This is a genomic window from Mycobacterium appelbergii, assembly GCF_032883035.1.
Taxonomy (GTDB): Bacteria; Actinomycetota; Actinomycetes; order Mycobacteriales; family Mycobacteriaceae; genus Mycobacterium; species Mycobacterium appelbergii.
Genome location: NZ_JAMQTH010000005.1, coordinates 1 through 113,805, shown reverse-complemented (window position 1 = coordinate 113,805; position 113,805 = coordinate 1). Strand labels below are relative to the sequence as shown.

Genomic DNA, 113,805 nt, shown 5'->3' with positions numbered 1-113,805 from the left:
TCGAGCTGTTCGCCCCCACCGGCGCTCCTGTCGAGGCGATCGGCGGCGAGCCGGGAGATGCCGCCTCCCGCAAGCTGATTCGCAGCGTCTTCATGAAAGGCCTGGCGGCGGTGGTGCTCGAAAGTGTCGGTGCCGCAGAAGCTGCCGGCTGCGAGCGGTGGCTGCGTGACCAGATCGCCGACGAGCTCTCGGGCGACGCCTGTGCCCTCATCGACCGGCTGATCGACGGTTCCCGCGCCCACGCCGCGCGCCGCATCCACGAAGTAACCGATGCCCGCGACTACCTCGAGAGCATTGACCAACCCGCCTGGACCATGCAGGCTGCCCGGTCCTGGCTGTCCAGCCTGGACGGCACGAACGCGTAATCGAAAGGGATAGCACGACTATGGGAGACCCTGTGGAAGCCAAACGACTTCTCGTGGTTGGCGCACACAGCGCTGATTTCGTCTGGCGCGCCGCCGGAGCGATCGCCAAACACACTGCGGCCGGAGGTGAAGCCCGCGTCGTCGCGTTGTCCTACGGTGAGCGCGGCGAGTCCGGTGAGTTGTGGAAGGAGCCTGGTCAGACCGTCGACAATGTCAAACGTCACCGGCATGCCGAGGCGACCGAGGCGGCCGACGCCGTCGGCGCGAGCTTCGAATGCTTCGACCTCGGCGACTATCCGCTGGAGGTCGGTCCGGAGGCGATCGAGCGGCTCGCCGAATTGATGCGCGACTTCAAACCGCACGTCGTCCTCACCCATCCTGACAAGGACCCGTTCAACCCCGACCATCCGGTCGCCAACGTAGCGGTGTCGAAGGCCAGGCTCCTGACCGCGGGTGCGGTCGTCGAAGCGGGCTTCCGTACCGCTCCGCCCAGTGAGTTCCTGGTTTTTGAACCGCACCAGCCGGAGCTGTGCGGATTCACGCCGAGTGTCTTCGTCGACATCAGCGATGTCTTCGAGCTCAAAGTCAAGGCGATGTCAGCGATGCGAGCCCAGTCCTACCTGCAGCAGTACTACGCCGAACGGGCCGATCATCGCGGGAACCACGCCCGAAAGGTGACCGGTCGCAAGCAGATCAGGCAGGCTGAGGCATTTCAGCGGCTCGTGCCGAACGTGGTGGAGGCGCTGTGACCGAGCTGGCCATCGCCGCCGACTTGCTGGCCGAGTTGCGCCGGTCCGGGGTCGCGACCGTCTACGAGGCCCGCGGCAGGCAGGGTCTGGTCGATGCCGACTTCATCCAGCTGCTGCCCGGCAGCCGTGCCGCCGGGCCGGCCCGCACGGTGCGGTGCGCGCAGGACGACAACCGGGGAGTGCACGAGTTGGTGGCCCGGATCCAGCCGGGTGAGATCGCGGTGCTCACCATGCCCGACCCGAAACCGGTGGCGCTCATCGGGGATCTGCTGGTCACACAGCTCCGCGAACGCGGTGTGGCCGCGATCCTCGTCGACGCGGGCGTGCGCGACGTGGAGGAGCTCCGGTCGATGGGTGTTCCCATCTGGACGCGCTGGATCCGTATCCGCGGTGCCACCAAGGACACCCGCGGCGAGGTCGACGCGGCCGTCGAGGTCGGCGGCGCGGGCATCCGTACCGGTGACGTCGTGATCCTCGACGCCGACGGGGTCGTGGTGGTGCCCGCCGACGAAGCTGAGCGTGCGGTGGAACTCGCGCACGCCCGTGAAGCCAAGGAGGCGGCCTCACGCGCCAAGTATCTCGACGGGCATATCTCATACGACCTGTACGGCTTCCGCGCCGAGGACGAAGGGAACTGACATGGACATCCGCGTCGAGGGGCTCGTGCTGCGTTACGGCGATGCGGTGGCGGTGCGCGACCTTGATCTCAGCGTCGGCGACGGTGAATCGCTTGTGCTGCTGGGGGAGTCAGGTTGCGGAAAGACCAGCACGATGCGGTGTGTCGCGGGGCTGGAGCGGCCGAGCGCAGGCCGTATCAGTGTCGGAGGCGAGGTGTTGTTCGACGCCGAGCGTGGCGTCGAACGACCGCCGCACAAGCGAAACATCGGCATGGTCTTCCAGTCCTACGCCATCTGGCCGCACATGACCGTGTTCGAGAACGTCGCATTCCCGCTCACCATGCAGCGCGTCGGCAAGGCCGACCTGACCCGTCGGGTCGGGGAGACGCTGGAGCTCGTCGGGCTGGACGGATTCGGCGACCGCGGTGCCAGCCTGCTCTCCGGCGGCCAGATGCAACGCGTGGCCCTGGCCCGCAGCCTCGTGATGCAACCATCGGTGATGCTGCTCGACGAGCCGCTGTCCAATCTTGATGCGCGCCTGCGCCACCGACTGCGTGGTGACCTGCGGGAGTTGCAGACCCGACTCGGCCTCACCTCCGTCTATGTCACTCATGATCAGGAAGAAGCACTGGCCCTGGCAGACCGCATTGCGATGATGCAGCACGGCCGCATCGTGCAGATCGGCAGGCCGAACGAGATCTATGCCAAACCGCTCAGCGCTGCCATCGCCGACTTCCTCGGCGTGGGCAACATTCTGCCGGTAGAGCCCATCGATTCGACCGGCGTGCGCATCAGCGATACCGGTGTAACACTCTCGGTCGCACCGTATGACGATGCCGCAGACCTCAAAGCCTGCATTCGCGGCGAGGACATCGCTGTCGGCGACGACATTGCCGCAGGCATGAACGTGCTCGAGGGCCGACTGCTCATGAAGGAGTTCCTCGGCGCCAGCGCGACCTATCGGGTGGCGCTCGCGGACAACGCGGAAATCGAGATCATCGGCAGCAAGCACCGACAGCTCGCGGCCGCAACCGGCGACACCGTGCGGGTCGGCATACCGGCGGACGCCGTGCAGGTGCTGCCCCAGGATGTCGGCCAGGCGACGGCACCGGCAGCAGTGAAGGCCTCCGCGTCATGACCACGCAGCTGATGGAAGCGCCGGCGCCGGAAGCTCCGGACATACCCGACACCAAGAAGTTTCGGCGACCGTCGCTGCTGACCATCGGGCTGTACGCGGTCCTGGCGATCCTCATCGTGTTGCCGGTCGCGCTCGTGGTGCTCTCCGCATTCACCACGACCACACCGCGTCCCGGCAACATCGACCTGTCCGGACTGACATTCGACAACTTCGCGGCCGTGTTCGGCCCCGGCGCCCGGCAGGCCGCGCTGAACTCGCTGCTGATCGGCATCGGCGCGTCGGTGCTGGCACTGGCCATCGGTGGTTTCCTGGCGTTCGTCACCGCCCGCACCAACGTGCGGGGCGCACGGTTCCTGTACTTCGTCGGCCTGGTGCCGATGTTCCTGCCGTCCTACGTCGGCGCGCTCGCCTGGTCACTTCTCGGCGGGCCGAACGCCGGGCTCCTCAATGTATTTGCCCGCGACCTGAATCTTCCTGCCGTTTTTGACATTTACAATCTCGGCGGGCTCGTCTTCGTGCTGGCGCTCTACTACGCACCCTATGCCTTCCTCCTCACCCACTCGGCGTTCAGCTTGATGAACCCCGATCTGGAAGAGGCCGCGCGTACCCACGGCGCCAAGCCGGCCACCGTACTGCGCAAGGTGACGCTGCCGCTGGCCACCCCGGCCATCCTCGGCGCGGCAATTCTCACGTTCGTGCTCACCGTCGAGAACTTCCCCGTCGCACAGATCACCAGCGGCGGTCAGCTTGACACCTTGCCCACCTACATCTTCCGGTTGATGAACTCCGCGCCTGCGCGGGGCAACGAAGCCGCCGCGGTGGCGATCACCCTCGTCGTCATCGTCCTGCTCGTCACGGCCGTGCAGCGTCGGGTGGTCGCGCGCCGTTCGTTCACGACGGTGGCGGGTAAAGGGATGAAGCTCGGCAAGTTCGACCTCGGCCGGTTCCGTACCCCGGCGTTACTGCTTGGCATCGGCTACTTCATCCTGTCGACCGTGCTGCCGCTGCTGGCCCTGATCTTCGTCACGCTGCACGAATCACCCTATGTAAACAGCATTCTCAGTGCCTTCACCAACGGGCGCATGGGCCTGGATGCCCTCCGGGAAGCAGTGACAAGCGATCTGGTGATGCGGGCGACCGGCAACTCGGTGGTCGTGGCGATCGCGGCCGCCCTGATCGGCACGGTGCTGGCCTTCGTCGTGTCCTATGTGGTCAACCGCACTACCCTGCCGGGGCGCGCGGGCCTGGGCTACCTCAGCATGCTGCCGCTGGCGGTGCCGGCAATCGTGCTCGGCCTGGGGCTGCTGTGGACCTGGCTGATGCTGCCTGTGCCGATCTACGGGACCCTGCTGGTCATGGTGATCGCCTTCGTCGCGGCCCAGATGCCACAGGGCTACCAGGGCGCATCGTCGTCGATCCTGCAGATCCACCAGGACCTGGAAGACAGCGCAGTCATGCACGGCGCCAACCGGACCCGGGCTGTTTTCAAAATCACCGCGCCACTGCTGCGGGTGCCACTGACCTCAACTTTCCTGCTGCTGCTCATGCTTTCGATGCGGGAACTGACGGTGCCGCTGTTCCTGTTCACGACCGACACCAGGTTGCTGTCAATCGTCATCTTCGACGATTTCGAGAACGGCGTCCTGCAGCGGAGCGCCGCCACCAGCCTGGTGTACTGCGTCGTCATCTTCGCGCTGGCCTATCTGGCGCGGCGATTCGGTGCCAACACCAAGAACGCCCACTGACCACAAAGGAGAAGCATTGTGCACAAGAGATTCAGGCGACTGGCGGTAGCAGGAGTCGCGGTGCTCGGACTCGCCCTGGCCGGATGTTCCGGCGGTGGCGGCGATTCGGCGCAGACGAACGAAAACGGTGACCTCGTCATCGATGGTGAACTGATCGCGACCGCCGACGAGCTCGGAAAGGCCCAGCAGGAGGGCAACCTGGTGTTCTACACCGGCGGCAGCGAGCAGTCGGAGAGGGAGGCTGCCGACGCGTTCACCGAGGCCACCGGCATCGGTGTCGAGATCGTGCGGCTGGCGCCCAACCGGCTCAGCGAGCGCATCCTCAGCGAGCAGGCGGCCGGAAAGCTCGGCGCCGACGTCATCCGCATCTCGGGTGAGGATCTGATCGTGGGCATCGCCGACGCGGGCGCGTTCCAGCCGACGACGATCAACAAGGACATCGCCGGCGCGCTCGACCCGGACGCGACATACGACAACGGGTTGTACTTCAACAGCTACGATCGTGTCTACAGCTTCGGCTACAACAACATGGCGGTCGACGAGCAGGACGCGCCGAAGAACTGGCAGGACCTGCTCGACAGCAAATGGTCCGGGAAACTGGGGATCGTGCAGGTGGGTGCCGGAGGTTCGACGACGGCACTGACGCGCTTCCAGATGGGTTCGCTCGGAGATGGTTACCTCAAGGGGTACGCGGCGAACAAGCCACGGATCTTCGACTCGTCGGCGTCGCTGACCGATTCGCTGGCCCGCGGTGAGATCTCAGCCGGACCGGTGCCCATTGCGACCGCCTATGCGTCCACGCTTGAGGGCGCGCCGATCACCATCGCCACCCCGGAAGAGGGCGCCGCCGCCTACCCGTTCTATCTGGGCCAAGCCGCGGGTACCGAACGGTCCGCTGCTGCAACTGTATTCATCAACTGGCTGCTGTCGGCCTCCGGTCAGAAGCTGGCCGCCTCCATCGGCGACTACCCGGTGCACCAGAATATGCCGAACCCGACGATCGGCGACATCGAGTTGCCCGCCGCGAGCTCGGGCTTCCTGCACCGCGCGACCATCGACGAATCGCTGAAGAACCTGGAGCCCGATGCTGATGCGTGGAGGAAGATCTTCGGTTACACCGGCTGAGCGCGAAGTGGATTCGAGGGAAGGAGCGGCGGTGGAGGTCGCGGAGCAGATACGGGCACTCATTCTCAAGGGTGACCTGGTGCCCAACCAGCGATTGGTCGAGGCAGAACTCTGCGAGCAGTTCGGCGCATCCCGCGCGGCAGTTCGCACCGCCCTGGGCGAGCTGACGGTGGAAGGACTCGTCGAGCGGGAACAGAACCGCGGTGCGCGGGTGCGGGTGATCTCGTTCGAGGAGGCAATAGAGATCGCCGAAGTGCGGCGGGCGTTGGAGAGCCTGTGTGCGGGCAAGGCTGCGGCGGCCGTCAACGACGACGAGATCGCCGAGCTCAACGAGATCGGCGTGGCTATGGAGCGTGCCGTAGCCAGTGGCGATCTCGGCGGCTACTCGGCGAAAAACCGTGAGCTGCATGCCCGTATCCACCAGATCAGCGGTCAGCGGACCGCGCTGTCGCTCATCGAGCGGTTGCGCGGACAGAGCGTACGCCAGCAGTTTGCCCTGGCGATGAAGCCGGGGCGGCCCAGCGTCTCGCTCGGCGAGCATCTCGCGATCATCCAGGCGATTGCGCGACGAGATCCGGCTGCCGCCGAGCAGGCCATGGCCGAGCATCTCGACAGCGTCATCCATGCGATGCGCGAGGTACACGCCCAGCAAAGCGTTCCCGTCGCATGACCGGCCAGGGTATCCCGTGCATGGTCATGCGCGGCGGAACCTCGAAAGGCGCATACTTCCTGGCCGAGGATCTACCGCAGGACGACCGCGAGCGTGATGAGTTGTTGTTGCGCATCATGGGCTCACCGGATCCGCGGCAGATCGACGGGATCGGCGGCGCACACCCGTTGACGAGCAAGGTCGCGGTGGTACGAAGGACCGACGAGGGCGTCGACTACCACTTTCTTCAGGTGAGCGTCGACCAGGCGGCTGTCTCGGACCGGCAGAACTGCGGCAACCTGCTCGCCGGGGTGGGTCCGTTCGCGATCGAACGCGGACTGATCGCCGCCGAAGACGGCGGAACGGCGGTGCCGATCCGGATGACGAACACCGGCGGCGGCGCCACGGCCCACGTGCAAACCCCCGGCAGGACAGTCGAGTACGACGGCGACACCGCGATCGACGGGGTGCCCGGCACCGCCGCCGCGATCGTGCTGGACTTCGAGGACACCGCCGGTTCGAGTTGTGGTGCGCTCCTGCCGACGGGTTCAGCGCAGGACGTGATCGCCGACGTGCCCGTCACCTGCGTCGACAACGGGATGCCGACCGTCGTGCTGCGGGCGGGCGATCTCGGCGTACGGGGTGATGAGACGCCTGCCGAACTCGAAGGCGATCAACGCCTGCGGGAGGTGCTCGAGCGGGTGCGGCGGGACGCGGGGAAGCTGATGAACCTCGGTGACGTCACCGCTCTCACGGTGCCGAAGCTGACGATCGTCTCGCCGCCGAAGGCCGGTGGGGTGATCGCGACGCGCACGTTCATCCCCCATCGCGTCCACACGTCGATCGGCGTGCTCGGCGCCGCGAGCGTCGCCGTGGCCGCTGTCCTGCCGGGAAGCGTCGCCTCCGGCATGGCCGTCGCGCCCGACGGCCCGCGGATGCGGATCGAGCACCCTACGGGAGCATTGGAGGTCGAGGTCGAACTGGACGGCACCGGCCCCGACATCGTGGTGCGCCGCACCGCAATCGTGCGGACCGCCCGAAAGTTGTTCGACGGACGCGTCTTTCCGCGGTCGTGACGGGCCGGCCGGGGCGTCCGGCGCTGGCCCTGCTGCTCGTTCACGCGATCTTCGTTCAGATCATCTCGTACGCGTTGCGTCCGGCGATTTCCTACGCAATTCTCGATCTCGGGCACGGGCCGGCCTGGCTGGGTGTCGCGACCGCGGCGTTCGCGGTGCCGCCGCTGCTGCTCGCGGTGCCCGCGGGGCGCTTCGTCGACCGCGTCGGTGAACGCGCCAGCATGGTGCTCGGAGCGCTCGCATTCGTCGGTGCGGGTCTGGTTGCGGTGTTCGTCGGCGCCACGCTCGCGGGCTTGTTGGCCGCGACGATCCTGCTCGGCCTCGGGGTGCTGTGCTCGGTGGTCGCCGAGCAGGCATGGGTCATGCGGGACGCTCCGCCGGGGCGGCTGGACTTCGCGTTCGGCCTCTACACCTTCGCCACCTCCACGGGCCAGATGGCCGGACCGGGGCTCCTGCTGCTACCGTCGGCGAACGCGGCGTCCCCGGCGTTCGGCACCATCGCGTGGACCACCCTCGGGATCGCCGTCGCGGGACTCGCACTCTCACTGGCGATTCCGTCGACTGTGCAGACGCAGGTCACCGATACCAAGCCGGCCGCAATGTGGCCGGTGGCGTCGCGTCTGCTGCGTACCAACGGGGTGAAGTCAGCCCTGGTCACGAGCAGTGTGGTGCTGTCCTCGCTCGACATCGTCCTCGCGTACCTCCCGCTGTTGGCCAGGGAGCGTGAGCTGGCACCGGTGTGGCTGACGGCGCTGTTGGTGACCCGGGGAGTCGCGACGATGGCATCTCGGCTGACCCTGGGTTCGATGACCGGCCGGTTCGGGCGACGGCGGGTGCTCATCGTCGCCGGGGCGGTCGCGGCGGCTTCGCTGATCGCGCTTGTGCTTCCGCTGCCCGCCTTCGCGCTCGTGGGGTGTATGGCGCTGTACGGGCTGGCCGCCGGCACGGTGCAACCGTTGACGATGTCGTGGATGACGCTGGTGACCCCACGCCAGGACCGCGGTGTGGCGGCCTCGCTACGGCTGGTCGGAAACCGGGCCGGGCAGACGGGGATACCGCTCGCGGTCGCCGGCATGTCGGTGGTCGGTGGTGCGGGGCTGGTCTTCGCGGCCACCGGTGCGAGCCTGGTGGCCGCGGCCTGGTTGTCGCGGTGGGCACCGGATGACCAACGTTGACGTTGCCGAGATCAACGCAATGGCTGCTCGGAGCGTCGGCGGGCCACCATTTCGTTGTTCTGGGAGCGGCTGAGATCAGTTCACCGACCGGCAGGTCTCGATGAACGCGGCCGCCGGTCGGGTGAGCTTCGCTCCGGCGAGGGTCACCGCGTTGATGGCGAGCCCCGGGTGGTTGCCGTGCAACGGCCGGGTGATGAATCCCCGGCCTTCGTAGCTGACCGAGATGCGGGTGTGCTGGCTCAGAATCGAATAGCCGAGACGCCGGGCCACGAGTGAGCGCACCAGCTCGAAATTCGTTGCGCGATAACGCACTCGTGGCTCCAGCCCCTCAGCTTTGAACAGGGACAGGAAGTAGTCGCCACCGGGCGGCAGGCTGAACAGGATCATCGGGTGATCGACCAATTGCCGCAGGGACACGCGGTCGTGCTCGCCCAGCGGATGGTCTTCGGCCAGTAGGACATACGGTGGCGCCGCGACGATCACCTCGGTGTTCAGGTCGTCGCGGTGCGCGGACAGGTCCGAGCCGTAGTCGTAGAGCAGGGCGAGGTCCAGGGTGCCGTTGCGCAGGTTGTCGATAAGTCTGTCGTGCGGACCCTCGGTGAAGGTCAGATCAACCCCGGGGAAGCGCACCACGTACTCACTGAGAACCGGTGGCAACACCATCGGCGACAACGTGCTGTAACACCCCACCATGAGGCGGCCGGTGAGCCCGTGCTGGCTCTCCCGCGCCGAGGTCTGCAGGTCGGCGAGGTCGACCAGCAGCCGGCGCGCGTCGACCAGTACCTGCTCGCCGATCCTCGTCGGTCGCACGCCCCGGCGATGCCGCACCAGTACCTGCACGCCGAGCGCCCGTTCCAACTCGCCCAGTGCCATTGACAGCGCCGACTGCGACAGATGCAGGCGCTGCGCCGCCGAGGTCACCGAGCCCTCCTCGACCGCGGCGATGAAGTATTCGAGTTGACGGAGCGTGGCATCAGACATCAAGAAAACCGATCGTTGACTTCAAATAGTTCGACTGTTCAGGGTAGGTGATCGCCGTCATAGTCGACAGGACAACTGATCCTGACGGCAGGAGTTCTCATGAACCAGCACGGTGGAGCGGCGCCACAGTCAACGGCGCCGGACACGGTGCCCGAAGGCGGCGTCACCCCCGAGAGCGGGCTGCGGCGCAGCCTGGACAACCGTCACATCGTGATGATCGCGCTGGGCGGCATCATCGGTGCCGGCCTGTTCGTCGGCAGTGGCGCGGTGATCAACCGGACCGGACCGGCCGCGGTACTCAGCTATGCGCTGTCCGGGGTACTGATGATCCTCGTCATCCGCGCGATCGGCGAAATGGCAGTGGCCCGCCCGTCTTCCGGCTCCGTGGCGAACTTCTCCCGCGAAGGCCTTGGCAATTGGGCGGGGTTCAGCGTCGGCTGGCTCTACTGGTATTTCTGGGTGGTCGTCGCGGCGATCGAGGCGGTGGCCGGGGCGGGCATCCTGGTCAACTACCTGCCCGGAGTGCCCGCGTGGTTGCTCTGCCTCGGCCTGGTGTTGGTGCTCACCGCGATCAACCTCCTCTCGGTCAAGGCCTACGGCGAGGCCGAGTTCTGGTTCGCCTCGATCAAGGTCATCGCGATCATCTTCTTCATCTGTGTCACCGGCCTATTCCTCCTCGGCATGGTGGGCAAGCCGGAAAGCCCCGGTCTGACCAACCTGTTCTCCCACGGCGGCATGTTCCCGTACGGCGTCGTGGCGGCGCTCGTGGGCAGCGTGACGGTGCTGTTCTCGATGGGTGGCGCCGAGATCGCCACGATCGCCGCCGCCGAGTCCAAGAAGCCGGTCGAGTTCGCCGCAAGGGCGACCAAGCAGGTGATGGCCCGGGTGTTCGCCTTCTACGTGCTCTCGATCCTGCTGATCGTCGCCGCCATTCCGTGGGACACCCCGTTCACCGGCGAGAGCATCCGCAGCCCGTTCGCCGTGGTCCTCGAACACATCGGGATCCCCGGAATGTCGGTGGTGATGGAAGCCATCGTGCTTACCGCGGTGCTCAGCTCACTGAACTCGTGCCTCTACATCACCTCACGGATGCTGTTCGCGCTCGCCGAGAAAGGTGACGCACCAAAGGCTCTGGTCAAAGTCAACAGCCGCGGAGTGCCGGTGCGGGCGATCCTGGCCGGCACGTCGATGGGTTATGCCGCGGTGGTGGCGAACTACTTCTTCCCCGAACAGGTCTTCATCTTCCTGATCAACTCGTCGGGTGCGATCCAGCTGATCTACTACATCATCCTCGTCGGCGCCGAGATCCGGCTGCGCCGTCGGCTGGAAGCCACCGATCCCGGCGCACTGCGCATGAAGATGTGGTGCTTCCCGTACCTGTCGTGGTTCTCCATCGCCTGGATGGTCGTCGTTCTCACGCTCATGGCCGTGATCGAGGAGACCCGTTCCCAATTCCTGCTGAGCCTCGTTGCTTTCGGGGTGATCCTGCTCGCCTACCGCATCCGCGCCGCCCGCGGCGCCCAACCGGCCACCGGCCCCACCACCGGCGCCTGAGCGGCGCTCTCGAAAAAGAAGGAACAGTAATGATCAGAACCGGAGAGGACTACCGGGAGTCGATCCGCGACGGACGCAACGTCTGGATCGACGGAGAGCGCGTCGACGACGTGGCCACCCATCCGGCGTTCCAGCCGATCGTCGACATCCGCGCCCGCATCTACGACCTCGGTCATGACGAGTTGACCAGGGACACCATGACCTACGTCGACGAGCAGAGTGGCGAGGTGTGCGCGATCGGTTCCAAGCCGCCGATGACCAAGCAGGACTGGCACGACAAGCGCCGCGGCGTCGACACCATCCTCGACCACGCCGGCGGTGTGGTCACGCGGGTAGGCGACGAGACCGTCGGGGAGATGTGGTCGCTGGCTGACGGTCAGGACGTCCTGGACAAGATCAACCCGGCGTTCTCCGAGAACATCGTCAGGCACGTCCGCAATGCCACGCTGGCCGATCCGTTCCATGTGTCGGCCAACACCGACCCCAAAGGTGACCGGTCCAGGTGGCCGCAGGACCAGGATCCCGACGTACTGCTGCGCGTCATCAGCGAGAATGACCGCGGAATCATGGTGCGCGGAGCCAAGTTCGAGACCGCCGCTGCGTACTCCAACCAAGCGTTCGTCAAGCCGACGATCGGCGAATGGAACAGCCAGACCCACTCCGAGTACGCCGTGGGCTTCCTGGCGGACATGGGGCACCCCGACATCAAGCACATCTGCCGGTCCGGATTCCGGGGCGGGCGATCGGCCGAGGACTACCCGTTGACCAACCGGGTCGACGAGATCGACACCATGATCGTCTTCGACGACGTGGAAATCCCCTGGGAGAACGTGTTCTTCTACCGGCACACCGAGGCAGCCAGCTTCATCCGCGCCACGTTGCACCGGTACAGCATCTTCCCGTTCGTGCAGCGACACCTCCGCTGGGCTGATCTGTTGCTGGGCTTCGCCCACGCCAGCGCACGGCAGACCGGGGTCAAGATGCACCAGGGTGTCCGAGAGAAGATCGCCGAGGTGGCGGCCTACCGGGAGGGAATCAACGCGTTCCTCACCGCGGCAATCGAACTCGCCGAGCCAAGCCCGAGCGGACTGCTCATGCCGCACCAGGCGACCATGTACTCGGGTCGGGTGTTCGCATGCACCAACCTGCCGCGGATCGTCCATCTGGTGCGGGACCTCGCCGGGTGCCAGATCAGCCTGACCCCGAGCGCGGCCACCTTCGGCAATGAGGAGGCCGCAGGCTGGTTGTCCAAGTACTTTGCGATCGGTGATGTGGAAGCCGAGGAACGGCGCAAGCTGCTCGCCTACGGGCGTGACCTGCTCAACTCCGACTACGCCAACCACCGGCTCACTTTCCAGCTGTTCGCGCAGTCGCCGCCGTTCTCGCATCTGCTTGCGGTCTACAACAACTACGACTTCGAACCGGCGACCGAACTCATGTGTCAGTCCGCCGGAATCAAGACGATCGACGGGAGAAATCGATGACAGAAACCATTGTGGTGGGCGGACATCGCCGCATCCGACCGTTCAACACGGCCGACACCTATCCGGAGCAGAACCTGTCCAACGACCTGTGTCAGGCCGTGGTGGCCGGCAACACGGTGTATCTGCGCGGGCAGGTGGCCCAGGATCTTGAGACCCGCGAATGCGTGGCGGTGGGCGACCCGGCCGGACAGGCGCACAAGACGGTCGACAACATCGAACTACTGCTCGGCGAGGCGGGTGCGTCGCTGGAGAACATCGTCTCTTGTGATGTCTATCTGACCGACGTGCGCTACCGCGAGGACGTCTACCGGGTGCTCGGCGAGCGGCTCAAGGGCGTGTTCTACGCATCGACCGGGCTGGTCGTGGACTCACTGGCGCGGCCCGAATGGGTGGTCGAAGTGACTGCTACGGCGGTGATTCCGTGACGTTCTCGCTGGCAGGCCGATGCGCACACACCGGGATGTTCGGTGCGGTGGTCACGTCCTCGAGCCCGGCCGTCGCGGCCCGTTGCGTGTGGGCGCGATCCGGTGTGGGGGTGGCCTGCACCCAGAACGTCACCGACCCCACACTCGGCCCCAAGCTGTTGGATCGACTCGCCCACGGGGCGGCGGCGCAGGGTGCGATGGACCATGTGGTGGGCCACGCGTCGTATCCCGAATACCGGCAGCTCACCGTCGTCGACGCCACAGGCGCTGTCGCATCCCATTCCGGGGCACAGACATTGGGCACGCACATCGTCGCCACCGGTGTCGATGCAGTGGCGGCAGGCAACCTGTTGAGCTCCGCGAAGGTGCCGCGGTCGATGATCGAGGCGTTCGAGGCCGACCCGGGACAACACCTCGCGGACCGGCTGCTGGCCGGGCTCAGGGCGGGGGAGGAGGCCGGCGGTGAGGAGGGGCCGGTCCACTCCTGTGGCCTGATCGTCGTCGCCGATGCCGATTGGCCGCTCACCGACCTGCGGGTGGATTGGCACGACGACCCGATCACCCGGCTGGAGGAGATCTGGCAGGTGTGGCAGCCGCAGGCGCAGGATTACACCCTGCGGGCACAGCGGCCCGACCTCGCTCCGTCCTACGGAGTGCCGGGTGACGAATGAGCTCAAAGAACGCGTGAAAGCCATAGTGGGGGATTCCTTTCCGTCTCTCGTCGCGCTGTCTGAGAAATTGCACGCCAATCCTGAGACGGCCTGGTCAGAACACCAGGCCGTGGAGTGGGTGAGCGCACGTCTGGCCGAAGGCGGCTTCGAGGTCACCACGCCGTACCTGGGCTTGGACACCGCATTTCACGCCCGGTTCGGTGACGGGGAGGTGCGCGTCGGGCTGTGTGCGGAATACGACGCCCTGCCGGGCCTCGGACATGCCTGCGGGCACAACCTGATTGCCGCGACATCGGTCGGCGCCGCGCTGGCATTGGCGGAGGTGGCCGACGAAGCAGGCCTGACGGTCGAGGTGTTCGGCACGCCGGCCGAAGAAGGGGGCGGCGGCAAGATCGAGATGCTGGATCGGGGCGCGTTCCATGGCCTCGACCTGGCGATGATGGTCCATCCCGCGCCTGTCGATGTCGCCGAGGCGCGACCGTTCGCGGTGTCCCACTCCGAGGTCACCTTCACCGGAAAGGCCGCCCACGCCGCGGCGTACCCCGAGCACGGCCGTAATGCCGCCGACGCCTTCACCATCGCCCAGGTGGCACTCGGCCTTCTTCGTCAGCAGCTGCCCGCCTCCGTGCGGGTGCACGGCGTGGTGACCGATGGTGGGGAGGCACCGAACGCGATACCCGAACGAACCCGGGGCAGATGGTACGTCCGGGCCGGATCGCTCGATGAACTCGCCCAGTTGGAACCGCGGGTGTGGCGATGTTTCGAAGCGGGAGCGCTGGCCAGCGACTGTGAGCTGTCGGTACGTCCGGAAAGTAAGCCCTACGCCGAATTCCGGACCGACGAAAGGGCTTTGGCGGCATACCGCCGCAATGCCGAGGCGCTGGGACGCAGCTTCGCCGCCGCCGAGCAGGCAAGCCGGATGAACCGCGCGTCGACCGATATGGGAAATGTCTCGCAGGTGGTGCCGGCGATTCACCCCTATATCGGGATCGATTCTCTTCCCGCCCTCAACCACCAGCGTGAATTCGCCGACCACTGCGTCGGGAAACAGGCCGAACAGGCGATCCGCGACGGTGCCATCGCACTGGCCTGGACCGCCATCGACGTCTTCGCCCGAGGAGGCACCGATGGAACCTGACGCGCGGCAGGAGCGGGATCTGTTGGGTGCGCGCGACGTCCCCGCCGGCGCGTACTGGGGCGTGCACACCTCCCGCGCACTGGAGAACTTTCAGGTCAGTGGCATCACGGTCGGAAGCCATCGGTCGCTGATCGCGGCTCTGGGCGCAGTGAAACAGGCAGCCGCACGGGCGAACCGCGACCTCGGTGTGCTCGACGCCGAACGGGCGGCGGTGATCGACCGGGCCTGCCAGGACGTCATCGACGGCCACCTGGACGCCGAGTTCGTGGTCGACGTGATGCAGGGCGGTGCCGGCACCTCGACAAATATGAACGCCAACGAGGTCATCGCCAACCGTGCGTTGGAACTGCTCGGGCACCCCCTGGGGAGCTACCACCACCTGCACCCCAACGACCACGTCAACCGTGGGCAATCCACCAACGATGTCTATCCGACGGCGGTCAGACTGGCATTGGTGACGGCGCTCGGCAGCCTGTCGACAGCGGTGGGGGCACTCGCCGATGCGTTCGGCGTCAAGGCCGACGAGTTCGCCGATGTCGCGAAAATCGGGCGCACGCAGTTGCAGGACGCCGTTCCGATGACAGTCGGCCAGGAATTCGGCGCCTGGCGATCGACACTGGGCGAAGAGCAAGCGCGGATGGCCGACGCCCGCTCACTGCTCTGCGAGATCAACTTGGGCGCAACGGCGATCGGAACCGGCATCACCAGCGCCCCCGGCTATCCGCAAGCCGTGGCCGGTCATCTACGGGAGATCACCGGACTACCGGTGGTCACCGCGACGGACCTGGTGGAGGCAACCTCGGATACCGGAGCCTTCCTGCAGCTTTCCGGTGTGCTCAAGCGCACCGCGGTGAAGGTGTCCAAGATCTGCAATGACCTGCGCCTGCTGAGCTCCGGTCCGCAGGCGGGGCTGGGTGAATTACAGCTTCCGGCAAGACAGGCCGGATCGAGCATCATGCCGGGCAAGGTCAATCCGGTCATCCCGGAAATGGTCAATCAGGTGGCCTTCGCGGTGATCGGAACCGACGTCACGGTCACCTTCGCCGCCGAGGCGGGCCAGTTGCAGCTCAACGCGTTCGAGCCGGTCATCTGCCACAGCCTGCTGCAGGCGATCAGTTGGATGCGGCAGGCGTTCGATGCCCTGCGCATCCAATGCGTGGCAGGCATCGACGTCGACCGCGACCACCTGCGCCGGACCACGGCAGGCAGTGCCGGCGTCGTCACCGCGCTGATCCCGTTTCTGGGTTACACGCGCGCCAGCGAGGTGGCCGCGGCCGTGCTGGCGGGACGCGGAGAGGTCCGGGACCTGGCGTTGGCGACCGGATCGATCGCGGCCGGTGACCTCGACCGGCTGTTAGGCCGGGACGGACGTCGTACTCCGCACGACACCGCGGTCCCTGCCCACATCGGCGAGTAATTCCCGAAGCCGCCTGCGGCCACGGGCCAGCCGGGACATCACGGTGCCGATGGGTGTGTCCATGAGGACGGCGATCTCGCGGTACTGGTAGCCCTCGACGTCGGCGAAGTACACCGTCATCCGGTAACTCATGGGTATGGCGTTGAGGGCATCGGCGATCTCGTCGTCGCGCATGGCGTCCAACGCCTCGACCTCGGCGGACCGCAGGCCGGTCGAGGCGTGGTTCTGTGCCGCGGCCAGCTGCCAGTCGCTGAACCCTTCGCACAGTTGCTCGTTCGGGCGTCGCTGCCGGGTGCGATAGCCCGCCGCCCAGGTGTTGTACATGATGCGGAACAACCAGGCTCGACTGTTCGAGCCTGGTTTGAAGGTGTGAAAGCCGGTGTAGGCCTTGAGAAGTGTCTCTTGCACCAGGTCTTCGGCGTCGTAGCTGCTGGTGGTCAGTCGGCGGGCGCCGCGGTGGATCTGGTCGAGGCACGGCCGTACCTCCGCGATGAAGCGGTCGGCGTCGGCCTGGTGGTCGTGCTCGAATCGCATGGCAACCTCCCCGAAGGTGCATAGAATCTCTATGTATTAGTCTAGATCATCTAGGTTGCCGATGGGTAATCGGCCCGACTCCTTCGTGAAACAGGCTGCGCGGCCATATTTTCAGGAAAACCACAGCTATTTCACAGGAATAAGGGACGTGCCCGATGCAGTTACGGACGTGTGTAACGTTTCTCAGCGCTGTGCATAGGTATTCGAAGTAATTGGTCATATGCGTGCCCGGTCATGGGCGCGCGGGTAATCCTCGGAGATGTCCGAGGATCGGGGGAGGTAGTCGCGTGAGGGCCAATCCAATTGGCGGACTGGTCAAGCAGGCGTGGATTCCGTTGGTTTTGATAGTGGTGTTGGCCATTTCGAGCTTGGCGGTTTCCCGTTTGCACAAGATGTTCGGTTCCGAGGACCTCAACGCCAATGCCGGCGCCGGTGTCGAGATCGTGCAGTTCAATCCCAAGGTCCTGATCTACGAGGTATACGGCCCACCCGGATCGAGGGCCCAGATCAGCTACTTCGATCCTGACGCCAAGGTTCATCAGGTCAGTACCCCGCTGCCGTGGTCGGTCACGTTGTCGACGACATTGCCGACGGTCAGCGCCAATCTGATGGCGCGAGTCGATGACACCGGTGAGATCGGGTGCCGCGTAACCGTGAATGGGATTGTCCGTGAGGAGAAATCAGCCGATGGTGTCAATGCCCAGACGTACTGCCTGGTGAAGTCCGCATGACCCACACCAAACGCCCAGTCTTTGCCCACGGCCTGCGCATACTGGCCATACCGGTCATCCTCGTCTGGATCGCATTCGCGGTAGTCGTGAACGTCATCGCACCGCAGTTGGAGGTCGTGGGCGAGCTGCATTCGGCTCCGATGGCTCCCGAGGATGCGCCTTCGATGATCGCGATGAAGCGGATGGGCGCCAACTTCAAGGAATTCAATTCCAACAGCACGGTGATGGTCGTCGTCGAGGGCCAGGAAGCCCTCGGGCCGGATGCGCACAAGTACTACGACGAGATCATCCACAAGCTGGAACAGGATCCCGAGCACGTCCAGCACATCCAGAACTTCTGGGGCGATACGCTCACCGCGGCAGGCGCGCAGAGCGCCGACGGCAAATCCTCCTATGTGATGATCAACCTGGCCGGCCAGCAGGGTGAAACGCTCGCCAGCGAAGGCGTGCAAGTCGTCCGCGACGCCATCAAGGACACCCAGGCCCCGCCGGGCGTGAAGGCTTACGTCGCAGGCCCGGCCGCGCTCACCGCTGATATCTACGCCATCGGTGACGCCAGTCTCGCTCAGATCACCGTGTACACATTGATCGCCATCGCGGTCATGCTGTTGATCGTCTACCGGTCGATCCGCACCACGCTCGTCCAGCTTGTGCTGACCGGTATCGGGCTGCTGTCGTCACGTGGTCTCGTATCGGTGCTGGCAATGCACGACGTGTTCGGCCTGACCACGTTCGCCGGGAACATCCTCACGATGCTGGCGATCGCGGCCGCCACCGATTACGGGATCTTTCTGTTCGGGCGCTACCGCGAGGCCCGGGGTGCGGGGGAGGATCCGGAAACCGCCTACTACACCACCTTCAAGTCTGTCTCCCCGGTCATCATCGGTTCGGGTTTGACGATCGCCGGAGCGACCTATTGCCTGAGCTTCGCCCGGCTGCCGTACTTCAGTACCATGGGTGCGCCCGTTGCGATCGGCATGTTGGTGGTCGTGGCGTCATCGGTCACCATGGGACCGGCCGTGCTGTTCCTCGGCAGTAAGGTTGGCTTGTACGAGGCGAAAAAGCCTCCAACCGGGCGGTTCTGGCGAAAGGTCGGTACCTCCGTTGTCCGGTGGCCCGCTCCCGTTTTCGTGGTCAGTCTGTTCGTGGTGCTGATCGGCCTCATTGCAGTTCCGGGATACAAGCCGGCGTACAATGATCGCTGGTATATGCCCAGCGACGCCCCGGCCAACATCGGGTTCGCTTCCGCCGACCGGCATTTCACCCAGGCCCGGATGAATCCGGACATCCTGATGGTCGAGGCCGAACACGACATGCGCAACCCCGCCGACATGCTGGTGCTCGACCGGGTCGCGAAGAATGTGCTGCGCACCGAGGGTATTGCCATGGTGCAGAGCATCACCCGTCCACTGGGTATTCCCATCCAGCACAGTTCGATTCCGTTCCAGACGGCCATCCAGGGACAGACCAGTAACCTGAACCTGCCGTTCCAGCGGCAGCAATTGGCCGACCAGCTCAAGATGGTTGATGCGACGAATGTCTCGATTTCCATTCTCGAGGAGCAGTACCAGCTGTCCCTCCGGCAAACCAAGCTCACCCAGGACTCGGCGGCCAAGTCGCGGGAACTGCTCGAAGTCACCAAGAAGTTGCGGGACAACATCGCGAACTTCGATGACCAGTTCCGGCCGTTGCGCAACTATTTCTACTGGGAACCGCACTGTTTCGATATACCGATGTGCGCCGCGGCGAGGTCGGTCTTCGATTCCCTCGACACCATCGACGAACTGACCGACAAGACGTCAGCGGTGCAGGTCAATACCGACGATCTGGCGGACCTCGCGCCGAAATTGACCGCGCTGCTGCCGCAGACGATCGCGTCGATGAAGACCAGCAGGGACCTGTCGCTGGCGTCGTACAACTCACAGAAGGCCCTCATCGATCAGATGCAGGCGATGAACGACACCGCGCTGGCAATGGGGCAGAGCTTCGACGATGCCAAGAACGACGACATGTTCTATCTTCCGCCGGAGGCATTCCAGAACCCCGACTTCGAACGGGGCCTGAAGATGTTCCTGTCACCGGACGGCAAGTCCGCGCGCATGTTCATCACCCACCAGACCGATCCCGCGACGCCGGAAGGCATCGCCCGGGTGGACGCGGAACGCAAAGCGGCACAGGAGGGCCTGAAGATGTCCTCGCTGTCGGATGCCAAGATCTATCTCGGCGGTGTCGCGGCCACCTACAAAGACATGAGTGACGGCGCGCGCTACGACCTGATGATCGCAGTGGTGTCGGCCTTGACCCTGATCTTCATGATCATGCTCATTCTCACCCGCAGTGCGGTGGCGGCCCTGGTCATCGTCGGTACCGCGGCCAGCTCGATCGCCGCGTCCTTCGGTATCTCGGTGTTGCTCTGGCAGGATCTGTTCGGCATTCATGTGCATTGGCTGGTCATGCTGATGTCGGTGATCATCCTGCTGGCCGTCGGATCGGACTACAACCTGCTGCTGGTATCCCGGTTCAAGGACGAGATCCACGCCGGCCTCAAGACCGGCATCATCCGGTCCATGGCAGGCACCGGCGGAGTGGTGACCTCGGCGGGTCTGGTGTTCGCGGCAACCATGGCTGCGATGATGGGCAGCCAGCTGGTGGTGCTGGCCCAGATGGGCTCCACGATCGCGATCGGTCTGCTGCTGGACACGTTGATCGTGCGGTCCCTGCTGATGCCGTCGATCGCGACGCTGCTGGGCCGCTGGTTCTGGTGGCCGCAAGTCGTCTACCCACGCGGGGACAACCATCGCCGCAGGCCACAACCAGCGAGGCCGCAACTCGACGACGACGAGGACACCGCGTCGCTGCCGGTGAGCTAACCGCCCAGAGCAACGTATTGGCGCATTCCCAACGGGTTTCGCCGCCAGTACGTTGCTCTCGGCGCGGGCGCCGCGCGGGCGCCGGACGGGTGCCCGTCGGGTGGCTAGTGGGCGATCATCTTGATCGCCACCACCGCGGCCCCCATCCCCGTCAACACCAGGACGGCCAGCGCCTGCTGCCACCACGGCAGGGCTGTGCGACGCACCGCCAGGAAGACGATCAGCGCCATCTCGATGACCAGGAACCACATGGCGAGCCAGACGGCAGTGGGGGTGTCCAGCCAACCGACGGCGCCGATGATCAGGATGACGATCGGCACCATGGCCGCCTGGAGTATCTGCCCCGATGAGCGCACCATGCTCAACGCCGCCGCGCCGCGCGGCGCCCGGCCCTCGACACTGAGACGGGCCACGAACGCGGCGAGCAGGCTGGCGGCCCACAGCCCGCCCGCCGCCACGAGAACATCGAGCACCCGCACCCAGGCACTCGTGTTCTCGGTGGTGTAGCGGGCCAGCACCGCCAGCGTGGCAAGGCAGGAGATCGCACCGTAGAGGCGTTCCCGTAAGAGCTCGACGACGTGCTCGACAGGCGGGTCGTCCGGTGCCATGGTCGGGGCCTTCGACATGGTATCGACGGTAACGGTCGCCGAGGTGTCGCGTACCCGGACCGGCACACCCGCAAGTTTCAGGAGATGACCGCGGGAGCGCCCAGGCCTTCCGCGCCGAGCAGCCTGCGCAATTGCGGTGAGCCACCACCAAGGGCCAAATCTGAGCAGCTGATGTCGTCGACCAGAACACCGTGATCCAGGACGAGGAGGCGGTCGACGCGGGGCAGTAATGCCCGTAGGTCGTGGCTGCACACCAACACTGCGGCCCGTCGGCTCCGGCGGTAGTCGTCGAGATGACCGAGAACAGCTTCCGCGCTTGTCGGATCCAACCCCGTGGTCGGCTCGTCGCAGATCAGCACCGCAGGACGGGCCATCAGCGCTCGCGCCACGGCTGCCCTGCGCAGCTGGCCGCCGGACAGGTCGTCGGGGAGCCGGCCTGCCTGCCCGGCGGTGAGGGCCAACGTCTGCAGCAACTGCAGTGCTTCGTCCCTGGCGTCATGACGGGCTAGGCCCCGCAACCGCACCGCGGTCAACGCGACCTGATCGATCACCGGGCGGGTGCGGTCGAATGACGCGCGGGCCTCCTGCCAGATGTACTGCACTGCAGCCAATTTACTGCGGCTGCGCGAACGCAGTGGCCTACACGGTTCACCGTCGATGCTGACAGTGCCCGCGGCGAGCCGGTCAAGGCCTGCGACCGCCCGGCCCAGCGTGGTCTTACCGGCACCGGACTCGCCGATCACGCCGACGAGCTCACCGGCGCCGACGCTGAATGTCGCGCCGCCGACCAGATCGGCTTGTCCACGGCGTACCCGCAGGCCGGTCGCCTGCAGGACGGTCGGCCCGCGGTCATCCGGAACACGCAGCGGCGCAACAGCTTCAGCGGGTACATGGGGCATGACACGGCCGTCCCGAATTCCGAGCACCTGATCAGACAGTTCAGCTGCGACAGTCGGGTCGTGCGTGACCAGCAGGATGGTTCGGCCGGCACGGCGTAATTCGTCGAGCAACCCGATCAATGTGTCCCGACTCAGCAGGTCGAGACCGGCGGTGGGTTCGTCGAGCACCAGAATCCCCGGTCGGGTCGCCAACACGGCCGCCAGCGCCAGCCGCACCCGCTGCCCGCCGGAGAACTCGAACGGATAGCGCCGGTGGTAGGCCGGCTCCGGCGGAAAGGCCGCCTGGCGCAGGAGATCAGCGACCTGCCGGCGCTTCCAGCGGCGTCGCCCACGGCGGGGCGCTGCCACGTGCAGGGCGGCGAGTTCGCCGAGCGCCGTGCCGATGCGCCGGGCCGGATTGAGGGTTTCGGCGGCATCCTGGGGGAGATATCCGATCGAATCCTGCGCCGCCACGATGCCGTCTACCCGGTGCGTGGGTGGCAACGCACCGGCGACCGCTCCGGCAATGGTGCTCTTGCCCGCCCCGGACGGGCCGACGAGAGTGGTGATCGTGCCACCCGGCAGCTCGATGTTCACGCCGTCGACCAGGCAGTGCGGTCCGACGGTGACCCGCAGGTCACGAATGATGAGTTTCGGTTCAGCCATGCGGCATCCTGCGCAGGGCTTTTCGCGTCGGATCGGACAAGATGGCGTCGCACCACAGGTTCAGCCCGAGAATCAGGGACACCACGAGCGCGGCGGGCAGATAGACCGACCACGGCGCGGTGGACAGTCCGTCCTTGTTCGCGGCCACCGACACGGCCCAATCGGCTGATGTGGTGTCAAACCCGATGCCGAGGAAGTTCGCCGACGCCAACACATAAACGGCTGCGACGAAGCGGACTCCGAGATCACCGGCGACCGGTCGGGCCAGATGACGCAGCGCGTAGCCCGCGTAGCGTTCGTGCGGGCCCGCCCCCTGCATCTGTAGCGCTTCCATGACCGGGCTGTGCACGACGCCGCGCGCTGCCATCCGGACGAACCGCGCGATCGGAGCCACCAGGATGAAGCCGACCGCCGCGGCAATCGCCACTCCGGAACCGTCCGATCTCAGTGCCGCCACCATCACGATCAAAAGTCCGGGCAGGCAAAGCAATACATCGACCGGTCGCATGATCAGATCTTCAATCCAGGACCGTCGGGTGGCGGCCGCGGCCATGCCTATCGAGAATCCGACGGCGTAGGCGGCGGCCACGGTGAGGACAGCGGTGACCACCAGCGGTCGGCCACCGCTCAGTGCGGCGGCGAGTACATCACGCCCCAACCGATCGGTGCCGAACGGCGACCAGGTCGACGGCCCGAAAGGCGCCTGCGGCGTCGCCGGTGCGTAGCCGGCGATGATCGGCCCGACGACCGCGGCCGTCAGCGGTACGGCCACCATCGTGGCGGCCATCACCGAGGTCAGCCGCCTCACGCGCGGGCCCCCGTGGGCACCATGCGGGTACCGGCGAGGTCGATGAGGCTGTTGATCACGATCGCAGCCACGCCGGTGACGAGCAGGACAGCCAGGATGACCGGCTGGTCACGATTGCCGATCGCATCGAGCAGGGTCGTTGCCACGCCGGGCATTACGAAGATCGCCTCCACCACGAGTACGCCAGACAGGAGGCCGTCACCGGTGCGGCCGAGGTCCTGCATGGCGGGTGCCAGAGCGTTGGGGGCCACGTGGCGCAGTAGCAGCGACCCGCGCGGCACACCATGGCGTTGTGCCTGGATGATGTACGGCGCGGCCATCGTATCGATCACGCCGGCGCGCACCAACCGGACCAGTGGTGCGCCGACCCGGGCCACCATCACAGTCAGCGGTAGCACCAGATGTGCCGGGTGCGTCATGGCCTGCTGGAGATCGACGCCGACGAAAGTCGCAGGGAACCAGCGTAATCCGATCGCCACGTAGGTGATCAACACGACGGCCAGAATGAAGTCGGGAATGGAATCCAAGCCGATGCTGACCGTGGTGATCGCCCGGTCCCGCAGGGAACCGGGCCGTAGACCGGCAAGAAAGCCTGCACCGAATCCGACAGGGATCAGCAGCATCGTGGTGAGCAACGCCAGGGCAGCCGAGATCAGGAACGGTTCGGTGATCACCGAGTGCACCGGCACCCCACGGGCATAGGACGTTCCGAGATCGCCGGTCAGCGCATGCCCACTCCAGGTCAAGAAGCGTTCCAGTGGCGCGACGTCCAGACCCAGCACCGCCCTGGTCTGGTCCCGTTGTGCAGCGCTGGTCAGGTCGCTGCTCTGGACGTCGGCGGCGTCTCCGGGCATGAGTAGGGACAGCATGAAGATCAGCCCCAGCAGAATCGCAATCTGCACGAGACCGATGAACAACCGTCGCGCCGCGAATCGACACCACCCAGGCCACCAGCTCATGGTCTAGGCGAGGCCGGCGATGACCCGGTCATCTCCCATCTGCCACAGGATGCCTGACTCCCGGAAGCCGCCGGATCGCAGGAAGTTCAGATAGTCGTGGACTGTGGGCCGGTCATCGATGACGTGGGCGAATCCGCCCGCCCGCTCGCGGACCAGGTCGGCCAGTTCCGGGGCGGCCTCCACCGCCGACCACCACTGGCTCCAGTCCTCCTCGCCGCGGCTTGCCCGCCGGGCCGCGCGCCGCGTGGTCAGTGCCCGTGCGACCTCGTCGAGAGTCGCCCCGTCGGGGCCCTCGTACAGGTGGTCGGCATCGACGAACACCCCACCCGGTGCGATGGTGGCGCCACAGCGGTGCAACAGATCACGCAAGGGGGACCGGTTGATCCAGTGCAACGCCGTGGAACTGACATAGGCGTCCGGTGCCCGGTCCAGACCGAGTGAGTCGAACCAGCCGGGTTCGCGCAGGTCGCCCAGCACCGTGCGAATCCGCGCATCGGGACGGCCCGCGGTCCCGAGCTTCATCAGCAGGGGGTCGGCGTCGATCCCCACCACCCGGGCGGCTGGGATGCGTTCAACCAACCGGTGCGCCAGCGACCCCGGACCGATCCCGAGGTCGACCACGAGCGGATCGGGACGCCGAACGACTTCCTCGACGATGTCGATGACCACATCGAAGCGTTCCTCCCGATCCGGCATGTAGTACTCCTGCTGCCGGTCCCAGCGTTCCAGCCAGTGCTGCGCCGCCTCCAGCGATAACGTCATGCTCACTCCTCGTTCGTCGAGATATTGTCGAAACGTGCCCATTCCAGGGAATTCGGCACACCGGTCGGTGTGTTCCGCCAGTTGGACCGATGCGCTGTGTGCCAGGGTGTGGTCGCCCAGAATATGAAACCGCCACGGTCATGCAGGATCTCGTGCATCGTGTGATAGATACGGACGCGCTGCTCCTCGGTGGGAGCGGTCTGTGCCCGGCGATACAGATCGTCGAATTCAGCGTCGGCCCAACGGGTGAAGCTCTTCGGCGCATCGCTCAGTAGCCGGGATCCGAAGTGGTAGGGGATCGGCAGTGGTCCGGACTGGCCCATCGTCATATCGCCACGGTGAAGTGCCTCGGTGTAGTAGGTGTCCTTGGAACCGATGCTGACCCGCACCGTGACGCCGGCGGCGGCGGCTTGTTTCCGGAACAGTTCGGCGGCCTCGACGAAGCCGTGTGACACCGGTGCGACGAACAGCTCGAAGTTCAGATCGGAGTGGCCGGCTCGGCGCAGCAGGTCGCGTACCCGGCCCGGATCGTGCCGGTGTGGTTCGAGATCGTCTGCGTAGTAGCGGTATCCGCGCCCGAAGACGTCGTCGGAGACCTCGCCCGCACCCTCCAGTGCCACCGTCACCAGTTGCTCCCGGTCGACCAGATGCATCATCGCGCGGCGCACGTCGGGGTTGTCGAACGGTGCCTGATCGGTCTTCATGGCGAAGTACAGGATCCCGGAGTTGGGGGCGCTGTGCACGGTGATGTCGTTGCTGCCCTCGAGCGTTCGCAGGGCACCAGGTGAGAGATTGTCGACGAAATCGGCCTGTGCGCCACGCAGAGCCGACAGCCTGGCCTCGGCGCCGGCGCTGAGGATGCGTAGCTCTTCGATGGTAGGGGGCTCGCCCCAGTAGCGGTCATGGCGGGTGGCGACGAACTCGCGTCCCGGGGTGAAGGCTTGGAAGCGATACGCCGCGGTCCCCACCGGACGGGAGAAATCCTGTGTGCCGTCCTTCACGATTCGCGTGCCGTACGAGGCAAGTAACGTCGGAAGATCAAACGACGCAGTGGAGAGCGCGATTTCGACAGTGCGCGGGTCGACCGCGCGCGAGGCGCGCAAGTCGATCTGTCCCAGGGTGGATGCCGCGACAAATGGCGATGCGCCGTCCTGCGGGCCGAGGATGCGTGCGAGGGTGTACAGCACGTCGTCAGCGGTCAGTGGGCTGCCGTCATGCCAGTCGGCTTCCCGCAGGGTGATCCGCCACCGGGTGCCGTCCTTGTCGGGTTCGGCGGCCTCGGCCAGCCGCGGGACGGGTGTCATGGTCGAATCGACTTCGAACAGTCCGTCGTAGAGGTGTTTGACGCGGGCCTCGTCGATGAACATGGTTCCGACGCCCGGGTCGATGACCTCCGACGAGCCGGCTCCCTCGTACAGCGCGGTGAACACCGAGGATTGTCGCTCGGTCGGTGCGCACGCACTCAGCGCGAACGCCCCGCCGATCCCCGCGACGGCTCCGAAGAACCGACGACGAGTCCAGGGCTGCATCAAGGCAGCATCGTGCGTCATGCTTACTCCAAACCCTCGTGGACATAGCGTGCCGTGGCCGGTCTCCTGGCTTCCGCGTCATCACACGGGCACCCAGGCCTTCCCGGTTTCCCAGTGGCCCGCAACAGTTTTCGCTGTTACGCGAGGGGTGTCGTGCTCAACGGCTACAGTGGCGAGGGCCGCGCCGGCGTCAGACCGGCTTCCCGTTCACCACGGCGACCCGGAGTTTACCCATATTGCCGGTGGCTGGCCACCGCCCGGGCAGGGGAACCGCCCACTGCCGGCGTATCAGCCATTCGTGCAGGTGTGCGGCTGCTTCAGCGTGGTCGATCGGCCCGAACAACACTGCGGAGCCCGCGGGCGTGCGATCGGCGGCGCACGGCTGCACCAGCACCATCACGCCATCGGTGCGCCCGGCGCAGCTGACCTGGTCCAGTAGACACCCGGAGGAAATCAGCATGCCGTGGGCGCAACGCCGGACCGCAGCGCGCAGCGCGTCGAGCACCGACAGGCCGGGCTCTGTGGTCGTGCAGGCGTTGCAGACCACAGCTGTGAAACCGGCGGCGCGCTCCGCCATCTCAGCCCCCGCCCACCACGTGTGCCGCCACGGTCGCGTCAGCCCAACCGGCGAGCAGTCGACCCGCGGCGTCCCAGCCCACGGCGGTCGCAGGGGATTCCCGGCTCAACGAATCCACGGGCCGCAACGGGAAGCCGGGCACCGCTGAGCGTATCGACCACACCGCGGCCCGGCCGTCGTCGGATGCCGCGGTGACCATCGTGCCGTCGGTCGACCACACGAGTGCCGTAACCGTGGCGTCGTGACCACGCAGTATCCGCGGTGTACTGCCGCGCGGACCTCGGCCCGTGAAATCCCAGACCGTGACGTCGTCGCCACCTCCGGACGCCAGGAGCGCCGAATCGGGCGAGTAGCCCAGCGCGGTGATCTTCGTCGGGTATCCGGACATGGCGAGCTCGTCACCGCGTCGTCCGGTCCGCCAGATATGGAGGGTCGCATCCTGGTTGCCGCTGGCAACCCAACGCCGATCGGGGCTGATCGCAAGCGTCAGCAGCGAACCCGTGAAGGGCAGCACGTCGGGCGCGGAGCCGCGGGCAACCGGGTGGATGTGTACGCCGCCGTAGGCCGCGCCTGCGACCCGACGGCCGATCCACGCGACACCGGTCACGGTGCTCGACCGCTCGGCGCTGAACAGTTCTGTGCCATCTTCGTCGAGGACAACGGTGCTGCGGCCCACCCCGGCGGCCAGGCGCGAACCGTCCGGGCTCCAGGCCACCGACGAGCACCAGCCGCCGTGACGTCCTCCGATGACGGCACCGGAGGTATCGAGAATGTCCACGCCGTGCACCGATCCGACCGCGAGGCGGTCACCGGACCGCGACCACGCCACCGTCAGGCAGCCGAGCGAGATGTCGCGCCGGGACTCGACAATCCCGTCTGGCGCCAGAATCGTCACCGAACCTTCCGCGCCGGCAACCGCGATCGGTCCTTGTGGCGACGCGGCGAGCGCCGATACCGCGTCATCGACGCTGATGCGCCAGGTGTCACCCGCGAGCACCGCCGGACTCACGACGCCACCAGACAGGCCTGAAAACCCGATTCGAGCTCGTCACGATCCAGGTTGCGGCCGATGAAGACCAGCCGGTTGGTGCGGGATTCCCCGTCGCGCCACGGCCTTCCCTCCGTGCCGTCGAACAGCATGTGCACGCCCTGGAAGACGTACTGCCGTCCCTGGTCGGCCAGAGCGAGAATGCCTTTGCTCCGGAAGATGTCAACTCCCTTGGTGGACAACAGCTCTCCGAGCCACGCGTTGAGCTTTTCGACATCGACCTCGCCGTCGATCCGGATACCCACCGACGTCACGGTCTGGTCGTGTTGGTGATCGCCTTCCTCCAGGAACGCCGGATCGTCAGTGAGCACGCGCTGCAGATCAAACGCCCCGACGTCGAGGATCCGGTCCAGGTCCACCTTGGCGTTCTGCGCGTGCACGATGTCGGCGCCACCGTTGATTCCGCGTAGCCGAGACTCCACGGCCGCAAGGTGATCGGCGCTCACCAGATCGACCTTGTTCAGGATCATCCGGTCGGCGAAGGCCACCTGCTCGACGGCCTCGTTCTCGACCTCGGCGGGTTTGACCTCATCGAGGTGGTCGAGCACGTGGGCGGCGTCGACCAATGTCACGATCGCGTCGAGTCGCAGCCGGCCCCGGATCTCATCGTCGACAAAGAAGGTTTGTGCGACGGGTGCGGGATCGGCGAGCCCGGTGGTCTCGATGAGGATGTGGTCGAAGCGGTCCCGGCGCCGCATCAACGCACCGAGAATGCGGATGAGATCGCCGCGCACGGTGCAGCAGATGCAGCCGTTGTTCATCTCGAAGATCTCTTCCTCGGCATCGAGCACGAGGGCGTCATCGATTCCGACTTCGCCGAACTCGTTCTCGATCACGGCGATCCGCCTGCCGTGCTGCTCGGTGAGGATTCGGTTGACCAGTGTGGTCTTGCCCGATCCGAGGAACCCGGTGATGACGGTGACGGGTACCCGCTCGTCAGTGGTGGTCGGCATGGTCATGTCCTTCCGGGTGCTCGGTGATGACGCGTCGCAGGTCCGCGACAGCGATGTCGGCAGTGGGTCTGGCGAGTTTCCAGGTGGTTCTGCGGCTGGAGAGGACCGCGATGACGGTTTCCACCGGTGGACAGTCCGGCTCGGCGCAGGCCAGCTGCTGTACCAGCACCGTCGTGTCGATCGTCAGTCCGAGCGTTGTCCGCACCACGGCCTTGAGCGCGTCGACCTGCTCGACCGAAGCCTTCGGCAGGGCGGGTGAGCGCGCGATCCCACCGGGATTGACCAGGTCGGGCATGGGCACCTCCTTATTGAAAATGATTGTCATTAACATAACATGCGTCCCAGGCCCCGGTCCCGCCGGCGCCATGCTTTACATATCAAGTCGAAAATGTCACGGTGTTGACATGGATTTCTCCCGCGTCGAGTTGTCGGCAGACGACGAGGCGTTTCGTGCCGGGCTGCGTGCCTTTCTCGCCGGTGTGGTGACTGACGAGGTGCTACGGCGTGACCGGGAGACCGGTGAAAACTTCGACGAGACCGTGCATCTCGCACTCGGCGAGGCGGGGTATCTGGCCGACGACTACCGCACGGAGGCGGACGGCGGATTCAGCCCGCTGCGCAGGCGCATCTGGGAACTGGAGATCGGCCGGGCCCACACCCCGTGGTTTCACTGGGGCACCACGGCGATGGTGGCACACACAGTTGAGCAGTTCGGCTCCACCGAGCTGATCGAGGAGATACTGCCTGGTGTGCTGGCCGGTCGGTTGCGGCTGTGCCTGGGTTACACCGAACCCGAGGGTGGGTCGGATGTCGCGACGTGCAAGACCCGCGCCGTGCGGGAGGCGGATGGATCGAGCTGGGTTATCAACGGGTCCAAGATGTTCACGTCAAACGCCCACAACGCCCAGTATGTCTTCCTGGTCACCAACACCGACCCCGCCGCCCCCAAACACAAGAGTCTGACGATGTTCCTGGTGCCGCTGGGCTCAGCCGGAGTGGAGATCCAGGGCATCCGCACCGTCGACGGCGACCGCACCAATATCACCTATTACAGCGATGTCCGGGTCAGCGACCGGTACCGCGTGGGTGAGATCAACGGGGGATGGGCGGTGCTGCGCGGCGCGCTCGACGTCGAACACGGCACCGTCGAGCGGGACGACGCCGGGCTGCAGAAGATCGCCACGATGACCGAGCACATCACGTTGATGGCCGAGGCGGCGGACCGGGTTGCCACGGCGGCGGGCGACGAGGATGCGGTGCGCTACAGACTGGGACGTGGCGTCGCGCGAATGGAAGCGGCGATGAGCACACCCGAAATGTTCGGACGGGTCGCCATCGCGCAGACCATGCGCGACGTGTCACCGGATCTGATGGACATTCTCGGTTCGGCCGGTGCACTGACCGATGGTGTCGAGTACATCTTCCGGCTGGCAGGGCCGACCGGCATCTACGGCGGCACGCTCGAGGTGTTCCGCAACATGATCGCCCAGCACGCCCTGGGACTGGGCCGGCCGAACTACTCGTAGGCTTGCGTACGCTGACCTGGTGAATTTCTTCGACAAGGCACTCGACCTCGAACCGGCCGGAGACGGACGCCTGCGGGGCCGGACGCTGCCCGAGTGGGCGAACATGGTCGGTCCTTTCGGTGGCATCACCGCGGCCACCATCGTGCGTGCCATTGCGCAGCAACCGGACTGTCACGGACAACCCATCGCGCTCACGGTGAACTATCTGGCCCCGATCGTCGACGGGGAATTCGAGATCGCGACGAGGGCAGTGAAGACCAACCGCTCCAATCAGCACTGGATCGTCGAGTTGAGCCAGGACGGTGCGGTCACCACCACGGCCACGGCGGTGTTCGGACTGCGGCGTGACACCTGGGCGGATACCGAGATCGGGCCTCCGCCGGCGCTGCCGCCCGAGGAGATCGAGCGATCCGATTCGCCGTTCGGCGTGGTGTGGTTCGACAATTACGACCTGCGGTTCGTCGACGGCGCGATGCCGGACACCGATGGCGGCCCCGACGAGTCCTCGACGACGACGCTGTGGGTGCGCAACGACCCGCCGCGGCCGATGGATTTCCCGGCCCTGACCGCCATGGGGGACATCTTCTATCCGCGGGTGTTTCTTCGGCGAGGGCAGTTCGTGCCCGCCGGCACGGTGTCGATCACCGTGTACTTCCACGCCGACGACGCCGAACTGGCTGCCCAAGGCGACGATTTTGTCCTGGCAACAGCGCGGGCGCAACGCTTCTCACGCGGCTATTTCGACCAGACCGCCCACCTGTGGGGCCGCCACAGCACGTTGTTGGCGAGCAGTCATCAGATCGTCTACTTCAAAGGCTGAGGTCACCGGGCGCGCAGTGACTGCAGCGCGATCCAGGCGCTGACCCGGGTCTGCGGATCATCGAGTTGCCCTGGCAGCACCGCCTCGATCGAGTCCAGCCGGTTGCGCACGGTATTACGGTGCAGGCCGAGTTCTTCGGCGACCTTGAGCCTGGAGCCGTGATGCCGCAGGAAGCAGTGCAGCGTGTCCAGCTGCTCGGAATCGAGGTTGCGCAACCATGATTCGGCGAACGCGCTCGCCCGTTGCGGGTCGATCAGGCCCAGCGGCCCGTCGCCGATGACCCGGTCCCAGAACACCGGACCCGACGTCGTGGTGGCCTGGTCCAGGGCCAGCCCGGCGGTGCGATGCCCGCCTGCGCCGTCACCAGCAGGCACCACATCGCCGACGCCCACCAGCAGCCCGGCATCGGCCAACGCGGCGCCGACGCCCTGGGCCCGCCTGAGTTCCAGTACGGCACACAGCTCACCGGACAGGTTCCCGGCCAGGACGCCGCGATGCTCGAGCCCGGTCAGGGCGTCGTCCACCTGGGATTCCTCCCCGGCCGCCCGCAGAATCCGGAACCGTGGCGGTAGCACCGAAGTCGGCAGGTCCACGTCAAGCACCAGTTGTGCTGTCTCGGCATCGTTTCCGATGAGTAGCTCGATCGCACGTGCCCGCAGATGACGACGAGTCCTGGCCCGGCTACGGTCCTGTTCGTCGACCAGGCCCAGGACCGCCACCGCGGTGGTAACGGCGTGACGCTGCCCGTCGGACAGTCGCGTCGGCCCCAGCACCGCCAGGTAGGTCGATGGCCTGCCGCGTAATCCGATGGGGTGTACCGATACCGACGCGGTCGGGCGTGACTGCACCGAGGCGGACCGGCGCCCGTGTGCCTGTAACCGGACGACGTCCACGGCGACCTCGTCGAGCGGAAAATCTGCACGGCGCGGCCCGACCGGCCCCACGGTCACCCGACCGTCCGGTGACATCAGACACGCCGCGCCGTTGACGGCCTGCGCCAACGTCGACACCACGGCGACCGTCGGATCGGGCTTCGCCGCCGCCGCGATCAGCCGTCGCTGCACCTTCAGCGCTTCCCGCGCGTCGGTGGACTCCTGCTCCTCGAGCAGTTGAGCGGTATGGCGGCTGATGGCGACGAACGCAGTGCGCCGGGGCACCTCGAACACGTTGACCCCGTGCTTGCGGCACGCGTTGACCAGGCCCGCGGGTGTCTTCGCATGGGTCAGGCCTGCACCCATTCCCACCGCGGCGACGTGCGCCTCCGCCAGTCGGTGCACGTACTCGTCCCACTCGTGGCGCCACTGCCGGGTTTCGATACCGGTGGTCAGCAGGATCTCGCCGCCCTCAAGGAACGGCGCCGGGTCGGCCAGCTCACTGGTGGCGACCCACCGGACATCGGCCTCGGCGCGGCAGATGTGCAGGCTGCGCAGCCCGAGTCCGGGCGCGGCGAGGACGGAACCGACAGTCACCACCAGGACAGTTTTGCACAGTCTCAGCTTCGGTGATTGTGCAAAACAGACCTTCAGTGGTGTCCGCCACACCCCTAGCGTGAACCAGCGACACCGCACCGCAGGAGGAGGATCACGTGACCACGACCGAACTGGCCGGGCTGGAGATCACGCAGGAACGTCGGCTGGTCACCACCATCCCCGGCCCGCTGTCGAAGCAACTGCAGTCGCGCAAGGAGACCGCGGTCGCCCGTGGGGTGGGCACCACCCTGCCGGTCTACGTGGTGGCCGCGGGCGGTGGCGTCCTGGCCGACGTGGACGGCAACCAGCTCATCGATTTCGGTTCGGGAATCGCGGTGACCACCGTCGGCAACAGTGCACCTGCCGTGGTCGATGCGGTGACGCAGCAGGTTTCCGCGTTCACCCACACCTGTTTCATGGTCACGCCCTACGAGGGCTACCTCCGGGTGGCAGAAGAACTCAATCGGCTCACACCGGGAGACCACGACAAGCGCACGGTGCTGTTCAACTCCGGTGCCGAAGCAGTGGAGAACGCCGTCAAGATCGCCCGGGCTCATACGCGCAGGCAGGCTGTCGTGGTCTTCGACCACGCTTACCACGGCCGTACCAACCTGACGATGGCGATGACTGCCAAGAACCGGCCCTACAAGCACGGGTTCGGACCGTTCGCCGGCGAGGTGTACCGGGTCCCGACGTCGTTCCCGTTGCACGACGGCGAGATTGACGGAGCCGAGGCGGCGCGTCGAGCCGTCGACCTCATCGACAAGCAGGTCGGCTCCGACAACGTCGCCGCGGTGGTGATCGAGCCGATCCACGGCGAGGGCGGCTTCATAGTCCCTGCGCCGGGCTTCCTGCGCGCGCTGCAGAACTGGTGCACCGAGGCAGGCGCCGTGTTCGTCGCCGACGAGGTGCAGACCGGATTTGCCCGCACCGGGGCGATGTTCGCGTGCGAACACGACGACGTGGTGCCCGATCTCATCGTCACGGCCAAGGGCATCGCCGGTGGCCTGCCGCTGTCGGCGGTCACGGGCCGCGCCGAGATCATGGACTCGCCACACGTCGGCGGGCTCGGCGGCACCTACGGTGGAAACCCGTTGGCGTGTGCGGCCGCGATCGCGGTCATCGAAACCATCGAGCGCGACCAACTCGTCGCCCGTGCCCGCCACATCGGCGACACCATGACCGGCCGGCTCACTGCGATGGCCGCAGGCGATCCGCGCATCGGCGAGGTGCGGGGCCGGGGCGCGATGATCGCCGTCGAACTGGTCAAGCCGGGCACCGTGGAACCGGATGCCGACGTGACCAAACGCATCGCCGCCGCCGCGCACGCCCACGGGCTCGTGGTGCTGACCTGCGGTACGTACGGAAACGTATTGCGTTTCCTGCCGCCGCTGACGATGCCCGACCACCTACTCGCCGAGGGCCTGGACATCCTGGCCGCCGTTTTCCAGGAGATCGAATGAGCATCACCTCCGAGGTCTCTGAGGCCGGGGTGACCCCGGGCCCGCTCGACGACGCGCGTTCACAGTTGCGCGAGGCCGCCACGATCCTGGGCTACGACGACGGCGTGTACAACGTGCTGGCCACCCCGCGTCGCGAACTCACGGTCAGCATTCCGCTGCGCCGCGACAACGGTGACATCGAGCTGTTCATCGGACATCGTGTGCAGCACAACCTGTCCCGTGGTCCGGCCAAGGGCGGACTCCGTTACTCGCCCGACGTCACCCTCGACGAAGTCCGCGCGCTGGCCATGTGGATGACCTGGAAGTGCGCCCTGCTCGATGTGCCCTACGGGGGCGCCAAGGGCGGTGTCCGCATCGACCCCCGTCAGTACAGCACCGCCGAGCTGGAACGCGTCACCCGGCGCTACACCAGCGAGATCAGCCCCATGATCGGGCCCGGTCACGACATCCCGGCCCCCGACATCGGCACCGACGAGAACACCATGGCCTGGATGATGGACACCTACTCGGTGCAGAAGGGCCACACCGTGCTGGGCGTCACCACGGGTAAACCCGTTTCTCTCGGGGGTTCACTCGGCCGGGCCACCGCGACCTCACGGGGCGTGGTACATGTGGCACTCGCCGCGATGCGTTCGGTCGGTATCACTGCCGACGGATCAACCGCTGCGGTACAGGGTTTCGGCAAGGTGGGCCGGCACGCCGCCCGTTTCCTGCACGACGAGGGCGTACGCGTCATCGCGGTGTCCGATCAGTACGGTGCCGTCGGTGATGCCCGCGGCCTGGATATCGCCGCACTGGAACAGCACGTGGATGACACGGGATCGGTGGTCAAGTTCACCGGCGGTGTCGAAATGTCCCATGACGATGTGTTGGAGAGCGATGTCGACCTGCTGGTTCCCGCGGCGGTCGAAGGCGTCATTCACGCCGGTAACGCGCCCCGCATCCGCGCCAGGGTGGTGGTCGAGGGCGCCAACGGCCCGACCACGCCGGAAGCCGATCTGGTGCTCAACGACGCCGGACGCCTCGTGGTGCCCGACATCCTGGCCAACGCCGGTGGTGTCATCGTGTCGTATTTCGAATGGGTCCAGGCCAATCAGGCCTACTGGTGGCGCGCCGACGAGGTCGAGTCGCGACTTGCCGAACGCATGCTCACCGCGTGGGACGAGGTTTCCGCGCATGCCGCTGCGCTGAACCTGCCGCTGCGCACCGCCGCCACCTGCCTGGCGGTCCAACGTGTCGCCCAAGCCGCGCAACTGCGTGGGCTCTACCCCTAGGACTGCGATGAACACCCAGAATCTGATCGCCGAACTCGACCCCAAGCACGGCATTCTCATGGACGGCCAGGCCTACGGGGCGGCAGCGACATTCGACGTGCACGACCCGGCCACGCTGACGGTGATCGCCGAGGTGGCCGACGGCACCTCGACCGACGCGCAGTCGGCGGTGGACGCTGCACACCGGGCATTCCCGGCCTGGGCGGCCATGGCGCCCCGCAAGCGCAGCGAGATCCTGCGCCGTGCCTACGATCTGATGATCGCAGGCGCCGACCGGCTGGTCGCGCTGATCTGCGCCGAAAACGGTAAACCACAGACCGACGCGCGTGCCGAGGTGGTGTACGCCGCCGAGTTCTTCCGCTGGTTCAGCGAGGAAGCGGTACGCACCGACGGTGGCTACGGCGTCAGCCCGGCCGGCGGTACCCGCACGCTGGTGACGCACAAACCCGTCGGTGTCGCCGCGTTGGTGACACCGTGGAACTTCCCGGCCGCCATGGCTACCCGCAAGATCGCGCCCGCACTCGCCGCGGGGTGCTCCGTCGTGCTGAAACCGGCCGCCGAGACGCCGTTGACCGCGTTGGCGATCGCCCGGATACTCGCTGACGCCGGCGTGCCCGACGGTGTGGTCAACGTGGTGCCGACGACCGACGCCGCAGCGGTGGTGTCGCAGTGGCTGGGCGATGAGCGCGTGCGCAAGGTGTCGTTCACCGGATCCACCGGGATCGGGCGGGTGCTGCTCAAGCAGGCCGCCGACCGGATCGTCAACGCCAGCATGGAACTTGGCGGCAACGCACCGTTCGTGGTCACCGCCGACGCCGACATCGCCGCTGCCGTACAAGGTGCGATGGTGGCCAAGTTCCGCGGCGGCGGGCAGGCGTGCACCGCCGCGAACCGGTTCTACGTGCACGCTTCGGTGGTGGACGAGTTTGTCGCCGGCTTCGGTGCCGAGGTGGCGGCGTTGCGTGTCGGGCCGGCATCCGAGGAGGGATCACAGGTCGGGCCGCTGGTGAACGCTCGCGCCGCCGAGCGGGTGGCCGCTGCGATCACGGCCGCGGTCGACGAGGGTGCGGTGATCGCCGCGCAGGCGCAGGCACCGGCCGGAGGTTGGTACGTCGCGCCGACGCTGCTGACCGGGGTAGCACCCGACGCGACGATCCTCACCGAGGAAATCTTCGGGCCGGTTGCCCCCGTGGTGGTGTGGGAAAACGAGGACGACTTACTGCGCTGGGCGAATGGCACCGAATATGGCCTGGCCGCTTATGTTTACGCGGGCCGCCTGCAGGATGCACTGCGACTCGGTGAGTCGTTGGACGCAGGCATGGTGGGCATCAACCGCGGCGTGGTGTCCGACCCGTCGGCGCCGTTCGGCGGAATGAAGCAGAGCGGCCTGGGGCGTGAAGGCGCCCGTGAGGGTCTGCACGAGTTCCAGGAAACGCAGTACTTCAGCGTGGATTTCTCCTGACCTGTCTCGCGGACTCAGAAGGGCGCCGTATGCATGGCCAGGCTGAGCTGGAGCCAGGTGATGCAGATCAGCGAGCCGAGCATGGCCAGACAGACGACGGCGACCACGAGCCATCTCACGCACTGGCGCTTGTATCGCTTCACCGCCGCAACCTGCTCGTCGTGTCTCAGTTCGCTCGCGAGAACGGCAAATTCGACATTCGCCAGCTCCGTGTCGGCGGCGGGTGCTCCGGCGGCGATCTCGCGTAGACGAGCCGCGGCGATGCAGACTCCGACCCCGGAGAATCGTCGACTCATCTGGCGCGCCTGTCTGCGGCTGATCTGGCGATCACGCGTGTCCATCGAATGTGGCCGGTGTCCCCATTCGCCCCGGTCTGCGTTCGACGGGGTTCTCATAAACCATTGAGTCTAGTCCCGTTTGTGCCGGATGAATCCGTTGAATATCAAGTGCGGCTGGCGATGTGGGGGATCGGCGCCGAGCCCGACGCTCGACGATTCACGGCGTAGAACAAGGACGACGCCGTCGGATTTCGCGGCGATCTGTCCGATATTCAGCTGTCGATCGGCCCGGACGACTCAGCGGATGGCCCGGTGCACGTCGGCCAACACATCGCCACCTTCCTGTGCGATCCACGGCCCGTCGATCGACGGGTCGATGATGCCGTCCTCCAGCCACGTGTAGCGACCGGCGAGCACGCCGCGGGCCAGGGTGCGGTCGGAGTCGTCGCTGTTGTCCCAGAGTTGGTGGAACAGTTGGTCGGCGCGGACCCGGGCCTGGCGGCAGAACGCGTCGGCGAGTTCGGTTGCGGTGTCTGGTGACCCGTCGCGCCGGGCCCGGACGCAGGCGGCGGTCATCGCGAACAGTTCCGCGCCGATATCAACGATGCGCCCGAGGAACCGCTGTTTGTGCTCCAACCTGCCCTGCCACCGTGACATCCCGTAGAAGGTGCTGCGGGCAAGCTTGCGGCTGGCCCGCTCGACGTAACGCAGATGCTCGGCCAACGGCCCGAATTCGGTGAATGACGTGGGTAACTGGCCTTTTCCGCTGACCAGGGTCGGCAGCCAGCGGGCGTAGAACTTGCCGGCCTGCGCGGCTGCCCGGGCTTTGTGCAACAGGTCGGCCTCGGGGTCGATGATGTCGCCCGCCACGGACAGGTGGGCGTCCACCGCCTCGCGGGCAAGCATGAGATGCATGATCTCAGTGGATCCTTCGAAGATCCGGTTGATCCGCATGTCTCGCAGGACCTGCTCGGCGGGCACGCCACGCTCGCCACGGGCGACCAACGACTCGGCGGTCTCGAAGCCGCGGCCGCCCCGTATCTGTACCAGCTCATCGGCGATCAGCCAGGTCATTTCCGAGCCGTACAGTTTGGCGAGCGCGGCCTCGATCCGGATGTCGGTGCGGCCGGCGTCGGCCAGCTCACCGGCGAGTTCGACCATTGCCTCGAGCCCGTAGGCGGTGGCGGCGATGAACGCCACCTTGCCCGCCACCGCGTCGTGTTCACCGACCGGCCGGCCCCACTGCACCCGCTCCTTCGACCATTCCCGGGCGATCTTCACACACCACTTCGCCGAACCGGTACAGACCGCAGGCAGCGACAGCCGTCCCACATTCAGCGTGGACAGCGCGATCTTGAGGCCCTCACCTTCCTTGCCGATGCGATTGGCGGCGGGTACCCGGACGTCGGTCAGCCGGGTGAGACCGTTCTCGATCCCACGTAAACCCATGAACGCGTTGCGGTTCGTCACGACGATGCCGGGCGTGCTCGCCTCGACGACAAACGCCGTGATGCCGCCCCGGTGCCCGTCGCTTTTGGGCACCTGGGCCATCACCACCAGCAGATCGGCGATGACACCGTTGGTGGTCCACAGCTTCACGCCGTTGAGCACGTAGTCATCGCCGTCCGGGGTGGCCGTGGCATGCAGACGGGCGGGATCGCTGCCGACATCCGGCTCGGTGAGCAGGAATGCGCTGATCTCCTGGGCGCACCGCGGCAACCAGGTGCGCTTCTGCTCCGCTGTCCCGAACATCGACACCGGCTGAGGCACGCCGATCGACTGGTGTGCGGACAGCAATGCGCCCAGTGCGGGGTGTACCGAGCCGACCAGGGTGAGCGCTTTGTTGTAGTACACCTGGGACAGGCCGAGGCCGTCGTATTCGGTGGGAATCTTCATGCCGAACGCGCCGAGCTCCTTCAACCCGAGAATCACCCGGTCGGGGATCTGCGCGTCGCGTTCGATCACCGCGGCGTCGATCTGCGACTCGCAGAACTCGCGCAGCCTGGCCAGGAACGCCTCGCCATGCTGCGTGGCCTCCGCCGGGCCGCGAGGATGCGGATGGACCAGGTCCAGCCGCAATCTGCCGAGGAACAGTTCCTTGCCGAAACTGGGCTGGCGCCACTGGGCCTCCCTGGCCTCCTCGGCAACCTGCCTGGCCTGGCGTTCGTTGACTTCGCCGGTAACGGTCATCGCCGACCTCCAACCATCGGGGTCCTATTCGACGGTAACCCTGATCCCGCTCGAGTTCGCCGAAATGGCATTCCAGCAGGCCCGTTCTCGCACTTCTTCTGCTGGAATGCCATTTCGGCGGGGGTTGGCGGCGTCCCGCTACACTTACCGTAAGTGCAACGGTGAGGAGCCGCGTTGATCAAGGTGATGCAAGGTGTGCGGGTTCTGGAGGTCGCGCAGTTCACGTTCGTACCCGCGGCGGGCGCCATCCTCGCCGACTGGGGCGCCGATGTGATCAAGGTGGAGCATCCGGTGCGCGGGGACACCCAACGCGGCTTCATCAACATGGGTGGCTTCGAACTCGACCCGAACCGGCACCCGCTGATCGAGCACCCCAACCGCGGTAAGCGCAGCGTCGGCATCGACGTGTCACAGCCGGGTGGCCAGGAGATCCTCTACGAAATCGCCAAGACCGCCGATATCTTCCTCACCAATTACATGCCGCAGGCCCGACAGAAGAACAAGTTCGACGTCGAGCACATCCGGGCGGTGAACCCGGACATCATCTATGCACGCGGCAGCGCGTACGGCGACAAAGGACCGGAGCGGTTGGTCGGCGGGTTCGACGGCACCGCGTTCTGGACCCGTAGCGGGGTGGGGCACGCGCTGACCCCCGAAGAGCTGGGCGGCGCACTGTCGCAAGGTATCCCGGCGTTCGGTGACTCGATCGGCGGGATGAACATCGCCGGGGGGATCTCCGCGGCACTGTTCCACCGTGAACGCACCGGTGAGGCCCTGGAGATCGATGTTTCGTTGATGAGCACGGCATGGTGGGCCGCCGGTGCGAGCGTCACCCAGGGCATGGAAACCGGCGAGACGATGCGCTCGGTGATGCCTGATTCCATTGGGCCGACGGTGAATCCGTTCCTCGGCAACTATCTGACCTCCGACGGCGGCACCATCAACCTGTGCATCGTCAGCCCCACCGGCTACATCCGCGATGCCTTCGAGCACCTCGGGCTCGGGGAGCTGGCCGACGATCCACGCTTCTCCGAGGTGCTGCCGCTCATCCAAAACGCCGAGGCGGCCGCCGAACTCATCTCCGGGTCGATCCGCAGCAAGCCGTTCGAATACTGGCGCGAACACCTCAAGACGATGAAGGGCCAGTGGGCGCCGTTCCAGAGCCTCGTCGACCTGGCCGGTGACGATCAGGCCATCGCCAACGACATGATCGTGGAGGTGGAGTCCGGCGACGGGGGAAAGCCGTTCAAGGTGGTGCGTGGTCCGGTCCAGTTCAACCATGAGCCCCTCGAAACCACCCGCGCGCCACAGGCATCCGAGCACACCGAGCTGGTGTTGATGGAGCTGGGAATCGACTGGGACCGCATCTCCGAGCTCAAGGACTCAGGGGCGATCGCGTAGTCGCCACGGCGGTGCCAACAAAGGCGGTGCCAACAAAGAACGCGGGCACTGCCGGTTTATCCGGCAATGCCCGCGTTCAGCGTCTTGAGGTGTGGTGTCAGTGTGCAACCAACGGTGTGGACAGGGCGCGGCGGCGCCGGCCGAGCAGGATGGTCAACCACCGAACGTCAATCAACATGTGGATCTACTTTCTGTTAGGCGGTCTTGGTCAGGATGGGGAGCAACCGGCGCCGGGCCATGTTGCCTTCGGCGAAGTGATGCAGGGCCTCGGCCACCGAACCGGTGAGCGGGACACCCGCGTCTTCGGGACGGAGTTCGGCGATCACGGGCTGGCTCGCGATCACCGCCCAGTCGACACCGATCGCACCGCACAGCGCGTCGACCTCGTAGAACAGTGAAACGCACTGTGGACCAAAGCTGCTCACACCGCTCATATCCAGGACGAAAGGCTTCTCGGCAAGGACGAATCGGTTGACGTACTCGGCGATGCGCTCAAAGTTGACGCCGTCGATGTCACCTTTGACCGTCACCACTGTCGCCAACTGGCGGCAATGCGCGCGCAGCGATGCGCCGTCGCAGAGCACTGCCGGGTTGCCGTACCGGAACGCGTGATCCGAAGCCGAGTTGGTGCTCGTGATCGTCATGAACATCCTCTCGTCGCTGGGTTTTCCGAACTACCCGTCGAAGGTTGTTCCTCCGACCTGATCACCAAGCTAGGCGGCCAATCTAAGGCAGCAGGGTGCTGGCGTTAATACTTTGCTAAGAACCCTGGTTTGTACTGGCCAGTACGGCATGATCTGGGCGAATTCGGCGCGATCCGCGGGTTACCGCCGAGTAAATCCGCTGGACACATGATCCGGATGTGGATGGTCAGGCTGTCCGCTGTGGGAGTCGTTGCGCGCCCTTCACCGCCTCAAGGTAAGGATCCGCTCCGAGTAAGGCAGCGATCTCGATGGCGGTGAGGATCTGTTCCGGGGTGGCGCCGGCGTCAAGCGCCTTTCTCGAATGGATCTCCACACCGGGCACATACAGATGTGTCGGCACGCAGTCGATGGCGATGTAGATGAGTTCCCGCAGACGGGTGTCGAGGCTGCCCTCGTCGGCGGCCGCGGTGGAGAACGCGGTGTAGGCCTCGAACATATCGGGATCCATCATGAGCACGTCGTCCCAGGTCTGGTGCCAGTAACCGCGACGCCGCATGAAATCCTCCTTGAGCTCCCGACGTCGCTCGTCGAGTTCGCGCACAGGTGCGATGCCTCGTTCCTCAAGCACCCTGACCAACGCCGGAACCCCTGCGGTCATCGCGTGGATACTCATGATGCTGACCAGTTGCAGCACATCGCGGACCTGATCCCAGCTGGCGCCCACGCGCAGCGCCAACTGTGCGTGGGCGTCCAACCGGGGCCAGTTGGTGTTCGCGACATTGCCGAGGACTCCGACGCCGATCAGTGCCCGCTCGGCCGGGCTGAGCGCACCGCGTTCAGCAGGCACCGCAACCATGGCCGCAAAACGCTCGAAGAACAGCGGTCTGGCCGACCGCTCGTCCTCCAACTCGGCAGTCCATCCTCCGACGTGACCGGCCAGGAGATCTTCGTGACGGGTGTTCGTCTCAGTCATGACCGCCCCTAGATCTGGATGCTGACGGTTTTGGTCTGCAGGTAGTGGTAGACCGCGTCGGGACCCTTCTCGCGGCCGAACCCACTGGCCTTGTAGCCACCGAACGGGGTTCGGATGCCACCCGCGAAATAGTTGTTGATCGACACTTGGCCGGCATCGATCTGTGCGGCCACCCAGTGGGCGCGCGACAGGTCCCGCGTCCACAACCCCGCGGTGAGGCCGTACGGGGTGTCGTTGGCGATCGCGACTGCTTCGTCGTCGTGGTCGAACGGGATGACCGAGAGCACCGGCCCGAAGATCTCTTCCTGCGCGATCCGCATATCGTTGCGCACGTTGACGAAGACGGTGGGTTGGACGAATCGTCCATCCTCCAGACCGTCGACGACCGCTGCCCCGCCGCCCACGACCGCCTCGGCGCCTTCAGACCTGCCAATGTCCAAGTAATCGAGGATCTTTCGGTACTGCTTCTCGGTGGTGATCGGGCCCATGCCCGGGTTGTCGACGCCGCGGCCCAACGTCACGGCCCGGTCTCCGGCCACCAGACGGCTCACGAACTCGTCATGCACACTGCGGTGCACCAGCAGTCGGCTTCCCGCCATACACACCTGCCCGGCATTGAAGTTGATCGCCGCCAGCGAGCCTGCCGCCGCGGCATCGAGATCGGCGTCGGCGAAGACGATGTTCGGCGACTTCCCGCCGAGCTCGAGTGTGACCGGACTCAGATGGGTGGCCGAGGCGCGCAACACCGATTGGCCGGTGGGAACCGAACCGGTGAACGCGATGCGCCGGACCCTGGGGTGCTCGACCAGAGCCGCACCGGCCTCGGCGCCGAGGCCCGTGACCACGTTGATCACCCCGGGCGGCACACCGGCTTCTACCGCCAGCCGCGCGAATTCGACCACCGCCATCGACGTGTCCTCGGCCGGCTTGACGACTGCGACGTTGCCGCCGGCGATCGCGGGAGCGACGCCGCGGGCCGTCTGCTGCAGGGCCGCGTTCCAGGGCACGATGTGTGCGGTGACACCGAACGGTTCCACTCGCGTATAGGAATGGAACCCAGGCCCGAGCGGAACCGTCTCGCCGTGAATCTTGTCGGCGATCCCGCCGTAGTACTCGTAGTAACCGGCGGTGAGCCGAACATCGCCCTCGGCTTCGCGCAACGGCTTCCCGTTGTCGATCGACTCCAGGTAGGCGAGCAGATCGAGGTTCTCCAGCACGATGTCGGCCAGTCGGCGCATGGCCCGGCCGCGGTCGGCGCCGTCGGCGTCACGCCAGGCCGGCAGGGCTTGCTCGGCGCTCTCGACTGCCTCGGCGACGATGTCGGCGCCGGCGCGCTGGATGCGCGCCAGGCGCTTGCCGGTCGCCGGGTCGAAGCTGTCCATGGTGTCGGTGCGGGCGGCGGGGAGCTCCTTGCCGCCGATGATGGAGCCGTAATACTCGCGGTGCATATACGTCTGCTTTCGGTGTGGATTCGTCAGGGAGAAGATTTCAGGAGCGTGCCGAGATGCCGCCATCGACCGGAACGACGATGCCGGTGATGAACTCGGAGTCGCCGGAAGCAAGGAACAGCGCCGCCTTGGCGATGTCCTCGGGCTGGGCGAGGCGGCCGAGCGGCACACCGGCACGCTGTCCCGCGATGGTGGCTTCGATGTCGTCCTGTTCGGCCATGAACGTTTTCAGCATCGGCGTTTCGGTGGAGACCGGAGCGACTGTGTTGACCCGGACCTGCGGCGCGAACTCGACCGACAACGCCCGGGTGAGTTGGATGGCAGCGCCTTTCGACGCCGAGTAGGCGCTGTTGTTCGGGCGGGCCCGGAACCCTGACAGAGACGAGGTGATGACGAAGGAGGCGACCGGGCGCTTCTGCAGGTGCGGCATGGCTGCCCGTGCCCCGAGCCAGGGGCCTTTGGCATTGACGGCCATCAAGGTGTCGAAGAAGTCGACCGACTGTTCGGTGACGGGGCTCATGGGGGCGGCCACACCGGCGTTCGCCCAGAAGATGTCGATGCCACCGTAGGTATCCAGCGCCGCTGACACGATGGTCTCGTTGCCCTCCAACGTGGAGACATCAGCGGCCACGGCGACCGCCTGGCCACCCTTGTCGACAACCTCTGCGGCCACCTGCTTCGCCGCGATGTCGTCGAGGTCGGCAACCACGACGCTGGCACCTTCCCTGGCGAACAGGAGCGCCCCGGCTCGTCCCATGCCGGATCCCCCGCCGGTGATGACGGCGATCTTGTTGTCGAGTTTCATACTCTCTCCTCTTGTTGGTGTAACTCGCTGGAATTCAACGGTTCTGAGGTGGCGACGGCTGCGGATTCGATGAGCCCGTCGATGGTGTGCTCCTCGAGGCCCAGGACCTCGCGGAGCACCTCCCGACTGTCCTGCCCGAGCCTGGGCGGATAGCGGTGGGTTTGAAGTGGCCGGTCCGGGAACCGGATCGGGGTGGCAACCGACTGCACGGCGTGGCCGTGACCGTCGCTGAGATCGAGGATCATGTCCCGCTCACCGGATTTGGCGAGGTCGAGGGCCGCGCCGACGTCGAGTACCAGCGCGGCGGGGACGTTCGACTCGACCAGCAGGTCCACCCATTCGCCCGCGGGCCGGTGGGTGAAGGCCTCCTCGAGTGCGTCCCACAGCAAGGCCTTGTGTCGAAGCCTGCCGGCTTGATCGGAAAAACGGCGGTCCTGCGACATCCAGCCCAACCCGGTCACTGCGGCCAATCGCTCCCACATCGGTTGGGTATTCGCCGTGACGACGAACTCCCGGCCGTCGCTGCCGGTGAAAGACCGGTAGGTGGGAATGGAGTCGTGGCCTGCGCCTTGCGGGGCCGGGGAGCTGCCGCTGAGAAGGGTGTATACGGCCTGGTAGGACAGCTGACTGAACTGGGAATCGAGCATAGATACGTCGATGACCTCGCCGCGACCCGTCACGGACCGGGCGACCAGGGCTGCCAGCACGCCGACCACCGCGTACATCCCGGCGACGACGTCACCCGCGGGGATGCCGAGCCTGGCCGCGGGGCCGTCCGGGTGGCCGGTGAGGCTCATGACCCCACTCATGGCCTGCACGATCATGTCGTAGGCGGGTCGCTCGCGTAGTGGCCCGACCTGCCCGAAGCCGCTGATCGACGCCCACACCAGGCGGGGGTTGTCCTGCGTGAGCCGCCGACTGTCGAGGCCGAGCCGGGCGCAGACGCCGGGGCGGAAATTCTCCAGCAGGACATCGCTTTTCAGCGCGAGTCGGGTGACGGTCTGCAGTCCGTCGGGATGCTTGAGATCGACGACGATACTGCGCTTGTTGCGGTTGTTGGCCAGGTAGTACGCGCTGTCGTCGCCGACGAAGTGGGGAGGGATCGACCGGCTCGAATCGCCCGCAGGCGGCTCGACCTTGATCACCTCCGCCCCGAGGTCCCCGAGCATCTGGGTGGCCGAAGGGCCGGAGAGGAACGTCGTTAGGTCGAGTACTCGGATCCCCGCCAAGGGGCCGGCTGAAGCTTGTGAGGCGGAATGACATTCCGTCATCATTCGCAATCCTTCCATCTAAGTGTCGACACTATGGCATCAGATGAAGCGATATGGCAAGGATCTATTGGGAAGTTAGTGGGAAAGCATCGTCAAAGTGGCGACACTTTATGTCGATGCAGATGGCTACGGCGAGGAGTGGTGCCGTACCGCAAGGTCCGGTGATGTTTCGGGCTGCGGCCGGTTCCGCGGCTACGGTGAAGCCATGACCTCGGCCGACCTTGCTGACCCGTCTTCGAACGGCTCGACCTCTGACGTGGTCGACGATCTGCTCACACGGCTTCTCGGGGTCGAGGGCCGAGAGGACTCCCTGGTCGGCAAGATCGCGGTCGAGGTGGCACGCGACATCATCGAGGAGCGGGTGAGCCCTGGTGGCGACCTCAACTCGTTCGAATTGGCCAAGCGCTTCGGGACCAGTCGCACGCCGGTACGTGAGGCCCTCATGTTGCTCGAGAAGCAGGGGATGGTCGAAGTGCCGCCGCGGCGCCGGCCTCGCGCGACCACGTTCTCGCCGCAGACGGTGCGTGAGATCTACGAATTACGCGGGGAACTCTACGCATTGGTGGCGCGGGACATCGTCGCGCAGGCCGACGAGTCCGCCATCGGCCAACTCGATCGACGGCTTCAGGCGATGGCCGAAGCCGGCCGTCGCGGTGACCACGACGGGTACTTCTGGCAGGTCGTGCTCTTCCAGGAGCAGTCCTGCGTGATCGCCGCCAACGAGACGTTGAAGCAGACCATCGACACCCTTGGCCTGAGGGTTCTGCACCTGAGACACCTTGGCATGGACCGCGGCTGGCAGATCGAACGGTCGCTGGCGGATCATGAACGCCTGGTCCAGGCCCTGCATGAACGCGACGCTGGGCTGGCCGCGGCATTGAATCGGACGATGGCGGCGAATGCGCTCGCCGGGCTGATGGCGTTGTTCGCCGACGGCCGGTTTGTCCGCCGAGGCGATTAAGAGTCGACACTTCTTGCTAGAAGTCCGCAGAAGGCTTGCGGAAGTAGTCATCGATCGGCAATAGTGTCGACAGTGAGAGATTCGCGTGACGCTGATCACGGCATCCTCAACTCTCAATCCCGCATTCCAACGACACTGTGGAGTAAGCATGGTCAGTGCGCCCGACACCCCCACTCGCGACGCAGCGACGGGACTGTCGACTTTTCGTGACAGGCGAAGATCGCTGGTCGCCGCCGGGGTGGGTAACGCCCTGGAGTGGTTCGACTGGAATCTCTACGGGATCTTCTCGGTGTATCTCGCGGCCAATGCCTTCAATTCGGACGATCCGACCTCGGGGCTTCTCGCGACCCTGGCGGTGTTCGCAGTCGGTTTCGTGGCCCGGCCGATCGGCGGACTGATCTTCGGCCGGCTCTCTGATCGTTTGGGCCGCAAGATGATTCTCGTCGTGACCATGTGCCTGCTGGCGGTGTCGAGCGTCGCGATGGCGGTGATGCCGACATACGGTCATGTGGGGGTCGTGGCCTCTGCCTGTCTGCTGGTCTTGCGGCTGGTCCAAGGTCTTGCTCACGGGGGTGAGGCCGGCGTCGCCTATACCTACACGGCCGAACTCGCACCGCCGGAACGTCGTGGCCTGTGGGCCTGCGTGCCATTCGTGTCGTCCACGATCGGCCTGATGACTGCGACCGCGACCGCCGCGGTGCTCAGCGCGCTGCTCAGCGACGCTGACATGAACTCGTTCGGTTGGCGCATCGGTTTCGCGTTCGGCGGTCTGCTCGGTTTCTTCGCGCTCTGGCTGCGTCGGTCGGCAGTGGAGACCGATGTCTTCGTCGAGACTGTCGGGGAAGCTGAGAAAGCGGGCACCGCGGTCGCGCGGAAGATGCGGCCGCGGCAGCTGATCGCCACCGCTGCACGGATCATCATGGTCTCGGTCGGTGTCAACATTTCGTTCTACGCGTGGATCTCTTTCGCCCCGACCAACGCGATCTCGCAGCACGGTATGGACGAGACCTCGGCATTCACCGTGAGCCTCATCGCGCAGGGGCTGATAGTCATCCTCCTGCCGTTGATGGGCCACCTGTCGGACCGGATCGGCCGTAAACCCATGGTCTTCGCGCAAGGTGTGCTGATGATTGCGCTGGCGTTCCCGATCGCCACGATGGTGACCGATGCGCCGTGGACGCTCTTTGTCGCGAGCCTGCTCGGCCAGATCGTATGGGCCTGCGTGGGTGCGATGTACTCCGCGGTCGTGGCGGAGCAGGCGCCGACTGCGGTGCGTGCGACCACCGTTGGGTTCGTGGTTTCGCTGTCGGTGGCGATATTCGGTGGCACTGCACCGTATCTCAATACGTGGCTGAACTCGTCGGACCTCGGCTGGATGTTCAACGCGTGGATCATGCTGCTCGGTGTGCTGGTGATCATCGGCTCGTTCGTGATCCGTGAAACCAAGGGCATAGACCTACGCGAACTCGATGACGAGTTCGCCGCCCAAGCCCGATGAGCGCAGCCAGTTTCGGCGGTAGGACGGCGATCGTCACCGGGGCCGCCGGTGGAATCGGCAATGCCATCGCCGGGGCGTTCGCCGCGCAAGGGGCCACCGTCGTCATCGCGGACCTCGATGGCCGAGCCGCCGAGCGGTCCGCGCAACAGCTCGCCGCGACGGGCGCCGACGTCAGAGGATTCGCCACCGATGTCTCTGACAGCCGACAGGTCCACTCGCTGACCGAATTTGCGACTTCCTTGCGCGGAAGCGTCGACATTCTGGTCAACAACGCGGCGATCACCACGACCGAGATCATCGAGGACATCGATGAGAGTGCCTGGCGGCGCGTGCTCGACGTCAATCTGACCGGCCCGTTCCTGTGCGCCAAAGCCGTCCTGCCGCAGATGCGTAGGCAGCGTTACGGCAAGATCGTCAACATCGCCTCGGTCGCCGCGAAACGGATCAGTTTCAACTCCGGGGCGAGCTACACCGCGAGCAAGGCCGGGCTTGTGGCATTCACTCGGCATCTGGCCTATGAAGCTGCGCCGGACGGCATCAACGTCAACGCGGTCTGCCCCGGCCCGGTGCTGACGCCCATGATGGAAAGTGTCTCGGACAGCACAGCTTTGGCGCAACGACGCAACGAGATACCAGCGGGGCGGATCTCGGTGCCCGACGACCAGGCCGGCGTCGTGCTGTTCCTCGCCTCTGACGCGGCGTCGATGGTTCACGGACAAGCCGTCGACGTGGACGGCGGCGCCCTCCTGGGATGGACCGACACCGCAAGCTACTTCGTTCGGCGCGGTGCGCCGCGCTGAGCGGCTCACAGTGTCCGACGTCCAATGATCACCACTTTACGAAAGGCGGACCGTTGACTGCCTCAACCGGGACGATGAATGTCGCGATGACCACGGCGATTGTCGGCGTGGGCTCCACGCGGCAAGGCGAGCTTCCCGGGCGCAGCGCGAACGATATCGCCGCCGAGGCGATTGCGCTCGCGCTCGATGATGCCGGCCTGGCGAAAGATGATGTCGACGGACTCATCACCTGCCGGAACCTGACCGGAAGGTCCGGCATCGACGAACAGGTCGGGCAGCTGCTCGGGCTGAACCCGGCCTACAGCGCCACCCTCGACTACGGAACCGGAAACTTTTCACTGCATCTCGGGGTCATGGCGATCGCCGCAGGCCTCGCCAACACCGTCGTGCTGGCCTACGGAACCAACCAACGGTCACAACGCGTCAACTTCGGCAACACCGTCGGTGGGGGAGCGGAATTCGCCGCCGCCGCGGGCCTGGTTCACGTGGCCGGGCCCGCCGCACTTGCGTTCCGCCGTCATCAACATCTATACGGAACCACCGAGGAACAGCTGGGCTGGGTCTCTGTCGCACAACGCGAGTGGGCACAACTGAATCCGCTGAGTGTTTTCCGCAATCGGATGACCATCGACGACTATCTGTCAGCGCCATACATAGCCGAACCACTACGGCGCCCCGATCTGACCATGGTTTCCGACGGTGGCGCGGCGCTCGTCCTCACCCGGGCGGACCGGGCAGTCGACTGCGCGAAGCAACCCGTCCACGTCGCGGGAATGGCGGAGCGGACGGCATTGCGTGGCTACCAGAACCCGGATAATCTGATGCGCCCCTGGCTGTCTGACACTGCGCGCGATCTGTGGAGCAACACCGGCATCGGCCCGCAGGACATCGATGCCCTGTACGTGCAGGACGCCACCTCGGTCTGGGTTCTGCAGATGCTCGAAGCCTACGGATTCTGCGATCAGGGTGACGCCGGGCCCTTTCTGCAGGAAGGCCACACCCGCCCGGGTGGGCGGTTGCCGGTCAACACCAACGGAGGTCAACTCTCGGAGAGCTACCTGTGGGGCTGGCTGCACCTGTGTGAAGCAGTGCGCCAGCTCCGCGGTGAGTGCGGTGACCGCCAGATCTCCAGCCCGATATACGCACTCGATTGTTCGTCACACGACTTCCTCAAGGCAGCAGCGACTCTACTGGCGGTGACCTCATGAGAACCCACATCGTCGCATCGACCAACGATGCACTGGAACAACAATTTTGGGGTGCTCTCCGACAGGAGCGTCTCGAACTGCAGCGGTGTGAGAAATGTGCCTACGTGCGGTTCCCGGCCAGTGAACGGTGCCCCGAATGCTGGGAACCAGGAGGTGCGTGGCGGGCGGTAGACCCTGTCGGAACGGTATGGAGCCACACCACTTATCACCGTTCGCTTCATCCAGCACTCGCAGACGCCGTGCCCTATACGGTCGCCCTGGTCCAACTCGATGCCGGACCGGTTCTCCCGGGCCGGATCTGCGCCGGCGACACCACGGCGATCGGGGACCGGGTTGACGGCGTGTTCACCGTGGTCACCCCCGAGTTCACGATGCTGGAGTGGGCGCCGCGCCGGTAGTTTGACGAACCTCAGTATGCAGTACCCGGTTCCGGCCACCAGTCGGAGCGTTCGATGGGGTTTGCGGGGTTGCCGGTGATCCTGGCGACGACGTCCGTGATTGCCGAGACATCGCCGCGGGCGATGGCCTGATACCACGAGATCCACGCCTCGATCTGGTTCCCGCTGATCCCGAGCTTCCAACGACGGCTGAATGCCTCTTCGAGCGTCTCGGCGTGATAACGGTACGGCCGCCCTGTGGCACCGGCGATCCTGGCCACTGCCTGTTCCAGCGTGAGCAGTTCCGGTCCGGTGATCTCGAGAATCTTGCCGTCGTGTTCGGTGCTCGAATCCACCGCCACGGCGGCGACGACGGCGGCGATGTCGCCATGGGTGACGAACGCAGCTTGTCCGGTTCCGCCCGGTCCGCTGATCAGGAGATTCTCATCAGCGAGGGCAGCGGGCGTCGCAGCGTAGAAGCCGGCACGGAAGATCGTGTGGCGCGCACCTGTCCCGGCGATGAACTGCTCGGTCAGCCAATGATCGCGGGCGTTGCGGTAGGTCGCCACGGGTCCCGCGCCGAGCAGCGAGACGTAGAGGACCCGTTCCACGCCGGCGGCAAGACCCGCCTCGACTGCGGACGCATGTTCTTCCAGGCGCCTGCCCGTCGGATGCCCCGAAATCAAGATCAGGGTCGATGCGCCTTCGAGTGCTCGGCGCATGGCCGCGGTATCGGCATACTCGGCTGGGCCGCGACGTTGCGCTCCGGTGAGTTCCGGAAGGCCAGTTGGATTGCGCGCTACGAGTAACTGGGGCGTCCCGTGGCCGGCGAGGGCGGCTGCGATTCGGCTACCCAACGCCCCGGTGGCGCCGGTGACGGCGATCGTTCCATTGTTGTGTCCGCCCATGGGCCTCTCCATTCCCGCGCGTCGACGTCACCGGAAGGTACGATGACATTCGTACACAAGATTAACCACATGACAGGTACGACGCAAATCGTACCTTTGTGGGGATAGGTTGCGCGGCAGTGGAATCCGATATGACGTTGGGCGTGGTGCTCGCGGCGTTGGCCGACCCTCACCGCAGGCGCGTTGTCGCCGAGCTCGCGGAGGCGAGTTCCGACCTCGAACGCACCTGCTCGTCGTTTGCGTTACGCGTGACGAAGTCCACTGCCACCCACCATTTTCGAGTTCTCAACGAAAGCGGGCTCATCCAGCTGACCGATTACGGCAACCGCAAAGGAGTATTGCTGCGGCGGGCCGAAATCGACCGGCAGTTTCCGGGGCTCCTTGCCCTGCTGGTGACAGAACGGTCCGGCTAGCCGCGACGCCACTGCCCGCCGGAGTAGTGCTCCCAGGGGTTGTAGTCGGCGATCAGTTCTTCCTGTGCGGGCCGATCCGGTTCCGGCACATGCTCCAGATTGATCCGGACGCGATACCAGATCGAACTCGGTCCGCGCATCCCGTCAACCAGGACATCGACCGGTTCGAGTCGCTGTGCCACCGCGGGATACCGTTCGCGCCAGACGTCGAGCGCCGCCATCGCCTCGTCGCGGGTCTTGGTGCGGGCGACCTCGATCAACGGCATCGACGATTGCCTGCGCCCGTCCCGGGAACTGCCCTTGGGCGCTTTCTCCGCGGGGCCGAGTTCGGCGGCCAGCTCCAGCAGCGATTCCAGGCCTCCGGGTGCATCGTCCATGCCCACCCACGGATCACCGAACTCCGCCAGCCGGCCGGGCACCGTGGCGACGGTGAACTGCTCCGGACGACAACTTCCCACTTCATCCCATCGCAACGGGGTGGACACCCGCGCATCGGGCGTCGCCCGCACCGAGTAGGCCGAGGCGACGGTGCGGTCCTTGGCGTTCTGGTTGAAGTCGACGAAGACCCGAGCGCCCCTCTCTTCCTTCCACCAGCGGGCCGTCGCCAGGTCCGGCGCCCGGTGTTCGACCGCACGGGCCACCGTTTCGGCAGCCAGCCGGACCTGCTTGAACGGCCACTGCCGGTGGATGCGGGCATAGATATGGAAGCCACGGGAGCCCGAGGTCTTGGGCCAGGCGGTCAGGCCGTGATCCTCCAGCACCTCGCGGGCCACCAGCGCCACGTCGAGAATCTGCGCCCAGTCGACGCCGGGCATGGGGTCCAGGTCAACCCGCAACTCGTCGGGACGGTCGAGGTCGTCGGCCCGCACCGGATGCGGGTTGAAATCGACACAACCCAGGTTCACCGCCCACGCCAGCCCCACGGCGCTGCGGATGACCGCTTCTTTCGCCGAGGTTCCGGACCGGTACTTCAGTTCGGCGACGTCGACGTAATCGGGCCGCTTCTCGGGCGCCCGCTTCTGGAAGATGGCCTCGGTGGCGATCCCCTTGACGAACCGCTTGAGGATCATGGGGCGGTCGTAGACCCCGCGTAATGCGCCGTCGGCAACCGCGCGGTAATAGTTGATCAGGTCCAGCTTGGTGAGGCCGGCACGGCCGTCGTACTCAGGGAAAACCACCTTGTCCGGGTTGGTGACGGACACCTCCGAGCCGTCCCACTCCAGCGACAATGCACCGGCCATCACCTCATCGTAGTTATCTCCCCGGGTGCGATGGCCGTCACATATGGTTGCGTCATGCCAAGTCTGTCTGACCTGCCGGCGCAACTGGCGGCGAAAGCCAAGCTGTATGCCGACCGCGGTGCTGCCGAACTGCACTACGCCCGCAAGATGTTCGAAGCCGGCGCGCTCAAACTCGAGGCGCCGCAGCATATGGCCGCGATGCTGGCCGATATCCGGCGGTGGGGTGAACTTGGCATGATTCCCGCGCTCAATGCCCGTCGCCATCCGCACCGCACCGCGGTCATCGACGACGAGGGCGAGCTGACGTTCGGCGAACTCGACGTCGCTGCCCACAAACTCGCCAACGGGTTGCGGGCGATGGGGGTCAGGGGCGGTGACGGCGTCGCCATCCTGGCCCGCAACCACCGCTGGTTCCTGATTTCGGTCTACGGCGTCGCCCGAACAGGCGGCCGCATCATCCTGCTCAACAGCGAATTCTCCGGTCCGCAGATCAAAGAGGTCGCGGCGCGCGAAGGCGCGAAGGTGATCATCTACGACGACGAGTACACCGCCGCGGTCGCGCAGGCCGAGCCCGAACTGGGCAAGCTACGCGCGTTGGGAACCAACCCGGACACCGATGCCCCGTCGGGCAGCACCGACGAAACCCTGGCCGAACTCCTCGCGCGCAGCAACAGCGACCCGGCGCCGAAAGTGACCAAGCATTCGTCGATCATCATCCTGACCAGCGGCACCACCGGCACGCCGAAGGGGGCCAACCGTGGCACCCCGCCGTCTCTGGCGCCGGTCGGCGGTGTGTTGTCACATGTGCCGTTCCGCGCCGGCGAAGTGACCTCGTTGCCTGCGCCGATGTTCCACGCGCTCGGATTCCTGCACGGCACCATCGCGATGATGCTGGGTTCGACGCTGGTGCTGCGCCGCCGCTTCAAGCCGGCCACCGTGCTGGCCGACATCGAAAAACACAAGGTGACCGCCATGGTGGTGGTGCCGGTGATGTTGTCGCGACTGCTGGACACGCTCGAGGAGACCCAACCCAAGCCGAACCTGTCCTCGCTGCGGATCGTGTTCGTCTCCGGCTCACAACTGGGTGCCGAATTGGCCACGCGCGCAATGAAAGACCTCGGTCCGGTGATCTACAACCTGTACGGCTCAACCGAGATCGCGTTCGCCAGCATCGCCCGGCCGAAGGACCTGTCGATCAACCCCGCCACGGTCGGGCCGGTGGTCAAGGGCGTGCGGGTGCGGATCATCGACGACAACGGCAACGAAGTGCCGCGCGGTCAGGTGGGGCGGATCTTCGTGGGCAATACCTTCCCGTTCGAGGGCTACACCGGAGGTGGCGGCAAGCAGATCATCGACGGGTTGCTGTCCTCCGGCGATGTCGGCTACTTCGACGAGCACGGCCTGCTCTACGTCAGCGGCCGCGACGACGAGATGATCGTCTCCGGTGGCGAGAACGTGTTCCCCGCCGAGGTCGAGGACCTGATCAGCGGGCATCCCGAGGTCATCGAGGCGACCGCGCTCGGTGTCGACGACAAGGAGTGGGGCGCGCGGTTGCGTGCCTTCGTGGTCAAGGCCGAGGGCGCCAGTGTCGACGAGGACGCCATCAAGACCTATGTGAAGGAGCACCTGGCCCGCTACAAGGTGCCGCGTGAGGTGGTCTTCCTCGACGAACTGCCCCGCAACCCGACCGGCAAGATCCTCAAGCGCGAACTCCGCGACATCGCAGTCGAGTAGGTTCCCCCTCTTTTTCCCGGCGAGAAGACAGTCCGGTACCCGTTTGAGCGTGTTTTGCAGTACCGGACTGTCTTCTCGCGAGGGGAAGTGGGCCGGCAGATCAGCAGAACGGGCCAAGGCCCGGCGGGATCAACCCGGGTGCGGGGTTGGCCCCGAGGCACGGCGGCGGTGCCGATGCCGGCGACGGTTGGGGCGCATTGGCCGCTTTGCGGGTCGCCGCGGCGGCGTTGTCTGCCGCCGCCGCACTGCGGACAGCCGGTGTCACGCACACCGTGTCGCCCCCGATGGCCTCCCGCCAGACGAAGCCCTGCTTGCAGGTGTCCGCGCCGTAGGCTCCGCCGTTGGGTTCCTTGTTCTGGGCGGCGGCCTGATTCTGCGCAGCGGTGCTGCTGCGTACGTCCGGGGTGACGCAGACCGTGTCGCCCGGCCCGGCCTCCCGCCACACGAACCCTTGAAGACAGGTGTCGGGCCCGTACGGGAGCGGATCGGCGACCGCGATGGCCGGCCCGCCGATCCCACCGAGGGCCAGCACCAGCACCGACAGCGGTACCAGCTTGGAATGCTTCGCAAGCGTGCGTGCCATGGTCGTTCTCCTTCCGGTGGATCCGCCAGTTGGCGTGCGGTCCGATTGCGTCGACGTTATGGGCCGCGCGTCGGCGAGGAATCGGGTGTTTCCCTACGAGGACCGGTGAGGCGGGAGGCGACGGTGAGCCGCTGCGGTGGCAATCCGGCCCGGTGACAGGCCTGGGCCACCAGCTGTGCCGACGCGGCGGCGAAGACACCGAACACGACCTCGTCGCTGGGTACTGCCAGGGTCATGAGCAGCCGAACGGCGGTACCGTCGGCGGACATCGACGCCGCACATTCGTCGAGCTTGGCCGCCGCGCGATCGAGTTGGTCGTCGGTGAGAGCGGCCTGGTACCACTCGGCGAGATAGCACGGTTGGCGCGGCCCTGGGGTACCCACCGCCTCGACGCTAGGGCGTTGCGGCGCCGCAGGAATCGGGTGTTTCCCTACCCGTCAGGCCGGGCCATCCGGTGGCCGAGTTCGGCCCGTGAGTGGATGGCGAGCTTGCGGTAGATGCGAGCAAGATTGGCCTCGACCGTTTTCGGGCTGATGAACAGCGCCGCCGCCACCGCGCGGTTGGTCAGCCCGGAGGCCGCCAGCTCGGCGACCCGGTGTTCGGACGGGGTCAGCTCGGAGGTTCGTGTCGGGTGCACGTTGACGCGGTCGAGTTCGGCGCGGGCGCGGTTGGCCCACAGCGGCGTGTTGAGCCTTTCGAAGACGTCGAGTGCCTCGTGCAGCGTGGTCGACGCGGCGTCCTTGTGCAGTTGCCGACGCTGGAGCCGGCCGAGCAGCAATTGGGTGCGTGCCCGCTCGAAAGGCATTGCCAGACGGTCATGTTCGGTCGCCGCACGGCGGGCGGCCCCGGTAGCCGCGTCGAGGTCGCCGTGCGCGGCCAACAGCATCGCCCGGCACCGGGCCGCGACAGCCAACATCCACGCCCGATCCAGCCGGGCGCCGTTGCGTTCGAGAAGTTCGATGCACGGCAGTGCCTCGTCGAGCCGGTCCAGGTGGATCAGCGACTCGACGATGTCGGGCAGAAATGACGCACCGATGATCTCGGTGGACTCAGGTCTGCTCGCGAGAACCCGCAGCAGGGGCCGCAAGGTCTCCACTGCGGCCGCATAATTGCCCAGCGAGACTTCCAGGAACCCCAATGCGGTGACCGGCCACTCGGCCAGTCGGTCAGAGCTGCACCGCTGCCCGGCCTCCAGCCCCTCGGCGACGTCACGGCGTACCTCGTCCTCGCGACCGGCATATGCACCGACGGTCGCACGGACGGTCAGGGCGACGAACAGCGGAAGATCACTGTTGAGCTGCATTGCTCGTTCCACCGCGTTCTCGGTCACCAGGGCGGCCTCGGCGAAGTCGCCCCGCCAGATCGCGATGAGGACGGTGTGAAAGTCGACGAACACCAGCTCACCCTCCTCGCCGCGGTCCATGAATCGGCGCCGGACAACGCGCATGGCCCGGTGCGCCTCCTCGAGCCGGCCCGTCCAGGCCAGCAGCAGGGCGTGCTGCACACCCGGGCTGAAGGCGCTGGAGACGTCCGCCTCCGGGTCCTCCAACTCGCACGCTCGTAGAATGTCGGCCTCGCCGAGGCCGTCACCACGCATGAAGTGCAGCATCACCCGCATGCCGAGCGCCTGACTCAGAAGATGCAGATGGCCTAGGCGCTGCGCCTCGACGACGGCTTCCTCAGCACGTAATTCGGCGGTGTACGGCTTGCCTGCATTGACCAGAGCGAAAGACATCGCGATCAGCGTCTGAACCAAAAGTGCGCCGTTGTCCCCGATTTCGTGGAAAACCGTCTCGAGCAGCGCGGCGGCGTCGAGGAAGTTGTGATTGAGCATGCGGACCATGGCCAAAAGGTTCGCGGCTTGCGCCCGCAGCATGCCGGGCGGGAGCAACTCCATGGTCTGCTCGAGCATCGCCCCAGCGCGTGCAGGGGAGCCGGCCTCGAAGTGCGCTCGTGCTGAACGGATCTGACGTTCCGGTGTCTCACCACCGAGGTCGATGGCGAGGTCGAGCAGTTCGGCGGCCGCCGCCGGGGCGCCGCGCCTGCGCGCGGTTTCGGCGGCCGCGTCGAGGGAGGCCAACGTGGCCGGATCGCCCACAGTGGCGGCCAGTGCCAGATGCCGGGCATGCAACTCGGGTTCCTCGACGACCTCGGCAAGCCGGCCGTGCATGGTCCGCCGGCTCCCCGGGGTGGCCCCGGTGTAAACGCCCCTGGCCAGCAATGGATGGACGAAGCGCAGCCGGTGTCCTTCGACGGTGACGATGCCGGTGCTCTCGGCATCCGCAAGCACGGCGATGAGCTGTTCGGCGGTCATGTCGGTTACCCCGGCCACCAACTCGACCGTCGGTGTGGCCAGACAGGCCATCGCGAGTAACGACTCCCGGGCCTCGTCGCCAACACTGCTGATCCTGGCGCGCACCAACTCGGCGAGCGTCGGCGGCAACGGCGAATCCAGGCGCATGGTCTCGCCGTCCATCGCCCGCGCCAGTTCGAGCCCGTAGAACGGGTTGCCGCCGGATATCTCATGTATCCGGACCATCGCCGGCCGGGAGAAGGATCGTCCCAGCCGTGCCGAAAGAACGGCATGTAATGCGCCGATGCTCAACGGATGCAGCATGATCCGCTGCATCGCGGCCGGCGTGGATAGCTGCAACCAGGATGGATCGCAGCCGCCTTCGTGTTCGGTGCGAAGGGTGCCGAGCACGCCGACCGGCCCGGCGATCCGGCGCGCCACGAACGCGATGACATCTCGGCTGGAGGGGTCGAGCCACTGCATATCGTCGATGGCGATCAGGACCGGGCCCTGATCAGCGAGGTACTCGACGACCGACAGGAAACCTGCGCCCACGGCGCGCCGATCGGTGGTGCTGTGACCGGCATCGGCGCGCAGCAGCACCAGGTCCAACGCGCGATGCTGTGGCACAGGAAGCGCGGCCAACACCGCGGCGTCGATCGTGCCGAGCAGGTCGGCCAGTGAGTTGTAGGCCAGCACGGGCTCGGCTTGCGCGGGCCGTGCGGACAGTACCCGGACCCCACGCTCACCGGCCTGCCCTACGACGGCGAGCCAACGCGTGGTCTTACCGATGCCGGGTTCACCCTCGACCACCAAACCGGACGGGCGCACGCCGGCCGAGTTCAGAAAGTCAGTGGCGTCGGCCGGCATCCGGACACTCCCTAAGCCTGGTTTCCAGATGGTAACCGGCGAAAAGAGGTTTGCTGACAACTTTGGTATCCGTCGAGTGGGCGTTTGTACCGGTGTCAAATAGCCACGCCATGCCCCACTCGGCGTCCTGGATGGAATGTCGAGAAGTCAGACGGGGAAATTGCTGACGAACGGAGCCCGGGGGAGTGTCAGGGAATAGTCGGGGTTGCGCGGTCGTCATACTGGCTTATGGACATCGACCTGACTGGAAAGACTGCGCTCGTCACCGGTTCCACCCAGGGCATCGGGCTGGCGATCGCCGAGCAGTTGGCCCGCGCCGGCGCACGCGTCGCGATCAACGGACGTACCGGATCCCGCGTCGATGAGGCGGTCGCCACGTTGAGTGCATTCGATGTCGTCGGTGTCGCAGCCGACGTCGCCACCGAGGACGGGACAGCCGCGCTGCTGCGCCAGTTGCCTGCCGTCGACATCCTGGTGAACAACCTCGGCATCTTCGGGGCGGTGTCGGCACGCGAGATCACCGACGAGCAGTGGCGCACGTACTTCGAGGTGAATGTCCTTGCTGCCGTGCGGCTCATCCGCAGTTACCTGCCCGCCATGGCGGACAACGGCTGGGGCCGCATCATCCAGATCGCCAGCGATTCGGCCATCGTCATACCCGAGGAGATGATCCACTACGGGGTTTCCAAGACCGCGCTGCTCGCGGTATCCCGCGGTTTCGCCAAGGACGCCGCCGGAACCGGTGTCACGGTCAACTCGGTGATTGCCGGACCGACGCACACCGCGGGGGTCGAGGACTTCGTTTACGAACTCGTCGACAAGTCACTGCCGTGGGATGAGGCGCAGCGGGAGTTCATGCGCAAGCATCGGCCTCAGTCATTGCTGCAGCGGCTGATCGAGCCGGAGGAGATCGCGAACATGGTCACCTATCTGGCGTCACCGCTGGCTTCGGCGACCACAGGCGGGGCCGTTCGCGTCGACGGCGGTTACGTGGACTCGATCCTGCCCTGAGCGGACCCCTAAGCGGACAGCGCGAAGCCCGGGACCGCCAGGCACACCAGCGACAGCGCCAGCAGGAACCATCCGGCTCCGTGCCAGATCGGCCAGGTGCCCTCGGCTCGCCAGACCTGGTAGGTCCTGACGAACGCGCCCACACCGCCGACGAACAGAATGGTGGGAACAAGGATCGCCGAGACCACCGAGTGGTCCCCGATCAGCGCGAACGACGCGAAAGCGATGGCTGCCAGCGCAATGACCACCAAGGCATAGGTCACCGCCGATCGGAAGGTCTGCGGGTCGTGCCAGCGCTTCTCGACGTCGTTGGCCATGATCATCAGGGTCCGTTGACGTACCAGGCCAGGCACCCGGGCTTGTCCCTGCAGGCGATGATCGCCCCGGCATCGGGGGCGGCGCCACGCACCTTGGGCGTCTTCCTGGGCGGCAGGTTGCAATTCACGACGTAGGGGTTCCACGGAATCACGCCGTTTACACATGGCTGCGCCTGAGCGGTCGTCGGGCTGTTGTTCAGCACAGCCGACGGGGCCGCGATCATGGCGAACGCCATGGCAGCCGTGCCTGTGATCCGTACGAGGGGCCTATAGATCTTCATTACCCATGCCAACCATTTATGATCACCGCCTATTTCGACGGTACGCCCTCATGGTGAGGAGAGATCAGCAGTTGGCTTTGTATTCGTACTGGTCGGCCTTGTCGACGTCGCCGGTGCGGATCGTGATCAGGTCGGTCTGAATCTCCTGATCGACGTCTTGGCCGTCGATGATTTTTTTCGCGGTCTGCATGGCGACGCGTCCCTCGGTGGTGGGGTCCTGCGCGATGAGAACCTGGATGGCACCGTTTTTGAGCGCGTCCACCTCGGCGGTGGCAGCGTCATAGGCGACGACTTTGACATCGCCGGTCTTGCCTGCCTGCCGCAGTCCGGTGATGACGCCGATCGCGCCCTGGTCGTTGGTCGCGAACACCGCCTTCAAGTCGGGGTGCGCCGCGAGGGTGGCGGTGATGATCTGGGCGACCTTCTGTGGGTCGTTCGACGCGTATTGAGGTCCGAGGTATTCGATGCCCTGGTGCGAGGCGATCTCTTTCTCGAACCCTTCGACACGCTGGTCCTGTCCGCTCGAGCCGGGCGGTTGGGTGATGACGAGGACCTTGCCTTTTCCTCCGATGAGAGTGTTGACTTCGCCGGCGGCGAGCCCGCCGCCTGCGACGTTATCGGTGGTGATCGCGCTGTCGACGATGTCATCGCGGGACAGTGTCTGGTCGACGGTGATCAGCCGCGTCCCGTTCGTGACGAGGTTTCCCAGTGGTGCGCCGAGCGCCTGCTCGTCGGTGGGGACAACGGCCGCCACACTCGGCCTGCTTGCGGTGACCGCATTGACGATCGGGACCTGCGCGTCTCCCGAGAACTGTGCCGCCGCGCTGACATCCAGGTTCAGGCCCAACTTGTTGGCTTCATCCTTGGCGCCGCACGCCATGGCCTCGTAGAACGGGCTGCCACTCGTGCCGAGGACGAGCGCGACATTATTGCCACCCACCGGTGAGCCGGAGCCGGCCTGCGGACTCGATCCGGTTGTGCATCCGATCAGCGTGCCCGATGCGAGTAGGGCGATGGGAATGAGCAGTCGTTGTTTCATTGCGGTTCCTTACGGTCGGTGGGGCACGAGCAATCAGAGACGGGTGTTCTTGTGCCGTTTGGCCTGGTCTATCCAGACGGCCATGATGAGCACCGCGCCCATCGCCACCGTCTGCCAGAAGGGCGGGATCCCGAGGATGATGAATCCGTTGAGGAGCACGACCGGGATGAAGACGCCGATGACGGTTCCCGGGATGGTGCCCACACCGCCGAACAGGCTGGTTCCGCCGAGCACGACTGCGGAGATGGTGGCGAGGTTGTCCTGGGTGTGACCCGCGATCGTGGTGGTGGAAAACCTGGCGACTGCCATCATTCCGGCCAGCCCGGCCAGCGCACCGGCGATCGCGTACACCTTCAGCAGCTGGCTCTGCACCTTCACTCCCGAGCGCCTGGCGGCTTCGGCGTTCGAACCGGTGGCCAGGGTCCAGGTGCCGAAGCGGGTCTTGCGCAGCGCGAAGCCGGCGGCGACGGCCACGGCGGCGGCGATCAGGACCAGCACCGGGATACCGGCGAACTTTCCGGAACCGATCACCGTGACAAGCTTTTCCGGAACACCGCGCACATCCTGACCATTGGTGAGCAACTGAGCGGCGCCCAGTGCCATGCCCATGGTGCCGAGCGTGACGATGAGGGCAGGTATTCGAGTTCTCGATACCAGAAGGCCGTTGATGACGCCCCACAGCGCCCCGGCCGCGACCGCCACGACCGCTCCCACCGCGATGACCAGCCATCCCGCATCGGTTTGGCCGTAGGTGGCGGTCGATTCCCCGGACAGGGCGAGCATGGTCAAAGTGCTGACGACGGAGGAGAATACGAGGACAGACCCCACTGACAGGTCGATGCCGGCAGTCATGATGACGAAAGCCTGACCCACCGCGAGGACCAGCAGGATCGCAGCGTCGATCGCCAGCGTGGTGAGGTTGAACGGTGTCGCGAACTGGCCGGGCCGAATCAGCGTGAAGGTCGCCAGCATCGCCACCAGCAGAATGAGGATCCAGCCACTTCCGAGTAGATGCTTGAATCGAGCTGATGCGCTGAGTGTTTCGACATCGGGAAGTACCGCTGACGGCGGGGCGGTCTGTGTCATTGTTCTCCGTCTTCCTTCGCGGCAGCAGGGTCACTCGTCATGGCGGCGACCAGCTTCTCGACCGTGCTCTGGCCTCGTTCGAATGTGGCAACCCGCCGCCCGAGCCGCAGTACCTGAACAGAGTCGGCGACGTCCACCACGTGGGTCATGTTGTGTGTCACGAGAATCACGGCCAGGCCGCGTTCCGCGACGGTTCGGACAAGACGCAGAACTCTGTCGGTCTGTACGACGCCCAGCGCGGCCGTCGGCTCGTCGAGAATGATCACCTTGTCCGCCCACGCGGCGGCGCGTGCGATCGCGATGGATTGGCGCTGGCCGCCGGACAACGAACCGACAGGTACGTTCATCGACTTGAGATTCACGCCGAGGCGGGAGAATTCCTCACGGGCCGACGCAGCCATCCGCTTCCGGTCGGTGATGCCGAGCAGGCGCCCGAGGCGGCCCTTCAGCAGTTCCCGGCCCAGATAGAAGTTCTCGGTGGGGCCTAGGTCCGATGCCAGGGCCAGGTCCTGAAAGACCGTCGAGACCCCGAGATCCTGCGCCGCACTGGGCGAGGCCATCGTCACAGCTTTGCCGTCGAGGAAAATGGTTCCCGTGTCTGGTGTTTCCGCTCCCGACAGGATCTTCACCAGCGTCGACTTGCCTGCACCGTTGTCGCCGATGAGTGCGCACACCTCGCCGGCTCGTACCTCCAGCTCGGCTCCCTGCAGCGCGGTGACGTGACCGTAGCGTTTCGAGATGCCCTCGGCGCGAAGGGCTGGCGCAGCGCTCACGCCTGCCCCGAATCTGCCGGGATGGTGACACCGATCTGGTTGGCGAAGGCAAACCATACTGCGTAGTCGGCGGCGACTTTCCGTTCCCAGAAACCGTGGATGTCCTCCGGTGTGGCGAACTTCCAGATATCCACGGTGGCGAAGTCGCTCTGCCCGCGTACGGCGTAATTCCCCACATGGACGGCGCCGTTCGCGGTGGCCTGTTCCTCGACCGCCGACCATCGGGCGAGCAGCGCATGCTGTTCGTTTTCGGGTAGCCGGTACCAGTTGCTCCTGGGGCGGGCGTGATGGATCCAGAGGGTGTCATTCATTCGATGGCTCCGAAGTAGTCGGCCGCCGAGCGCCTACGCCCGACGTAATGCCTGGAGGTGGTGAACATGAGGTCGGCGACCTCTTCGTGGACCGCGATTCCGTTGGTGATGTGCCCGAAGGTCGGCGCCTCCCATATTCCGAGGTGGTGCCAGGTCGATTGGGAGTCCAGGCGGTGACGTCCCGCAATGCTGACGCCTGAGTCGATGTCCGACCGGAACGCCCGGTCGCAGTCAATGTCGTACTCACGACGCTGCCCCGGGGTCGCCGCCTGCCAGGCGTCGTTCCATTCCCACAGGGCGAACATGTTCCATGGAGCGGTGGGATCGCGACCCTTGCTTGATTGCACCGGTTTGAATTCGCGGCGGCCGATGTTCCATTCGGTATGGAAGAGCGTCGACCAACCCGCTTGTTGGAGACGATCGACACCGTTGTAGGCCGTTGACATCGTGGGCGCTTCGAGCGCGAGAATGACGTCGATGTCATGGGCGAATCCGGTCTCGTACACCTCGGCTGGGCCCGTGTCGCCGAACATGCCCGCAACCGAGCCGCTCCATCCTTCCGTTCGGAGCGTCTCGATCAGTGCCAGAACAGAATTCGCCGCACCCCGGGAAGCCGGGCCGCGAAGCTGGTGTCGCCGGCGCGACAGTCCGAGGACGACAGTCTGTTCGACGCTGTCGAGCTCGAAGATGTCGGTGCCGACTGTCGGATCAGCCATCGGAACCTCTCCGGAATTCCCGTGCCGCAGTGACGAGCTGCTCCACCCGACGCTGGTCGACCGGATTCCACCAGTGACCGTCGACTTTGAGCCACTGGCCGACGATGGCACCGTCGGCCACGGTGAACAGCGTGGCCAACTGCTCGGGGTTCATCCCCGAGCCGACGATGACCGGTAACTGTGTGCCTTGTCGAACTTCTTCGACTTCGCCGGGTTGGGTGGGGGAGCCGGTACGGGTACCGGTTGCGATGAGCACGTCCGCCAGGTGCCACTCCGCATCGGCTGCCTGCTCGCTGATGCTGCGGTCCGCAGTGATGGCGTGTGCACCGAATTTCACGTGCACATCAGCGAGCACCTTGATGTTGCGCGCGCCGATTGCGTTGCGGTACCGGAGTGCCCGGGCGGCGTCTCCGTTGAGAAAGCCTTCGTTGGCGACGTAGGCGTTCGCCCACTGGTTCACCCGAACCCATTGTGCATCCATGGCTTTCGCTACAGCGAAGCCGGGTATGGCGCCGTTGGCCACGCAGGTGATACCCAGTGGCACGTCGACGGCGTTGCGGATCTCGGATCCTGCGGCCGTCAGGCCGGCAACCGTCTCTGGCCCGATGTCATCGGGACGCAGGAATGGCTGGTCACTCGCATTCTCGATCATGACCCCATCGATTCCTCCGGCCGCAAGAGCTTTCGCGTCCCGCACACCCGCGGCGTAGATGTCGTGGACATCCTCGCCGTCGTACAGGGGCGATCCCGGTAGCGGCCGCAGATGAACGACACCGATGATCGGATGGGTTTCGTCGAACAATGCCCCGAGTGCGCTCGGTTTCTCGGGCATGACGACAGGTGCGGTCAAGGTGTTGCCTTTCTGTTGATGCGGTTGCCTCGGAAGGTGGCGAGCTCATTCCGGTCGGGATACGACGGGTACGTGCCGAGTCGTTGAACGCTGTATGTGGCTGCCGTGACTGCGATTTCAGCTGCCTCGAGAGGGCTGTGGCCGACCATCCGCTCAGCGATGTACCAGCCGGCGAAAGCGTCCCCGGCTCCGGTGGTATCGACCGGATCCTGCGCGAGTTTCGGAGCGTTGATGATGTGGGAGCCATCCGACGTGTTGATACGGACCCCGTCGGCATCGAGCGTTTCGATGACCTCACCCTCGACGAGGCCGATCAGCCAGTGCAATCCGTCAGGTGGGAGTTTCGACCTGGCGCGCCTGTTGACCATCACGGCCGCACATCCCTGTAGTACCGGTGCGAGTTCGGATACATCGGCTGGAATCGTCGCCGGTTCGAGATCGATCGACAGTCGGATGCCTGCCTGTCGGCATCTGTCGGCCAGTTCGAGTCCGGCGGTGAGGTCATACAGCGCTGTATGCACCCAACCGACGTTCTCGAGTTGGATGGCTCGCACTGCCGCGGGCGACGGGTACATCGCGGCCCCGGGCGCCAAGAAGAGCCGTTTCTCGCCGCCGGATCCGTCGGTGAGCACGGTGACTGCACGAGAGGATTTGCCGCGCAACCGTTCTGCGGTCACCGTCAGCCCGGTTTCTTCCAGTCCGGTGACGATTTCGGTGGCGGCGAGGTCATCGCCGGTCGCGGTGCAGATCTCCGCGGGGGCACCGGTACGGACGAACGCCATCGCGGAGTTCGCGGCGACGCCGCCGGGGCCGTCGACCAGGTGGTTGACCACGACCTTCTCGTCGCCGTCGGGTAGACGCTCCGCGACGATGCAGGTGTCCCAACTGGCATCTCCGACGAACAATGCGCGCAGGGCCGTCACGGTCGCACGAGTTCTATGCGGTAGCGGTACCGGTCCGCGCGGTACTGCCGCTCCACGTACTCCACGGGCGCTCCGTCTGCAGCGCGCGCAATTCGAGTGGCGAACAGAAGGGGGCTTCCGACGGAGACGTCGAGCGCCTCTGCGATGTGATCGTCGGCGATGGCGGCTTCGATGATCTCGGTGCCGCCGGCAATCCGGATTTCGTGGACCGCCTCAAGCCAGCCGTACAAGGACTTGGCCAGCAGTTCGTGGTTGTCCACCGGCGTCTTGGCGGGCACGACCGCAGGTGACAGCCAGGACGCGCTGAGTCCGATGGCAGAGCCGTTGGCGAGAAGGAGTCGTTCGACGCTGAGTGCTGGTTCGCCTGCGAGGCGGCCGAGCGCGTTGGCGGCCTCGGGCGACATTTCGTCGATGCGCACGCGCAGCGCGCTGTAGCCGGGATCGAGACCCCGGCTCCTCATGTCCTCCGAGAAGCTGGTCAGCAGATTCAGTGGCAGTTCCACCTTCGGCGGCAGGACGGTGGTGCCCTTGCCTGACCGGCGCAGGACCAGACCTTCGTGCTCGAGCTGGTTGAGGGCGTTTCGCGCGGTGGACCGGCTGACCCCGAAGCGTGCGACGATCTGGGATTCCGAGGGCAGGACTTCGCCTTCGAGAAACTCCTCGGCGTCGATCGCGGCCCGGAATCGGTTCGCCAATTGCACCCACAAAGGGATGTTGTGATCGAGGAGATCCTCGGTGGACCATGACATGGGTCACAAACGTACGAACGTTCGGTCCATTCGTCAACAGGAAGATCGTGGTCCCAGAATGAAGCGAGGGTCGTTACCGCATGGCGGCAACGACCCTCGCTTCAGTTTCGGCGCGGTGGTTACGGATCGCGGGGCAGCCCCAGCAGGCGCTCGGCGACGATGTTGAGCTGCACCTCGGTGGTGCCGCCGTAGATCGTGGTGGCACGGCTGGCCAGCAGGTATTCCGCCCACCGGCCGGGCTCCTGCGCGCCGTCCCCGACCGCGGCGTCGGTGCCGAAGGAGGCCACGGCGAACTCGGCATAGCCCTGCCCGGTCTTCATCGACAGCAACTTCGATATCGCCGCCGCAGGCATCGGGTCCCCGCCTGCCAACGTCAGCAGGGTGGACCGGAGGTTGAGCACCTTGGCGGCGTGGCCCTCGGCGATCAGCCGGCCGGCGTGATTCTGCTCGATCTGGTCGAACTGCCCGTCGCGCAGGAACTGCACGAACTGATCCAGGTTGGCAAGAAACGGCGGTTCGCTACTGCCGATGGACACCCGCTCGTTGGTCAGGGTGTTGCGGCTGACCTCCCAGCCCCGGTTTACCTCGCCGAGAACCATCGAGTCCGGGACGAACACGTCGTCGATGAACACCGTGTTGAACATCGCGTTACCGGTCAGCTCGCGCAGCGGCTTGACCTCGACGCCCGGCGCTTTCATGTCCAGCAGGAAGTAGGTGATGCCCTGGTGTTTCGGTGCGCTCGGATCAGTGCGCGCCAGCAGTGCGCCCCACGCCGAGTACTGCGCGCCGGTGGTCCAGATCTTCTGCCCGGTGATCCGCCAACCGCCGTCGACCTTGGTGGCCTTGGTGGTCAGGCTGGCCAGGTCCGAACCCGCTCCGGGCTCGGAAAACAGCTGGCACCAGATCATTTCACCACGGAAGGTGGGCGGCAGGAAGCGTTGCTTCTGCTCGTCGGTGCCGAACGCGACGATGGACGGGATGATCCACGCCGCGATCCCCATCTGCGGACGCTTCACCCGACCGGCGGAGAACTCCTGGGCGATGATGATCTGCTCGATCGGCGCGGCGGCCCGGCCCCACGGTTTGGGCAGGTGAGGCTGTACCCAGCCGGCCTCGGCGATGGCGACGTTGCGCTCATGGCTCGGAATCTCCTTGAGGGCAGTGACTTCCGCACGGATCTCGGCACGCAGTTTCTCGGTGTCGGGGTCCAGATCGATGTCGACGGGCCGCATTCCGGTGGCCGTGGCGGTGTCGACGACCTGCTGCGGGTAGTCGGCGGCCCGGCCGAAGCCGGCAGCCAGCACCAGGGCGCGCCGGTAGTAGATGTTGGCGTCATGTTCCCAGGTGAAGCCGATGCCACCGTGCACCTGGATGCAGTCCTGGGCGGTGTGCTGGGCAGCGGCAGGCGCCAATGTGGCAGCCACCGCGGCGGCGAACTCGAAATGTCCTCCGGAAGAACCGCTCTCGCGGGCCTCGTCCAACGCCCGGGCGGCGTCCCACACTGCCGCGGTGGCCCGCTCGGTGTCGGCGGCCATCCCGGCGCACTTGTGTTTGATCGCCTGGAACTGGCCGATCGGCCTGCCGAACTGTTCCCGGATCTTGGCGTATCCGGCCGCGGTGTCGGTGGCCCAGCGCGCGACGCCGATGGCCTCGGCGGACAACAGGGTGGACATCAATGCGCGCGCCAATGGACGGCTGAGGTTGGACAACACCCGATCCTGGCCGACCTCGACCGCGTTGGCACGGACATGGGCCAGCGGCCGCAGCGGGTCGACGCTTTTGACCGGTTCGATCTCGAGCCGGTCAGCATCCAGGACCACCCACTCCTCGCCGGAGTCGATCGCCACCGGCAGCACCAGGATCGAGGCCTGCGCGGCGGCCGGAACCGCGCGCGCCTCGCCACGGATGACGAGGCCGTCCCCTTGCCGCGTGGCGGTCAGCCCGGAATCGAGGGCGTATGCGGCGATGACGTCGCCGGAGGCCAGTTCGTTGAGCACCTTGGCGTCGGGGTCGTGTGCACAGATCAGGGTACTGGCGATCGCCGAAGGCACGAATGGCCCCGGCACCGCGCCGTACCCGAACTCGGCCAGGACGATGGCGAGTTCGAGGATGCCGAAGCCCTGTCCGCCAACGGATTCGGGAAGGTGTACACCGTGCAACCCCTGATCGGCGGCGGCTTTCCAGTATGGCGGCGGATTGGAGATCGGGGTTTCCAGTGCCTCGTGGAGCACCTCTGACGGTGCCACCCGGGCCACCAGTGACCGCACCGAATCGGCCAGGTCGTTGTGCTCAGACGTGATCGCAATGGGCATCCGTTACCTCCATGGGGCACTTCCCGATTAACCGGTCGGTTGGGATCGAGGGTACCTCGGGGTGACCGGGGCCACTCCCGCGGCCTAGGTAACTTTGTTCACTACGTTCATCAGTGGTTCGCCATCGCGGATCCGCCGGCAGTTGTCGACGGCTTCGCGCAGGTAGCGCTGCATGGTGTCGGCGGTGTACCAGCTGACGTGCGGCGTCAGCACCACGTTGTCCAGCGCGAGCAGTGGATGGCCTGCGGGCAGCGGCTCGGTGTCGAAGACGTCGAGACCGGCGGCCGCGAGCCGGCCGGTACGCAGGGCGGCGATCAACGCGGGCTCGTCGATGATCGGGCCGCGGGCGGTGTTGACGACGACCGAGCCGGGCTTCATCAGCGCGAACGCGGCCTCGTTCAAGAGCCCACGGGTTGCCTCGGTCAACGGTAGATGCAGTGAGACGATGTCACTGGCCCGCAGCAGATCTGGCAGGCTGCGCCAGCGCGGATGACCGGTGTCGGAGCTGGAGGTGTGCAGCACCCTGGAAGGCTCGGTGCCCATGGCCATGACGATCGACTCGACGCGGTGTGCGACGTTGCCGTAGCCGATCAGCCCGACAGTGCACCCGCCGATGTCGCGGACGGTTTCGCCCAGGCTGGGATCTGACGGCCAGCCCCGCCCGGCGCGGGTGGCGCGGTCGAGCTCACGTAGCCGACGGAGTGCGGCGAGCATCAGCAGTACGGTGCCCTCGGCGACCGAGGCGGCATTCGCGCCGGGCATGTTGGCGACCAGGATGCCCAACCGGGTGGCCGTGTCGACGTCGATCGTGTTCACCCCCGCGCCCATCTTGTGCACGAGTCGCAGACGCAGACTGCGCTGCAGGTCGTCGCCGGACACCGGCCGCAGTACATGCCAGAGCACCTCGGCCTCGGGCAGCTCGGCGAGGAAGGTGTCGTCGTCGTTCTCGGCGCAGAATCGGACGTCGAGCCAATCCTGGTGTGGTGCCAGGAAATCCAGTACTTTGTCACCGGGGGTGAAGTGGGCGAGGACCCTGATCGGGCCCGGATTCACCGCCACCGCTTGGCGATCCATGCGGCGATGGTATCGGCTTGCTCGCTGCGTGCACCGGGAGTGGTGAAGTAGTGATCGGTGTCGATCGAGCGCTGCGACTTGTCGGAACTGGCCAGCGCATCAAAGATCCGTTGTGCGTCGGACGGATACACCCCGGTGTCCTGATCGGCGTTGATCACCAGCGCCGGGCAGTCGATCCGGGCCAGGTGCGGCTCGGCCCTGGTCTGCGCATGGCGCAGGCTCCACATGCCGACCCAGTTGCGCAGGGTGGTGGCGGCGGCGATGCCGCGCGCCGACCGGTTGGCCTTGACCGGAACCCCGGCGTAACACAGATTGGGTTGCCGTCGCGTCGGTTCGATGTTCGGATCGACCATCCGGGGGTCGGCCCAGGTGCGCATCACCGTAAACGGCCGGTCCGAATAGCCCGCTTCCCGAATATGTTTGAGTTCCCGAACGGCCCATTCGGTGATGGCGTGGTTGCGGGCTACCTGCGCGGCGCGGTACCGCGTGACGAAGTCCGTGGAGTAGGGCGGTCCGTTGCGCTCGCTGAACAGGTCGAGGTCGGGATCGGTGGCCACGGCGTCGTTCTCGTCGACGACCGAGGCGTCCATCCACGCGGTCAGCACGTCCGGGCGCCCCGGATGGGCAGCGCTGGCGACGTAGCCGTCGGCGCTGGGCAGTTCCCCGAGTCCCGCCGCAGGCCGCATGCCTTCCAAAGGGGTGACGTGAGGGTCCACGGCCTGGGCCTGATATGCCGCCATCAGGGAGCCTCCGCCTGAATTGCCGAGCAGCACAACGGTTTCGATACCCTGCGCCTCGCGCAGCCAGCGCACCCCGACGCCGATGTCAACCAGCGCGTGGTCCAGCAGGAAGCTGCTCTCGAACCCTCGGAAGCGGGTGTTCCAGCCCAGGAACCCGATGCCCCTGGTGGCCAGGTAATCGGCCAGATAGTGCTCCGAGAAGTCGATCTGATAGTGGGTGGCGATGACTGCGACCTTCGGTTTGCGGCCCACCCCGCGGTAATAGATGCCCTGACAAGGATGGCCGCCCGCGCCCGCCCGGCGTGCCGTCGGGGATTCGAGGCCGACGAATTCGCGCGCGACCCCGGCGGCCGCCGACGACCCGGATGTCCTACTCATGTGCGCGCGGCTCCTTGTGATAGATGGTCCGGTAGAAGATGTTGGCCAGCGTGGTCGTGCATGCCGCGTCGTCGACGTCGGCCGCATTGCCGCCGGAGAGCTTGGCGTAACAGAACTGGTTGAGCATGGACACCAGGGCGAGCGCGGTCAGGTGCGGATCGTCGTCGGGGCAGAAGCCATGACGCTGGGCATGTTTGATCATGCCGGTGATCAAACTGATCGGCAGTTCGCAGATGTCGGCCCAGTACTGGGCGAAGTCGTCATTGACCATCGCCAGCTGTGACACGCTGATGATCTCGGCCAGGCGGTGCCGATAGGTCTGCCAATGCGCCGACACGGCCTGGTACGAGCGTTCCCAGTTGGTCAACCCCGGCTCGGCGACCGCCGCTGCGCGTTCGCGGGCCTCATCGCGGAACCGCAGCGCCCACTCACGGACCATCGCCTCTTTGGAGTCGTAGTAGTTGTAGAACGACGCCGTCGAGCGGCCGGCCTCTGTTGCGATGTCGGAGATCGTGGTGGCCAGGATGCCCTTGCGGGCGATCACATCGCGGGCCGCCGCGTCGATGGCGGCCTGCGTCTGGCGCCCGCGCGCGGTCGGCAACTGCTCACGGGGGCTGACGGTCACCCGGCTCCTTCGGTCATTGATCCAACCTGAATCTGATGTTAGATTCAGATTCGCAACTGCGCCAGTTTTCGGTCGCATCGGAGGTGTCACGACGTGATCAAACCCAACTATCCCAATTCCGAGTTCGAGCTCGGCGGTATCAACCATGTGGCGCTGGTGTGCTCGGACATGGAGCGCACGGTCGACTTCTACAGCAATGTGCTGGGCATGCCGCTGATCAAATCGCTCGATCTGCCCGGCGGCATCGGGCAGCACTTCTTTTTCGATGCAGGCAACGGTGACTGCGTGGCGTTCTTCTGGTTCCGCGACGCACCGGACGGGGTGCCAGGGGTATCGGCCCCTGCCGCCATCCCCGGCATCGGGGAAATCATCAGCGCCACCGGTTCGATGAATCACCTCGCGTTGCATGTCCCGGCCGAGAAATTCGACGAGTACCGGCAGAAGCTCAAGGCCAAAGGGGTCAGGGTCGGGCCGGTGCTCAACCATGACAACAGTGAGATGCAGGCCTCACCCACCGTGCATCCCGGCGTGTACGTCCGCTCGTTCTATTTCTTCGATCCGGATGGGATCACCCTGGAGTTCGCCTGCTGGACCAAGGAATTCAGCGACGAGGACCCGAAGGCGAGCCCGAAGACCGCGGCCGACCGCCGCGTGCCGAAGGATCAGCCGGGCTTCGTCGCCTCGACAAAATAACCGCGCGGCACATCGGGCACGTCGAGCGGCACCACGGGAGCGAACCACCGGTTCCATGCGGTGCCCGGTTCGGCCACATCAGTGACGACGGCCGACCATCCGAGGGATTCGCTGAGGTCGCCGGGCGAATCGGTGCCGAACAGCCACGGAGCGCCGCTTTCGGCCATCGACGTGCGGAGCGCCGAGAGCATCACCGAGTCGAGCAGGACCTTGCCGACGACGTCGTACAGCAGCACCGAACCCGGCGCCGACAGTGCGTCGACGCGCTCGAACAACGTGCGCACTGCGCCCTCGTCGAGATACTGCAGCAGCCCTTCGATCAACCAGGCCGTGGCAACCTGCGGCTCAAAGCCGTTGGACCGCAGGACCTGCGGCCAGTCGCCGGCGAGATCGGTGCCGACGGCCACCCGCAGGCAGCGCGGCTCGTCGCCGTCGAGTAACCCGGCTTTCGCGTCGATCACCGCAGGCTGGTCCACTTCGTAGACCGTCGTCCCATCCGGCCACGGCAGCCGGTACGCGCGGGCATCCATGCCGGCCGCGAGGATGACGACCTGGCGGACCGATCGCACCGCGCGGAGCAATGCCTCATCCCAGAACCGTGTCCGCACCACGATCTGAGTCGTGGTCTTCTCGCCGGTCGCGGCGACCGCTTCGGTGAGTAGTCGCCGACCCGACTCGCCTGCCAGCTTCTCGGCGAACGGGTCGGCGAAAAGGCGGTCTTCGCGGGCGGTTTCCTCGGCGCGGATGGCGGCGACGAGTAATCCGGTGTCGGCTACGGCTTGTCCTGGGGCTCCGGAGTTCTCCATGGCTCCATCATGCGCGGCTGGTCTCGGTCCGGTCTTGGATATTTTTTCCCGCACTGGACTGGGCGAGCAGCGCCATCGTGTCCTCCGAGGGCGACCTCGCTGCGGTCGTGATCAGGCAGAGCGACTGTTCGGGGTCACGGGCGACCTTGAGGTTCTGCTGGGTGACAGTGAGAGAGCCGGCCAGGGGATGGCGCAGGTCATAGGTGTCGGCCTCACACGGCTTGACCCGATGATCTGCCCACAGCGTGACGAATTCCGGGCTCTTCATCGACAACTCGCCGATCAGCCCGGCCAGGAGCGCGTCTTCGGGATGCAGGCCTGCGACCAGGCGTAGGTTGCCGACCACCGCGCGTGCCTTGCGCTGCCAGTCCACGTACAGGTCGCGCGTGTGCGGGTCCAGAAAGATCAATCGGGCCAAGTTGGGGCGCTCGGCGGGGCGGTCGACCGAGCTGCGGTCGACATGTCCGCCCAGCAGCGCGTGGCCGAGTTCATTCCAGGCCAGCACATCGGTGCGGCGGCCGACGACCATGGCAGGCAGGTTGTCGAGAGAGCGCAAGAGGTCTCGCGTCAACCCGCTGACGCGTTCGACGGGAGGCCGTCGCGTCGGCTTCGGCCGCTGCGTGGCGAGTTCTCGAAGGTGCCGGCTCTCGTGGGCGTCCAATTGCAGGGCGTGGGCGAGCGCATCGAGGATGGCCTCCGACGCATTCACCGACTGTCCCTGCTCCAGGCGCGTGTAATAGGACACGCTCACCCCGGCCAGTTGGGCGAGTTCCTCGCGTCGCAGGCCTGTCACCCGCCGTCGCTCGCCATACTGCGGCAGTCCGACATCCTGCGGGTTGAGCTGCGCACGACGCGCCCGTAGGAATTCACCAAGCTGTCCAGAGGCCATACCCCACTATGCGCCCGGGGCACCGGAGTTGCCTGACCCTGCCAGGGATAGGCAGCAGCGGGTCTGGTTGATTGCCGCGCCGGTCCGCAGGCTGGGTCCATGAACGAGATCACGTTGGGTGACGTCACGATCACCCGGGTCATGGAGTACTACGGCTCCGTCAGGATGTCGCCGGAAACGTTCTTCCCGGACAGCCCCGACGGCGCCTGGCAGCACAACGAAGACTGGCTCGCACCGGATTTCTTCGATCCGGCTGCCAACATCTGTGTGTCGGCCATCCAGACCTGGCTGCTCCGCAGTGAAGGCAAAACCATCCTGGTCGACACCGGTGTGGGCAATCACAAGGAACGCCCGCACACACCGGTGTGGCACCATCTGGACACCGACTACCTCGACAACCTTGCCAGGGCCGGGGTGAGACCCGAAGATGTCGATCTGGTGATCAATACCCACCTGCACGTCGACCATGTCGGCTGGAACACCACGCTGGACGATGGCGCGTGGGTGCCGACGTTTCCCAACGCCACCTACCTGATGCCGCGGGCGGACTTCGACTTCTGGAACCCGGTCAACCGGAGGCACTCGAACCCCGTACAGTACGACGTCTTCACCGACAGCGTCGCGCCGATTCATGCTGCCGGACAGACACTGCTGTGGGACAACAGCTTTCAGGTTGATGCCAACCTCAGGCTGGAACTGGCTCCCGGTCATACGCCAGGGTCGTCCGTGGTGAGGTTGGAGTCCGGCACGGATCGCGTGGTGTTCGTCGGCGATATGTTGCACACCCCGCTGCAGTTCGTCGAACCCGACACCAACAGTTGCTTCTGTGAGGATCCCGCTCAGGCGCGGGCCACGCGGCGCCGGGTGCTGGGGCAGGCCGCCGATACGAACACGCTGGTGTTTCCGGCCCATCTCGGCGGTCATGGCGGCGCCGAGGTGATGCGTGAAGGTGATCGGTTCGCCATCAAGGAGTGGGCGCCCTTTGAGCGGATGACAGCCGATGCGTGATCCGATCGTCGTCACCGCGCAAGGCGCTGTGCGTGGGACGCATACCACCGATGCCGACGTCTATCTCGCGATTCCCTATGCGGCACCGCCGACCGGCGCGGGCCGGTTCGCCGCACCCCGGTCACACGAGCCGTGGCAGGGCGTACGCGATGCCACGCAACCCGGCCCGACCGCGCCGCAACAACGGCGGGACGGTTTCGGACTCCTGGACATGTCGCCGTTCTTCGGGCCCGGCTGGATTCCCGGTCCCGACTATCTGACGGTCAACGTGTGGGCCCCGCCCGGTGGGGAACGGCAGCCGGTGATGCTGTTCGTGCACGGCGGTGGCTTCGTCTCGGGTTCGCCCTTCTCGCCGCTGTATGACGGAACGGCTTTCGCCCGCGACGGCGTGGTTCTGGTGACGGTCACCTACCGGTTGGGAATCCCGGGCTTTCTCGATGTGCCCGGGGCACCGGCCAACCGTGGGCTGCTCGACGTGCTGGCCGCACTGCGGTGGGTGCAGGCCAACATCGCCGCATTCGGCGGTGATCCGGGCAATGTCACCCTGTTCGGCCAGTCCGCTGGTGCGACCATCACCGCAGGAATCCTCGCCACACCCGGCGTACAGAGCGTGATGAGGCGCGCAATCATGCAGAGTGGCAACGGTTTGGGCGCCTTCTCCCCGCAGCAGGCGGGTCGGGTCACCGCGGCGGCGGCCACGGAGCTCGGGATCGCGCCCACCGTCGAGGGATTCGCCGGGCTCTCCGAGGAACGCCTGATCGACGTGGTCCCGAAGCTGGCAGGCCTGGATCTGCGGACCGACGACCGGTTCGACCCGTTGGTGGGGCTCAGCCCGTTCAGCCTCGTCGCGGAACGTCAACCGGCACAGTCGGTCAACCCGGCCGTCGGCCTGCTCATCGGGACGACCAGCGAAGAGGGCAACCTCTACCTGGCCCCACAGGGCCGGCTCGACGACTCGACGTCGGCGGATGTCCATGACCTTGCCGTGCGGGTGGACGCCGACCCGGCCGCGCTGGTGGACCGGTACCGGGCCCGTCACCCGGACGCCTCATGGGGCGAGTTGCGCTCGACGATCCTGGCCGACGCGTTGTTCCGAACCGGCACCGAGCGACTGGCCGACGCGCACACACAGCATGGTGAGACGCCCACTCACCGCTACCAGTTCGAATGGCGCTCAGGGGCATTGGACGGGCGACTCGGGGCGGCCCACTCGATGGAACTGCCGTTCGTGTTCGACCGTCTCGACCTGGACACGCTGCGCGGACCCCGCGCGCTGCTCGGTCCGGACCGGCCACCGGCCGCGTTGGCAGCGCAGATGCACAGCGCGTGGGTTCGGTACGCAGGCACCGGTGATCCGGGGTGGTCGCCGACGGTGACCCGCCGGTTCACCGGGTCGGACTGAGCCCGACATGACTGGGCAGCCACATGCGGCGTTGCGTGTAGTGAGTGGGTGTCAGCCCGGTGAATGACCGGAATTCCCGGACCAGATGGGCCTGGTCGAAGTAGCCGAGATCGGCGGCGATCGCGGCACCGTGGGTCGTGCCGGAATCCAGCCGTTGCAGGGCCGCCTGGAACCGTCGCACCCGGAGGTAGGCCTTGGGCGTCAGCCCGACCTCGGAGCGGAACAGCGCGATCAGGCGCTTGGGGGAGAGTCCGGTCAGCTCGCAGGCATCGCGCACGCGCATCGACGGCGCCCGCTCGGCCCCGTCCAGCACCGTGCGCACCTCCGGGTTGCACGGCCGTATCCGCGACAGCAGGAAGCCTTCCAACGCGGATATCCGGGCGGTCGCAGACGGGGCGGCGATCAACCGTTCGTGCAATGCCGTGCCACTGCGTCCCCAGATCTCGGTCAGCCCGACGCAGGAGTTCTCCAGCTCGGCCAGCGGAGTGACAAGGAAAGGCAGCGCGCCGCCGGGCCGGAAATGGATGGTCATGACGGTCTGCGCCGGATCGATCTGCGTGACGTACGAGACCTTGCCCGCGCCGGCGACGAACGCGGGCGGGACGTCGAGCCGGGTGGTGCCGTCAGCGGCATAGAAGTCGACCCGCTGGCGGGGACTGAGATCGATGATGACGGTCACCGCTCCACGGGGCAGCGCTCGGCTGCGGTGGGTGACACCGTCGTCGCGCCCCCAGTAACCGAAGAAATCGATGTGGTCAGCGAGCGCGGGACTGGGCCGGAACAGGCTGGGGCCGGTCATTTCCGGCGGGTGGGCAGTTCGGCGAGCGTGTCGAGGATCGACCGCAACTGGTCGATGAGTTGTTCGGGGGTGAACCGGACCGTACCGGCCAACCAGGCGCTGATCGTCTGCGCCACCCCGCCGACGGCGAAGTGCGCTGTGGCCCTGATGTAGTCATTGTCCTGCAGCTGTAGTGTGTCGCCGGCGTGCCGGCCCAGCAGTAGCGCGAAGAAGGCGGTCGATTCGACGCGTTTGCGTGCGAGCACCTCGTTGGACAGCTCGGTGCTGAACAACAACCGACCGACCCGGGGATCCTCGGCGATGGTGTGCACGACATTGGCCATCGCGGCCCGGGTCTGCTCAGCTACCGGGACCGCGGCGACGGCGGCCTGGGTGGAGGCCGCGATGTCGGCGATCACCCAGTCGTATACCGCGGCGACGAAGTGGTTCTTGTCGGTGAAGCTCTCATAGAAGTAGCGCGCGGCCAGCCCGGCTTGCCCGCATACGGCCCGGACCGTGAGGTCGGCACCCTCGGCCCCCTCGGTGCCCAGCAGGTCGAACCCGGCCGTCAGCAACTGCGTGCGGCGCAGCGCCAAGCGGTCTGCCGCTTCGACGCCTCGATACGGGCGGACCGGTGTCACCTCAGTATCTTGACACCTGTCAGGCTGACAGGCCAATATCAGGAAACACACGTTTCCACTTTTGATAGGAGTGGCTATGACGGTCAGCGAACCGATCCGGCACGTCGAACGGGCGATGGCGGATCCCGGTGCCCCCGCAGAGCGCCGTAGGCGCGGCGCGAGCATCGACGACGGCCTGATGGGCGTGGCCCTGCTGGCCGGGCCCGCGAACGTGATCATGCAGCTCGCGCGCCCCGGCGTCGGCTACGGCGTGCTGGAGAGCCGGGTCGACAGCGGTCGCGTCGACCTGCACCCGGTCAAACGGGCGCGCACCACCTTCACGTATCTCGCCGTGGCGACCAGGGGCACCGACGCGCAGAAGGCGGCGTTCCGGCAGGCGGTCAACCAGGCGCACGCGCAGGTCTACTCCACCGATGAGAGTCCGGTGAAGTACAACGCCTTCGACAAGGACCTGCAGATGTGGGTCGCCGCGTGCCTCTACAAGGGCGGAGTGGACGTGTACCGGATGTTCATCGGCGAGATGGACGACGAGACGGCCGACCGCCACTACCGGGAGGGCATGACGCTGGGCACCACGCTGCAGGTGCCGCCGGAGATGTGGCCGGCCGACCGGGCCGCGTTCGACCGGTACTGGCAGGAGTCGCTGGAGCGCGTGCACATCGACGACACCGTGCGGGAGTACCTGTACCCGATCGCGGTGACCCGGCTGCGCGGCCTGACGCTGCCGGGAGGGCTGCAACGCTTCTCGGAAGGTGTCGCGGGGCTGATCACCACCGGATTCCTGCCCCAGCGGTTCCGTGACGAGATGCGGTTGCCGTGGGATCCCAAGCGCCAGCAGCGCTTCGACCGGTTGATCGGGGTGCTGCGGACCGTCAACAACCTCATGCCGTCGGTGCTGCGGCAGTTTCCGTTCAACGTGCTGTTGTGGGACCTGGATCGGCGGATCCGTAACGGTCAGCCATTGATCTGAGTGGTTGGTCTGATGTGCCGCACCGAGGTGAACCGAGCGAAATCACGGTCGAGTGTCACCACGTCGCAATGATGTTCGGCGGCGATCGCGGCAAGCACGGCGTCCGGGATGAGATCACCCGAGGCGTCCGCCTCGTCGCACAGCTTCTCCAATAGAGCGAGATGACGAGGGCCGGGCCCGATCGTCAAATGGTTGGGCTGCGCGCTGACGGCGGTGACGAACGAGAAGGCCTCATCCCGAGGTGAGGGAACCTCGAAGATTCGTCGGTTGGTCGCCAGGCGGAGGAACGAGCCCCATATCAGCGTCGGGACCGCGAACCTCTCATCGCTGTCGAGCATCTGGTCGAACCACGCCAGGACCGATTCGTGATCGGGATGGTCGCCACGATGTACGGCGAGCACGATGTTGACATCAAGGATCAGCATGGCCCTACCGGCGGGAGTTGAGTTCGGTGCCGTCGTCGAGAACTTCCTGGAGCGCCCGGTTCGACCGCAGGTCAATGCCCGGACGGGGCCCGGTGCCGCCGGTGAACACCGGAACTGCAGGCCGCGGTGCTGGATCCGCATCGGCTGACAGTTCGCGGCGCAGCGCGTCCTCGATCACGGAGCCGACGGTCTGACCCCGTTGCTGTGCGCGCCGCTTGGCCGCGGCCAGAAGTTCGTCGTCAATCGACACGGTGGTGCGCATGATGACCATGTTAGCGCATCACGTGCATCAGCGCCCCCTGTGTTCTGGGCTGGAGGGACACGGTGGGCTGTCAGTTTCGCGGCGTAGTCTCGCGCCCGTGCGAACCGATAATGACACCTGGGACATCACCACAAGCGTCGGCCAGACGGCGTTATTCGTAGCGGCCTCACGGGCTTTGGAAGCGCGGAAGCCGGACCCGCTGGCCGTCGACCCGTATGCGGAAGTGTTCTGCCGCGCGGTCGGCGGTGACTGGATCCAGGCGATCGACGGCGTGGCGCCGGAGCATCCGTTGCAAACCGAGTTCGGCGAGCACTTCGTGAACTTCCAGGGCGCCCGCACCAAGTACTTCGACGAGTACTTCCGCCGGGCCGGCGAGGCCGGGGTCCGCCAGATCGTATTGCTCGCAGCGGGCCTGGACTCGCGTGCGTACCGGTTGCCGTGGCAGGCGGGCACCGTTGTCTACGAACTGGACCAGCCCGACGTGCTCCAGTTCAAGCGCGAGGCGCTCGCGCAGGTCGGCGAGGAGCCGACCGCGGAGCGCCGCGAGGTCGCGGTCGACCTGCGCGACGACTGGATGGGCGCCTTGCGGGCAAACGGATTCGATCCGTCGAAGCCGTCGGCGTGGATAGCTGAAGGGCTGCTGATTTATTTGCCGGGAGACGCACAGGCCAGCTTGTTCGACGGTATCGACCAACTCGCCGCCCCCGGCAGCTTTGTGGCGGTCGAAGAGGCGGTCCCGATGGACCGTGAGCTGTTCGAGGCCAAGCGCGCCGAGGGGGTGGCCTCGGGTGAAGAGAACTCCTTCTTCTCGCTGGTCTACAACGAACAGCACGCCCCGGCGCAGGAATGGTTCTCCGGGCGCGGCTGGAGCGCCGAGGCGACCACGTTGCCGGCCTACCTCGAACGGGTGGGGAGGCCTGTTCCCGGTCCGGAATCCGAGGCGGGGCTGATGACGGCCACGATCAGTTTGGTCACCGCGCACAAATCGTGAGCTGATTCACCTTTCGTTCCGCCCAGGTGCCTCTCGACAGTTAAGTTATGCAATGCTAACTTCAGCGAAAGTTAGCTTAGCCATACATAAGGGAGAGAGACGGGGGCCTCAGTGCTCCCGTGCACGCATATGGGTAGTGACACGCTCGCGGCTCCGTCTCAAGGAGCACCCCGGCTCGACCGTGATGTGGTCAGCCGCTTTGCCACATGCTGTCGTGCGCTCGGACTGACGGTCAACGACCGGCAACGTCCGGCGGACCTGGCTGCCGCCCGGTCGGGGTTCGCTGGATTGACGCACATCGCGCATGACCACTGCGATGCCTGGATCGGGCGCGCGGCCGCGGGCGACGTCTCCGCGTCCGTCATCGACTCGGTGTGGCGCACCGTGGCCAGTGCCGGACTGTTGCAACGTCAGATCGATCTGGCGGCGGGCGACCTCGGGTTCAGTTTCGACACGGGGCTGTACCTGCAGTTCCGCGCGACCGAATCCGACGACTTCCAACTCGCCTACGCCGCGACGCGTACCGCGGCCGGTGAGCCGGCCGAGGCGGACGCACTGGTCGGCGAGGTGCTGGCCCGCAGGCCCGGCTGGCTCAACGCCCAGTGGCTCCGGGTGGCGATCAACTACCGCGCCGAGCGCTGGTCGGATGTGGTGCGGCTGCTCACCCCCGTGGTCACCGACGAGTCGTTGGACGCGATCACCGCGCACGCCGCCCGGGTCACCCTGGGAATCTCGCTGGCCCGGCTCGGGATGTTCGCGCCCGCGTTGTCCTATCTGGAAGACCCGTCCGGCCCGATCGCGGTGGCAGCCGTCGACGGCGCGCTGGCCAAGGCCCTCACCTTGCGTGGCCAGGGTGAGGACGACGACGCCAACGACGTGCTGCAGGATCTGTTCGCCGCGCACCCGGAGAACGCCCAGGTGGAAGAGGCCCTCTCGGACCCTTCGTTCGGGCTCGTCACCACCACCTCGGCGCGTATCGACGCCCGGACGAATCCGTGGGATGCCGAAACCGAGCCGTCCGAAGCCGAATTCGTCGACCCCGGCGCCAAGGAGCGTAAGGCGCACCTGCTCGTCGAGGCGGAAGCCGAACTGGCCGAGTTCATCGGCCTTGACGAAGTGAAATTCCAGGTCGCCCGCCTCAAGAGCTCGGTCGCCATGTCGATCCGGCGCCAGGAGCGCGGGCTGGCCGTGGCCCAGCGCACCAACCACCTGGTGTTCGCAGGCCCCCCGGGAACGGGTAAGACCACCATTGCCCGCGTCGTCGCCAAGATCTACTGCGGCCTCGGGCTTCTCAAGAAGGAAACCGTCCGCGAGGTACACCGCGCCGACCTGATCGGTCAGCACATCGGTGAGACCGAAGCCAAGACCAACGCGATCATCGACAGCGCACTGGACGGCGTGCTGTTCCTCGACGAGGCCTACGCGCTGGTGTCCACCGGCGCCAAGAACGACTTCGGTCTGGTGGCCATCGACACCCTGCTGGCCCGGATGGAGAACGACCGTGACCGGCTCGTGGTGATCGTCGCGGGCTACCGCAAGGACCTGGACATGTTCCTCGACACCAACGAAGGTCTGCGGTCCCGATTCACCCGCAGCATCGATTTCCCGTCCTACTCGTCGCCCGAACTCGTCGAGATCGCGGAGCGGATGGCCGAGAAACGCGACAGCACGTTCGAGAAGGCCGCCCACGACGATATGGAGAAACTGTTCGGTTATCTCGCCGAGGCGACCATGCCGGACACCAACGGCGTGCCACGACGCAGCCTCGACATCGCAGGCAACGGCCGGTTCGTCCGCAACCTGGTCGAACGTTCCGAGGAGGAGCGCGAGTACCGCCTCGATCATTCCGACAACGACGACTTCACCGACGAGGAGATGATGACGATCACCGCCGGTGACGTGACCAATTCGGCCGCCCCGCTGCTGCGCGGCCTGGGCTTGACGGTGCCCGCATGACCAATCCCGACGATCGTCGTTCCTTCACCTCTCGCACCCCGACGAACGAGAACCCCGATCAGGTGCATTACCGGCGAGGCTTCGTCACCCGCCACCAGGTGTCGGGCTGGCGGTTCGTCATGCGCCGGATCGCTTCCGGTGTGGCCCTGCACGACACCCGGATGCTGGTCGACCCGTTGCGGACACAGAGCCGTTCGGTGCTCACCGGCGCGTTGATCCTGATCACCGGATTGATCGGTTGCTTTGTGTTCTCCCTGTTCCGGCCGGGTGGCTCGGCGGGCGACGACGCGGTGCTGGCCGACCGCTCCACCGCGGCGCTCTACGTCCGGGTGGGCGAGCAGCTGCACCCGGTGCTCAACCTCACCTCGGCGCGCCTCGTCACCGGCAAGTCGGACAACCCGACCACAGTGAAGACCAGTGAGATCGACAAGTATCCGCGCGGAAACCTGCTCGGCATTCCCGGCGCCCCTGAGCGGATGGTGCAGAACACCGCTCAGGATGCGGATTGGACTGTGTGCGAAGCGGTTTCCGGCGCCAATGCCGGCGTGACAGTCATCGCGGGCCCCGCGACCGCCGGGGGCGAACGCGCGGTGCCGCTGGCACCCGACGAGGCCGTGCTGGTGCACAACAGCGGTGACGTGAACCCGGGCGCCTGGCTGCTCTGGGACGGCAGGCGCAGCCCGATCGATCTGGGCAACCGTGCCGTGACCGACGCCCTCGGCCTCGGTGCGAACATCCCCGCGCCGCGACCGATCGCCGCAGGCCTGTTCAACGCCGTCCCCGAGGCGCCCGCACTGGCCGCGCCCCCGATCGCCGAGGCAGGCGCGCCACCGCACTTCGAACTTCCGGTGCAGGCGCCGGTCGGCTCGGTGGTCGCCGCCTACGAGTCCGACAACACCATCCGCTACTACGCGGTGCTCGTCGACGGCCTGCAGCCGGTTTCGCCGGTGCTGGCGTCGATCCTGCGCAACACCGACTCCTACGGGCTGGACCAGCCGCCGCGACTGGGCGCCGACGAGGTGGCCAGGATGCCCGTTTCGCGCGCCATCGACACCGCGGCGTACCCGGCCGATCCGGTCAGCATCGTCGACGCGCCGGCCGACCCCATCACCTGTGCACGGTGGACCAAACCCGCTGATGCGACCCAGAGTTCGCTGAGCGTGCTCTCCGGTGCGACACTGCCCGTGCCCGAGGGTCTGCACACCGTCGGACTCGTCGGGGCGGGCAGCAACGGCGCCGCCAGCAGGGTCGCGATGACACCGGGTACCGGATATTTCGTGCAGACCGTCGGCGCCGAACCCGGCTCGCCGACCGCCGGATCGCTGTTCTGGGTGAGCGACACCGGTGTGCGCTACGGGATCGACACCAGCGGCGACGACAAGGTCATCGGCGCACTGGGTCTCACCGAACCCGCCGTCCCGATCCCGTGGTCCGTGCTGACGCAGTTCGCGGCCGGCCCGACCCTGTCCCGTGGCGATGCACTGGTTGCGCACGACGCCCTGTCGCCCGACTCGAATACTGCGCGCCTACAGGCGGCCCACCGATGAGCGCTTGCGCGAAGAGGACACAACAATGAGTAGGTTGATCTTCGAACACCAGCGTCGGCTCCCGCCGCCGACCACCCGCAAGGGCACCATCGCGATTGAACCGCCCCCGGAACTGCCGCGGATGGTGCCACCGTCGTTGCTTCGCCGGGTGCTCCCGTACCTGATCGTGATCCTGATCGTGGGCATGATCGTCGCCCTGTTCGCGACCGGCATGCGGATGATTTCACCGACCATGCTGTTCTTCCCGTTCGTGCTGCTGCTGGCCGCCACCGCGCTCTACCGCGGGGGCGACAACAAGATGCGCACCGAGGAGATCGACGCCGAGCGGGCCGACTATCTGCGCTACCTGTCCGTGGTCCGCGACAACGTGCGTGCCCATGCCGGCGAACAGCGTGCCGCCCTGGAGTGGTCACATCCGGCACCCGAGGCGCTGGCCACCATCCCCGGCACACGCAGACAATGGGAGCGCGATCCGCGGGATCAGGATTTCCTGGTGCTGCGGGCCGGCCTGCACGACACCCCGCTGAACGCCGCGCTGAAGGTCAAGGACACCGCCGACGAGATCGATCTGGAGCCGGTGTCGCACAGCACGCTTCGCGGTCTGCTCGACGTGCAGCGCATCGTGCGCGACGCGCCGACGGGTATCGACGTCACCAAACTCGCCCGCATCACGGTCATCGGCGAGGCCGAGGAAGTGCGAGACGCATTGCGCGCCTGGGTCACCCAGGCCGTGACCTGGCACGACCCGACCATGCTCGGCATCGCGCTGGCCACCCCCGAGGTCGACTCGGACGACTGGTCGTGGCTGAAATGGCTTCCGCACGTGGATGTTCCCGGTGAGGCCGACGGTGTGGGCCCGGCCAGGTACCTCACCACCGGCGTCGCCGAACTGCGCGAACAGCTGGAACCCGTGTTCGCCGACCGGCCGCCGTTCCCCGGCGAGGCCGATCAGGCGGCCAAGCATCTGCTGGTGCTGATCGACGACCCCGACGCCGACCCCGATGACATCGCGCGCAGGCCCGGCCTGGCGGGTGTGACCGTGATCCACCGCTCGGCGACGCTGCCGAACCGCGAACAGTATCCCGACCCCGAACGGCCCATCCTGCGGGTCGCCGAGGGCCGCATCGAGCGGTGGCAGGCCAGCGGATGGCAGCCCTACATCGATCACGCCGACGCGGTACCCGCGGCCGAGGCGGCGCACATCGCGCGACGGCTGTCACGGTGGGATTCCAACCCCGGCTACGTCCGAACCACCTCTACCGGCGGTGCTACGTTCACCACGCTGCTCGACATTCCCGACGCCTCCGCCCTTGACGTGGCCAGCCTCTGGGCGCCACGTACCCGCGATGAAGAACTGCGCGTGCCGATCGGCGTCACCGCCACCGGTGAGCCGCTGTACTTCGACCTGAAGGACGAAGCCGAGGGCGGCATGGGTCCGCACGGGCTGATGATCGGTATGACCGGCTCGGGTAAATCCCAGACCCTCATGTCGATCCTGCTGGCGCTGCTGACCACCCACTCCGCCGAACGGCTGATCGTGATCTACGCCGATTTCAAGGGTGAAGCAGGCGCCGACATCTTCCGCAACTTCCCGCAGGTCGTCGCGGTCATCTCGAACATGGCCGAGAAGCGTTCGCTGGCAGACCGGTTCGCCGACACCCTGCGCGGTGAGGTGTCCCGTCGCGAGCAGCTGCTCAAGGAAGCCGGCCGCCGGGTGCAGGGCAGCGCCTTCAACTCGGTCACCGAGTACGAGGGTGCTATCGCCGCCGGCCATGACCTTCCCCCGATCCCGACGCTGTTCGTCGTCGCCGACGAGTTCACCCTGATGCTGGCCGACCATCCGGAGTACGCCGAGCTGTTCGACTACGTTGCCCGCAAGGGCCGGTCGTTCCGCATCCACATCCTGTTCGCCTCACAGACCCTCGATGTCGGCCGGATCAAGGACATCGACAAGAACACGTCGTACCGGATCGGCCTGAAGGTGGCCAGCCCCAGCATCTCCCGTCAGATCATCGGGGTGGAGGATGCCTACCACATCGAGTCCGGCCGGGACCACAAGGGCGTGGGCTTCCTGGTGCCTGCGCCGGGCGCGGTGCCGGTCAAGTTCCGCAGCACCTACGTCGACGGAATCTATGACCCGCCACGGGTCGAGAAGACCATTGTGGTGCAGGCACTTCCGCAGCCACAGCTGTTCACCGCAGCGCGGGTGGAGCCCGAACCCGACACCGTCATCGTCAGCGGTGACTTCGACCGGGGCGAGGCCGCGGCGCTGCCGCCGCGCAAGCTGATCGCCACCGTCGGCGACCAGTTGGCGCAGTACGGCCCGCGGGCCCCGAAGCTGTGGCTGCCGCCGCTCGACGACGCGATCCCGCTGGTCGATGTGCTGACCCGGTCCGGGGTGGACGGCGGCCAGTTGCGCTGGCCACTCGGCGAAATCGACAAGCCGTTCGAGATGCGTCGCGATGCGCTGGTCTTCGACGCCAACTCGTCGGCGGCGAACGTGCTCATCCACGGTGGCCCGCGGTCAGGTAAATCGACTGCGCTGCAGACGTTCATGCTGTCGGCCGCGGCCATGCACGCGCCGCGCGAGGTCAGCTTCTACTGCCTGGATTACGGCGGCGGGCAACTGGCCGGGCTGAAGACACTGGCCCACGTCGGTAGCGTCGCGACGCCGCTGGAACCCGAGCGGATCCGCCGTACCTTCGGTGAGCTGGAACAACTGCTGCGGGCTCGTCAGCGGCAGGGCGCGGTGGACAACGGACAGCGTGGATCTACCCGTCGATACGACGACGGCTACGGCGAAGTGTTCCTGGTCATCGACAACCTCTACGCGTTCAGCCGGGACAACACCGACACCTTCAACACGCGTAACCCATTGTTGGCCAAGGTCACCGAACTGGTGAACAGCGGTATGGCCTACGGCATCCACGTGGTCATCACCACGCCCAACTGGCTTGAGGTGCCGCTGTCGATGCGTGACGGTCTGGGACTGCGGCTTGAGCTCAAGCTGCACGACTCGCACGACAGCATCGTGCGGGTGGTCGGGGCGCTGCGGCGTCCGGCCGACTCGGTGCCCGCCGATCAGCCCGGCCGCGGTCTGACCATGGCCGCCGAGCACTTCCTGGTCGCCGAGCCGAACCTCGACGACATCGCCGTGATCAACTCCCGCTACCCCGAGCTCAGCGCACCGCAGGTCCGGCTGTTGCCGACCAATCTGGCACCGGCTGCGCTGGCACCGCTGTACCCGGCGCCCGAAGAAGTCGTCATCGGGCAGCGCGAAGAGGACCTGGCACCGGTGTCGGTCGACTTCACGCAGAACCCGTTGCTCACGGTGTTCGGCGATGCGCGCTCGGGGAAGACGACGCTGCTGCGGCACATCATCAGGACCGTTCGGGAGAACTCCTCACCCGACCAGGTCGCGTTCACGGTGATCGACCGGCGTCTGCATCTTGTCGACGAGCCGTTGTTCCCCGACAACGAGTACACCGCCAACATCGACCGGGTGCTGCCCGCGATGCTGGGCCTCTCCGCGCTCATCGAAAAGCGCCGTCCGCCGGCAGGGTTGAGTCCGCGGGAACTCAGTGGATGGGGCTATACCGGCCACACCCACTACCTGATCATCGACGACGTGGACCAGATTCCGGATGGTCCGGCGATCAATGGGCCCTTCGCCGGGCAGCGGCCGTGGACCACGATCATCGGGCTGCTGGCCGAGGCCTCCGACCTCGGGTTGCGGGTCATTGTGACGGCTCGGGCGACCGGGTCGGCGCATGCGGTGATGACCGCACCGCTGCTGCGTCGCCTCAACGACCTGCAGGCGACCACGCTGATGTTGTCCGGCAACCCCGCCGACAGCGGCAAGATCCGCGGTCACCGGTTCGCACGGCTACCCGCCGGCCGCGGCATGTTGTTGGCAGACACCGATACACCTGAGTTCGTGCAACTGGTCAACCCGCTCGTGGGGGATGCGGCGCTGACCGCCAAGAACGGCAGAAAGGAATACTGACATGACATTACGAGTCGTTCCCGAGGGTCTGACCGCAGCCAGTTCGGCGGTCGAGGCGTTGGCCGCGCGGTTGGCAGCCGCCCACGCCGCCGCGGCGCCGCTGATGTCAGCCGTGGTTCCGCCTGCGGCAGACCCTGTTTCGCTGCAAACCGCAGTCGGATTCAGTGCGCACGGCGCTCAGCACAACGCGCTGGCCGCCCACGGTGTGGAGGAACTCGGTCGTGCCGGGGTGGGCATCGGCGAATCCGGCGCCAGCTACACCACCGGTGACGCGCAGGCCGCGTCGTCCTACCTGATCGCGCGCGGCTGAGATGACCGCCCCCATCTGGATGGCTCTGCCGCCCGAGGTGCATTCGACGCTGATCAGCAGCGGTCCGGGTCCCGGGCCGCTGCTGGCCGCCGCGGGGGCGTGGCAGTCGTTGAGCGTCGAATATGCCTCCGCCGCAGCCGAACTGACCAGCCTGATGGGTGCGGTCCAGGCGGGCTCGTGGGAAGGCCCGAGCTCCGAGCAGTATGTCGCCGCGCACGGGCCCTACCTGGCCTGGCTGGCCCAGTCCAGCGCGAGCAGTGCCGCCACGGCAGTCCAGCACGAGACAGCGGCAGCCGCGTACACCACCGCGCTGGCCGCCATGCCGACGTTGCCGGAACTGGCCCTCAATCACATGATGAACGCGGTGCTGGTGTCGACGAATTTCTTCGGCATCAACACGATTCCGATCGCGGTCAACGAGGCTGACTACGTCCGGATGTGGATCCAGGCGGCCACCACCATGAGCACCTATCAGGCGGTGGCGGGGGCGTCGGTGGCGGCCGCACCCACGAGTGCACCGGCACCATTCCTGCTCAAGCCGGGCGTAGGCGAAGCAGGCAGCGCCATGGCCTCGTTCTCGCAGCTGACCACGCAGGGCCAGGCCGCCGAATCCGGTTCGGCCATGGACAGTTCGAACGCCATCGCCGACTGGCTCGAGCAGTATCTGAAGAATGTCCCCGGCGGGCAGGACATCATCGATTTCCTCAAGGACCCCATCGGAAACTTCGGGAAGCTGATCAACGACTTCCTGACCAATCCGGGTCAGGCACTGGTGACCTGGGGGCCGTTCCTCTTCGCGGTCGCCTACCAGGTGTTCTTCAATCTGGTCGGCTGGCCGACCTGGGCGATGATCCTGGCGTCGCCGTTCCTGATCCCGGTACTCATCCCGCTGGGGATCGCCGGGCTGGTGATGATCATCGACAAGGTGCAACCACCCGCGGAGGTCGCGCCGGAAGAGGCACCGCAGGAAGTCGTTTCCCAGCCCCGATCCGACCAGCCGAGCTTTCCGGTGGCGAGCATTGCGCCTGCAGGCGTGCCCGCCCCTTCCGCGGCGGCACCGGCACCCGGGGCACCGGCATCCGCGGCCCCGGCAGCACCGGCCGTACCGGCTCCCGCAACGTTCGTGCCTTACGCCGTCGGCGGCCACGACCCGGGGGAGGGTTTCACCCCCACCCTGCGCGACAAGACGTCAGCCCAGGCGCCGGCGTCAGGCATCTCGGCGGCGGCGTCGGCCTCTGCTGCCGCGGCGGCAGCGGCTCGGCGCAAGCGCCGGCGCAAACGCGGAGCCGAGGTGCATGAGCGTGGCTACGCCGACGCGTACATGGATTACGAGGATCCCGATCCTGATTCCGCACCGGAAGCCGAGCCGCGTGTGTCCGCCTCCGAGCAGGGTGCGGGACCGATGGGCTTCAGCGGCACCGCCACCAGGCAGGAGAAGGAGGCGGCCGGGCTCACCACGCTGGGCGCCAACGAAACCTACGGCGCCGGCTTCGGCGAAGGCCCGGTCATGCCGATGCTGCCCGGCAGCTGGGACGCCGACGAGGCCCCTGGCGATCCGGAAGGGGGTCCTCGCAGCTGACCACACCACTGCCACACCGTCATTCGTCAACGAACCGAAAGGAAATCCCATGAGTATGTTGGACGCGCACATCCCGCAGCTGGTTGCCTCCGAGGCAGCCTTCGGCGCCAAGACCGCCCTGATGCGCAGCACGATCGCGCAGGCCGAGCAGGCAGCGATGTCCGCTCAGGCCTTCCACATGGGCGAGTCCTCGGCGGCGTTCCAGGCTGCGCATGCCCGCTTCGTCGAGGTTTCGGCCAAGGTCAACGCCCTGCTGGACATCGCACAGGTGAACCTCGGCGACGCCGCAAGCACCTACGTGGCCCAGGACGCCGCCGCGGCCAGCGCCTACACCTCCGTCTGACCGATCGAACAGGGATAAGGAGCTCTCATGTCTCAGATCATGTACAACTACCCGGCCATGCTCGCGCACGCCGGTGAAATGTCCAGCTACTCAGGCGCTCTGCACGCCGTCGGTGCCGACATCGCCGCCGAGCAGGCCGCGTTGGGCAGCGCCTGGCAGGGCGACACCGGCATGACCTACCAGGCCTGGCAGGCCCAGTGGAACCAGGCCATGGAAGAACTGGTGCGCGCCTACCGGGCGATGGCGAGCACTCACGAGATGAACACCATGTCGATGAATGCGCGCGACCAGGCCGAAGGCGCCAAGTGGGGCTAGGGTCGGGCTGCCACATCGGGCACAGTGGGCACTAACGCTGTTGAGCTGACCACCGAGCAGGCCTGGTACGTCGCCGACCTGCTGGGCGCCGGGGCGTTCCCGTGGGTGCTGGCCATCACGCCGCCCTACAGCAAACCGGCGCACCGGCAGGGTTTCGTCACCGAACGGACCGCCGAGCTCACCCGGATGGGTGTGCTACATCCCGGTGGTGAGGTCAATTCCGTGGTCGCCGAATGGATCCGGCTGATCTGTCGGCCGGCCCAGTGGCTGGACCTGCGCTTCGTGTCCGGCACGGGTGATCTGCTGCGGGGCATCGTCGCGCGAGGACCCGGCCGCACCGTGGTGGCGCTACGCAATGCGCAACTGGTGACCTTCACCGAGATGGACATCAGTCATCCGCACGCGTTGGTTCCGGTGCTGACCGCCGGGCTTTCGCAACGCAGGCCGGCGCGGTTCGATGAGTTTGCCATGCCGGCCCAGGCTGGTGCCCGGGCCGACGAACAGATCCGAAACGGCACCCCGCTGATCGAAGTGCTGGAATTCCTTGGGATTCCGCGTTCGGCGCGGCCGGTGGTGGAGTCAGTGTTCGACGGGCGGCGGACCTACGTCGAGATCGTGGCAGGCGAACATCGCGACGGTCACCGGGTCAGCACCGATGTCGGCGTCAGCATCGTCGACACCCCGGCCGGCCGGATCCTGGTGGCTCCGTCGAAAGCCTTCGACGGGGAATGGATTTCGACCTTCACCGCGGGAAGTGCCGACGCGATCGCCATGGCGGTCGAGCGGCTGACCGCAGCTCTGCCCGGCGGCCCCTGGTTCCCCGACCAGCCGCTCATCCGCGACTTCGACGAAGAAGCGGCACATCATCCCCAGAGAAGAACCCAGAAAGCATAGGAATGCCCGACAACACTGTGATGCCGATCGTCCGCGTGGCCGTCCTGGCCGCCGGAGACGATGGTGGCAGGCTGACCGAGATGGCGCTGCCATCCGGGCTGCCGTTACGCGAGATCCTGCCCGCGGTCCAACGCATCGCGCTGCCCGCCTCGGGCGAGCGGAGCGAAAGCGACGCAGCGGCCCGGGCCGCTGCCCCGGATCCGGTGCGGCTCAGCCTCGCCCCGGTCGGCGGCGCGGCATTCAGCCTGGATGCCACCCTCGACACGGTCGGGGTGGTCGACGGCGATCTGCTGGCCTTGCAGGCTGTTCCGGCCGGGCCCGCCGCGCCCCGCATCGTGGAGGACATTGCCGACGCCGCCGTCATCTTCTCGGCGGCCCGTCAACGGCCCTGGGGCCCTGCGCATATCGCCCGCATCGCCTCGATCGCGCTGATCGGGCTGATCCTGGTCGGCACCGGACTGGCTGTCGCGCACAGCGTGGCCACCAGCGAACTTCTCGGCCTGTTCGTGGTCAGTGGTATCGCCGTGGCCACCGTGATCGGCGCGCTGTCCACCCGGGGCCGTTCACCGGCGCTGGCGACCGCGCTTGCCGTGACCGCGCTGATCCCGGTCACAGCGGCGTTCGCGCTCGCGGTGCCGGGCGAATTCGGCGCCCCCAACGTGCTGCTCGCGGCTGCGGGCGTGACGGCGTGGGCGTTGATCAGCATGGCGAATTCGCCTGATGACCGCGGTATCGCGGTGTTCACCGCCGCGGCGGTGACCGGCGTCGGTGTGCTGCTGACCGCCGCTGTCGCGACGCTGTGGGAACTGTCGTCCGACGTGCTTGGCTGCATTCTGGTGTTGATCGGTCTGCTGGTGACGGTGCAGGCCGCGCAGTTGTCGGCGATGTGGGCGCGCTTCCCGCTGCCGGTGATCCCGGCCCCCGGTGACCCGACGCCGGCCCCGCGGTCGCTGTCGGTGCTCGAAGACCTACCGCGGCGGGTGCGGGTGAGCCAGTCGCATCAGACCGGGGTGATCGCCGCGGGAGTGCTGCTGGCAGTCACCGGATCGCTGGCGCTGGTCGGTTCGGCGACCGCATCGCCGTGGGCCTGGTACATCGTGGTGGCGGCCGCGGCAGGGGCCGCCCTGCGGGCCCGCGTGTGGGACTCGGCACCGTGCAAGGCGTGGCTGTCGGGTCACTCCTATCTGTTGACGCTCGTGCTGCTGGTGACCTTTGCGGTGGACGGCCGGTATCAGGCCGCGTGGTGGGCGCTGGCAGCGTTGGCCGCACTGGTGCTGGTGTGGGTCCTGGTGGCGCTCAACCCGGCGGTGGCCTCGCCCGACACCTACTCGCTGCCGATGCGTCGCCTGGTCGGCTTCCTGGCTGCCGCCCTCGACGCGTCCCTGATCCCGGTGATGGCGTTCCTGGTGGGACTTTTCACCCTGGTTCTCGACAGGTGATGCGTCGGTGAATCAGAAGACTCTGGGCGTCCTCGCGACGGCCGGTCTGGTAGCGCTGATCGGCTGTCCGTCGGCGGCCGCCATCAGCCCGCCGGAAGTCGATCCGCAGGTCGGGCCGCCCGCGGGCAGCACCGGTCCGGCTGTACCGATGGCACAGCGCAGCGACTGCGTCACCACCGGTGTGCTACCCGGCACCGACCCGGCCGCGGTCAATCCGAATCAGTTGGCGCTCAACCTGCCCGGTGCGTGGCAGCACAGCCGTGGGGAGGGGCAGAAAGTCGCGGTCATCGACACCGGTGTGCAACCGGGGCCACGGTTGCCCAACGTCGAACCCGGTGGTGACTTCATCGAGTCGACCGACGGACTCAGCGACTGCGACGGGCACGGTACATCCGTGGCAGGCCTGATCGCCGGTCAACCTGGGCCCGACGGCTTTTCCGGGGTGGCGCCGGCGGCCACGCTGATCTCCATCCGGCAGAACTCACCGCGGTTCTCCCCGCGGACCCCCGGTGCCGACGCGGCGGAAGCCCGTGCCGCCGCCGACGTGTCCAGCTTGGCCCGCGCTGTGGTGCGCGCAGCCGATATGGGTGCCCGGGTCATCAATATCTCGGTGGTGACGTGCCTGGCCGCCGACAAGAACATCGACCAGACCGAACTCGGTGCCGCGCTGCGGTATGCGGCGCTCGACAAGGACGCGGTGATCGTCGCTGCAGCGGGTAACAACCGTGGCGGTGTCAGTACCGGATCTGCGTGTGAGTCCAATCCGCTGTCCAGTGCTGCCACCCCCGATGATCCGCGCAACTGGGCGGGCGTCACCTCGGTGTCGATACCGTCGTGGTGGCAGCCCTACGTGCTGTCGGTCGGCTCGCTGACCGCCGAGGGGCAGCCCTCCGGCTTCACGATGTCCGGGCCCTGGGTGGGCATCTCGGCACCGGGAGAGAACGTTTCCTCGGTGAGCAATGCTCCCGGCGGCGGGCTGTCCAACGCGGTGCCGTCCGAACAGGACAAGCCGATGCCGCTGAGTGGCACCAGCTATGCGACTGCCTATGTGTCGGGCGTTGCGGCCCTGGTGCGCAGTAAGTTTCCCGACCTGAGCGCGCGGCAGGTGGTGCACCGGCTGATCACCACCGCCCAGGGGGCGGCACGCACACCGTCCAATCTCATCGGGTCCGGGGCGGTGGATCCGGTGGCGGCACTCACCTGGGACATCGCCGACATCCCGATGGACGGACCGCGAGCACCGGCAGGCAAACCGATTGCCGCGCCGGCCGAACCCGCACCGCGTGACAACACCCCGCGGAACATCGCTCTGGCCGGGACCGGAGCACTTGCGCTGGTGGCCCTGGCGGCCGCGATCGCATACCGACGGAAGGACAACACCACATGACCGCCCGCATCGCGTTGGCGTCCCTGTTCATCGTCGCGGCGGTGCTGGCCCGCCCGTGGCAGAGCATCGTCGAACGCTGGGTGCTCGGAGTCTCCGTCGCCGTCGTGCTGGTGCTGCTTGCGTGGTGGGGCGGATTGTTCTTCACCACCAGGGTGGGGCGCCGTATCGCAATGTGGCGACGTAACCACTCGAAAGCCCACGACCACACCGAGTCCGGCACCGACACGACCACAGTGGTACTGCGGGTGGATCCCGCAACGCCCGCGCAGGTGCCCGTCGCGGTGACCTACCTGAACCGCTACGGCATCCGCTGCGACAAGGTGCGCATCACCCACCGCGACGCCAACGGGACCCGTCGCAGCTGGATCAGTCTCACGGTGGCTGCCCGCGACAACCTCGATGCACTGCGCGCCCGCTCGCCACGGATACCGTTGCGCGACACCGCTGAAGTGGTGGGGCGCCGGATGGCCGACCATCTCCGGGAGCACGGCTGGACGGTCACCGTCGTCGACGGCGTGGACACCCCGGTGCCTGCCCCCGCGAAGGAGACCTGGCGGGCCATGTCGGACGAGTCCGGATTTGTCGCGGCCTACCGGGTGGCGGTCACCGACGACCTGGTTGACACTCTCGCCTCGATCCGTACCCTGCCGTCGTCGGAGGTCTGGACCGCGCTCGAATTCACCGGTGACCCAGCACATCCGGACCTGACGGTGGGTGCCGCCGTGCGCACCGAGGAACGGCCGGCGGCCAAGGGGCCGCGCAAGGGGCTGACCCCGGTACGCGGAAGACAGCGCCCGGCGCTGGAGGCACTGAACCCCCTTTCGGCGGCGCGAGTGGAAGGCAATGCGACTGCGCTGCCGCAGGCCCTGCTCACGCGGCTGTCAGTCGAACATGAAATCCCGCAGGAAGCGGGTCATCCGGCGTAGGTAGTCCGGCTGGCTCACATGTAGCAGGTGGTTACCGGGGAACCAGTGGAACGCGCAGCGATCCCAGTGCTCCCAGAGTATTTCGGCCTGTTGCGGTGGCGCCAGCCGGTCGCCCAGGCCGGTGATGATCAACCTGCGGTCCTTGGGTATCAGGGGCCGGTAGTTCAGCGGCGAGGTGTATCGCGTGGCCGCTGCCGACAGTTCGGGATCGGTCCCGGCGGCGAAGCGCTCCAACGCCACCAGCTTGTTGGCCGGGAACCATTCGTCGACAGTGCGGTCCGGGGTGACGACGGGCACGTTGGGGATCACCGCCTGAATCCGATCGTCCACGCCGGCCAACAGCGCCGAGGTGAAACCACCGAGCGAGATTCCGGTCAGGGCGATCCGGTCCACCCCGGTGTACTCCAGATAGTCGATCACGGAACGGAAATCATGCACGGCCTGCGCCATGCCCTCGGCGAACCCGGCGAAACCGTTGGCGAACAATCCGTATCCGCTGAACGGAGAAAACCTCTCCGCGCGACGACCGTGAAACGGCAGGGTGTACAACAGCACGTCGTACCCGGATCGGTAGAACCAGGGCATTGACAGGAACAGACCGTTCGCCAGATAGGGCGACCCCATGAACCCGTGGATCACGCACAACGTCGGGCGCGGGCCGTCGCTGTGCCGCCAATGCTGCGCGTGCACCACGTTGTTGCGGGTGAACCGTCGGCACTGTTCGCGCAGGGCGGGGTTGACCGCGGTGAAGCCACTGGCGAACCGGATGTTCTCGACGTGCCCGTGTGCCGTCCACTCGGCGATCGGGTTGGCCGGTCGGGAGGCGACGCGGGGCATCTCGGTCGGATCGGGGAACGACAACCGGGGGTCCTGCGCCGCCGCCAGCTCGGCGTAGAAACGCATGTGCCCGTGCTCGGCGCGGGACGCGGCCGGCCGCAGAACGGAACTCAGCGTCCTGGGCACCATGGATGCCGCCACCACCGAAGCCACCCCGGTGCGCAGCACGATGTCGGCGCCGGCCGAGGCGTCGACGATGGCGCGTTGCCGCAGCGTCAGGTCCCTCCGCCGCGGCAGACCGCCCGAACTCGCGTCTTTGCCCGGAACGTCGGGAACGGGGACGGGAGAATCGACCGGATCAGCTTGATCACCGTGAGACGACGCCACGATTTCTGATGCTAAGTCACCTTGAACAGCCGCGCGGCGTTGTCGTGGAGCACACTGCGTAACCAGGCGTCGTCCACACCCGGCAGTTCGGTCACGTTCCTGATGGCCTCGACATAGCCGTAGGGGATGTTGGGGAAATCGCTGCCGAACAGGATCCGGTCGCCCATCGCGTGCAGTCGGGGCGTGTCGCACTTCGGGAACGGCATCGTCGCCTCGACGAACGGGGTGAACGCCATGGTGGTGTCGAGCCGAACGGCATCGAATTGCTCAGCGAGGTCCAGGAATTCGGCGTATTCGGGCATGCCCATGTGCGCCACGATCAACGCCAGGCGCGGGTGGCGGTGCAGCAGGCGCCCGATCGGCGCAGGACCGGTGAACTCACCGGGCACCGGGCCCGAGCCACAGTGGATGACCACCGGCACGGCGGCGTCCTCGATGGCGCCCCAGACATCATCGAGCAGGGGGTCGTTGGGGTCGTAGCCGCCGACCTGAATATGTGCCTTGAACACCTCGACACCGGCGGCGATGGCGTCGGCCACGTAGCCGGGGGCGCTCGGCTCCGGATAGAAGGTTCCGGTGGCCAGGCAATCCGGGGTGTCCCGGGCGAAGTCGACGGCCCACTGGTTCAGCCAGGCCGCCATCTCCGGTTTGTGCGCATAGACCAGCGAGGAGAAGCGCCGCACGCCGAACGATCGCAGTGTGGCGAGGCGCTCGGCTTCGTCGGCGCGGTACGTGATCGGCCATTGCCTGCCGACCAGCGGACCCTGACTGTCGAAGTACTGCCAGACCTTGTCCATGACGTTCTTCGGCATGAAGTGGGTGTGGACGTCGATCATGCCGGGCAGGCCCAGCTCAGCCCAGATTTTTCGAACAGCTTCTGATTCGTCCATCGATTGAAGACGATATCGACCGCTCCACGATGGGCGGGAGCGGGCTCTGCAGGCATGATCGGAGTATGTGGAATCCGGACACCTACCTCGCCTTCGCCGACCATCGAGGGCGTCCGTTCTTCGACCTGCTGTCGCGGGTGAACACCACGGGCCCGCGTCGCGTCGTCGATCTCGGGTGCGGGCCGGGCAACCTCACCGAGGTACTGGCGCAGCGCTGGCCGGAGGCCGCGTTGGAGGCCTGGGACAGCTCACCGGAGATGGTGGAGGCCGCGCGGACCCGCGGGGTCGACGCCCACGCCGGGGTGATCGAGGACTGGGAACCGCAACCCGACACCGACGTGGTGATCTCCAATGCGGCGTTGCAGTGGGTGCCCGCACACCGGGAGCTGGTGGTGCGCTGGGCCGGGCAGTTGGCGCAGGGTGCGTGGATAGCTTTCCAGGTGCCGGGCAACTTCGACTCGCCGTCGCACCGGGCGGTGCGCGAGGTGGCGCGCCGTGAACCGTTCGCAAACCCGCTGCGGGACATGCCATGGCGCGACGCGGGCCAGGTCGACGCGCCCGCCGAGTACGCGGGTCTGCTTACCGACGCGGGCTGCACGGTCGATGCCTGGGAGACCACCTATGTGCATCAATTATCCGGTGAGACACCGGTATTGGATTGGATCACCGGTACCGCGTTGACCCAGGTCAAGAGCCGGCTGACCGAGCAGGCCTGGCAGGAGTATCGCCAGGCCATCATCCCCCTGCTCGCGCAGGCGTACCCCGCCCGGCCGGACGGCACCACGTTCTTTCCGTTCCGCCGCGTATTCGTGGTGGCCCAGGTGCGGTGACGCGACCATTACCCGCGACGTAATCGATATCCGCGTCCCGCTCACCGATCATTGGGGCATGCCGAAGCCAGCGAGCGCAGATCGCACCGACCTCCACTACACCGACACCGGCGCGGGCCCGGTCCTCGTCTTCACACATTCGTGGGGAATGAATTCGGGTCAGTGGGCCGACATCACGGCACATCTGGTGGGCCGGGGCTTTCGGTGCATCACCTATGACCGGCGGGGCCACGGCCGTTCAGAACGGTATGACGGTGAGTGGACAGTGGATCTGCTGGCCGACGACCTGGCCGGACTGCTGGAGCAGCTCGATCTCAAAGATGTGACGCTGGTGGGCCATTCGCTCGGCTGCGGTGAGATCGTGCGCTGTCTCAGCAGGCACGGGACCGCGAGGGTGAGCCGCGCGGTGTTCGTGGCACCCCAACTGCCGCTGATGGCCAAGAGGGCGGACAACCCGGATGGTGTCGAGCAGGAACTCCTCGACGGCATGCTCGCGGACCTGGAACGTGATGTGCGGCAATGGTGTGTCGACACCGCGGCACAGTTCTTCGGAGACAACCACACTGTGGCACCCGAGGTTGTCGACTGGACGGTGAACCAGGTCGCGGAGATGCCGACGCAGACGCTGCTCGCCACCGCGCGCATGGGCGCCACCACCGACTACCGTGCCGAACTCGCCGAACTGCAGCTACCCGTCCTGTTGATCCACGGCGACGCAGACGTGTCGACGCCGATCGAGCTCGCCGGCCGGCGCTCCGCGGAGCTGTTGCCGCAGGCGAAGCTCATCGAGATTCCCGGCGCCGCACACGGACTGTATGTCACCCATGCAGATCGGATCGTCGACGAACTGGCCGAAATCGCAGGTTAGCGGGCACTCAGAGCGGCAGCCCGTGTCGCTGGGCGTCAGCACGGTACCGGTCCACCCATTCGTCGGAGCGTTGATCGGCCTGGCGCTCGAGCACCGGCGCCGGGGCCAATCGGGGATCCAGGCCGAGTGCTTCCAGCACCTCGGACACCACCTGTGTGAGGTTGCGCCAGAGATAGGGATAGGAGACCTGGATGGGTGTGACGTCCTCCTCGGCGAACCAGGCGCTCCAGCCCTGTTCCTGTGCCCGGAGCATGGTGATCACGTGGGCGATCGCACCAGCGTGATATTCAGCGCGGGCGTCACGCACCGGATCGGGCCTGCCGCGCCAGACTCGGGTCTGCACCGCCCGCCAGAACGACACCGCCTGCGACACCACGTCGGGCCGGTGTACGTGGATCAGCACCGGATCGCTGCCGACGACGTCGCGGATCGCCGAGAGCAACCCGTCCCCGGACCGGTTCGGCAGGGCGCGGGCGCGGTCCAGCAGCAGCGGGGTCTGGTTCCACATCAGCTTGCCGCCCCACACCCCGTTCGGCGTGCGGCCGACGGTCTGGATGTAGTCGCGCCAGATGGTCGGTGGGGCGAGATCGGGTTTGCCTTCGTCGAGCGGATCGAGCAGGCGCAGAATCGACTCATCCTCGACACCGGCGAACCACTGTCGCGGCTGCGGTGACTGGCTGGTGTTGGGCAGGTACTGGAAGAACTCTTGGGGCTCACCGGCCATGCCGGTGGCGCGCAGTGACTCCACCAGCAAGGTGCTGCCGCTGCGCTGGGAAGCGAGCACCAGGTAGGCGCTCGGGTGATCTGGCATGCGCGTGACTCTAACCGCAACTTATTTGCGGTGGCTATTCCACGGGCTGTCAAGTGTTTTCGTCAACGGGAGGCCGGCCATGGTTGTGTAGATATGTTTGGGTGTAGCGCTCCGATATCCGGGTACCCGCGAAGTCTGACGGAATGACGTCGTGGGTCTTCTCCCGCCACGCGTTCAACAGCAGCGCGAAGTCGTCGGCGATCGCCTCGGCGCCCTCGGGCGAGTCAGGTCCCAGCAGATTGGTGGACTCCGTCGGGTCCTCGCCGAGGTCGTAGAGTTCCCGCGCCGGTCGCGGCCTGCGCACCTCAGCGGCCAGAATGCGTCCCGGCGGGCTGTCGGCGATGTCCCACGGCAGGTCCAGAAGTGGTCGTGGCACGTAGTTTTCGATGTAGCTGTATTCCTTGGTGCGGACGGCGCGGATGGGGTCGAATGAATCGTGATAGGTCTTCGTGGTGTAGACCGCCGTGCGGACCTGCGGGCCTTCGGCGGCAACGTCTTTGAGGTTTCCGGCATGCGACAGGCCGTCGATGTCGGCGGGAATGTCGACGCCGAGGAATTCGAGCAGCGTGGGCAACAGATCGACGCCACTGAACAGTTCCTCGTAGCGTCGGGGGGCGATGCCTGCGGCGCGTGGCGGACGGATGACCAGCGCGATGCCGGTGCCTGCGTCATACAGCGTCGACTTGGCCCGCGGCAGCGCCGGTCCGTGGTCGGTCATGAACACCACCCAGGTGTTCTCGTCGAGGCCCGTCGCAGCCAGGGTGTCCAGAAGCTCGCCGACCCTTGCGTCGGCAACTGCGATCGAGCCGTAGAACTCGGCGAGATCCGCACGCACGGTGTCGGTGTCGGGCAGGTAATCGGGCACCTCGACGGTGCCGGCGTCGGCGGGCTCATAGCGTTCCCGCGGGTAGGGGCGGTGCGTCTCGAAGAATCCGGCGGTGAGAAGGAACGGCTGGCGCGGTGGGTCGGTGAGCCAGTGGGAGGCCTGTTCGGTGACGTATTCGCAGTACGAATTCGAGACGTCGTATTCGTCGAATCCCAGCTTGGCGGGATAGGAGGTTTCATGTTGCATCCCGAACAAGGCTGTGTGCCAGCCTGATTCGGACAGAATGTGGGGAAGTGTACGTACCCCGGGGCGATATTCCCAGCCGTGATGGGCCAGGCCGACCAAACCGTTGCTCTGTGGATACCGGCCGGTGAACAGCGAGCCCCGCGAAGGCGAGCACAACGGCGCTGTCGCGTGCGCGCGGGTGAACAGGATGCCCTCGGCGGCGAGTTGGTCGAGCCGTGGGCTGTGCACGTCGGCGTGGCCGTAGGCGCCGAGGTAGCGCCCGAGGTCATGCCAGTGAACGATCAGCAGGTTCTGCCGGTGCCCGGTCACATCACTTCCTTTCGATACCGCTGGGACATCCCCATCCGACCGAACAGCCTCGACGGGCTGTCGGCAACCGTTTGGCTCAGCTATGGGTGGTATTGCACGCCGATCGCGCGGAACACCCACTCCGGGGGCACATCGAACGCCAGGTCCCGGCGCGGCAACCGCGCCAGCACATCCTCACCGATTGCGGTCTTGTAGTGCAGCGACAGGTGACCCTGGCAGCGCGGATCCACCTCAGCCAGGTCGACATCCAACTCCAGTCCGGATGCGGTGAGCTCGGCTTTGACCGCCCCGGATTGCGGCGCGCTCCAGAGCTGGTTGATGCTGCGCCCGGCCAGCTTGGGCACGGTGGACAGCGTTGCGAGCACCCGCTCACGGGTCAACACGAGCGACCCGGCGTAGCTGGCGATGCTTCCGGAAGACCGTTTGCCCGGGATGGAGCCGGTGAAGCGCCGCGTCACCGGGACGTATTCGGCCAGAAAGACGATTCCCTCGGCTTCTGCCTCTGCGCGCAGGCTCTCCGGCAGATCGCCGATGTGCAGTAGCTTCCGCAGGAACAGGGCCATCTCTGCACGGTAGCTGGTCGGGCCGTGGAAACGGATCGGAGCTGGTACAGATGTTCGTGTGGGGACACGGACCGGCTGGTTGATCGGCACGGCGGTGCTGGCCGTCGCGGTATATGCGCTGCTGTGGATCGGCTATGGAGCGCACTGGAACTGGCTGGCCACGCTCGACGACGCCGGACTGAGCGGGCCGTACCGGTACGGAGCCGCCCATCCCACGTGGGTCACGGTGTGGGACGTGTTCTGCACGGTGCTGGGGCCGATGGCGTTTCGCCTGGTGGGTGTGGTGATCATCGTGGTCGCGTTGCTGCGGCGCCGGCGGCGCATCGCGGTGTTCGTGCTCCTGACCGTGGTGTTGAACGGCATCGTCATCGAGGCCGCCAAGTTTCTCGCGTCCCGGCCGCGTCCGGACACCGCCTTGGTTCACGCGGCGTCGACGGCGTTCCCGTCCGGGCATGCCCTTGGCGTGCTGGCCAGTGTGCTGACGTTGCTGGCCGTGGCGTGGCCCGCGCTGCGCGGACCGGCCCGCGGCTGGGTGTGCGTGGCGGGTGCGCTGATCGTTGTCATGATCGGGGTCGGCCGGGTGGTGCTCAACGTCCATCACCCCTCCGACGTTCTTGCGGGGTGGGCGCTGGGCTACGCGTATTTCGTCGGCGTCCTGCTGTTGGTACCGCCCTATCCGAGAGTCAGGGCAGTGGGCGAAACACCGGCAGCGCCCGGTATCGCGCAGTGAAGCTGGCCTCGGTGCAGGGTTCGCCTACCTCGCCGTCGTGGGCGAGCACCGTGGGCCCGTCCACGGTGCGGAACCGGAACTGCGGCACCTGCATTTCGTGATACAGCGGGCTGCGTTCCAGCCGTCCCGTCACGATCGACGTCACGATGCGCAGGCGGCTGAACGACCGCGCCGTCTCCAGGATCCGGACGTCGATCAGGCCGTCATCCATCCTGGGCCGCTGCGACGGCGCGAAGCCGGACGGAAAGTACGTGGAATTGCCCAGGAAGAACAGCGACGTCTGCAACGTCTTGTCGTCGTAGGTGATGCGCACCGGTGCGTCGCGGCGCAACGTGAGATACAGCGCCCACGCGCCCGCCAGCCGCTTCCCCAGCCGGTGCTCCAGCTTCTCCCGAAGCCGCACGTACGTCGGGTACGCACCGATACTGGCGGTGTTGATCACCATTCTCGGTTTAGCCCCGTCCAGACACACCAGATCGACGTAGGCCGCATCGCCTTTCCGGATCGCCTCGACGGTCTGCGCGACCGAATCGCACCCGATGTCCTTGGCGAAGTGGTTGAACGTACCGCCGGGAAATACCGCAAGCGGAACGGCGGCCTCGACGGCGACACCCGCCGCGCACGCCACCGTGCCGTCACCCCCGCCGACCGCGAGCACCTCGCAGCGGCCGGCTGCCTCCCGCATCGCCTCCTCGATGTCGTCGTCGGGGCCGAGTTCGATAATTTCGCAGTCGGGCAGTGCTTTTCGTACCTCCTCGACCACCCGTGCGCCGGTGCCTCCGCCGGAAGCCGGGTTGATCACCAGCGCCACTCCGGAACCGTCCGGCCGGACGTCGGTGTGGAAGCGGAGCGGGTCTGCAACAGCCAGGCTGACGGGCGGGATCGGCGGCACCATCTTGGCGCCGAGAACGGCGATGCCCGCACCGATACCGAAGCCGGCCAACACATCCCCGGGATAGTGCGCACCGGTTGCCACGCGGGACAGCCCGACCAGGCCGGCCAGCAGCGCCAGCGCCAGGCCGGCCGGGGGGCTCTCCAGGCCGACGCCGACGGCGAATGCCGCGGCGCTGGCCGAATGGCCCGACGGCAGGGAATGCGATGTCGGAATGCGGCGGGCCCGGCGGGCGACCGGGATCAGACTGTGGTCCGGCCTGGGCCTGCGCCACACCCGTTTGGCCACCTGGTTGGTCAGCAAGCTGCTCACCGCCAGGCTGGCCAGGCCGCGTGAGGTGCCGCGCCGGATCGCCGGGCTGCCCAGCGTGCCCAGTGCGGCGGCGATGGCGAACCACAGTTTCGAATGGTCCGCGGCCCTGGTCAGGTTGGGCATGACGGTGTCGAGTAACGGGCTGGGTGAGTCCGCCACCGCCTCGAACACCTCGCGATCCAGTGTGCCCAACCCTCGACCGATCCTCCGCACGTCCATGACGCCAACGTATAGGTGCGACCGGATCGTGTCTCAACCTTTACCTCGCCGAAAGCGGTGGCGACGACGATTGACTGGTGCGCCGACTGCTGGTTCTGCTGTGTGTCGCAGCGCTGGCATTGGTGGCCTCACCGGTGGCGCACGCCGTGAACACGCCATGGTTCGCCCGTTCGGTGGGCAACGCCAGCCAGGTGATTTCCGTTGTGGGCGTGGGTGGGTCGAAAGCCAAGATGGACGTGTGGCAGCGTGGTCCGGCCGGTTGGCAGCCCGTCGGCGTCGGAATTCCCGCCAACATCGGGGCCAACGGCATGTTGGCGCAGACGCACGACGGCAACATGGCCACCCCGATGGGGATCTTCACCCTGGACTTCGCGTTCGGCACCGCACCGAATCCGGGCGGCGGGTTGCAGTATGTGCAGGTCGGTCCGGACCATTGGTGGGACGGCGATATGAAGAGCCCGACCTACAACACCATGCAGGTGTGCAAGAAGGCGCAATGTCCCTTCAACACCGACCCGAGTAGCGGCACCGAGAACCTGAACATCTCGGCCTACAAGCATGCGGTCGTGATGGGCGTGAACAAGGCCAGGGTGCCCGGCAATGGCGGTGCCTTTTTCCTGCACACCACCGACGGCGGACCCACCGCGGGATGTGTGGCGATCGAGGACGCCACGCTGGTGCAGATCATGCGGTGGCTGCGGCCGGGAGCGTTGATCGCCGTCGCCAAATAACGCGCCAGGCAGTGTCAGATATTAAGGGCCGTACCGGGTTTCAGTTTGAAGTTCAAGCCGTCGAGCGACATGGTGGCGTCGTAGGTACGGTCGTATCCGGTGGCGCTGATCTTCCATCCGTCGCTGGTTCGGCGGTAACGGTCATGGTAGAAGGCCGCACCGATCAGCATGAAGTTGAAGTCCGGAGCGATCACGCGGTCCTGCAGATACCAGGTACCGGTGGCCTCGTCGCCGTCGACGGCGATCTCCGGGTGTGCCACGCGGTGTTCGGTGATGATCTCCGGTCCCAGGGACTGTTTCATGAACTCGACCAGAGGGGCACGCTCGGTGAAATGGAGTGCCTCTCCGAGTGACTGCCCGTAGTCTCCTGCGACATCCTCGGTCAGGGTATCGGCGAAGTCGTCCCAGTGCTTGGTGTCCAGCGCCCGCAGGTACCGGTACTTGACTTGCTTGATGTCGTCGATATCACCCATGCCGACATTGCAGCACACCTCGTGTCACAGGCATAGCGTTACCGGCCGGCCGTGAGTCCGCGGGTGGCCGGACCCTCGAGCAGGGTGCCGTCCGGTGCGAAGCGTGACCCGTGCAGGGGGCACTCCCACGAATGGTCGGCGTCGTTCCAGCTGACGATGCCACCGAGGTGCGGGCATACCGGCGAGACCGTGCGCTCGACGCCGTCGACCACGCTGTGTGCCTCCAGGTGCCATGGCGGTCCGGTCACGATGCCGCCGTCCTCGGTTGCCCGGTCGCCGATCCGGGTGGCCGGGGTGATCCAGCCTTTGGCCATGTTCAGCCCGACCTCCAGGTTGGTGCGCAGGGCGGCGGGTATGCCCGAGCACTCATGGGGACTCCAGCTCGCGAACGCGTCCGCCCAATCCATCCGACCACCCAGGATCCGGCTGGACAGTGCCAGCGCGGCGGCAGCCCCGTTGGTCATGCCCCACTTGTCGAAACCCGTTGCCACATAGATCTTGTCCTGTCCGGGAAGGATCGGGCCGACGTAGGGCAGCCCGTCGACCGGGGTGTAGTCCTGCGCCGACCAGTAGTGGGTCTGTATCGCACCCGGCCAGTGCCGCTCGGCCCACGACGTCAGTTCCCGCACGGACCCGGCGGGGTTGCCGCCGCGTCCCACCGGGTGTCCGGCGCCGCCGACGATGAGCCGGTCACCGTCGGCGGTCGGGGCGTAGCGCACCGACCGGGTGGGTGAATCGGCCGAGATGTACATGCCGCGGGTGAGCTCCCCGGGGACCCGAAATGCCAGGCAGTAGGACCGGTTGGGCGCCAGGCGTGCGAAGAAGCCGCCGCGATCGAGGATCGGCACGCCGGTGGCGAGCACGCACCGGTCGGCGCGGATGTCGAACACGGCCCCGGTGGGTGTGCCCACCTGCAGCTTCAGGCCGTTTCCGTCGCCGGAGACCTGTTGGACTCTGACGCCTTGCGCCAGCCGGCCGTTGTGCTCGTCGAGCTCGACAACGAGGCTGTCCAGCAACGGCATCGGATCGAACTGGGCCTGATCGGCCAACCGGACGCCGCCGTGGAACGGGAACGGGACGTCGGCCTCGTCAACCCACTCGGCGTCGAGTCCGGCTGTGTGGCAGGCGTCCAACTCGGCGCGCGCGGACGGCACGCCGTCCTCGGATTGCGCATACGTGTAGGCGTCTTCGCGCTGCACCGCGAGGCCACGCGCCGCACAATGCCCGATCAACCACTGCTGACCCTCGAGGTTGCCCTGCACATACCGGCCGGCGACCGTGCGCCCGTGCTTGCCGAGGATCGTCGACATTTTGGTGCCCTGCAGCAGGCTGATCTTCGCCGTGGTGTTGCCGGTCGCGCCGGCACCCACGCTGCGGGCTTCCAGTACCAGCACCTGCCTGCCCGCCCTGGCGAGCAGCACGGCGGTGATCAGTCCGGTGATGCCCGCGCCGACCACGACGATCTCGGCGCGCCGGCTCCCCTCATCGAGGGAGGCGGACTGCACGGGTTGGTCCTGACGGTCGGCAAGCCACAGTGACGTCATGGTCATTGCTGTACCCAGCCGGCCAGGGGCGAAACAGCGGCTGGGCCCACGACCCGGTGTGTCTGACCGGCGACGATGACGTCTACCGCTATGGTGGGCTCCGTTATGAGCGACCCGTTGGGGTTGTCGATCGGTAGTTATTGCTCAACCTCCGGCGCGCCTTGGTTGTCTCTCGGTTCGATTGCGTAACCGGGGTCAGCATCGAAGTACACGGCTTCATCGAGAATGGCTTCGCGGATCTCACTCCACTCGTGCTTTGGCAAGCCTGGGCTCTCGGTCCGCAGGAGTGCGTGAGCGCGGCCCAGAGTCTCGTCCTCTTCGTCCGGCGCTAGCACTACCCCTCCGCCCCCTCGGCGAACATCGACAGCTTGAAATCGGCCTACGCCGAAGGACTCCCAGTTGGCCAGGCTGTCGGTCGGGGTCTCGTGGAAACGCAACAGGGAATCAAAGTGGACAGAACAGCCCTCTGGGGGGCTCTCGGTCGGCAGTGTTTAAGCTAAAGGCACCCTTGCCTAGGCACTTTTCGCCGCTCTTCCGGTCAACTGCGAGATTGAACGATCCGCGATCGCCTTTGCTCACCCTGCGGTAGATGAATTCACCGTCTTTAAGCGACGAGTCATCCCCAACCCATTCTTCTGCCACTGAAAACGCCGCGTTTAGATAGGCTGCTGACGCCAGTGTGGATTTTCTCGATCAACGTCTTTAGAAAACCAGTTCAGACTGTACTTCAACTGATCAAGTGGCAGCTCAGAGCCATGGCCGGAGTAAGTCTCGGCCGCGACGTTCCGCACTCGCCACCAATAACCTTCACCAGCGTAGATATCGATGCCGACAGACATCTCTCCTGCGCGCCAATAGAACGTGACTCCGCCGTCGTCGGGCGCGATCGAGGAATAGACAGTGTTCGGATTGAACAGAACATCTATGAGTGTCTTTGCGCGGTCGAAGGTGGTGCCCTCGATAAGCCCCTCCTCCTTCAACTCGTGGAGGGTTGCATATCCGCGGCTCTTAGCGCCTTGCCGCCGTGCAAGGATTCCCATCCAGTCCTCGGATGCCAGCCCTTCCAGTGAGCGGATGGCTGTTTCAAGCCTGGAAAGGGTTGGTCCCGCAACTCGGTGGAAATCATCTTCCCAGGCATCGACTGCGGACCTGGTTTCAGACGCGATCTTGCTCAGCCGCTTCACCGCGATCTCGAAATGCTCAAAGTGCGGAGTCGTCATTGGCGAACCCCCCAGGTAGTGCGCATGGCATCGTTCGAACTTTCCTCGAATGCTTCGATCAGCCGTTGATGGGCATCGGTTAGAAGTAGTTGCGCTACTTCCTTGGGATCCTTCTCGCTGAGAGGTGAATCCGGCAGCGGGATCGACAGAGTATCAATATCGAGCTGAGTTGCGCCGACGTCGCGCCCACTGTCGATATCGACTCGCGTCGTAGTGTTTGCCCCGAGTTCCTCGTTTTTCTTCTCACGTCTCAACCGAAATCCAAGGTAACCGGCGTCATCGAAGCGTCTGGTAGAGCCAACACCGTGCCAGTCCGATAAGTAATTGGCGATCCAATCTGCGCCTGCAATGTCATCCAGGAGGTTCCCATATTGGCACCGGCAGCCTTGGACTTTCAGCGGCCTATCACCCCACCGTTCAACCAAGTCGGCAAAGAAATCGAAATAAGAGTTCAACTCACCGGCTAAGACTTCGAAACCGGGGTACGACGTGTCCGGCGCTTCCGCATCGAAGGTCCAGTCCAGTGCAATCTGGTCGTGCTGGTACGCAATTGTGCGGCACAGTGAACTAGATACTTGCTCAACACCAGGCAAGGGCCAGCCACTGCCGAAAATATCTACTTCAGGTAGCGGTGTGGGTCGCCGTCTGGGTGCGGTCTGCGCCAGCGCGGGAAACCTTTCGCTCCATCGCTGTTGGAGTTGTCCAATCATCGACACATCGAAGTTCTCGATTGGCTCAACAAATACTGTCAGGCTCGTACTTCGCACCGGTGGACGTTCGTAGCGAGGACTCCCATCCATCATTCGTACATGATTACACATCAACTTTTGAACGTCTCTCCCTTCTGGCATGTTCCCTCACCTGCGCAAACTGAGATCAACGGCAGGCTTTGGTGATGGGGGTCTCGGCTCCGAGCGGTTGCGGCTAGCTCAACCACCACTTGAACCAGACGGCTGCGTCTAAGCCGGCCAGACGAAGCACTTCGTAGGAGAGCCGCGTATCGGCTCCCTGTTCGACAAGCCACCGCTGTACGTCAGCGTGAACGTCGTAGAGGCCGTTGTCGGTGAACCAACGGTCAGGTGACGTGAGTTCTACTGGGAGACGAGCGGCTAGCGAGGCCGAGTCGTTGGGCTTCGGTCGATCCCACCGTTTCGGGGTCCTCACTTTCGCCACCTGGCCTCTGCACCCTTTTTGCCGATCTGGCTCGGAGTCAGCTTGCTGTTGTCTTCGTCTGCGTCGGGCATACGTAGCGACTTGAGCATCGAGAGCAGTAGCGTCTGATTGCGTTGCAAGTCAGCGATTTCGGGCATCGATACCGGCTGCTTGTTGTATCCCGCGACTCGGGTGTTTGCCCCGGCTTTCCGTACTAGCCGGCGTTGGCGTTCGATCTCGTCAGCGAGGTAGCACGCCTCTTCGGCGATCAGCTGTGTCTCTGGACAACCGCTGAAGTCGCCGGTGGTGTGCAACTCTGCCCAGAGCCGTTTACCGCGTGTCCGTAGGCCGCTGGGCGGCTTCGGTGTTGCCGGTGGTTCCTTGGGGATGTTGCTCATGTTTTCGTCCGTTTCTCGCCCGTTTGGGGCGTGTTTTTGGGCCTTGTCTGGCGCGGTGTCTCTGCAAGAGTTTGCAGATCAGCGACGGTGCGGGGTGTGCAGCGGGTTCGGAAAAAGGGGGGCTATGCCTAGGCATCGGTGACCGTGGGCGCATTACCAACCGGTCGATACGCGGGTGCCGGCGGGGTACCCCCGTGGGGGGTGCGGCTGCTAGCACGCCGAAGGCGAGCGACGCCCAAGCGCAAGCGATGTCTACTTGCCGGCCTGCATACCCCGACGACGGGGGTGTGGCAGTGGCACACCTGCCTGCTGCGCAGTGCCTGCCACCCCGACGCACCTAACCTGTGCCACCCTGCACCCCACCCTGTGTGCCACCTGCTGCCCATTAGTGCAGCCCCGTGCACACCACCTGCCCCTCTTGCCTGCCACTCGGTGCTGTGCCTGCCTGCCCAACGCGGGGTCTAGTCATATACACGGAAAGCGTGTATTATTGGTGGGTATCCCGTTGTGACACAGACAGATAGGGCACACAACCATGATCCGCACACTCACCAACTGCATCGCAGCTCTACTCATCGGCGCAGGCTCGCTCGGCATCGGGGCCGGTGTCGCCTATGGCGCATCAACAGACCTGCACGTGGACAAGTACGCCGTCGAGGTCGGAGACGACAACGGAGACGGAATCATCATGGAAGACGAGAGCGGTTGGGTGTGTTCGGAGATGGGTAACCTGCGTTGCGGACCGGTGGCCTAGACATGACGTTCGACATCGATAGGTATGACTACAAAGCGGTATCGGTACTCGCACAGGACTATTCCGCGTACGACTTGGCAGACCACATAGCCGACGTTATGCAAGAGACGCTGCCCGATGGCAGGCGCATCTGGAATCTGCCGGCGTTGGATCTTGCCCTGCTGGCCGTGCAGAACTATCCCGGTGGAGCTACCGCGCTCCAGCTAGTTCTAGACGACGGGCAGGCATGATGGACTTCGACCTCGCAGGCCAGTTGGCAGACGTGCTGCCATCGGTGGATCAGAGTTGGTCGTTCTCGTCACCCCCAGGGTGGTACTTGTCGGACGCTGAGTATCCGACGTTCTGGGACGGTGCCAACTGGCATGACCCTGCTGGCGATCTTCAGGCCAGGATCACCGAGTTGGTGATCCCGCACCTAGAGCAGATCTTCAAGCAAGGGTTCGCTGCTGGTATCGCAGCCGTACGACAGGAGAATGCAGCATCGGCGAGAATCGTGTGATGACCGTGCGATACCTAAGCCGTAAAGACGTGGCCGAGAGGATAGGCGTGGCACCGGACACGCTGAGCAGGTACAAGTTGCCAGATCCCGATGCGTTGATCGGTACAACGCGGGGTTGGCTGCCTAAGACCATCGATCGGTGGGAAGAGTCACGCCCTGGTCGCGGGAAAGCCTGGTAGGCGAGGCCGGTAGACAGCAACAGGTTAAGCCGGATCGCGTAATTCCTTCGGGTGCACCAACTCAACCCATCGTTGCTGGGGGATTCCTACGCTCTCGGCAGCTTTCCGGAGCTGCGAGTGGAGCTTACAAAGCTCGGTGAAAACGTCGGATAGCGCGACTGCCGATGTCCACAGTTCGGTGGTCAGATCAGAGAGCGGCTCTCTGTCGAGCGCTTCGCATGCTCGCTGCGCCTTCTGCAACTCGAAGTCGATCAACATACATAGCTGGGTGCAGTAGGTGTGGTCAGCTGGTCGGCCCCGGTTGCATCCTTCGCGGAAGCAGGTGCGCCTTCGTCTGTCAGCCACCGTTGACCGTTACTTTCCCGCCTAAGCCACGGACCGCGGCTCGTAGAATGCCCGCGCCGTTAAGCGGTGTCGGTGCACCGGCTGGCTGGTTGTTGGCTTTACGCAACGCTTCTATGAAGATCTCGCCGGCTGACGCGTTGTGCTGCCATTCTGCCTCTGCCTCCGCTTGGCGTTGGGAATCCCGTTCTGCTTGCCACTTTCCGCTTTGGTAGTCGCGGTTCCACTGAGCCAGTTCTCGCATCGCTTGTCTGCGTTCTGCTGTGGGGTCTGGCTCGTCGTCGGGGAGGTACTTGCCAAGCCCGCGCTGTTCCAGCTTGCGGAGGAACGCGACGGCTAGCGGGTCGGTTATGTCGTCCTCTGATTTGGATCTGGTCTTGCTCAACGTCCGTGTCAGCTTCTTAGCTGCTGCTGAACTCATGCTGCGTTGACCCCGCAATCTGCCACGGCTTCCCAGCGGCGATGCTCGCCTCGGATCACTGCAAGCGAGATAGGCGGTAATCCCCTGGGCGGTTCTGTCGGCTGATACCGGCGCATGAACAGCTCCCGTCGTTGGTCGATGTCGTCGGTCCAGCAGCGGTTACCGGCTGCGGCCCGAGCTTCTGCCCAAGGCTTGCCGTTGTTCTCCCACCATTGTGTGAATCTGTGTTCCCGTTGTTCCTGTATCGTGCAGATCATTCGTAATCCTTTGTGTAGCAATGAAAAAACCCCAGGGTCGTTCCCTGGGGTTCGTCGTGTGAGCGTTGAATCAGGCGAACTGTTTGCGCGATGCCCGTTCCTGCAATTCCAGGTCTCGCCGGATTTCGGCGCACTCAGCGAGAGTGTTGATACCGAACGGCACACCGAGCCGCACCGCTGCGAAGTAGACGGCACCGACCGCTGATGTACTGGCACCGGGCCGACCAGCTTCGGTGTGGGCTTCGTCCAGCCGATAGAGCTGGTCATAGGTATCGGGACGCAGCACCCGCAATACGGGGTCTGGTGAACCTGCCCGTAGCAGGCTCGTGCCGGCCACCCAGCCGGCGATAGCGTCGATCTCCTGCGCTTGGCGCTGCGCTGCGGCGAAGGCTTCGACAACCGTTGGCCCGCTGTTGACCAACGTTTCAGAGTTGAGGTGCTTCGCCTCTGGCAGCACCGCCACGGCTTCGGTGTACGCCTCTGCGTGCTCGGCCAGCTGCGGCTGGAGCTGTTCGACGATGTTCGGGATTGCGGCCACAGCTTGGCGGATGACCGCGCTGGCAGCAGATTCGGACAGTTGGTTCTTGGCACGCTGCACCGGGGAGAACCCCACCCCTACGGTGTCGATCAGTACCAACTCGTCTGCCAGTTCGTGGATTTTGGCTTCTGCGTTCTTCGTCGTGACTGAGCTGACGGTTACGGTCGGCTTCGTGTTGACCGGAACTTTCCGGATAGCGCGGTAGAGCGCGATAGCGTCGGCGAGTTCGTCGGGCAGTTCAACGTCTAGCGTCTGGTTCCAGCGGAGCACATGATCGGCAATGGTGGAATGTGCGTAGTAGGACATCGCTTCTTCTTTCTCTTTGGTTGGCCGCGTGGTCTGCGGCAGAAACAACAAAGGCCACCCGTTGGTGGGTGGCCCTGGGGTGCGCCTGTGTGGTTCGCAGACGCGTTGGATCGGACAGTCTGGTGTCAGACTCTCGAGGTCTGACCTTCGTCGGTCACAGAGGTTCTGAGAGCGTTTCGGATGATGGCGGCGGCAGGTGCGTTGTGTCGCAGTGCGAAGTCTTCTGCCTCTAGGGCGCGAACCAGCTCTACGGCCGCGCGGTTCTTGCGCCGTCGCTCGCGGTCGTCGTCGCGTTTACATATCCGGCAGTAGCCCTGGGTGGTTCTGTCCGCTGCGGAGCGGATCATGTGCCCTTGCGGGTGGCGAGACCCCGTTGCTGAGTCCACCCGGTTTTGGAGTCGGGTTTGTTTGATCCAGATTCAGTTGATGCTGCAGGC

Annotated in this window: 112 protein-coding genes and 1 riboswitch (1 of these 113 only partly in view); of the genes, 54 read left to right on the top strand and 58 right to left on the bottom strand. The window is 66.1% G+C overall.

All coding sequences use genetic code 11. From position 1 onward, the window contains the following. The 9 genes in view from M1247_RS12990 to M1247_RS12950 are tightly spaced (at most 31 nt apart) and all read left to right on the top strand, a layout consistent with a single transcriptional unit that may run on beyond the window. Positions 1-365 carry the end of an NAD(P)-dependent oxidoreductase gene (locus M1247_RS12990; RefSeq protein ID WP_317156753.1) on the top strand. The gene continues 409 nt to the left of window position 1, outside the view, so 365 of the gene's 774 nt are visible here — the last part of the coding sequence; the start codon falls outside the window, past its left edge; it ends in the stop codon at positions 363-365. Between the two features lie 20 nt (positions 366-385). Continuing rightward, complete coding sequence (locus M1247_RS12985; protein WP_317156752.1) at positions 386-1,114, top strand: PIG-L deacetylase family protein; 729 nt, start codon at positions 386-388, stop codon at positions 1,112-1,114. Next, positions 1,111-1,752, top strand: coding sequence for an RraA family protein (locus tag M1247_RS12980; protein ID WP_317156751.1), 642 nt, complete (start codon positions 1,111-1,113; stop codon positions 1,750-1,752). The genes M1247_RS12985 and M1247_RS12980 overlap by 4 nt, the downstream gene beginning before the upstream one ends. 1 nt (position 1,753) lies before the next feature. Next, the gene (locus M1247_RS12975; protein ID WP_317156750.1) at positions 1,754-2,869 is read left to right on the top strand and encodes an ABC transporter ATP-binding protein; all 1,116 of its coding nucleotides are present in this window, start codon (positions 1,754-1,756) and stop codon (positions 2,867-2,869) included. Further along, positions 2,866-4,614 (top strand): ABC transporter permease, encoded by a 1,749-nt coding sequence (locus M1247_RS12970; protein ID WP_317156749.1) that lies wholly within the window; start codon positions 2,866-2,868, stop codon positions 4,612-4,614. The genes M1247_RS12975 and M1247_RS12970 overlap by 4 nt, the downstream gene beginning before the upstream one ends. Before the next feature lie 18 nt (positions 4,615-4,632). Continuing rightward, a complete protein-coding gene (locus M1247_RS12965; protein ID WP_317156748.1) occupies positions 4,633-5,739 on the top strand; it encodes an ABC transporter substrate-binding protein in 1,107 nt (368 codons plus the stop codon). 31 nt (positions 5,740-5,770) lie between these two features. Then, entirely contained in the window at positions 5,771-6,409 is a 639-nt protein-coding gene (locus M1247_RS12960) for a GntR family transcriptional regulator (RefSeq protein ID WP_317156747.1), read from the top strand. Beyond that, positions 6,406-7,464: a 4-oxalomesaconate tautomerase gene (locus M1247_RS12955; protein ID WP_317156746.1), complete on the top strand. Its 1,059-nt coding sequence runs from the start codon at positions 6,406-6,408 to the stop codon at positions 7,462-7,464. Before M1247_RS12960 ends, M1247_RS12955 begins: the two co-directional genes overlap by 4 nt. Next, entirely contained in the window at positions 7,461-8,639 is a 1,179-nt protein-coding gene (locus M1247_RS12950; protein ID WP_317156745.1) for an MFS transporter, read from the top strand. The genes M1247_RS12955 and M1247_RS12950 overlap by 4 nt, the downstream gene beginning before the upstream one ends. A 75-nt stretch (positions 8,640-8,714) precedes the next feature. On the opposite strand, the gene M1247_RS12945 is transcribed toward M1247_RS12950, so the two are convergent. Continuing rightward, entirely contained in the window at positions 8,715-9,620 is a 906-nt protein-coding gene (locus tag M1247_RS12945) for a LysR substrate-binding domain-containing protein (RefSeq protein ID WP_317156744.1), read from the bottom strand. A 99-nt stretch (positions 9,621-9,719) separates the two neighbouring features. Here M1247_RS12945 and M1247_RS12940 point away from each other — a divergent pair, with 99 nt between their 5' ends. Genes M1247_RS12940 through M1247_RS12915 form a run of 6 tightly spaced genes read left to right on the top strand, consistent with a single transcriptional unit; the run spans position 9,720 to position 16,309 of the window. Next, on the top strand, positions 9,720-11,174 hold the full coding sequence (locus M1247_RS12940) for an amino acid permease (RefSeq protein WP_317156743.1): 1,455 nt from the start codon (positions 9,720-9,722) through the stop codon (positions 11,172-11,174). 29 nt (positions 11,175-11,203) lie between these two features. Continuing rightward, the gene (locus tag M1247_RS12935) at positions 11,204-12,658 is read left to right on the top strand and encodes a 4-hydroxyphenylacetate 3-hydroxylase family protein (RefSeq protein WP_317156742.1); all 1,455 of its coding nucleotides are present in this window, start codon (positions 11,204-11,206) and stop codon (positions 12,656-12,658) included. Then, positions 12,655-13,083 (top strand): RidA family protein, encoded by a 429-nt coding sequence (locus M1247_RS12930; protein WP_317156741.1) that lies wholly within the window; start codon positions 12,655-12,657, stop codon positions 13,081-13,083. The genes M1247_RS12935 and M1247_RS12930 overlap by 4 nt, the downstream gene beginning before the upstream one ends. After that, on the top strand, positions 13,080-13,754 hold the full coding sequence (locus M1247_RS12925; protein ID WP_317156740.1) for a DUF1028 domain-containing protein: 675 nt from the start codon (positions 13,080-13,082) through the stop codon (positions 13,752-13,754). Before M1247_RS12930 ends, M1247_RS12925 begins: the two co-directional genes overlap by 4 nt. Beyond that, a complete protein-coding gene (locus M1247_RS12920) occupies positions 13,744-14,892 on the top strand; it encodes a M20 family metallopeptidase (RefSeq protein ID WP_317156739.1) in 1,149 nt (382 codons plus the stop codon). Before M1247_RS12925 ends, M1247_RS12920 begins: the two co-directional genes overlap by 11 nt. Then, the gene (locus M1247_RS12915; RefSeq protein ID WP_317156738.1) at positions 14,882-16,309 is read left to right on the top strand and encodes an aspartate ammonia-lyase; all 1,428 of its coding nucleotides are present in this window, start codon (positions 14,882-14,884) and stop codon (positions 16,307-16,309) included. Before M1247_RS12920 ends, M1247_RS12915 begins: the two co-directional genes overlap by 11 nt. Here the strand turns inward: M1247_RS12915 and M1247_RS12910 are convergent. Next, on the bottom strand, positions 16,247-16,843 hold the full coding sequence (locus tag M1247_RS12910) for a sigma-70 family RNA polymerase sigma factor (RefSeq protein WP_317156737.1): 597 nt from the start codon (positions 16,841-16,843) through the stop codon (positions 16,247-16,249). The two genes, M1247_RS12915 and M1247_RS12910, sit on opposite strands and share 63 nt — an antisense overlap. Before the next feature lie 287 nt (positions 16,844-17,130). Between M1247_RS12910 and M1247_RS12905 the strand changes: the two genes are divergently transcribed. Further along, positions 17,131-17,574, top strand: coding sequence for an MmpS family transport accessory protein (locus M1247_RS12905; protein WP_317156736.1), 444 nt, complete (start codon positions 17,131-17,133; stop codon positions 17,572-17,574). Further along, positions 17,571-20,444 carry an MMPL/RND family transporter gene (locus M1247_RS12900; RefSeq protein WP_317156735.1) on the top strand — a complete coding sequence of 958 codons (2,874 nt, stop codon included), beginning with the start codon at positions 17,571-17,573 and terminating at the stop codon, positions 20,442-20,444. The genes M1247_RS12905 and M1247_RS12900 overlap by 4 nt, the downstream gene beginning before the upstream one ends. 104 nt (positions 20,445-20,548) lie before the next feature. Here M1247_RS12900 and M1247_RS12895 read toward each other — a convergent pair whose 3' ends face one another. The 10 genes from M1247_RS12895 to M1247_RS12855 form a co-directional block, all read right to left on the bottom strand. Then, a complete protein-coding gene (locus tag M1247_RS12895) occupies positions 20,549-21,070 on the bottom strand; it encodes a hypothetical protein (protein ID WP_317156734.1) in 522 nt (173 codons plus the stop codon). Positions 21,071-21,129: 59 nt separating this feature from the next. After that, positions 21,130-22,596: an ABC transporter ATP-binding protein gene (locus tag M1247_RS12890; RefSeq protein ID WP_317156733.1), complete on the bottom strand. Its 1,467-nt coding sequence runs from the start codon at positions 22,594-22,596 to the stop codon at positions 21,130-21,132. Next, complete coding sequence (locus tag M1247_RS12885; protein ID WP_317156732.1) at positions 22,589-23,404, bottom strand: ABC transporter permease; 816 nt, start codon at positions 23,402-23,404, stop codon at positions 22,589-22,591. Before M1247_RS12885 ends, M1247_RS12890 begins: the two co-directional genes overlap by 8 nt. After that, a complete protein-coding gene (locus M1247_RS12880) occupies positions 23,401-24,306 on the bottom strand; it encodes an ABC transporter permease (protein WP_317156731.1) in 906 nt (301 codons plus the stop codon). The genes M1247_RS12885 and M1247_RS12880 overlap by 4 nt, the downstream gene beginning before the upstream one ends. Before the next feature lie 60 nt (positions 24,307-24,366). Beyond that, positions 24,367-25,125: a class I SAM-dependent methyltransferase gene (locus M1247_RS12875; RefSeq protein ID WP_317156730.1), complete on the bottom strand. Its 759-nt coding sequence runs from the start codon at positions 25,123-25,125 to the stop codon at positions 24,367-24,369. A 2-nt stretch (positions 25,126-25,127) separates the two neighbouring features. Next, on the bottom strand, positions 25,128-26,675 hold the full coding sequence (locus tag M1247_RS12870) for an ABC transporter substrate-binding protein (RefSeq protein WP_317156729.1): 1,548 nt from the start codon (positions 26,673-26,675) through the stop codon (positions 25,128-25,130). A gap of 18 nt (positions 26,676-26,693) precedes the next feature. Beyond that, positions 26,694-26,884, bottom strand: a riboswitch (cobalamin riboswitch). Beyond that, positions 26,845-27,231, bottom strand: a complete 387-nt coding sequence (locus tag M1247_RS36525) for a hypothetical protein (protein WP_458695221.1) — start codon at positions 27,229-27,231, stop codon at positions 26,845-26,847. (Overlaps the previous riboswitch by 40 nt.) A gap of 1 nt (position 27,232) precedes the next feature. Beyond that, positions 27,233-28,240 carry a WD40 repeat domain-containing protein gene (locus M1247_RS12865; protein WP_317156728.1) on the bottom strand — a complete coding sequence of 336 codons (1,008 nt, stop codon included), beginning with the start codon at positions 28,238-28,240 and terminating at the stop codon, positions 27,233-27,235. Next, complete coding sequence (locus M1247_RS12860; protein WP_317156727.1) at positions 28,237-29,232, bottom strand: CobW family GTP-binding protein; 996 nt, start codon at positions 29,230-29,232, stop codon at positions 28,237-28,239. The genes M1247_RS12865 and M1247_RS12860 overlap by 4 nt, the downstream gene beginning before the upstream one ends. Further along, entirely contained in the window at positions 29,216-29,527 is a 312-nt protein-coding gene (locus M1247_RS12855; RefSeq protein WP_317156726.1) for a hypothetical protein, read from the bottom strand. The genes M1247_RS12860 and M1247_RS12855 overlap by 17 nt, the downstream gene beginning before the upstream one ends. A gap of 109 nt (positions 29,528-29,636) precedes the next feature. Here M1247_RS12855 and M1247_RS12850 point away from each other — a divergent pair, with 109 nt between their 5' ends. After that, positions 29,637-30,758 carry an acyl-CoA dehydrogenase family protein gene (locus M1247_RS12850; protein ID WP_317156725.1) on the top strand — a complete coding sequence of 374 codons (1,122 nt, stop codon included), beginning with the start codon at positions 29,637-29,639 and terminating at the stop codon, positions 30,756-30,758. Positions 30,759-30,777: 19 nt separating this feature from the next. After that, positions 30,778-31,578, top strand: a complete 801-nt coding sequence (locus M1247_RS12845; protein ID WP_317156724.1) for an acyl-CoA thioesterase — start codon at positions 30,778-30,780, stop codon at positions 31,576-31,578. Positions 31,579-31,580: 2 nt separating this feature from the next. On the opposite strand, the gene M1247_RS12840 is transcribed toward M1247_RS12845, so the two are convergent. Then, entirely contained in the window at positions 31,581-33,047 is a 1,467-nt protein-coding gene (locus M1247_RS12840) for a PucR family transcriptional regulator (RefSeq protein WP_317156723.1), read from the bottom strand. A 116-nt stretch (positions 33,048-33,163) separates the two neighbouring features. Here M1247_RS12840 and gabT point away from each other — a divergent pair, with 116 nt between their 5' ends. From gabT to M1247_RS12825, 3 genes are read left to right on the top strand one after another with little or no spacing between them, the layout of a single operon-like run. Continuing rightward, a complete protein-coding gene (gene gabT / locus M1247_RS12835; RefSeq protein WP_317156722.1) occupies positions 33,164-34,510 on the top strand; it encodes a 4-aminobutyrate--2-oxoglutarate transaminase in 1,347 nt (448 codons plus the stop codon). After that, positions 34,507-35,784 (top strand): Glu/Leu/Phe/Val family dehydrogenase, encoded by a 1,278-nt coding sequence (locus M1247_RS12830; RefSeq protein WP_317156721.1) that lies wholly within the window; start codon positions 34,507-34,509, stop codon positions 35,782-35,784. Before gabT ends, M1247_RS12830 begins: the two co-directional genes overlap by 4 nt. A 7-nt stretch (positions 35,785-35,791) precedes the next feature. Next, complete coding sequence (locus M1247_RS12825) at positions 35,792-37,246, top strand: NAD-dependent succinate-semialdehyde dehydrogenase (RefSeq protein WP_317156720.1); 1,455 nt, start codon at positions 35,792-35,794, stop codon at positions 37,244-37,246. A gap of 14 nt (positions 37,247-37,260) precedes the next feature. Here the strand turns inward: M1247_RS12825 and M1247_RS12820 are convergent, their stop codons facing one another. Beyond that, positions 37,261-37,542, bottom strand: a complete 282-nt coding sequence (locus M1247_RS12820; protein WP_317156719.1) for a hypothetical protein — start codon at positions 37,540-37,542, stop codon at positions 37,261-37,263. Positions 37,543-37,821: 279 nt separating this feature from the next. Further along, positions 37,822-39,714 carry an acyl-CoA dehydrogenase family protein gene (locus M1247_RS12815; RefSeq protein ID WP_317156718.1) on the bottom strand — a complete coding sequence of 631 codons (1,893 nt, stop codon included), beginning with the start codon at positions 39,712-39,714 and terminating at the stop codon, positions 37,822-37,824. A gap of 186 nt (positions 39,715-39,900) precedes the next feature. Between M1247_RS12815 and M1247_RS12810 the strand changes: the two genes are divergently transcribed. Then, on the top strand, positions 39,901-41,115 hold the full coding sequence (locus M1247_RS12810; protein ID WP_317157028.1) for a CaiB/BaiF CoA transferase family protein: 1,215 nt from the start codon (positions 39,901-39,903) through the stop codon (positions 41,113-41,115). 194 nt (positions 41,116-41,309) lie between these two features. Here the strand turns inward: M1247_RS12810 and M1247_RS12805 are convergent, their stop codons facing one another. From M1247_RS12805 to M1247_RS12785, 5 genes are all read right to left on the bottom strand, one after another. Then, the gene (locus tag M1247_RS12805) at positions 41,310-41,759 is read right to left on the bottom strand and encodes an STAS domain-containing protein (RefSeq protein ID WP_317156717.1); all 450 of its coding nucleotides are present in this window, start codon (positions 41,757-41,759) and stop codon (positions 41,310-41,312) included. A gap of 226 nt (positions 41,760-41,985) precedes the next feature. After that, positions 41,986-42,732 carry a carboxymuconolactone decarboxylase family protein gene (locus tag M1247_RS12800; RefSeq protein WP_317156716.1) on the bottom strand — a complete coding sequence of 249 codons (747 nt, stop codon included), beginning with the start codon at positions 42,730-42,732 and terminating at the stop codon, positions 41,986-41,988. A gap of 8 nt (positions 42,733-42,740) precedes the next feature. Beyond that, positions 42,741-44,180 (bottom strand): aldehyde dehydrogenase family protein, encoded by a 1,440-nt coding sequence (locus tag M1247_RS12795; protein ID WP_317156715.1) that lies wholly within the window; start codon positions 44,178-44,180, stop codon positions 42,741-42,743. Between the two features lie 40 nt (positions 44,181-44,220). Next, complete coding sequence (locus M1247_RS12790; protein WP_317156714.1) at positions 44,221-44,985, bottom strand: SDR family NAD(P)-dependent oxidoreductase; 765 nt, start codon at positions 44,983-44,985, stop codon at positions 44,221-44,223. Beyond that, on the bottom strand, positions 44,982-46,214 hold the full coding sequence (locus tag M1247_RS12785; RefSeq protein WP_317156713.1) for a CaiB/BaiF CoA transferase family protein: 1,233 nt from the start codon (positions 46,212-46,214) through the stop codon (positions 44,982-44,984). Before M1247_RS12785 ends, M1247_RS12790 begins: the two co-directional genes overlap by 4 nt. 247 nt (positions 46,215-46,461) lie before the next feature. On the opposite strand from M1247_RS12785, the gene M1247_RS12780 reads away from it, so the two are divergent. The 5 genes from M1247_RS12780 (at position 46,462) to M1247_RS12760 (ending at position 51,121) form a co-directional block, all read left to right on the top strand. Then, complete coding sequence (locus M1247_RS12780; protein WP_317156712.1) at positions 46,462-47,217, top strand: GntR family transcriptional regulator; 756 nt, start codon at positions 46,462-46,464, stop codon at positions 47,215-47,217. Positions 47,218-47,365: 148 nt separating this feature from the next. Continuing rightward, positions 47,366-48,715, top strand: a complete 1,350-nt coding sequence (locus M1247_RS12775; RefSeq protein ID WP_317156711.1) for an MFS transporter — start codon at positions 47,366-47,368, stop codon at positions 48,713-48,715. Beyond that, complete coding sequence (locus tag M1247_RS12770; protein WP_317156710.1) at positions 48,712-49,515, top strand: SDR family NAD(P)-dependent oxidoreductase; 804 nt, start codon at positions 48,712-48,714, stop codon at positions 49,513-49,515. Before M1247_RS12775 ends, M1247_RS12770 begins: the two co-directional genes overlap by 4 nt. 53 nt (positions 49,516-49,568) lie before the next feature. Beyond that, on the top strand, positions 49,569-50,723 hold the full coding sequence (locus M1247_RS12765) for a thiolase C-terminal domain-containing protein (RefSeq protein ID WP_317156709.1): 1,155 nt from the start codon (positions 49,569-49,571) through the stop codon (positions 50,721-50,723). Further along, complete coding sequence (locus M1247_RS12760; RefSeq protein ID WP_317156708.1) at positions 50,720-51,121, top strand: Zn-ribbon domain-containing OB-fold protein; 402 nt, start codon at positions 50,720-50,722, stop codon at positions 51,119-51,121. The genes M1247_RS12765 and M1247_RS12760 overlap by 4 nt, the downstream gene beginning before the upstream one ends. Positions 51,122-51,132: 11 nt before the next feature. Here the strand turns inward: M1247_RS12760 and M1247_RS12755 are convergent, their stop codons facing one another. Further along, entirely contained in the window at positions 51,133-52,008 is an 876-nt protein-coding gene (locus tag M1247_RS12755; RefSeq protein WP_317156707.1) for an NmrA family NAD(P)-binding protein, read from the bottom strand. A gap of 119 nt (positions 52,009-52,127) precedes the next feature. Here M1247_RS12755 and M1247_RS12750 point away from each other — a divergent pair, with 119 nt between their 5' ends. Then, positions 52,128-52,421: an ArsR/SmtB family transcription factor gene (locus M1247_RS12750; protein ID WP_317156706.1), complete on the top strand. Its 294-nt coding sequence runs from the start codon at positions 52,128-52,130 to the stop codon at positions 52,419-52,421. Here M1247_RS12750 and ligD read toward each other — a convergent pair. Beyond that, positions 52,418-53,662 carry a non-homologous end-joining DNA ligase gene (ligD, locus tag M1247_RS12745; RefSeq protein WP_317156705.1) on the bottom strand — a complete coding sequence of 415 codons (1,245 nt, stop codon included), beginning with the start codon at positions 53,660-53,662 and terminating at the stop codon, positions 52,418-52,420. The two genes, M1247_RS12750 and ligD, sit on opposite strands and share 4 nt — an antisense overlap. Before the next feature lie 54 nt (positions 53,663-53,716). Here ligD and fadD2 point away from each other — a divergent pair, with 54 nt between their 5' ends. Next, positions 53,717-55,396 carry a long-chain-fatty-acid--CoA ligase FadD2 gene (fadD2, locus tag M1247_RS12740; protein WP_317156704.1) on the top strand — a complete coding sequence of 560 codons (1,680 nt, stop codon included), beginning with the start codon at positions 53,717-53,719 and terminating at the stop codon, positions 55,394-55,396. Positions 55,397-55,496: 100 nt separating this feature from the next. Here fadD2 and M1247_RS12735 read toward each other — a convergent pair whose 3' ends face one another. The 3 genes from M1247_RS12735 to M1247_RS12725 are packed head-to-tail and all read right to left on the bottom strand — an operon-like array spanning position 55,497 to position 59,142. After that, positions 55,497-55,979: a hypothetical protein gene (locus tag M1247_RS12735; protein WP_317156703.1), complete on the bottom strand. Its 483-nt coding sequence runs from the start codon at positions 55,977-55,979 to the stop codon at positions 55,497-55,499. Between the two features lie 56 nt (positions 55,980-56,035). Further along, positions 56,036-56,362 (bottom strand): hypothetical protein, encoded by a 327-nt coding sequence (locus M1247_RS12730; RefSeq protein WP_317156702.1) that lies wholly within the window; start codon positions 56,360-56,362, stop codon positions 56,036-56,038. Between the two features lie 47 nt (positions 56,363-56,409). Beyond that, entirely contained in the window at positions 56,410-59,142 is a 2,733-nt protein-coding gene (locus M1247_RS12725; protein WP_317156701.1) for an AAA family ATPase, read from the bottom strand. Between the two features lie 228 nt (positions 59,143-59,370). Here M1247_RS12725 and M1247_RS12720 point away from each other — a divergent pair, with 228 nt between their 5' ends. Then, positions 59,371-60,153 carry an SDR family NAD(P)-dependent oxidoreductase gene (locus M1247_RS12720; RefSeq protein ID WP_317156700.1) on the top strand — a complete coding sequence of 261 codons (783 nt, stop codon included), beginning with the start codon at positions 59,371-59,373 and terminating at the stop codon, positions 60,151-60,153. A gap of 8 nt (positions 60,154-60,161) precedes the next feature. Here the strand turns inward: M1247_RS12720 and M1247_RS12715 are convergent, their stop codons facing one another. The 14 genes from M1247_RS12715 to M1247_RS12650 form a co-directional block, all read right to left on the bottom strand. Then, complete coding sequence (locus M1247_RS12715; RefSeq protein WP_317156699.1) at positions 60,162-60,476, bottom strand: hypothetical protein; 315 nt, start codon at positions 60,474-60,476, stop codon at positions 60,162-60,164. Then, positions 60,476-60,751: a hypothetical protein gene (locus M1247_RS12710; RefSeq protein WP_317156698.1), complete on the bottom strand. Its 276-nt coding sequence runs from the start codon at positions 60,749-60,751 to the stop codon at positions 60,476-60,478. Before M1247_RS12710 ends, M1247_RS12715 begins: the two co-directional genes overlap by 1 nt. Positions 60,752-60,815: 64 nt before the next feature. Continuing rightward, positions 60,816-61,790: an ABC transporter substrate-binding protein gene (locus M1247_RS12705; RefSeq protein WP_317156697.1), complete on the bottom strand. Its 975-nt coding sequence runs from the start codon at positions 61,788-61,790 to the stop codon at positions 60,816-60,818. Positions 61,791-61,823: 33 nt separating this feature from the next. Then, the gene (locus M1247_RS12700) at positions 61,824-62,876 is read right to left on the bottom strand and encodes an ABC transporter permease (protein WP_317156696.1); all 1,053 of its coding nucleotides are present in this window, start codon (positions 62,874-62,876) and stop codon (positions 61,824-61,826) included. Next, positions 62,873-63,649 carry an ATP-binding cassette domain-containing protein gene (locus M1247_RS12695; RefSeq protein ID WP_317156695.1) on the bottom strand — a complete coding sequence of 259 codons (777 nt, stop codon included), beginning with the start codon at positions 63,647-63,649 and terminating at the stop codon, positions 62,873-62,875. The genes M1247_RS12700 and M1247_RS12695 overlap by 4 nt, the downstream gene beginning before the upstream one ends. Further along, positions 63,646-63,960 carry a hypothetical protein gene (locus tag M1247_RS12690; protein ID WP_317156694.1) on the bottom strand — a complete coding sequence of 105 codons (315 nt, stop codon included), beginning with the start codon at positions 63,958-63,960 and terminating at the stop codon, positions 63,646-63,648. Before M1247_RS12690 ends, M1247_RS12695 begins: the two co-directional genes overlap by 4 nt. Then, positions 63,957-64,676 (bottom strand): hypothetical protein, encoded by a 720-nt coding sequence (locus tag M1247_RS12685; RefSeq protein ID WP_317156693.1) that lies wholly within the window; start codon positions 64,674-64,676, stop codon positions 63,957-63,959. Before M1247_RS12685 ends, M1247_RS12690 begins: the two co-directional genes overlap by 4 nt. Further along, complete coding sequence (locus M1247_RS12680) at positions 64,669-65,526, bottom strand: BtpA/SgcQ family protein (protein WP_317156692.1); 858 nt, start codon at positions 65,524-65,526, stop codon at positions 64,669-64,671. Before M1247_RS12680 ends, M1247_RS12685 begins: the two co-directional genes overlap by 8 nt. After that, positions 65,523-66,449: a carbohydrate kinase family protein gene (locus M1247_RS12675; RefSeq protein ID WP_317156691.1), complete on the bottom strand. Its 927-nt coding sequence runs from the start codon at positions 66,447-66,449 to the stop codon at positions 65,523-65,525. Before M1247_RS12675 ends, M1247_RS12680 begins: the two co-directional genes overlap by 4 nt. Next, positions 66,446-67,198, bottom strand: coding sequence for a GntR family transcriptional regulator (locus tag M1247_RS12670; protein WP_317156690.1), 753 nt, complete (start codon positions 67,196-67,198; stop codon positions 66,446-66,448). The genes M1247_RS12675 and M1247_RS12670 overlap by 4 nt, the downstream gene beginning before the upstream one ends. Before the next feature lie 119 nt (positions 67,199-67,317). Next, the gene (locus M1247_RS12665) at positions 67,318-69,510 is read right to left on the bottom strand and encodes an acyl-CoA dehydrogenase family protein (protein WP_317156689.1); all 2,193 of its coding nucleotides are present in this window, start codon (positions 69,508-69,510) and stop codon (positions 67,318-67,320) included. 84 nt (positions 69,511-69,594) lie between these two features. Next, positions 69,595-70,584: a 2-hydroxyacid dehydrogenase gene (locus M1247_RS12660; protein WP_317156688.1), complete on the bottom strand. Its 990-nt coding sequence runs from the start codon at positions 70,582-70,584 to the stop codon at positions 69,595-69,597. Then, on the bottom strand, positions 70,560-71,702 hold the full coding sequence (locus M1247_RS12655; protein ID WP_317156687.1) for an alpha/beta hydrolase: 1,143 nt from the start codon (positions 71,700-71,702) through the stop codon (positions 70,560-70,562). The genes M1247_RS12660 and M1247_RS12655 overlap by 25 nt, the downstream gene beginning before the upstream one ends. Further along, entirely contained in the window at positions 71,695-72,327 is a 633-nt protein-coding gene (locus M1247_RS12650; protein WP_317156686.1) for a TetR/AcrR family transcriptional regulator, read from the bottom strand. Before M1247_RS12650 ends, M1247_RS12655 begins: the two co-directional genes overlap by 8 nt. Before the next feature lie 93 nt (positions 72,328-72,420). Here M1247_RS12650 and M1247_RS12645 point away from each other — a divergent pair, with 93 nt between their 5' ends. After that, positions 72,421-73,020 carry a VOC family protein gene (locus M1247_RS12645; RefSeq protein WP_317156685.1) on the top strand — a complete coding sequence of 200 codons (600 nt, stop codon included), beginning with the start codon at positions 72,421-72,423 and terminating at the stop codon, positions 73,018-73,020. Here M1247_RS12645 and M1247_RS12640 read toward each other — a convergent pair. Beyond that, a complete protein-coding gene (locus M1247_RS12640; protein WP_317156684.1) occupies positions 72,990-73,826 on the bottom strand; it encodes an SAM-dependent methyltransferase in 837 nt (278 codons plus the stop codon). The two genes, M1247_RS12645 and M1247_RS12640, sit on opposite strands and share 31 nt — an antisense overlap. 7 nt (positions 73,827-73,833) lie before the next feature. Next, a complete protein-coding gene (locus M1247_RS12635; protein ID WP_317156683.1) occupies positions 73,834-74,715 on the bottom strand; it encodes a helix-turn-helix transcriptional regulator in 882 nt (293 codons plus the stop codon). 99 nt (positions 74,716-74,814) lie between these two features. Between M1247_RS12635 and M1247_RS12630 the strand changes: the two genes are divergently transcribed. Next, the gene (locus M1247_RS12630) at positions 74,815-75,723 is read left to right on the top strand and encodes an MBL fold metallo-hydrolase (RefSeq protein ID WP_317156682.1); all 909 of its coding nucleotides are present in this window, start codon (positions 74,815-74,817) and stop codon (positions 75,721-75,723) included. Beyond that, on the top strand, positions 75,716-77,125 hold the full coding sequence (locus M1247_RS12625; protein ID WP_317156681.1) for a carboxylesterase/lipase family protein: 1,410 nt from the start codon (positions 75,716-75,718) through the stop codon (positions 77,123-77,125). Before M1247_RS12630 ends, M1247_RS12625 begins: the two co-directional genes overlap by 8 nt. Here M1247_RS12625 and M1247_RS12620 read toward each other — a convergent pair. After that, positions 77,109-77,924, bottom strand: a complete 816-nt coding sequence (locus tag M1247_RS12620; protein WP_317156680.1) for a helix-turn-helix domain-containing protein — start codon at positions 77,922-77,924, stop codon at positions 77,109-77,111. The two genes, M1247_RS12625 and M1247_RS12620, sit on opposite strands and share 17 nt — an antisense overlap. Then, positions 77,921-78,544: a TetR/AcrR family transcriptional regulator gene (locus tag M1247_RS12615; RefSeq protein ID WP_317156679.1), complete on the bottom strand. Its 624-nt coding sequence runs from the start codon at positions 78,542-78,544 to the stop codon at positions 77,921-77,923. The genes M1247_RS12620 and M1247_RS12615 overlap by 4 nt, the downstream gene beginning before the upstream one ends. A gap of 76 nt (positions 78,545-78,620) precedes the next feature. Between M1247_RS12615 and M1247_RS12610 the strand changes: the two genes are divergently transcribed. Beyond that, positions 78,621-79,514 carry an oxygenase MpaB family protein gene (locus M1247_RS12610; RefSeq protein WP_410506865.1) on the top strand — a complete coding sequence of 298 codons (894 nt, stop codon included), beginning with the start codon at positions 78,621-78,623 and terminating at the stop codon, positions 79,512-79,514. Here the strand turns inward: M1247_RS12610 and M1247_RS12605 are convergent. Then, positions 79,499-79,939, bottom strand: coding sequence for a type II toxin-antitoxin system VapC family toxin (locus tag M1247_RS12605; RefSeq protein ID WP_317156678.1), 441 nt, complete (start codon positions 79,937-79,939; stop codon positions 79,499-79,501). The genes M1247_RS12610 and M1247_RS12605 overlap by 16 nt on opposite strands. 4 nt (positions 79,940-79,943) lie before the next feature. Next, entirely contained in the window at positions 79,944-80,201 is a 258-nt protein-coding gene (locus M1247_RS12600) for a ribbon-helix-helix protein, CopG family (protein WP_317156677.1), read from the bottom strand. Between the two features lie 97 nt (positions 80,202-80,298). On the opposite strand from M1247_RS12600, the gene M1247_RS12595 reads away from it, so the two are divergent. The 12 genes from M1247_RS12595 (at position 80,299) to eccE (ending at position 95,894) form a co-directional block, all read left to right on the top strand. Then, positions 80,299-81,192 (top strand): class I SAM-dependent methyltransferase, encoded by an 894-nt coding sequence (locus tag M1247_RS12595; protein WP_317156676.1) that lies wholly within the window; start codon positions 80,299-80,301, stop codon positions 81,190-81,192. Between the two features lie 186 nt (positions 81,193-81,378). Continuing rightward, on the top strand, positions 81,379-83,148 hold the full coding sequence (gene eccA, locus M1247_RS12590) for a type VII secretion AAA-ATPase EccA (RefSeq protein ID WP_317157026.1): 1,770 nt from the start codon (positions 81,379-81,381) through the stop codon (positions 83,146-83,148). Beyond that, positions 83,145-84,695, top strand: a complete 1,551-nt coding sequence (gene eccB / locus M1247_RS12585) for a type VII secretion protein EccB (RefSeq protein WP_317156675.1) — start codon at positions 83,145-83,147, stop codon at positions 84,693-84,695. The genes eccA and eccB overlap by 4 nt, the downstream gene beginning before the upstream one ends. Positions 84,696-84,720: 25 nt before the next feature. Further along, positions 84,721-88,701 (top strand): type VII secretion protein EccCa, encoded by a 3,981-nt coding sequence (gene eccCa / locus M1247_RS12580; RefSeq protein ID WP_317156674.1) that lies wholly within the window; start codon positions 84,721-84,723, stop codon positions 88,699-88,701. 1 nt (position 88,702) lies between these two features. Next, positions 88,703-89,011 carry a PE family protein gene (locus tag M1247_RS12575; RefSeq protein ID WP_317156673.1) on the top strand — a complete coding sequence of 103 codons (309 nt, stop codon included), beginning with the start codon at positions 88,703-88,705 and terminating at the stop codon, positions 89,009-89,011. Between the two features lies 1 nt (position 89,012). Next, positions 89,013-90,590, top strand: a complete 1,578-nt coding sequence (locus M1247_RS12570) for a PPE family protein (RefSeq protein WP_317156672.1) — start codon at positions 89,013-89,015, stop codon at positions 90,588-90,590. Positions 90,591-90,639: 49 nt separating this feature from the next. After that, positions 90,640-90,933 carry a type VII secretion system protein EsxG gene (esxG, locus tag M1247_RS12565; protein ID WP_317156671.1) on the top strand — a complete coding sequence of 98 codons (294 nt, stop codon included), beginning with the start codon at positions 90,640-90,642 and terminating at the stop codon, positions 90,931-90,933. A gap of 27 nt (positions 90,934-90,960) precedes the next feature. Then, positions 90,961-91,248 (top strand): WXG100 family type VII secretion target, encoded by a 288-nt coding sequence (locus M1247_RS12560; RefSeq protein WP_317156670.1) that lies wholly within the window; start codon positions 90,961-90,963, stop codon positions 91,246-91,248. Positions 91,249-91,272: 24 nt separating this feature from the next. Then, entirely contained in the window at positions 91,273-92,142 is an 870-nt protein-coding gene (locus M1247_RS12555; protein ID WP_317156669.1) for an ESX secretion-associated protein EspG, read from the top strand. 2 nt (positions 92,143-92,144) lie between these two features. Next, positions 92,145-93,581 (top strand): type VII secretion integral membrane protein EccD, encoded by a 1,437-nt coding sequence (eccD, locus tag M1247_RS12550; RefSeq protein ID WP_317156668.1) that lies wholly within the window; start codon positions 92,145-92,147, stop codon positions 93,579-93,581. Between the two features lie 7 nt (positions 93,582-93,588). Further along, complete coding sequence (gene mycP / locus M1247_RS12545) at positions 93,589-94,968, top strand: type VII secretion-associated serine protease mycosin (protein WP_317156667.1); 1,380 nt, start codon at positions 93,589-93,591, stop codon at positions 94,966-94,968. After that, on the top strand, positions 94,965-95,894 hold the full coding sequence (gene eccE, locus M1247_RS12540; protein ID WP_317156666.1) for a type VII secretion protein EccE: 930 nt from the start codon (positions 94,965-94,967) through the stop codon (positions 95,892-95,894). The genes mycP and eccE overlap by 4 nt, the downstream gene beginning before the upstream one ends. Here the strand turns inward: eccE and M1247_RS12535 are convergent. Next, positions 95,850-97,058, bottom strand: a complete 1,209-nt coding sequence (locus M1247_RS12535) for an alpha/beta hydrolase family protein (RefSeq protein WP_317156665.1) — start codon at positions 97,056-97,058, stop codon at positions 95,850-95,852. The two genes, eccE and M1247_RS12535, sit on opposite strands and share 45 nt — an antisense overlap. 11 nt (positions 97,059-97,069) lie before the next feature. Then, positions 97,070-97,948: an amidohydrolase family protein gene (locus M1247_RS12530; RefSeq protein WP_317156664.1), complete on the bottom strand. Its 879-nt coding sequence runs from the start codon at positions 97,946-97,948 to the stop codon at positions 97,070-97,072. Positions 97,949-98,013: 65 nt separating this feature from the next. Here M1247_RS12530 and M1247_RS12525 point away from each other — a divergent pair, with 65 nt between their 5' ends. Together M1247_RS12525 and M1247_RS12520 are read left to right on the top strand one after the other, a co-directional pair. Then, a complete protein-coding gene (locus tag M1247_RS12525) occupies positions 98,014-98,778 on the top strand; it encodes a trans-aconitate 2-methyltransferase (protein WP_317156663.1) in 765 nt (254 codons plus the stop codon). 58 nt (positions 98,779-98,836) lie between these two features. Beyond that, complete coding sequence (locus M1247_RS12520; RefSeq protein WP_317156662.1) at positions 98,837-99,646, top strand: alpha/beta fold hydrolase; 810 nt, start codon at positions 98,837-98,839, stop codon at positions 99,644-99,646. Between the two features lie 7 nt (positions 99,647-99,653). Here M1247_RS12520 and stf0 read toward each other — a convergent pair whose 3' ends face one another. The 3 genes from stf0 to M1247_RS12505 all read right to left on the bottom strand — a co-directional run bounded on the left by stf0 (position 99,654) and on the right by M1247_RS12505 (position 102,401). Next, a complete protein-coding gene (gene stf0 / locus M1247_RS12515; protein WP_317156661.1) occupies positions 99,654-100,457 on the bottom strand; it encodes a trehalose 2-sulfotransferase in 804 nt (267 codons plus the stop codon). A gap of 49 nt (positions 100,458-100,506) precedes the next feature. After that, positions 100,507-101,838 carry a sulfatase family protein gene (locus tag M1247_RS12510; protein WP_317156660.1) on the bottom strand — a complete coding sequence of 444 codons (1,332 nt, stop codon included), beginning with the start codon at positions 101,836-101,838 and terminating at the stop codon, positions 100,507-100,509. 80 nt (positions 101,839-101,918) lie between these two features. After that, the gene (locus tag M1247_RS12505) at positions 101,919-102,401 is read right to left on the bottom strand and encodes a hypothetical protein (RefSeq protein WP_317156659.1); all 483 of its coding nucleotides are present in this window, start codon (positions 102,399-102,401) and stop codon (positions 101,919-101,921) included. A gap of 58 nt (positions 102,402-102,459) precedes the next feature. On the opposite strand from M1247_RS12505, the gene M1247_RS12500 reads away from it, so the two are divergent. After that, the gene (locus M1247_RS12500; protein ID WP_317156658.1) at positions 102,460-103,131 is read left to right on the top strand and encodes a phosphatase PAP2 family protein; all 672 of its coding nucleotides are present in this window, start codon (positions 102,460-102,462) and stop codon (positions 103,129-103,131) included. Here the strand turns inward: M1247_RS12500 and M1247_RS12495 are convergent. Then, positions 103,085-104,554: a bifunctional phosphatase PAP2/diacylglycerol kinase family protein gene (locus M1247_RS12495; RefSeq protein WP_317156657.1), complete on the bottom strand. Its 1,470-nt coding sequence runs from the start codon at positions 104,552-104,554 to the stop codon at positions 103,085-103,087. The two genes, M1247_RS12500 and M1247_RS12495, sit on opposite strands and share 47 nt — an antisense overlap. Positions 104,555-104,631: 77 nt before the next feature. Here M1247_RS12495 and M1247_RS12490 point away from each other — a divergent pair, with 77 nt between their 5' ends. Continuing rightward, on the top strand, positions 104,632-105,285 hold the full coding sequence (locus M1247_RS12490; RefSeq protein ID WP_317156656.1) for a L,D-transpeptidase family protein: 654 nt from the start codon (positions 104,632-104,634) through the stop codon (positions 105,283-105,285). A 14-nt stretch (positions 105,286-105,299) separates the two neighbouring features. Here the strand turns inward: M1247_RS12490 and M1247_RS12485 are convergent, their stop codons facing one another. The 5 genes from M1247_RS12485 to M1247_RS12465 form a co-directional block, all read right to left on the bottom strand. Continuing rightward, positions 105,300-105,758 (bottom strand): nuclear transport factor 2 family protein, encoded by a 459-nt coding sequence (locus tag M1247_RS12485; RefSeq protein ID WP_317156655.1) that lies wholly within the window; start codon positions 105,756-105,758, stop codon positions 105,300-105,302. A gap of 38 nt (positions 105,759-105,796) precedes the next feature. After that, positions 105,797-107,302 (bottom strand): FAD-dependent oxidoreductase, encoded by a 1,506-nt coding sequence (locus M1247_RS12480; RefSeq protein WP_317156654.1) that lies wholly within the window; start codon positions 107,300-107,302, stop codon positions 105,797-105,799. Positions 107,303-107,958: 656 nt separating this feature from the next. After that, positions 107,959-108,522 (bottom strand): hypothetical protein, encoded by a 564-nt coding sequence (locus tag M1247_RS12475; RefSeq protein ID WP_317156653.1) that lies wholly within the window; start codon positions 108,520-108,522, stop codon positions 107,959-107,961. Continuing rightward, positions 108,519-109,325, bottom strand: a complete 807-nt coding sequence (locus M1247_RS12470; RefSeq protein WP_317156652.1) for a hypothetical protein — start codon at positions 109,323-109,325, stop codon at positions 108,519-108,521. Before M1247_RS12470 ends, M1247_RS12475 begins: the two co-directional genes overlap by 4 nt. Before the next feature lie 357 nt (positions 109,326-109,682). Then, positions 109,683-110,072: a hypothetical protein gene (locus M1247_RS12465; protein ID WP_317156651.1), complete on the bottom strand. Its 390-nt coding sequence runs from the start codon at positions 110,070-110,072 to the stop codon at positions 109,683-109,685. Positions 110,073-110,607: 535 nt separating this feature from the next. Here M1247_RS12465 and M1247_RS12460 point away from each other — a divergent pair. From M1247_RS12460 to M1247_RS12450, 3 genes are read left to right on the top strand one after another with little or no spacing between them, the layout of a single operon-like run. Beyond that, positions 110,608-110,826: a hypothetical protein gene (locus tag M1247_RS12460; RefSeq protein WP_317156650.1), complete on the top strand. Its 219-nt coding sequence runs from the start codon at positions 110,608-110,610 to the stop codon at positions 110,824-110,826. Between the two features lie 2 nt (positions 110,827-110,828). Further along, positions 110,829-111,056, top strand: a complete 228-nt coding sequence (locus M1247_RS12455) for a hypothetical protein (protein WP_317156649.1) — start codon at positions 110,829-110,831, stop codon at positions 111,054-111,056. Then, positions 111,053-111,325: a hypothetical protein gene (locus M1247_RS12450; RefSeq protein ID WP_317156648.1), complete on the top strand. Its 273-nt coding sequence runs from the start codon at positions 111,053-111,055 to the stop codon at positions 111,323-111,325. Before M1247_RS12455 ends, M1247_RS12450 begins: the two co-directional genes overlap by 4 nt. Before the next feature lie 516 nt (positions 111,326-111,841). Here the strand turns inward: M1247_RS12450 and M1247_RS12445 are convergent. Together M1247_RS12445 and M1247_RS12440 are read right to left on the bottom strand one after the other, a co-directional pair. After that, a complete protein-coding gene (locus M1247_RS12445; protein ID WP_317156647.1) occupies positions 111,842-112,267 on the bottom strand; it encodes a hypothetical protein in 426 nt (141 codons plus the stop codon). A 327-nt stretch (positions 112,268-112,594) separates the two neighbouring features. After that, complete coding sequence (locus M1247_RS12440; RefSeq protein ID WP_317156646.1) at positions 112,595-113,368, bottom strand: hypothetical protein; 774 nt, start codon at positions 113,366-113,368, stop codon at positions 112,595-112,597. Positions 113,369-113,805: the final 437 nt, after the last annotated feature.

What these genes read in the sequence shown, in the direction of transcription:
- M1247_RS12985 (WP_317156752.1), top strand. Translation starts at nt 386, where the DNA reads ATGGGAGACCCTGTGGAAGCCAAACGACTTCTCGTGGTTGGCGCACAC.
- M1247_RS12975 (WP_317156750.1), top strand. Translation starts at nt 1,754, where the DNA reads ATGGACATCCGCGTCGAGGGGCTCGTGCTGCGTTACGGCGATGCGGTG.
- M1247_RS12970 (WP_317156749.1), top strand. Translation starts at nt 2,866, where the DNA reads ATGACCACGCAGCTGATGGAAGCGCCGGCGCCGGAAGCTCCGGACATA.
- M1247_RS12955 (WP_317156746.1), top strand. Translation starts at nt 6,406, where the DNA reads ATGACCGGCCAGGGTATCCCGTGCATGGTCATGCGCGGCGGAACCTCG.
- M1247_RS12945 (WP_317156744.1), bottom strand. Translation starts at nt 9,620, where the DNA reads ATGTCTGATGCCACGCTCCGTCAACTCGAATACTTCATCGCCGCGGTC.
- M1247_RS12940 (WP_317156743.1), top strand. Translation starts at nt 9,720, where the DNA reads ATGAACCAGCACGGTGGAGCGGCGCCACAGTCAACGGCGCCGGACACG.
- M1247_RS12935 (WP_317156742.1), top strand. Translation starts at nt 11,204, where the DNA reads ATGATCAGAACCGGAGAGGACTACCGGGAGTCGATCCGCGACGGACGC.
- M1247_RS12930 (WP_317156741.1), top strand. Translation starts at nt 12,655, where the DNA reads ATGACAGAAACCATTGTGGTGGGCGGACATCGCCGCATCCGACCGTTC.
- M1247_RS12915 (WP_317156738.1), top strand. Translation starts at nt 14,882, where the DNA reads ATGGAACCTGACGCGCGGCAGGAGCGGGATCTGTTGGGTGCGCGCGAC.
- M1247_RS12910 (WP_317156737.1), bottom strand. Translation starts at nt 16,843, where the DNA reads ATGCGATTCGAGCACGACCACCAGGCCGACGCCGACCGCTTCATCGCG.
- M1247_RS12900 (WP_317156735.1), top strand. Translation starts at nt 17,571, where the DNA reads ATGACCCACACCAAACGCCCAGTCTTTGCCCACGGCCTGCGCATACTG.
- M1247_RS12895 (WP_317156734.1), bottom strand. Translation starts at nt 21,070, where the DNA reads ATGTCGAAGGCCCCGACCATGGCACCGGACGACCCGCCTGTCGAGCAC.
- M1247_RS12890 (WP_317156733.1), bottom strand. Translation starts at nt 22,596, where the DNA reads ATGGCTGAACCGAAACTCATCATTCGTGACCTGCGGGTCACCGTCGGA.
- M1247_RS12875 (WP_317156730.1), bottom strand. Translation starts at nt 25,125, where the DNA reads ATGACGTTATCGCTGGAGGCGGCGCAGCACTGGCTGGAACGCTGGGAC.
- M1247_RS12870 (WP_317156729.1), bottom strand. Translation starts at nt 26,675, where the DNA reads ATGACGCACGATGCTGCCTTGATGCAGCCCTGGACTCGTCGTCGGTTC.
- M1247_RS36525 (WP_458695221.1), bottom strand. Translation starts at nt 27,231, where the DNA reads ATGGCGGAGCGCGCCGCCGGTTTCACAGCTGTGGTCTGCAACGCCTGC.
- M1247_RS12860 (WP_317156727.1), bottom strand. Translation starts at nt 29,232, where the DNA reads ATGCCGACCACCACTGACGAGCGGGTACCCGTCACCGTCATCACCGGG.
- M1247_RS12855 (WP_317156726.1), bottom strand. Translation starts at nt 29,527, where the DNA reads ATGCCCGACCTGGTCAATCCCGGTGGGATCGCGCGCTCACCCGCCCTG.
- M1247_RS12850 (WP_317156725.1), top strand. Translation starts at nt 29,637, where the DNA reads ATGGATTTCTCCCGCGTCGAGTTGTCGGCAGACGACGAGGCGTTTCGT.
- M1247_RS12830 (WP_317156721.1), top strand. Translation starts at nt 34,507, where the DNA reads ATGAGCATCACCTCCGAGGTCTCTGAGGCCGGGGTGACCCCGGGCCCG.
- M1247_RS12825 (WP_317156720.1), top strand. Translation starts at nt 35,792, where the DNA reads ATGAACACCCAGAATCTGATCGCCGAACTCGACCCCAAGCACGGCATT.
- M1247_RS12820 (WP_317156719.1), bottom strand. Translation starts at nt 37,542, where the DNA reads ATGAGTCGACGATTCTCCGGGGTCGGAGTCTGCATCGCCGCGGCTCGT.
- M1247_RS12815 (WP_317156718.1), bottom strand. Translation starts at nt 39,714, where the DNA reads ATGACCGTTACCGGCGAAGTCAACGAACGCCAGGCCAGGCAGGTTGCC.
- M1247_RS12810 (WP_317157028.1), top strand. Translation starts at nt 39,901, where the DNA reads ATGCAAGGTGTGCGGGTTCTGGAGGTCGCGCAGTTCACGTTCGTACCC.
- M1247_RS12805 (WP_317156717.1), bottom strand. Translation starts at nt 41,759, where the DNA reads ATGACGATCACGAGCACCAACTCGGCTTCGGATCACGCGTTCCGGTAC.
- M1247_RS12800 (WP_317156716.1), bottom strand. Translation starts at nt 42,732, where the DNA reads ATGACTGAGACGAACACCCGTCACGAAGATCTCCTGGCCGGTCACGTC.
- M1247_RS12795 (WP_317156715.1), bottom strand. Translation starts at nt 44,180, where the DNA reads ATGCACCGCGAGTATTACGGCTCCATCATCGGCGGCAAGGAGCTCCCC.
- M1247_RS12790 (WP_317156714.1), bottom strand. Translation starts at nt 44,985, where the DNA reads ATGAAACTCGACAACAAGATCGCCGTCATCACCGGCGGGGGATCCGGC.
- M1247_RS12780 (WP_317156712.1), top strand. Translation starts at nt 46,462, where the DNA reads ATGACCTCGGCCGACCTTGCTGACCCGTCTTCGAACGGCTCGACCTCT.
- M1247_RS12775 (WP_317156711.1), top strand. Translation starts at nt 47,366, where the DNA reads ATGGTCAGTGCGCCCGACACCCCCACTCGCGACGCAGCGACGGGACTG.
- M1247_RS12770 (WP_317156710.1), top strand. Translation starts at nt 48,712, where the DNA reads ATGAGCGCAGCCAGTTTCGGCGGTAGGACGGCGATCGTCACCGGGGCC.
- M1247_RS12760 (WP_317156708.1), top strand. Translation starts at nt 50,720, where the DNA reads ATGAGAACCCACATCGTCGCATCGACCAACGATGCACTGGAACAACAA.
- M1247_RS12755 (WP_317156707.1), bottom strand. Translation starts at nt 52,008, where the DNA reads ATGGGCGGACACAACAATGGAACGATCGCCGTCACCGGCGCCACCGGG.
- ligD (WP_317156705.1), bottom strand. Translation starts at nt 53,662, where the DNA reads ATGGCCGGTGCATTGTCGCTGGAGTGGGACGGCTCGGAGGTGTCCGTC.
- fadD2 (WP_317156704.1), top strand. Translation starts at nt 53,717, where the DNA reads ATGCCAAGTCTGTCTGACCTGCCGGCGCAACTGGCGGCGAAAGCCAAG.
- M1247_RS12735 (WP_317156703.1), bottom strand. Translation starts at nt 55,979, where the DNA reads ATGGCACGCACGCTTGCGAAGCATTCCAAGCTGGTACCGCTGTCGGTG.
- M1247_RS12725 (WP_317156701.1), bottom strand. Translation starts at nt 59,142, where the DNA reads ATGCCGGCCGACGCCACTGACTTTCTGAACTCGGCCGGCGTGCGCCCG.
- M1247_RS12720 (WP_317156700.1), top strand. Translation starts at nt 59,371, where the DNA reads ATGGACATCGACCTGACTGGAAAGACTGCGCTCGTCACCGGTTCCACC.
- M1247_RS12715 (WP_317156699.1), bottom strand. Translation starts at nt 60,476, where the DNA reads ATGATCATGGCCAACGACGTCGAGAAGCGCTGGCACGACCCGCAGACC.
- M1247_RS12710 (WP_317156698.1), bottom strand. Translation starts at nt 60,751, where the DNA reads ATGAAGATCTATAGGCCCCTCGTACGGATCACAGGCACGGCTGCCATG.
- M1247_RS12705 (WP_317156697.1), bottom strand. Translation starts at nt 61,790, where the DNA reads ATGAAACAACGACTGCTCATTCCCATCGCCCTACTCGCATCGGGCACG.
- M1247_RS12700 (WP_317156696.1), bottom strand. Translation starts at nt 62,876, where the DNA reads ATGACACAGACCGCCCCGCCGTCAGCGGTACTTCCCGATGTCGAAACA.
- M1247_RS12690 (WP_317156694.1), bottom strand. Translation starts at nt 63,960, where the DNA reads ATGAATGACACCCTCTGGATCCATCACGCCCGCCCCAGGAGCAACTGG.
- M1247_RS12685 (WP_317156693.1), bottom strand. Translation starts at nt 64,676, where the DNA reads ATGGCTGATCCGACAGTCGGCACCGACATCTTCGAGCTCGACAGCGTC.
- M1247_RS12670 (WP_317156690.1), bottom strand. Translation starts at nt 67,198, where the DNA reads ATGTCATGGTCCACCGAGGATCTCCTCGATCACAACATCCCTTTGTGG.
- M1247_RS12665 (WP_317156689.1), bottom strand. Translation starts at nt 69,510, where the DNA reads ATGCCCATTGCGATCACGTCTGAGCACAACGACCTGGCCGATTCGGTG.
- M1247_RS12660 (WP_317156688.1), bottom strand. Translation starts at nt 70,584, where the DNA reads ATGGATCGCCAAGCGGTGGCGGTGAATCCGGGCCCGATCAGGGTCCTC.
- M1247_RS12655 (WP_317156687.1), bottom strand. Translation starts at nt 71,702, where the DNA reads ATGAGTAGGACATCCGGGTCGTCGGCGGCCGCCGGGGTCGCGCGCGAA.
- M1247_RS12640 (WP_317156684.1), bottom strand. Translation starts at nt 73,826, where the DNA reads ATGGAGAACTCCGGAGCCCCAGGACAAGCCGTAGCCGACACCGGATTA.
- M1247_RS12635 (WP_317156683.1), bottom strand. Translation starts at nt 74,715, where the DNA reads ATGGCCTCTGGACAGCTTGGTGAATTCCTACGGGCGCGTCGTGCGCAG.
- M1247_RS12630 (WP_317156682.1), top strand. Translation starts at nt 74,815, where the DNA reads ATGAACGAGATCACGTTGGGTGACGTCACGATCACCCGGGTCATGGAG.
- M1247_RS12625 (WP_317156681.1), top strand. Translation starts at nt 75,716, where the DNA reads ATGCGTGATCCGATCGTCGTCACCGCGCAAGGCGCTGTGCGTGGGACG.
- M1247_RS12620 (WP_317156680.1), bottom strand. Translation starts at nt 77,924, where the DNA reads ATGACCGGCCCCAGCCTGTTCCGGCCCAGTCCCGCGCTCGCTGACCAC.
- M1247_RS12610 (WP_410506865.1), top strand. Translation starts at nt 78,621, where the DNA reads ATGACGGTCAGCGAACCGATCCGGCACGTCGAACGGGCGATGGCGGAT.
- M1247_RS12605 (WP_317156678.1), bottom strand. Translation starts at nt 79,939, where the DNA reads ATGCTGATCCTTGATGTCAACATCGTGCTCGCCGTACATCGTGGCGAC.
- M1247_RS12600 (WP_317156677.1), bottom strand. Translation starts at nt 80,201, where the DNA reads ATGCGCACCACCGTGTCGATTGACGACGAACTTCTGGCCGCGGCCAAG.
- eccB (WP_317156675.1), top strand. Translation starts at nt 83,145, where the DNA reads ATGACCAATCCCGACGATCGTCGTTCCTTCACCTCTCGCACCCCGACG.
- eccCa (WP_317156674.1), top strand. Translation starts at nt 84,721, where the DNA reads ATGAGTAGGTTGATCTTCGAACACCAGCGTCGGCTCCCGCCGCCGACC.
- M1247_RS12575 (WP_317156673.1), top strand. Translation starts at nt 88,703, where the DNA reads ATGACATTACGAGTCGTTCCCGAGGGTCTGACCGCAGCCAGTTCGGCG.
- M1247_RS12570 (WP_317156672.1), top strand. Translation starts at nt 89,013, where the DNA reads ATGACCGCCCCCATCTGGATGGCTCTGCCGCCCGAGGTGCATTCGACG.
- esxG (WP_317156671.1), top strand. Translation starts at nt 90,640, where the DNA reads ATGAGTATGTTGGACGCGCACATCCCGCAGCTGGTTGCCTCCGAGGCA.
- M1247_RS12560 (WP_317156670.1), top strand. Translation starts at nt 90,961, where the DNA reads ATGTCTCAGATCATGTACAACTACCCGGCCATGCTCGCGCACGCCGGT.
- eccD (WP_317156668.1), top strand. Translation starts at nt 92,145, where the DNA reads ATGCCCGACAACACTGTGATGCCGATCGTCCGCGTGGCCGTCCTGGCC.
- eccE (WP_317156666.1), top strand. Translation starts at nt 94,965, where the DNA reads ATGACCGCCCGCATCGCGTTGGCGTCCCTGTTCATCGTCGCGGCGGTG.
- M1247_RS12530 (WP_317156664.1), bottom strand. Translation starts at nt 97,948, where the DNA reads ATGGACGAATCAGAAGCTGTTCGAAAAATCTGGGCTGAGCTGGGCCTG.
- M1247_RS12525 (WP_317156663.1), top strand. Translation starts at nt 98,014, where the DNA reads ATGTGGAATCCGGACACCTACCTCGCCTTCGCCGACCATCGAGGGCGT.
- M1247_RS12520 (WP_317156662.1), top strand. Translation starts at nt 98,837, where the DNA reads ATGCCGAAGCCAGCGAGCGCAGATCGCACCGACCTCCACTACACCGAC.
- stf0 (WP_317156661.1), bottom strand. Translation starts at nt 100,457, where the DNA reads ATGCCAGATCACCCGAGCGCCTACCTGGTGCTCGCTTCCCAGCGCAGC.
- M1247_RS12505 (WP_317156659.1), bottom strand. Translation starts at nt 102,401, where the DNA reads ATGGCCCTGTTCCTGCGGAAGCTACTGCACATCGGCGATCTGCCGGAG.
- M1247_RS12495 (WP_317156657.1), bottom strand. Translation starts at nt 104,554, where the DNA reads ATGGACGTGCGGAGGATCGGTCGAGGGTTGGGCACACTGGATCGCGAG.
- M1247_RS12485 (WP_317156655.1), bottom strand. Translation starts at nt 105,758, where the DNA reads ATGGGTGATATCGACGACATCAAGCAAGTCAAGTACCGGTACCTGCGG.
- M1247_RS12480 (WP_317156654.1), bottom strand. Translation starts at nt 107,302, where the DNA reads ATGACGTCACTGTGGCTTGCCGACCGTCAGGACCAACCCGTGCAGTCC.
- M1247_RS12475 (WP_317156653.1), bottom strand. Translation starts at nt 108,522, where the DNA reads ATGACGACTCCGCACTTTGAGCATTTCGAGATCGCGGTGAAGCGGCTG.
- M1247_RS12470 (WP_317156652.1), bottom strand. Translation starts at nt 109,325, where the DNA reads ATGATGGATGGGAGTCCTCGCTACGAACGTCCACCGGTGCGAAGTACG.
- M1247_RS12465 (WP_317156651.1), bottom strand. Translation starts at nt 110,072, where the DNA reads ATGAGCAACATCCCCAAGGAACCACCGGCAACACCGAAGCCGCCCAGC.
- M1247_RS12460 (WP_317156650.1), top strand. Translation starts at nt 110,608, where the DNA reads ATGATCCGCACACTCACCAACTGCATCGCAGCTCTACTCATCGGCGCA.
- M1247_RS12455 (WP_317156649.1), top strand. Translation starts at nt 110,829, where the DNA reads ATGACGTTCGACATCGATAGGTATGACTACAAAGCGGTATCGGTACTC.
- M1247_RS12450 (WP_317156648.1), top strand. Translation starts at nt 111,053, where the DNA reads ATGATGGACTTCGACCTCGCAGGCCAGTTGGCAGACGTGCTGCCATCG.
- M1247_RS12445 (WP_317156647.1), bottom strand. Translation starts at nt 112,267, where the DNA reads ATGAGTTCAGCAGCAGCTAAGAAGCTGACACGGACGTTGAGCAAGACC.
- M1247_RS12440 (WP_317156646.1), bottom strand. Translation starts at nt 113,368, where the DNA reads ATGTCCTACTACGCACATTCCACCATTGCCGATCATGTGCTCCGCTGG.